Source organism: Chelativorans sp. Marseille-P2723 (assembly GCF_902809845.1).
Taxonomy (GTDB): Bacteria; Pseudomonadota; Alphaproteobacteria; order Rhizobiales; family Rhizobiaceae; genus Chelativorans.
Genome location: NZ_CADDWI010000013.1, coordinates 922,747 through 1,038,089 on the forward strand (window position 1 = coordinate 922,747; position 115,343 = coordinate 1,038,089).

At 59.9% G+C, this 115,343-nt stretch carries 95 protein-coding genes, 1 tRNA gene and 2 pseudogenes (2 of these 98 only partly in view); 58 read left to right on the top strand and 40 right to left on the bottom strand.

The features are described from left to right. The 4 genes from polA to mutS form a co-directional block, all read right to left on the bottom strand. Positions 1-616: the 5' end (the start) of a DNA polymerase I gene (polA, locus tag HUS57_RS15725; protein ID WP_173934830.1), read on the bottom strand. Its footprint begins 2,321 nt before the window's first position; the window shows 616 of its 2,937 coding nt (coding positions 1-616); the start codon lies at positions 614-616; the stop codon falls past the left edge of the window. Between the two features lie 305 nt (positions 617-921). Further along, entirely contained in the window at positions 922-2,520 is a 1,599-nt protein-coding gene (murJ, locus tag HUS57_RS15730; protein WP_173934831.1) for a murein biosynthesis integral membrane protein MurJ, read from the bottom strand. Positions 2,521-2,581: 61 nt separating this feature from the next. Beyond that, positions 2,582-5,374: a [protein-PII] uridylyltransferase gene (locus HUS57_RS15735; RefSeq protein WP_173934832.1), complete on the bottom strand. Its 2,793-nt coding sequence runs from the start codon at positions 5,372-5,374 to the stop codon at positions 2,582-2,584. A 139-nt stretch (positions 5,375-5,513) separates the two neighbouring features. Further along, the gene (gene mutS, locus HUS57_RS15740; RefSeq protein WP_173935226.1) at positions 5,514-8,165 is read right to left on the bottom strand and encodes a DNA mismatch repair protein MutS; all 2,652 of its coding nucleotides are present in this window, start codon (positions 8,163-8,165) and stop codon (positions 5,514-5,516) included. A gap of 207 nt (positions 8,166-8,372) precedes the next feature. Between mutS and HUS57_RS15745 the strand changes: the two genes are divergently transcribed. Then, positions 8,373-10,658 carry an NADP-dependent malic enzyme gene (locus tag HUS57_RS15745; RefSeq protein ID WP_173934833.1) on the top strand — a complete coding sequence of 762 codons (2,286 nt, stop codon included), beginning with the start codon at positions 8,373-8,375 and terminating at the stop codon, positions 10,656-10,658. 118 nt (positions 10,659-10,776) lie between these two features. On the opposite strand, the gene HUS57_RS15750 is transcribed toward HUS57_RS15745, so the two are convergent. Beyond that, a complete protein-coding gene (locus HUS57_RS15750) occupies positions 10,777-11,586 on the bottom strand; it encodes a GNAT family N-acetyltransferase (RefSeq protein ID WP_246727942.1) in 810 nt (269 codons plus the stop codon). 352 nt (positions 11,587-11,938) lie between these two features. Here HUS57_RS15750 and HUS57_RS15755 point away from each other — a divergent pair, with 352 nt between their 5' ends. The 3 genes from HUS57_RS15755 (at position 11,939) to HUS57_RS15765 (ending at position 17,239) form a co-directional block, all read left to right on the top strand. Next, entirely contained in the window at positions 11,939-13,732 is a 1,794-nt protein-coding gene (locus HUS57_RS15755) for an acyl-CoA dehydrogenase C-terminal domain-containing protein (protein WP_173934834.1), read from the top strand. Between the two features lie 64 nt (positions 13,733-13,796). Then, positions 13,797-15,005 (top strand): acetyl-CoA C-acetyltransferase, encoded by a 1,209-nt coding sequence (locus tag HUS57_RS15760; RefSeq protein WP_173934835.1) that lies wholly within the window; start codon positions 13,797-13,799, stop codon positions 15,003-15,005. A 17-nt stretch (positions 15,006-15,022) separates the two neighbouring features. After that, positions 15,023-17,239 carry a 3-hydroxyacyl-CoA dehydrogenase NAD-binding domain-containing protein gene (locus HUS57_RS15765; RefSeq protein ID WP_173934836.1) on the top strand — a complete coding sequence of 739 codons (2,217 nt, stop codon included), beginning with the start codon at positions 15,023-15,025 and terminating at the stop codon, positions 17,237-17,239. A gap of 609 nt (positions 17,240-17,848) precedes the next feature. Here HUS57_RS15765 and HUS57_RS15770 read toward each other — a convergent pair. Further along, positions 17,849-19,162 (bottom strand): hypothetical protein, encoded by a 1,314-nt coding sequence (locus HUS57_RS15770; protein WP_173934837.1) that lies wholly within the window; start codon positions 19,160-19,162, stop codon positions 17,849-17,851. A gap of 186 nt (positions 19,163-19,348) precedes the next feature. Here HUS57_RS15770 and HUS57_RS15775 point away from each other — a divergent pair, with 186 nt between their 5' ends. Further along, the gene (locus tag HUS57_RS15775) at positions 19,349-19,993 is read left to right on the top strand and encodes a helix-turn-helix transcriptional regulator (RefSeq protein WP_173934838.1); all 645 of its coding nucleotides are present in this window, start codon (positions 19,349-19,351) and stop codon (positions 19,991-19,993) included. Positions 19,994-20,021: 28 nt separating this feature from the next. Here the strand turns inward: HUS57_RS15775 and HUS57_RS15780 are convergent, their stop codons facing one another. After that, positions 20,022-21,680: a lysine--tRNA ligase gene (locus HUS57_RS15780; RefSeq protein WP_173934839.1), complete on the bottom strand. Its 1,659-nt coding sequence runs from the start codon at positions 21,678-21,680 to the stop codon at positions 20,022-20,024. A gap of 175 nt (positions 21,681-21,855) precedes the next feature. Here HUS57_RS15780 and HUS57_RS15785 point away from each other — a divergent pair, with 175 nt between their 5' ends. Both HUS57_RS15785 and HUS57_RS15790 read left to right on the top strand, forming a co-directional pair. Then, positions 21,856-22,272 (top strand): tellurite resistance TerB family protein, encoded by a 417-nt coding sequence (locus tag HUS57_RS15785; RefSeq protein ID WP_173934840.1) that lies wholly within the window; start codon positions 21,856-21,858, stop codon positions 22,270-22,272. A gap of 56 nt (positions 22,273-22,328) precedes the next feature. Continuing rightward, entirely contained in the window at positions 22,329-23,150 is an 822-nt protein-coding gene (locus tag HUS57_RS15790) for a sterol desaturase family protein (protein WP_173934841.1), read from the top strand. Here HUS57_RS15790 and HUS57_RS15795 read toward each other — a convergent pair. Then, the gene (locus tag HUS57_RS15795; protein WP_246727898.1) at positions 23,144-24,067 is read right to left on the bottom strand and encodes a transporter substrate-binding domain-containing protein; all 924 of its coding nucleotides are present in this window, start codon (positions 24,065-24,067) and stop codon (positions 23,144-23,146) included. The two genes, HUS57_RS15790 and HUS57_RS15795, sit on opposite strands and share 7 nt — an antisense overlap. A 303-nt stretch (positions 24,068-24,370) precedes the next feature. Between HUS57_RS15795 and HUS57_RS15800 the strand changes: the two genes are divergently transcribed. From HUS57_RS15800 to phoU, 3 genes are all read left to right on the top strand, one after another. Next, a complete protein-coding gene (locus tag HUS57_RS15800; RefSeq protein ID WP_173934843.1) occupies positions 24,371-26,377 on the top strand; it encodes a glycosyltransferase in 2,007 nt (668 codons plus the stop codon). 353 nt (positions 26,378-26,730) lie between these two features. Continuing rightward, positions 26,731-27,990, top strand: a complete 1,260-nt coding sequence (locus HUS57_RS15805) for an ATP-binding protein (RefSeq protein WP_173934844.1) — start codon at positions 26,731-26,733, stop codon at positions 27,988-27,990. A gap of 98 nt (positions 27,991-28,088) precedes the next feature. After that, positions 28,089-28,814 (top strand): phosphate signaling complex protein PhoU, encoded by a 726-nt coding sequence (gene phoU / locus HUS57_RS15810; RefSeq protein ID WP_173934845.1) that lies wholly within the window; start codon positions 28,089-28,091, stop codon positions 28,812-28,814. Positions 28,815-29,007: 193 nt separating this feature from the next. Here the strand turns inward: phoU and HUS57_RS15815 are convergent, their stop codons facing one another. Next, positions 29,008-29,517, bottom strand: coding sequence for a GcrA family cell cycle regulator (locus tag HUS57_RS15815; RefSeq protein WP_173934846.1), 510 nt, complete (start codon positions 29,515-29,517; stop codon positions 29,008-29,010). A gap of 376 nt (positions 29,518-29,893) precedes the next feature. On the opposite strand from HUS57_RS15815, the gene HUS57_RS15820 reads away from it, so the two are divergent. The 3 genes from HUS57_RS15820 to HUS57_RS15830 are packed head-to-tail and all read left to right on the top strand — an operon-like array spanning position 29,894 to position 33,002. Then, complete coding sequence (locus tag HUS57_RS15820) at positions 29,894-31,099, top strand: aspartate aminotransferase family protein (protein ID WP_173934847.1); 1,206 nt, start codon at positions 29,894-29,896, stop codon at positions 31,097-31,099. Beyond that, on the top strand, positions 31,096-32,010 hold the full coding sequence (gene argF / locus HUS57_RS15825) for an ornithine carbamoyltransferase (protein WP_173934848.1): 915 nt from the start codon (positions 31,096-31,098) through the stop codon (positions 32,008-32,010). Before HUS57_RS15820 ends, argF begins: the two co-directional genes overlap by 4 nt. Beyond that, positions 32,007-33,002, top strand: coding sequence for an Hsp33 family molecular chaperone (locus HUS57_RS15830; protein ID WP_246727899.1), 996 nt, complete (start codon positions 32,007-32,009; stop codon positions 33,000-33,002). Before argF ends, HUS57_RS15830 begins: the two co-directional genes overlap by 4 nt. Positions 33,003-33,020: 18 nt before the next feature. Here the strand turns inward: HUS57_RS15830 and HUS57_RS15835 are convergent. Then, a pseudogene (locus HUS57_RS15835) lies at positions 33,021-33,619 on the bottom strand (IS5/IS1182 family transposase). A 146-nt stretch (positions 33,620-33,765) separates the two neighbouring features. Continuing rightward, the gene (gene apaG / locus HUS57_RS15840) at positions 33,766-34,158 is read right to left on the bottom strand and encodes a Co2+/Mg2+ efflux protein ApaG (RefSeq protein ID WP_173934849.1); all 393 of its coding nucleotides are present in this window, start codon (positions 34,156-34,158) and stop codon (positions 33,766-33,768) included. 102 nt (positions 34,159-34,260) lie between these two features. Between apaG and HUS57_RS15845 the strand changes: the two genes are divergently transcribed. Then, positions 34,261-34,866 carry a CDP-alcohol phosphatidyltransferase family protein gene (locus HUS57_RS15845; protein WP_173934850.1) on the top strand — a complete coding sequence of 202 codons (606 nt, stop codon included), beginning with the start codon at positions 34,261-34,263 and terminating at the stop codon, positions 34,864-34,866. Between the two features lies 1 nt (position 34,867). Here the strand turns inward: HUS57_RS15845 and nagA are convergent, their stop codons facing one another. Together nagA and HUS57_RS15855 are read right to left on the bottom strand one after the other, a co-directional pair. Beyond that, positions 34,868-36,043: an N-acetylglucosamine-6-phosphate deacetylase gene (gene nagA / locus HUS57_RS15850; protein WP_173934851.1), complete on the bottom strand. Its 1,176-nt coding sequence runs from the start codon at positions 36,041-36,043 to the stop codon at positions 34,868-34,870. Beyond that, positions 36,044-37,081 carry an SIS domain-containing protein gene (locus HUS57_RS15855; RefSeq protein WP_173934852.1) on the bottom strand — a complete coding sequence of 346 codons (1,038 nt, stop codon included), beginning with the start codon at positions 37,079-37,081 and terminating at the stop codon, positions 36,044-36,046. A gap of 204 nt (positions 37,082-37,285) precedes the next feature. Between HUS57_RS15855 and HUS57_RS15860 the strand changes: the two genes are divergently transcribed. The 5 genes from HUS57_RS15860 (at position 37,286) to HUS57_RS15880 (ending at position 42,260) form a co-directional block, all read left to right on the top strand. Next, positions 37,286-38,425 (top strand): anhydro-N-acetylmuramic acid kinase, encoded by a 1,140-nt coding sequence (locus tag HUS57_RS15860; protein WP_173934853.1) that lies wholly within the window; start codon positions 37,286-37,288, stop codon positions 38,423-38,425. A gap of 139 nt (positions 38,426-38,564) precedes the next feature. Next, positions 38,565-39,518, top strand: a complete 954-nt coding sequence (locus HUS57_RS15865; protein ID WP_173934854.1) for an ABC transporter substrate-binding protein — start codon at positions 38,565-38,567, stop codon at positions 39,516-39,518. A 133-nt stretch (positions 39,519-39,651) separates the two neighbouring features. Further along, positions 39,652-40,536 carry an ABC transporter permease gene (locus HUS57_RS15870; RefSeq protein WP_173934855.1) on the top strand — a complete coding sequence of 295 codons (885 nt, stop codon included), beginning with the start codon at positions 39,652-39,654 and terminating at the stop codon, positions 40,534-40,536. Further along, entirely contained in the window at positions 40,533-41,330 is a 798-nt protein-coding gene (locus HUS57_RS15875; protein WP_173934856.1) for an ABC transporter ATP-binding protein, read from the top strand. Before HUS57_RS15870 ends, HUS57_RS15875 begins: the two co-directional genes overlap by 4 nt. A gap of 90 nt (positions 41,331-41,420) precedes the next feature. After that, on the top strand, positions 41,421-42,260 hold the full coding sequence (locus HUS57_RS15880; protein ID WP_173934857.1) for a universal stress protein: 840 nt from the start codon (positions 41,421-41,423) through the stop codon (positions 42,258-42,260). A gap of 122 nt (positions 42,261-42,382) precedes the next feature. Here HUS57_RS15880 and HUS57_RS15885 read toward each other — a convergent pair whose 3' ends face one another. From HUS57_RS15885 to HUS57_RS15895, 3 genes are read right to left on the bottom strand one after another with little or no spacing between them, the layout of a single operon-like run. After that, positions 42,383-43,699 carry an HlyC/CorC family transporter gene (locus tag HUS57_RS15885; protein WP_173934858.1) on the bottom strand — a complete coding sequence of 439 codons (1,317 nt, stop codon included), beginning with the start codon at positions 43,697-43,699 and terminating at the stop codon, positions 42,383-42,385. Next, the gene (gene aroB, locus HUS57_RS15890; protein ID WP_173934859.1) at positions 43,696-44,826 is read right to left on the bottom strand and encodes a 3-dehydroquinate synthase; all 1,131 of its coding nucleotides are present in this window, start codon (positions 44,824-44,826) and stop codon (positions 43,696-43,698) included. Before aroB ends, HUS57_RS15885 begins: the two co-directional genes overlap by 4 nt. Then, positions 44,823-45,431, bottom strand: coding sequence for a shikimate kinase (locus HUS57_RS15895; RefSeq protein WP_173935229.1), 609 nt, complete (start codon positions 45,429-45,431; stop codon positions 44,823-44,825). The genes aroB and HUS57_RS15895 overlap by 4 nt, the downstream gene beginning before the upstream one ends. Positions 45,432-45,561: 130 nt before the next feature. On the opposite strand from HUS57_RS15895, the gene HUS57_RS15900 reads away from it, so the two are divergent. The 5 genes from HUS57_RS15900 to HUS57_RS15920 all read left to right on the top strand — a co-directional run bounded on the left by HUS57_RS15900 (position 45,562) and on the right by HUS57_RS15920 (position 49,526). After that, positions 45,562-45,705, top strand: a complete 144-nt coding sequence (locus HUS57_RS15900) for a histidine kinase (RefSeq protein ID WP_173934860.1) — start codon at positions 45,562-45,564, stop codon at positions 45,703-45,705. Between the two features lie 181 nt (positions 45,706-45,886). Continuing rightward, a complete protein-coding gene (locus HUS57_RS15905) occupies positions 45,887-46,813 on the top strand; it encodes a site-specific tyrosine recombinase XerD (protein WP_173934861.1) in 927 nt (308 codons plus the stop codon). Between the two features lie 107 nt (positions 46,814-46,920). After that, the gene (locus HUS57_RS15910) at positions 46,921-47,871 is read left to right on the top strand and encodes an acetyl-CoA carboxylase carboxyltransferase subunit alpha (protein WP_173934862.1); all 951 of its coding nucleotides are present in this window, start codon (positions 46,921-46,923) and stop codon (positions 47,869-47,871) included. Positions 47,872-48,115: 244 nt separating this feature from the next. Beyond that, positions 48,116-49,288, top strand: coding sequence for a murein L,D-transpeptidase family protein (locus HUS57_RS15915; RefSeq protein WP_173934863.1), 1,173 nt, complete (start codon positions 48,116-48,118; stop codon positions 49,286-49,288). Between the two features lies 1 nt (position 49,289). Continuing rightward, on the top strand, positions 49,290-49,526 hold the full coding sequence (locus HUS57_RS15920; RefSeq protein WP_173935230.1) for a sulfurtransferase TusA family protein: 237 nt from the start codon (positions 49,290-49,292) through the stop codon (positions 49,524-49,526). Between the two features lie 139 nt (positions 49,527-49,665). Here the strand turns inward: HUS57_RS15920 and HUS57_RS15925 are convergent, their stop codons facing one another. Both HUS57_RS15925 and HUS57_RS15930 read right to left on the bottom strand, forming a co-directional pair. Further along, on the bottom strand, positions 49,666-50,703 hold the full coding sequence (locus HUS57_RS15925) for a GTP-binding protein (RefSeq protein WP_173934864.1): 1,038 nt from the start codon (positions 50,701-50,703) through the stop codon (positions 49,666-49,668). Further along, positions 50,704-51,804, bottom strand: coding sequence for a D-alanyl-D-alanine carboxypeptidase family protein (locus tag HUS57_RS15930; RefSeq protein WP_173934865.1), 1,101 nt, complete (start codon positions 51,802-51,804; stop codon positions 50,704-50,706). Between the two features lie 184 nt (positions 51,805-51,988). On the opposite strand from HUS57_RS15930, the gene HUS57_RS15935 reads away from it, so the two are divergent. Together HUS57_RS15935 and HUS57_RS15940 are read left to right on the top strand one after the other, a co-directional pair. After that, positions 51,989-53,152 (top strand): M20 aminoacylase family protein, encoded by a 1,164-nt coding sequence (locus tag HUS57_RS15935; protein WP_173934866.1) that lies wholly within the window; start codon positions 51,989-51,991, stop codon positions 53,150-53,152. Between the two features lie 98 nt (positions 53,153-53,250). Then, a tRNA-Arg gene (locus tag HUS57_RS15940) sits at positions 53,251-53,327 on the top strand. A 173-nt stretch (positions 53,328-53,500) separates the two neighbouring features. Here HUS57_RS15940 and HUS57_RS15945 read toward each other — a convergent pair. The 5 genes from HUS57_RS15945 to HUS57_RS15965 form a co-directional block, all read right to left on the bottom strand. Further along, positions 53,501-54,319, bottom strand: coding sequence for an ABC transporter permease subunit (locus HUS57_RS15945; protein WP_173934867.1), 819 nt, complete (start codon positions 54,317-54,319; stop codon positions 53,501-53,503). Between the two features lie 2 nt (positions 54,320-54,321). After that, on the bottom strand, positions 54,322-55,233 hold the full coding sequence (locus HUS57_RS15950) for an ABC transporter permease subunit (protein WP_173934868.1): 912 nt from the start codon (positions 55,231-55,233) through the stop codon (positions 54,322-54,324). Positions 55,234-55,344: 111 nt separating this feature from the next. After that, a complete protein-coding gene (locus tag HUS57_RS15955; RefSeq protein ID WP_173934869.1) occupies positions 55,345-56,484 on the bottom strand; it encodes an ABC transporter ATP-binding protein in 1,140 nt (379 codons plus the stop codon). Between the two features lie 27 nt (positions 56,485-56,511). Continuing rightward, a complete protein-coding gene (locus HUS57_RS15960; RefSeq protein ID WP_173934870.1) occupies positions 56,512-57,606 on the bottom strand; it encodes a polyamine ABC transporter substrate-binding protein in 1,095 nt (364 codons plus the stop codon). Positions 57,607-57,800: 194 nt separating this feature from the next. Next, positions 57,801-59,225: an XRE family transcriptional regulator gene (locus HUS57_RS15965; RefSeq protein WP_173934871.1), complete on the bottom strand. Its 1,425-nt coding sequence runs from the start codon at positions 59,223-59,225 to the stop codon at positions 57,801-57,803. A gap of 298 nt (positions 59,226-59,523) precedes the next feature. Here HUS57_RS15965 and aceA point away from each other — a divergent pair, with 298 nt between their 5' ends. From aceA to HUS57_RS15990, 5 genes are all read left to right on the top strand, one after another. Then, complete coding sequence (gene aceA / locus HUS57_RS15970) at positions 59,524-60,813, top strand: isocitrate lyase (protein ID WP_173934872.1); 1,290 nt, start codon at positions 59,524-59,526, stop codon at positions 60,811-60,813. Positions 60,814-60,904: 91 nt separating this feature from the next. Continuing rightward, a complete protein-coding gene (locus tag HUS57_RS15975) occupies positions 60,905-61,150 on the top strand; it encodes a hypothetical protein (RefSeq protein ID WP_173934873.1) in 246 nt (81 codons plus the stop codon). 249 nt (positions 61,151-61,399) lie between these two features. Beyond that, a complete protein-coding gene (locus tag HUS57_RS15980) occupies positions 61,400-61,765 on the top strand; it encodes a response regulator (RefSeq protein ID WP_173934874.1) in 366 nt (121 codons plus the stop codon). A 125-nt stretch (positions 61,766-61,890) separates the two neighbouring features. Further along, positions 61,891-63,324: a glutamine synthetase family protein gene (locus HUS57_RS15985; protein ID WP_173934875.1), complete on the top strand. Its 1,434-nt coding sequence runs from the start codon at positions 61,891-61,893 to the stop codon at positions 63,322-63,324. A gap of 137 nt (positions 63,325-63,461) precedes the next feature. Further along, entirely contained in the window at positions 63,462-64,748 is a 1,287-nt protein-coding gene (locus HUS57_RS15990; RefSeq protein WP_173934876.1) for an FAD-binding oxidoreductase, read from the top strand. Between the two features lie 49 nt (positions 64,749-64,797). Here the strand turns inward: HUS57_RS15990 and proC are convergent, their stop codons facing one another. From proC to HUS57_RS16005, 3 genes are read right to left on the bottom strand one after another with little or no spacing between them, the layout of a single operon-like run. Then, the gene (gene proC / locus HUS57_RS15995; RefSeq protein ID WP_173934877.1) at positions 64,798-65,601 is read right to left on the bottom strand and encodes a pyrroline-5-carboxylate reductase; all 804 of its coding nucleotides are present in this window, start codon (positions 65,599-65,601) and stop codon (positions 64,798-64,800) included. 54 nt (positions 65,602-65,655) lie between these two features. After that, positions 65,656-66,912, bottom strand: a complete 1,257-nt coding sequence (locus HUS57_RS16000; RefSeq protein WP_348640575.1) for an O-antigen ligase — start codon at positions 66,910-66,912, stop codon at positions 65,656-65,658. A gap of 37 nt (positions 66,913-66,949) precedes the next feature. Next, positions 66,950-67,948 (bottom strand): glycosyltransferase, encoded by a 999-nt coding sequence (locus tag HUS57_RS16005; protein ID WP_246727900.1) that lies wholly within the window; start codon positions 67,946-67,948, stop codon positions 66,950-66,952. 172 nt (positions 67,949-68,120) lie between these two features. Between HUS57_RS16005 and HUS57_RS16010 the strand changes: the two genes are divergently transcribed. Genes HUS57_RS16010 through HUS57_RS16020 form a run of 3 tightly spaced genes read left to right on the top strand, consistent with a single transcriptional unit; the run spans position 68,121 to position 70,980 of the window. Beyond that, complete coding sequence (locus HUS57_RS16010) at positions 68,121-69,293, top strand: glycosyltransferase family 4 protein (RefSeq protein ID WP_173934879.1); 1,173 nt, start codon at positions 68,121-68,123, stop codon at positions 69,291-69,293. Further along, positions 69,290-70,072, top strand: coding sequence for a WecB/TagA/CpsF family glycosyltransferase (locus HUS57_RS16015; protein WP_173934880.1), 783 nt, complete (start codon positions 69,290-69,292; stop codon positions 70,070-70,072). Before HUS57_RS16010 ends, HUS57_RS16015 begins: the two co-directional genes overlap by 4 nt. 8 nt (positions 70,073-70,080) lie before the next feature. After that, entirely contained in the window at positions 70,081-70,980 is a 900-nt protein-coding gene (locus HUS57_RS16020) for a DUF6492 family protein (protein ID WP_173935232.1), read from the top strand. Here the strand turns inward: HUS57_RS16020 and HUS57_RS16025 are convergent. Then, complete coding sequence (locus HUS57_RS16025) at positions 70,977-72,059, bottom strand: lipopolysaccharide biosynthesis protein (RefSeq protein WP_246727901.1); 1,083 nt, start codon at positions 72,057-72,059, stop codon at positions 70,977-70,979. The genes HUS57_RS16020 and HUS57_RS16025 overlap by 4 nt on opposite strands. A 766-nt stretch (positions 72,060-72,825) precedes the next feature. On the opposite strand from HUS57_RS16025, the gene HUS57_RS16030 reads away from it, so the two are divergent. Together HUS57_RS16030 and folD are read left to right on the top strand one after the other, a co-directional pair. Further along, positions 72,826-74,559 carry a GumC family protein gene (locus HUS57_RS16030; RefSeq protein ID WP_246727902.1) on the top strand — a complete coding sequence of 578 codons (1,734 nt, stop codon included), beginning with the start codon at positions 72,826-72,828 and terminating at the stop codon, positions 74,557-74,559. 90 nt (positions 74,560-74,649) lie between these two features. Then, entirely contained in the window at positions 74,650-75,546 is an 897-nt protein-coding gene (gene folD / locus HUS57_RS16035; protein ID WP_173934882.1) for a bifunctional methylenetetrahydrofolate dehydrogenase/methenyltetrahydrofolate cyclohydrolase FolD, read from the top strand. A 21-nt stretch (positions 75,547-75,567) separates the two neighbouring features. Here folD and HUS57_RS16040 read toward each other — a convergent pair whose 3' ends face one another. Beyond that, entirely contained in the window at positions 75,568-77,247 is a 1,680-nt protein-coding gene (locus HUS57_RS16040) for a sulfatase-like hydrolase/transferase (RefSeq protein ID WP_173934883.1), read from the bottom strand. Between the two features lie 178 nt (positions 77,248-77,425). Between HUS57_RS16040 and HUS57_RS16045 the strand changes: the two genes are divergently transcribed. Both HUS57_RS16045 and HUS57_RS16050 read left to right on the top strand, forming a co-directional pair. Continuing rightward, positions 77,426-77,683 carry a hypothetical protein gene (locus HUS57_RS16045; RefSeq protein ID WP_173933807.1) on the top strand — a complete coding sequence of 86 codons (258 nt, stop codon included), beginning with the start codon at positions 77,426-77,428 and terminating at the stop codon, positions 77,681-77,683. Beyond that, positions 77,680-79,149: a class I SAM-dependent methyltransferase gene (locus tag HUS57_RS16050; RefSeq protein WP_173934884.1), complete on the top strand. Its 1,470-nt coding sequence runs from the start codon at positions 77,680-77,682 to the stop codon at positions 79,147-79,149. Before HUS57_RS16045 ends, HUS57_RS16050 begins: the two co-directional genes overlap by 4 nt. Before the next feature lie 25 nt (positions 79,150-79,174). On the opposite strand, the gene edd is transcribed toward HUS57_RS16050, so the two are convergent. From edd to zwf, 3 genes are read right to left on the bottom strand one after another with little or no spacing between them, the layout of a single operon-like run. After that, positions 79,175-80,989 carry a phosphogluconate dehydratase gene (edd, locus tag HUS57_RS16055; RefSeq protein WP_173935234.1) on the bottom strand — a complete coding sequence of 605 codons (1,815 nt, stop codon included), beginning with the start codon at positions 80,987-80,989 and terminating at the stop codon, positions 79,175-79,177. A gap of 2 nt (positions 80,990-80,991) precedes the next feature. Next, entirely contained in the window at positions 80,992-81,780 is a 789-nt protein-coding gene (pgl, locus tag HUS57_RS16060) for a 6-phosphogluconolactonase (RefSeq protein WP_173934885.1), read from the bottom strand. After that, positions 81,780-83,252 (bottom strand): glucose-6-phosphate dehydrogenase, encoded by a 1,473-nt coding sequence (zwf, locus tag HUS57_RS16065; protein ID WP_173934886.1) that lies wholly within the window; start codon positions 83,250-83,252, stop codon positions 81,780-81,782. Before zwf ends, pgl begins: the two co-directional genes overlap by 1 nt. Before the next feature lie 207 nt (positions 83,253-83,459). On the opposite strand from zwf, the gene HUS57_RS16070 reads away from it, so the two are divergent. The 6 genes from HUS57_RS16070 to HUS57_RS16095 all read left to right on the top strand — a co-directional run bounded on the left by HUS57_RS16070 (position 83,460) and on the right by HUS57_RS16095 (position 88,208). After that, positions 83,460-84,938 carry an aldehyde dehydrogenase family protein gene (locus tag HUS57_RS16070; protein WP_173934887.1) on the top strand — a complete coding sequence of 493 codons (1,479 nt, stop codon included), beginning with the start codon at positions 83,460-83,462 and terminating at the stop codon, positions 84,936-84,938. Between the two features lie 60 nt (positions 84,939-84,998). Next, entirely contained in the window at positions 84,999-85,745 is a 747-nt protein-coding gene (locus HUS57_RS16075) for an SDR family oxidoreductase (RefSeq protein ID WP_173934888.1), read from the top strand. Between the two features lie 362 nt (positions 85,746-86,107). Next, complete coding sequence (gene minC / locus HUS57_RS16080; RefSeq protein ID WP_173934889.1) at positions 86,108-86,848, top strand: septum site-determining protein MinC; 741 nt, start codon at positions 86,108-86,110, stop codon at positions 86,846-86,848. Between the two features lie 29 nt (positions 86,849-86,877). After that, the gene (minD, locus tag HUS57_RS16085) at positions 86,878-87,693 is read left to right on the top strand and encodes a septum site-determining protein MinD (RefSeq protein ID WP_173934890.1); all 816 of its coding nucleotides are present in this window, start codon (positions 86,878-86,880) and stop codon (positions 87,691-87,693) included. After that, entirely contained in the window at positions 87,690-87,953 is a 264-nt protein-coding gene (gene minE / locus HUS57_RS16090; RefSeq protein WP_173934891.1) for a cell division topological specificity factor MinE, read from the top strand. The genes minD and minE overlap by 4 nt, the downstream gene beginning before the upstream one ends. A gap of 45 nt (positions 87,954-87,998) precedes the next feature. Continuing rightward, complete coding sequence (locus HUS57_RS16095) at positions 87,999-88,208, top strand: hypothetical protein (protein WP_173934892.1); 210 nt, start codon at positions 87,999-88,001, stop codon at positions 88,206-88,208. Between the two features lie 162 nt (positions 88,209-88,370). Here the strand turns inward: HUS57_RS16095 and HUS57_RS16100 are convergent, their stop codons facing one another. Beyond that, a complete protein-coding gene (locus HUS57_RS16100; RefSeq protein ID WP_173934893.1) occupies positions 88,371-89,288 on the bottom strand; it encodes a dihydrodipicolinate synthase family protein in 918 nt (305 codons plus the stop codon). 235 nt (positions 89,289-89,523) lie between these two features. Here HUS57_RS16100 and panB point away from each other — a divergent pair, with 235 nt between their 5' ends. The 4 genes from panB (at position 89,524) to HUS57_RS16120 (ending at position 92,946) form a co-directional block, all read left to right on the top strand. After that, positions 89,524-90,336 carry a 3-methyl-2-oxobutanoate hydroxymethyltransferase gene (gene panB / locus HUS57_RS16105; protein ID WP_173934894.1) on the top strand — a complete coding sequence of 271 codons (813 nt, stop codon included), beginning with the start codon at positions 89,524-89,526 and terminating at the stop codon, positions 90,334-90,336. Positions 90,337-90,364: 28 nt separating this feature from the next. Further along, positions 90,365-91,276 carry a pantoate--beta-alanine ligase gene (panC, locus tag HUS57_RS16110; RefSeq protein ID WP_173934895.1) on the top strand — a complete coding sequence of 304 codons (912 nt, stop codon included), beginning with the start codon at positions 90,365-90,367 and terminating at the stop codon, positions 91,274-91,276. Between the two features lie 157 nt (positions 91,277-91,433). After that, on the top strand, positions 91,434-92,153 hold the full coding sequence (locus tag HUS57_RS16115) for a SapC family protein (RefSeq protein ID WP_173934896.1): 720 nt from the start codon (positions 91,434-91,436) through the stop codon (positions 92,151-92,153). Positions 92,154-92,304: 151 nt separating this feature from the next. Further along, complete coding sequence (locus HUS57_RS16120; RefSeq protein ID WP_173934897.1) at positions 92,305-92,946, top strand: LysE family translocator; 642 nt, start codon at positions 92,305-92,307, stop codon at positions 92,944-92,946. A gap of 74 nt (positions 92,947-93,020) precedes the next feature. Here HUS57_RS16120 and rlmN read toward each other — a convergent pair whose 3' ends face one another. The 5 genes from rlmN to HUS57_RS16145 form a co-directional block, all read right to left on the bottom strand. Continuing rightward, positions 93,021-94,247, bottom strand: a complete 1,227-nt coding sequence (gene rlmN / locus HUS57_RS16125) for a 23S rRNA (adenine(2503)-C(2))-methyltransferase RlmN (RefSeq protein WP_173935235.1) — start codon at positions 94,245-94,247, stop codon at positions 93,021-93,023. 128 nt (positions 94,248-94,375) lie between these two features. Then, positions 94,376-95,464, bottom strand: a complete 1,089-nt coding sequence (ugpC, locus tag HUS57_RS16130; protein ID WP_173934898.1) for a sn-glycerol-3-phosphate ABC transporter ATP-binding protein UgpC — start codon at positions 95,462-95,464, stop codon at positions 94,376-94,378. A gap of 97 nt (positions 95,465-95,561) precedes the next feature. After that, a complete protein-coding gene (locus HUS57_RS16135; RefSeq protein ID WP_173934899.1) occupies positions 95,562-96,698 on the bottom strand; it encodes a carbohydrate ABC transporter permease in 1,137 nt (378 codons plus the stop codon). Then, positions 96,695-97,681 carry a sugar ABC transporter permease gene (locus tag HUS57_RS16140; protein WP_210256108.1) on the bottom strand — a complete coding sequence of 329 codons (987 nt, stop codon included), beginning with the start codon at positions 97,679-97,681 and terminating at the stop codon, positions 96,695-96,697. The genes HUS57_RS16135 and HUS57_RS16140 overlap by 4 nt, the downstream gene beginning before the upstream one ends. Positions 97,682-97,974: 293 nt before the next feature. Beyond that, on the bottom strand, positions 97,975-99,339 hold the full coding sequence (locus HUS57_RS16145) for an ABC transporter substrate-binding protein (protein ID WP_173934900.1): 1,365 nt from the start codon (positions 99,337-99,339) through the stop codon (positions 97,975-97,977). Positions 99,340-102,360: 3,021 nt separating this feature from the next. On the opposite strand from HUS57_RS16145, the gene HUS57_RS16150 reads away from it, so the two are divergent. The 5 genes from HUS57_RS16150 to HUS57_RS16170 all read left to right on the top strand — a co-directional run bounded on the left by HUS57_RS16150 (position 102,361) and on the right by HUS57_RS16170 (position 107,716). Continuing rightward, a complete protein-coding gene (locus tag HUS57_RS16150; RefSeq protein WP_246727903.1) occupies positions 102,361-103,275 on the top strand; it encodes a zinc ABC transporter substrate-binding protein in 915 nt (304 codons plus the stop codon). A gap of 14 nt (positions 103,276-103,289) precedes the next feature. Further along, positions 103,290-104,099 (top strand): metal ABC transporter ATP-binding protein, encoded by an 810-nt coding sequence (locus HUS57_RS16155; RefSeq protein WP_173934902.1) that lies wholly within the window; start codon positions 103,290-103,292, stop codon positions 104,097-104,099. 5 nt (positions 104,100-104,104) lie between these two features. After that, positions 104,105-105,316 (top strand): metal ABC transporter permease, encoded by a 1,212-nt coding sequence (locus HUS57_RS16160; RefSeq protein ID WP_173934903.1) that lies wholly within the window; start codon positions 104,105-104,107, stop codon positions 105,314-105,316. A 7-nt stretch (positions 105,317-105,323) separates the two neighbouring features. After that, positions 105,324-106,250: a metal ABC transporter permease gene (locus HUS57_RS16165; protein WP_173934904.1), complete on the top strand. Its 927-nt coding sequence runs from the start codon at positions 105,324-105,326 to the stop codon at positions 106,248-106,250. Between the two features lie 611 nt (positions 106,251-106,861). After that, positions 106,862-107,716 carry a LysR family transcriptional regulator gene (locus HUS57_RS16170; RefSeq protein WP_246727904.1) on the top strand — a complete coding sequence of 285 codons (855 nt, stop codon included), beginning with the start codon at positions 106,862-106,864 and terminating at the stop codon, positions 107,714-107,716. Between the two features lie 244 nt (positions 107,717-107,960). Here the strand turns inward: HUS57_RS16170 and HUS57_RS16175 are convergent, their stop codons facing one another. Both HUS57_RS16175 and HUS57_RS16180 read right to left on the bottom strand, forming a co-directional pair. Continuing rightward, complete coding sequence (locus HUS57_RS16175) at positions 107,961-108,983, bottom strand: LacI family DNA-binding transcriptional regulator (protein WP_173935237.1); 1,023 nt, start codon at positions 108,981-108,983, stop codon at positions 107,961-107,963. A 129-nt stretch (positions 108,984-109,112) separates the two neighbouring features. Further along, positions 109,113-109,586: a MarR family transcriptional regulator gene (locus HUS57_RS16180; RefSeq protein WP_173934905.1), complete on the bottom strand. Its 474-nt coding sequence runs from the start codon at positions 109,584-109,586 to the stop codon at positions 109,113-109,115. A 199-nt stretch (positions 109,587-109,785) separates the two neighbouring features. Between HUS57_RS16180 and HUS57_RS16185 the strand changes: the two genes are divergently transcribed. From HUS57_RS16185 to HUS57_RS16200, 5 genes and pseudogenes are all read left to right on the top strand, one after another. Next, on the top strand, positions 109,786-110,580 hold the full coding sequence (locus HUS57_RS16185; protein ID WP_173935238.1) for a creatininase family protein: 795 nt from the start codon (positions 109,786-109,788) through the stop codon (positions 110,578-110,580). A gap of 67 nt (positions 110,581-110,647) precedes the next feature. Beyond that, positions 110,648-111,709: a GTP-binding protein gene (locus HUS57_RS16190; RefSeq protein ID WP_173934906.1), complete on the top strand. Its 1,062-nt coding sequence runs from the start codon at positions 110,648-110,650 to the stop codon at positions 111,707-111,709. 145 nt (positions 111,710-111,854) lie between these two features. After that, entirely contained in the window at positions 111,855-112,829 is a 975-nt protein-coding gene (locus HUS57_RS16195; RefSeq protein ID WP_173934907.1) for a WD40 repeat domain-containing protein, read from the top strand. Between the two features lie 102 nt (positions 112,830-112,931). Further along, positions 112,932-113,050 (top strand): annotated as a pseudogene (locus HUS57_RS18035) (IS5/IS1182 family transposase); the annotation flags it as partial. 455 nt (positions 113,051-113,505) lie between these two features. After that, the gene (locus HUS57_RS16200) at positions 113,506-114,123 is read left to right on the top strand and encodes a UdgX family uracil-DNA binding protein (protein WP_246727905.1); all 618 of its coding nucleotides are present in this window, start codon (positions 113,506-113,508) and stop codon (positions 114,121-114,123) included. 4 nt (positions 114,124-114,127) lie between these two features. Here the strand turns inward: HUS57_RS16200 and HUS57_RS16205 are convergent, their stop codons facing one another. Continuing rightward, a protein-coding gene (locus HUS57_RS16205; RefSeq protein ID WP_173934909.1) for a glycerate kinase crosses the window boundary here: on the bottom strand, positions 114,128-115,343 show its 3' portion. 53 nt of this gene lie beyond the right edge of the window; 1,216 of the gene's 1,269 nt are visible here — the last part of the coding sequence; the start codon falls outside the window, past its right edge; the stop codon is at positions 114,128-114,130.

A 115,343-nucleotide genomic window follows, 5' to 3' on the forward strand; every position in this document is an offset into this window, starting at 1 on the left:
TTTTTGGGCCAATGCCGGGTACCCCTGGCACATTGTCGATCGTATCGCCGGTGAGTGCCTGAAGGTCGATCATCTTCTCAGGAGGAACGCCCCACCTCTCGATCACTTCGGGGACATTGATCTTTCTGTCCTTCATCGGGTCGTATAGCGAGACGGTTGGGCCAACGATCTGCATCAAATCCTTGTCGGAAGACACTATGGTGGTGTCGCCGCCTGCCTCGCTGGCCATCCTCGCATAGGTGGCGATCAGATCATCCGCCTCATATCCTTCCATCTCGATGCAGGGCAGGTCAAAGGCCCGGGTCGCCTGCCGGATCAGCCCGAATTGTGGAATCAGGTCTTCCGGCGGTTCCGTCCGGTTCGCCTTGTATTCCGGATACAGGTCGTTCCGGAAAGTCTTGGCGGAATAATCGAAGATGACTGCGAAATGCGTGGGCGCGACGCCCAACGCCGTTTCGCGCGCGTCGCGAAGCAGCTTCCAGACCATATTGCAGAAGCCAAGCACCGCGCTTACCGGCAAGCCATCAGACTTGCGGTTGAGGGGAGGAAGAGCGTGATAGGCGCGGAAAATATAGCCCGAGCCGTCAACGAGGAAGAGATGGTCGCCTTTTTTCATGGCTGAACGGGTAGCGCGGCAGGGACCGCCTGTCCATCCCGCATCAACCCAACGCTGCCATGAGGAGCCAACCACCGTTTGGTAACAAAAATATTACGAACGTATAATCTTGAGGGCCTTGAATAGCCATTTTAGCGACCAACATAACGAGCATCGGCAATATTTTCGCCGAGTCCGGAAAGGCTCGTCCCCCGCCTGAACCGGACAAAACAGCGGCAGCCTTACCCCCCTCTCCGGGCTGCCGCACTTTCATGCAAAGCCGCCGTGGCTCCCCTCCGCCACGGCGGCATTTTTTTGCTCCTGGTTCACGCGCTGCGGTCGTCAGCGACAGGCCCCGCCGCGCGCCAGCGGCGCCGGGACCAGGCGGAGGCGAGTTCCCGCCTGTCCAAAGCGCCGGTGATGAGGGCGAGCACGAAATATGTAAGTGCGGCGGCGGCAATGATGAAGCCAGTGCTGGCAGCACGCTCCAAAGACCCACCATTCGTCAAGATTTTGGCAAAGAAGCCGTTGAGGAGATATACAACGAGCCCCATCACGACGCTGGAAAGCACAATCATCGCCACGCGGCGGATGGCAAGGATCGTAGGGCGGAAATCGTTGCGCCTCCACAAGGTGATTGCGAGCAGCAATACATTGACCCAGGAGGAGGCAGATGTCGAAAGCGCGATCGCTAAGTGCCCGTAAAGCGGAAACAGCGCCAGGCTCATCCCAATATTGACTATGACGGAGACGAGGGAGAACCACATCGGCGTTCTCATATCTTCCCGTGCGAAGAAACCCGGCTGGAATACCTTCGCGAGAACATAGGCCGGCAGGCCTGATGCGAATGCTGCGAGCGCGGTGGCCGTCATTTGCGTATCGAGCGGGCTGAACTCTCCGCGCTCATAAAGAACTGCAACGATTGGCCCCGGCATGACCATGAGGCCGACTGCAGCCGGCATGGTCAGTCCGAGCGCAAATTCGAGTGATCGATTCTGCAGGTGCTGGGCGTCCCGGTCATCGCCGGCCTTCAAGGCACGTGACAGCTCCGGCAAAAGCACCACCCCCACCGCCACACCGATGATGCCTAGCGGGAGCTGGTTTATCCGGTCGGCGAAATTCAATAGCGAAATAGCCTTTTCTTGTGCCGAGGCGATGACCTGTCCGACCAGAAGGTTGATCTGCATGATGCCGCCCGTCAGAAGAGCCGGGGCCATTAGCACCAGCACGCGGCGGACGGCGGGCGTGAGGTGCGGCAAGCGCAGGCGCATTGTAAAGCCAGCGCGGCGGACGGCTCTGGCTAAAATGAGAAGTTGCGCGATGCCCGAAGCGAGCACTCCCCAGGCAAGCCACAGACCGGTTGTGCGAGCCTGAAGGTCCAGCGCAAGCGCAGCAGCCAGAACCGCAACGAGAATGACGTTAAGCAGGACCGGCACCAGGGCCGGGAGGAAAAATCTGCGCATTGAGTTCATGACGCCGGAAAGCATCGCCACCAGCGACATGCAAAGAAGGTAGGGAAACATGATGCGCGTTAAAGTAACGGTGAGGTCGAATTTTTCCGGCGAGGCCAGGAAGCCGGGCGCTACCACACTCGCCGCGAGCACGGGCATGAAGATCATCGCCAGGGCTGAAAGCGCCAACAACGCTGTAAGCAAGACAGCAAGTACGTCTTCACCAAAGCGGCGTGCGGCCTCAATGCCGCCGCCCTCCATCTCCTTGGCGAAAAGCGGAATGAAGGCCGTGTTGAAGGCGCCTTCGGCGAACAATCGGCGGAAGAGGTTCGGAAATCGGAAGGCCGCGTAGAAGGCGTCGGTTACAGGCCCGGCGCCGAGCGCCGCCGCAAGCAGCGCCTCGCGAATGAAACCGAACAGCCGGCTGGCCATTGTTGCGCTGCCGACACTGGCGAATTTCGAAACAAGGCTCATCTGCGGAAGGCTCCGGCAGGATTGAGAATAGCTTGCGCCGCCACGTGCGAACCGTTTCCCGTCACGCCAGTGCCTCGTTCGCCTGGGCGCGGCTGCCACGACGGGACGCTCCCTTGTCCAATACGTCCAGAAGCGCCTGGCGGATTGTCTCCAGCCTGTCCGGGTTCTCAATCTTTGCGCCTGTCAAGTCGCTCACGTAGAAGGTGTCGATCACCTTCTCGCCAAAGGTGGTAATGTGCGCAGAGGCAATATCGAGGGAGAGGTCCGAAATTACGCCGGTCACCTCAAATAGAAGCCCGGGCCGGTCGAGACATTCCAGTTCTATGACGGAAAAGCGGTTGGACAACGTGTTTCGCACCTCCGCTCGCGGCTCGATGCGGAACGCCTTCGCACCGCGTCTCGGTCGGGCGCGTTGTTCGACCATGCCGGGCAGATAGGACTTGCCTGAAAGCACGTCTTCAATGAGGCGGCCTATGCGCTCGGCCCGACGCCTTTCATCGGCGTCGAAATCGAACTCGCGGCTGACGAGGATGGTGTCGAACGCGCGCCCGTCCGCGGTGGTGAAAATCTGCGCATCGACGATATTGGCGCCTGCTGCCGCGCAAGCCCCGGCAATGACGGTTAAGAGGCGCGGATGGTCGGGTGCCAACACGGTGATCTCCGTCACTGCCTCGAAAGCGTGTATCTCCACCATGGTCGCGAGCGCCTTTCCGCTTCTGTCGGCGGCCCGGATGAAGCCGGCATGGCGCAACTGGTCTTCTGCCCCCGTAGCAAGCAGATAGTTCTCGTAGTGCAAGCCGCTATAGCGATGCGCGTCTTCTTTGTTCCATCCGGCTTCCTGAAGCGCCTGCACAAGCTGAGCGCGTGCTTCAGCCGCGCGCGTGGCGCGGGAAGCTTCCGAAAAGCCGCCGGTCAGGAGTAGCTCGGTTTCATAATAGAGGGTTCGAAGGAGCTGGCCCTTCCACCCGTTCCACACGCCCGGCCCAACGCCGCGTATGTCGCAGACAGTGATGATGAGAAGCAGCTTCAGCCGCTCCACCGATTGCACGATATCGGCGAAATCCTGGATCGTCTTGCGGTCGTTCAGGTCGCGCATCTGTGCAATGTGCGACATGAGCAGGTGGTGCTCAACAAGCCATGCAACCATCTCGGTTTCGGCCGCTTCAAACCCCATATGCGGGCAAAGCCGCCGCGCGATACGCGCCCCGGCAATGGAATGGTCCTCCGGGCGGCCCTTGGCGATGTCGTGGAAGAGGAGCGCGGTGTAAAGCACCGCCCTCCACGTTTTCACGCCGGGCAGAAGGGAATGGGTGAGGGGATGGAATCTTTCTCCGTCCCCGCGTTCGATCTCGGCCAGAACGCCTATGCAGCGGATCAGGTGCTCGTCCACTGTGTAATGGTGATACATGGAGAATTGCATCATCGCCACGATCTTGTTGAAATCGGGGATGAGCCTGCCAAGAACGCCCGCTTCGTTCATGCGGCGCATGTTGAGCTCGGGATCGCGGTCGGAGGTCAGCAAATCCATGAAGAGGCGGTTTGCCTCCTCGTCGCGCCGCAATTTCCGGTCAATCAGCTTCAGGGAGCGTGTTACCAGCTTTAGCGCATCGGGATGATATTCAAATCCGTGCCTGTCTGCGAGCCAGAAGAGCCGCAGGATGTTGACCGGATCGCGCTCGAACACCTTCTCATCGGCAATGTTGATGCGATGGTTGTCAACAAGAAAGTCGCTCGTGCCGGCCAGCTTCCGCCTTCGAGGGGAGAAGGTGAGGGAAAGATTGTTGAAGCCTGGCACATGCTTTGCCTGCTCTTCCTCAAGCGCGGCGCAGAAAATGCGCGTCAGATCACCCACGGTCTTGGCGTTCAGGTAATAGTGCTTCATGAAGCGCTCGACCGATGAAAGTCCAGGATGGCTCGTATAGCCAAGGCGCTCGGCAATGTCGCGCTGGATGTCGAAATGCAGCCGCTCCTCCGCCTTGCCAGTCAGGAAATGCATGTGGCAGCGGACAGCCCACAGAAAGTCCTCCGCCTTGGCGAAGTGCCGATACTCGCGCCTGGTGAAGACGCCTTTCTCCACCAGTTCCTCGGCCTCGCGCACGCGATAATGATATTTGCCGATCCAGAACAGCGTATGAAGGTCGCGCAAGCCGCCCTTGCCATCCTTGACGTTAGGCTCCACGACATAGCGGCTCTCCCCGTTCTTGGCGTGGCGCGCATCGCGTTCGGCAAGTTTGGCCTGGACGTATTCGGCACCCGTATCCTTGGCGACCTCTTCATCGAAACGCTCGATAAGTTCATCGTAGAGCGCTTTATCGCCACAGATGTAGCGCGCTTCCAGAACTGCCGTGCGGATGGTCATGTCGGTTAGGGAGTGGCGGATGCACTCATCTACATTGCGCGTGGCGTGGCCGACCTTCAGTCCCATGTCCCAGAACATGTAGAGCATGTATTCGGCCACCTGCTCACCCCATGGGGTTTGCTTGTAGGGCAGCAGGAAAAGAAGGTCGATGTCGGACCCAGGTGCAAGCGTACCGCGCCCGTAGCCGCCGACGGCGATGACCGCCATGCGGTCGGCCGAGACGTTATAGAGCTGCGCGGCGAAATTGAACAATGCACGGATGAGCCTGTCCATCAGTTGGGAAAGCCGTCCGGCGCAAGCCGTCCCGCTGCCGTCTTCGGTAAGCAAGTGCTCAGCCTTCTGCCGTCCTTCGCCCAGCCGAGCCTTCAGAAGTTTCAGGACCTTCGCGCGGGCGCTGGCGGAACCGGCGTCTTCCGATGCGGCAATAGCCTCCAAATCTGCGCGCAGCAGGTCCGTGTCGATGATCCAGTCCAGCTTCAGGGGAATCTTGGCCAATTCAATATTCCGCGTTCGCGGCCGCTGTATAGCCTGTTTCCGTGGCGCAAGGAACAATCTGCTGCGGGCAGGGTGTCCCATGGCCGCAAGGTTGGAGGCGGCTTGGCAGATGCGGTTCGACATGAAGAGGCTTGCGTATCTATTCCTCCAGCGCCTGTGATTTCAGGCTGTAAAGTGCTTCCAGCGCCTCCCGCGGCGTCATCTCGTCCGGATTGAGCGCTGCCAGCGCAGCGGCAAGCCGGTCTGTGCCGGAGGACTTCGGCCTTGGCTCTTCCTGCTGCGCGGCGGCGGAAAAGAGCGGCAGGTCATCTACAAGGCGCGCGGTTTTCGACCCCGTTTCGCCTTCTTCCAGAAGATGCAGCACTTCCCGTGCGCGCTCGACCACGGCGGTCGGAAGGCCGGCCAGCCGCGCCACCTGGATACCGTAAGAGCGGTCTGCGGCTCCGCGCGCGACCTCGTGTAGAAAGATCACCTCGCCTTCGAACTCCTTTACCCGCATCGTGACGTTCACCAGGCGGGAAAGCTTCCCGCTGAGAGCCGTCATCTCATGGAAATGAGTGGCGAAGAGGGCGCGGCAGCGGTTCGTTTCATGCAGGTGTTCCACAGCCGCCCAGGCTATGGAAAGCCCGTCGAATGTCGCCGTCCCACGGCCGATCTCATCGAGGATGACAAGCGAGCGCTCGCCCGCCTGATTGAGGATTGCCGCCGTCTCGACCATTTCTACCATGAAGGTCGAGCGGCCGCGCGCCAGATCGTCGGAGGCGCCGACGCGGGAGAACAGCCGGTCGACCACGCCGATATGCGCGGCTCTGGCGGGCACGAAGGAGCCCATCTGTGCCAATACGGCAATCAGCGCATTCTGCCGCAGGAAGGTGGATTTGCCGCCCATATTCGGGCCGGTGAGGAGCCAGATGGCCCCTGCCTTTTCGCCGTTTGCCGGGGACAGGTCGCAATCGTTGGCCACGAATGGATCGCCAAGCTGGCGGCGCAGCGCCTGCTCCACCACGGGATGGCGCCCGCCTTCGATCTGAAAATCGAGACTGTCGTCGACGACCGGTCGGCAATAATCCTCACTCTCGGCAAGGCAAGCAAGGGCGGCCGAAACGTCCAGGACAGCAAGCCCGAAGGCCAGTGAACGCAGTGCCTCGGAGGCGGCGACCACCTCCTTCACCAGTTGATCATAAACGGAGAGCTCGATTGCCAAGGCCTGGTCCGCCGCATTGGCGATCCTGGTTTCCAGATCGGCCAGTTCAGTGGTTGTGAAGCGCATGGCATTTGCCATTGTCTGCCGGTGGATGAAGCGGGATTTGGCAGCTTCGCTTCCCGTCATCACCTGACTGTTGTTGGCCGTAACCTCGATATAATAGCCGAGAATGTTGTTGTGCCTGATCTTGAGCGAGCGGATGCCCGTCTCCTCGATCAGCTCGCGTTCCATCGCCGCAATCACCTTGCGTGACTGGTCGCGCAGTGCCCGGACCTCATCCAGCTCCGGGCGGTAACCTTCCCTCACGAAGCCGCCATCTCGCTTCAGGAGCGGCAACTCTTCTGCAAGCGCGTTCTGAAGATGGTCGGCAAGTGCTGCCGGAACAGCACCAAGAAGTGCGGCAACGTGCAAAATTTCCTGTGGCAGTTGCTGGTCTTCCAGAAGTCGGCTGACGATCCTCCCTACCTGAATGCCCTTGAACAGCGCGCCAAGATCGCGTGGGCCGCCCCGATTAAGCGCCAGTCGGGACAGCGCCCGGGCGATGTCGGGAACGCCTTTTAGAAGCTCGCGCAGCTTTTCGCGCAGCGTTGGTTCGGCCAGGAAGAAGGAGACGGAATCTAGGCGCTCTGCAATGGCCTTCGGATCAGTCAGCGGCGACATCAGGCGCTCGGCCAGAAGCCTCCCGCCCGCGCCGGTAAGAGTACGGTCGATGGTTTTGAGCAGGCTGCCTTCGCGGCCGCCTGACAATGTGCGCGTTAATTCCAGACTGACACGAGTGGCCGGGTCGATGAAAAGGCTGGCGCTGTCCTCGTCGCGCTCGGGCCGGCCAAGCGGCGGGCGTTCAGAGACTTGTGTCTTCTCGACATAAGTGACCGCACCCGCAATGGCGGAAAGCTCCGCGCGCGAGAAACGCCCAAAGCCGTCGAGCGTGGCCACTTCGTAGAAGCGGGCGAGGCGCATCTCCGCGCTCGCCGAATCAAAGAATGACGGCGGTTGCGGGCTGGCTATCCGTCCCATCGTGTCAAGAACAGGACGGAGAGCGGGGTCGTGATAGACAGGCTCGGCCAGGATGAGCTCGCGCGGGTCGATGCGCAGAATGTCCGCGAGCAGACGGTCAGGCGCGGTGGCGGCGACGCGGAACACGCCTGTGGAAATGTCGATCCAGGCGAGCGCCATCTCCCCTCCGCCCTTCGCTCGACCGAGCGCCATCAGGTAATTGGCTTCGGAAGGATCTAGAAGCTTCTCCTCAGTAATGGTTCCAGGTGTGACGAGGCGCACCACGTCGCGCCGCACCACGGCCTTGTAGCCCCGTTTCTTCGCCTCTGCAGGGTCCTCCATTTGCTCGCAGACGGCCACGCGGTGGCCAAGCGCAATGAGCTTTTGCAGGTAATCGTCAGCCGCGTGCACCGGCACGCCGCACATGGGGATGTCCTTGTCCTGATATTTACCGCGGCGGGTGAGCGTGATGCCGAGCGCGCGGCTCGCCACCTCCGCATCCTCGAAGAACAGCTCGTAGAAATCTCCCATGCGATAGAACAGCAGGCAATCGTTGTTGGCCGCCTTGATTTCGAGATATTGCCGCATCATCGGCGTCGCGCCGGTGGTGGGCAGCGAGGCACCTGCGCCACGGCGTTTACGGATTGGCGTCTGTTCGTTCAAGAATCGCGCCCCTCGTAAAAATTGTTGTTGGTCCTGACTGGCCCATTTACCTGAGCGAAGTGTAGCCTTATGCACCTGAGAACGGCAAAACTCCACAGAAGTCCATCATTGCCGGTAAGGGGAGGTGCAAGAGGAATGGCAGACGCGGATAAGCTTGAACAGGATAGCCCTTCGGTGAGTTCACAGGAAGCATTGGACTTCCACTCCAGCGGGCGCCCGGGCAAGCTTGAGATCAGTCCAACCAAGCCCATGGCAACGCAACGCGACCTGTCGCTGGCTTATTCGCCAGGCGTTGCGGTACCGGTGGAAGCCATCGCCAAGGACCCAAGCCGCGCTTTCGATTACACGACTCGCGGCAACCTCGTTGCCGTCATCTCCAATGGCACAGCGATTCTCGGGCTTGGCAATCTGGGCGCTCTTGCCTCGAAGCCGGTGATGGAAGGAAAGGCAGTCCTGTTCAAGCGCTTTGCCGATGTCGACTCCATCGATCTGGAGGTCGACACGGAGGATGTTGAGGAGTTCATCAACTCCGTGCGTTTTCTTGGCCCCTCCTTCGGTGGCATCAACCTTGAAGATATCAGGGCCCCTGACTGCTTCGTCATCGAGCAGCGCCTGCGCGAACTGATGGACATCCCGGTCTTCCACGACGATCAGCACGGAACCGCAATCATTGCCGCGGCTGGCCTCATCAATGCGTTGGAACTGACCGGCCGCGACATCAAGACTGCAAAGCTTGTCTGCAACGGAGCAGGCTCGGCCGGCATCGCCTGCATCGAACTGGTAAAGTCGATGGGTTTTGCTCCCGAGAACGTAATTCTCTGCGATACAAAAGGCGTGGTCTACAAGGGCCGCACCGAAGGCATGAACCAGTGGAAATCGGCGCACGCTGTGGAGACGGACAAGCGTACCCTGGCCGAGGCGCTGGACGGAGCCGACATCTTCTTCGGGCTTTCGGCAAAGGGCGCGCTGACCGCCGACATGGTACGATCCATGGCCAAGAACCCGATCATCTTCGCCATGGCCAATCCGGACCCTGAAATCACGCCGGAGGAGGTGGCGGAAATCCGCACTGACGCCATCATGGCGACTGGGCGCTCGGATTATCCGAACCAGGTCAACAACGTTTTGGGATTCCCTTACATCTTCCGTGGCGCGTTAGACGTGCGAGCCACCACGATCAACGATGAGATGAAGGTGGCGGCAGCCGAGGCACTGGCTGCGCTGGCCCGTCAGGACGTGCCGGATGACGTGGCTGCTGCCTACCAGGGCAATCGGCCAAAATATGGGCCCAATTACATCATTCCAGTGCCGTTTGATCCGCGCCTGATCACGTCCGTGCCGCCCGCTGTCGCAAAAGCAGCGATCGAAACAGGCGTTGCCCGGCGGCCGATCCTCGACATGGAACAGTATGTCAACGAGCTGTCGGCGCGCCGAGATCCCATTGCCTCGACATTGCAGCGAATTCACGACCGCGTGCGACGCCGGCCCAAGCGCATCGTCTTCACCGAGGGCGAGGAAGAGCAGATGATGCGGGCCGCTGTTTCCTATGTGAACCAGAGGCTCGGGACAGCCATTCTCCTTGGCCGCGACGATGTCATCCGCAACAATGCCGCCAATGCAGGCGTCGATCTTTCCCGGCCCGGCATCGAGATCATCAATGCTCGCCTGTCCCGGCGCAATGCAATTTACACTGACTACCTCTACGAGCGCTTGCAGCGTAAGGGTTATCTCTTCCGCGACTGCCAGCGCCTCATCAACAACGATCGCAACCACTTCGCGGCCTGTATGGTGGCGCTGGGCGATGCGGATGGCATGGTGACGGGTGTCACCCGGAACTATTCGACCGCGCTCGATGACGTGCGCCGCGTGATCGATGCGCGGCCCGGACACCGCGTTATCGGCGTGTCCATCGTGCTTGCGCGCGGGCGTACCGTCCTCGTGGCCGATACTGCAGTGCACGACATGCCCGATGCCGAGCAGATAGCCGATATCGCAGAGGAGGCCGCCAATTTCGCCCGCCGGATGGGATACGAGCCGCGAGTGGCGATGCTCGCCTATTCCACCTTCGGGCATCCTCCCGGCGAGCGGTCGGAAAAGGTGCAGGAGGCCGTGCAGATCCTCAACAAGAGGCGCGTCGATTTCGAGTATGACGGCGAAATGGCTGCCGACGTAGCGCTCAATCCGCGCATCATGAAGCAGTATCCCTTCTGCCGCCTGTCCGGGCCTGCAAACGTACTGGTGATGCCGGCTTTTCACTCGGCTTCCATCTCCACCAAGATGCTGCAGGAGCTTGGCGGCTCGACGGTCATCGGACCGCTGCTCGTAGGGCTCAACAAACCCGTGCAGATCGTATCGCTCAACGCCAAGGATTCCGATATCGTCAATATGGCGGCAATCGCGGCCTATAGTGCCGCGACCTGATCAGGGCAAGTATGCCCAACTGGCATGGTGCCGTGTACGATCACGGAACCACCTTACGTTGTGTCTGACTTTCGCAGGGCGGCGGCCGTCCAACGGCTTTATTTATCGCCCCGCAACCTCACGTGCCGAAGCGCTCAGCCTGCGAGCCGTAATACGCGATGTACCGCTCCGAAATGGCTTCCACCGGCAGAATGACGAGCACGTCCGTTGTGAAGAATTCATGGTCGATGACGCAACCGTCCGCAAATTTGGCGCCTAGCCGCAAATAACCTTTGATGAGCGGCGGCATGGCCGCCAGCGCGGCTCTGGCATTCACCGCCTCTTTTGGCATCATGTCCATTGAAACGTATTTGCTGTGCCTGGCGCGCGCATACCACTCACCATCGACCCGGCAGAAATGATGAAGGAAGGACAGCGCCTGTGCATGGGCCGCCGCTATCGTGCCGGGGAAGGAGGCACAGCCTGTCATCACATCGATGTTCGCAAGCTGACAATAGGCCCAGATACCCTGCCATAGAAGCTCGATGGTGCGTTTTGAGCGATAGGGAGGCAGGACGCAGGAACGGCCGAGCTCCAGAAAGCGCCGCGTCCGATGACGCTCAATCAGGGGGCCAAGCTCGAACTCGTCCTCGGAGTAGAACCCTCCTGAGGCAAGGGCTCTCTCCTGCGGCAGCAGCCTGTATGTGCCGACGACCCTTTCGGTAACGGGTTCCGGAAGCGACGTGTCGACCACCAGCAAGTGGTCACAGTGCGGGTCGAAGCGATCGGCATCACGCTCATCCGAAACCTGATTGCCCGGAAGGCGGGCGCCAAGCTCCTGATGGAAGACCTTGAAGCGCAATGCCTGTGCCGCTGCGATCTCTTCAGGGTCAACCGCCAAGCGTACCTCCAAAGTGCCGAGGCGGCCAAGCAGATTGCTCTCGGACATGGTTGCGGTAGCGTTCTCAACGAGCGCCAGCCTGTCCGCTCCATCACGATAGGTAGTCCGTTCCAGCATCAACCCCTGCACGGCTGATTCTCCCCTTATGGTGTTGCAATGGGGAGTTATGATTTCGCTGCAACAGCAGGATGACAGGAATTGCCGTTGCTTACAATTGCCCTGGTCCGCCGAAGCTGGCATTCCCCACAAAGGCATTGACGTTTACGCAAAGGTAAAAGTTTGCTATGGAAATCCTGGACTGCAGGTGGGACTCTCCTCGTGCTTGGCCATAAAGCAGAAAGGCTGATCCACCTGGACGCTACAGCGCCTGCTTCTGGCGCATCTGCTGTAGGAGGAAGACGTGCCGATCTACCGGGCCCCTTTGCACGATACCAGCTTCATCATTCGCGACGTCCTAGATTATCAGCGCTTCGATAATCTGCGCGGCTTCAGCGAAGTGTCGCCGGATCTGGTGGAAGCTATTCTGGAAGAAGGTGCAAAGCTGGCGGAGAACGTCCTGCAGCCGCTCAACCAGGTTGGCGATGCTGAAGGGTGCGTTCGACACGAGGATGGCACTGTTTCTACCCCCGAAGGGTTTTCTGAGGCGTACCGGCAATATTGCGAAGGCGGCTGGATGGGCCTGTCGGCGCCATCCGAATATGGTGGCCAGGACCTGCCCTATCTGGTGCAATCGGCGGTCGGCGAATATTTCTCCTCTGCCAATATGGCGCTGATGATGTATCCAGGCCTCACGCAAGGCGCGGTGGCGGCCATACTTGCTCATGGAAACGAGGAACAGAAGCGGCTTTTCGTTCCAAAAATGGTCGAGGGAAGATGGTCGGGGACCATGAACCTGACCGAACCGCATTGCGGTACGGATCTAGGGCTGCTGCGCACCAAGGCAGTGCCGGCGGGCGACGGCACCTACAGAATCTTTGGCCAGAAGATCTTTATATCCGCCGGCGAACACGATCTGACCGAGAATATCATCCATCTGGTGCTTGCGCGCATAGAGGGCGCGCCCCAGGGCAGCCGGGGCATATCCCTCTTCATCGTGCCGAAACGGAAGCTCGATGCAAATGGCAATCCGGCAGGGGCTAATGGCGTCTCCTGTGGCTCAATCGAAGAGAAGATGGGCATCCATGGCAACGCCACCTGCGTCATGAATTACGACGATGCGGAAGGCTTTCTGCTGGGTGAGGAGCATGGCGGGCTGAGGGCAATGTTCACGATGATGAACGAGGCGCGCCTGGGCGTCGGCCTTCAAGGCCTCGCGGTTTCCGAAACGGCTTATCAGAACGCGGCCGCCTATGCGCGCGCGAGGTTGCAGGGCCGATCGCTCTCGGGGGCAAAGACACCGGAGAAGATAGCTGATCCGATCATCGTTCATCCGGATATCCGCCGGATGCTCATGACCATGCGCGCCTTCAATGAGGCAGGCCGGGCGCTGCTGCTGTGGACAGCGCTCCAGTCAGACATCGCACATCGCAGCAGTGATGAACAAATGCGCGAGGCGGCGGAAGATCACCTGGCCTTGATGACGCCAGTAATCAAGGGTGTGCTCACAGACAAGGGATTCGAGAATGCCGTAATGGCCCAGCAGGTGTTTGGCGGGCACGGTTACATAGAAGAGCAAGGCATGAGCCAGTTCGTACGCGATGCGCGCATCGCAATGATCTACGAGGGTGCGAACGGCATTCAGGCGCTGGATCTCGTGGGCCGTAAACTGGCGCTGAACGGCGGCCGGGCCGTGGCGACGTTCTTTGCCACTGTCGGCGGGTTCTGCGAGACGCAGCGCCAGGACGAGGAGATGGCACCCTACACCAAGGCCCTGAAAAAGGGGTTGAACGACCTTCAGGCCGCCACGCAATGGCTCATGCAGAATGGAGCGGAGAAGCCGGACAATGCAGGCGCGGCTGCGTATGACTACATGCATCTCATCGGTCTGGTGGCGCTTGGCTACATGTGGGGCAGGATGGTGAAGTCTGCGCAGGAAAAGCTTGTATCGGCCGCCGAGGATGCAGATTTCCTTAGGGCAAAGCTCGTCCTCGGGCGCTTCTTCATGGAGCGGATCATGCCGGAAACCAGTGCCTATCTTGCGCGGATTTCATCCGGTGCCGATACCATCATGGAGCTTCCTGACGAGGCGTTCTAATCTTTATTCTGATCTTTTATGTCATCGGGGCGGATTTGCCGCGCTGAAACGAGAGGAGACTGGAATGGCTGACGCCTATGTCTATGACGCTGTGCGAAGCCCCCGCGGGCGCGGCAAGAAGGACGGCTCGCTGCATGAGGTACCGGCTGTGCGGCTTGCAGCGAAGATGCTTGAGGCGGTGCGTAACCGCAACGGGCTCGACACAAAGCTCGTAGACGACATTATCTTTGGCTGCGTCGATCCTGTAGGCGAGGCGGGGTCGGTCATCCCTCGTGCGGCCGCATTTGAAGCTGGGTACGACAACCGCGCTCCAGGCATGCAGATTTCGCGTTTTTGCGCCTCCGGTCTCGACGCCATCAATCTGGGTGCTGCCAAGATCGCCGGCGGGTCCGATGAGATCGTGATCGCTGGCGGCGTGGAGTCCATGTCGCGCGTGGGTATGGGAGCATCGGGCGGCGCATGGTTCATGGACCCATCTGTCGGTTTGCCGGCCTATTTCGTGCCGCAGGGAGTTTCGGCAGATCTGATCGCAACCAAATACGGCTTCTCGCGTGACGATGTGGACGCCTATGCCGTGGAGAGCCAGAGGCGGGCGAAGCAGGCATGGGAGGAAGGCTGGTTCAAGGACTCAGTGGTGCCAATCAAGGACCAGAACGGCCTTACCATCCTCGATCATGACGAGCATATGCGCCCCGACACGGATATGCAGGCGCTCGCCGCTCTCAATCCGTCCTTTACGGCGATGGGCGAGATGGGGGGCTTCGATGCCGTCGCCGTGCAGCGCTATCCGGAACTTGAAAGCATCGATCATGTCCACCACGCGGGAAACTCGTCCGGCATTGTGGATGGAGCTGCCGCCGTGCTCCTCGGTTCGAAGAAGGCAGGCAAGGCGATGGGTCTGAAGCCGCGCGCCAGGATTCGCGCCTTCACCAATATCGGCTCGGAGCCCGCAATTATGCTGACAGGGCCGGTGGACGTGACGGAGAAGCTGTTGAAGAAGGCGCGAATGACGCTCTCCGACATCGACCTGTTTGAACTGAACGAAGCTTTTGCCTCTGTGGTGCTGCGCTACATTCAGGCTTTCGACATTGATCGGGAGAAGATCAATGTGAATGGCGGCGCCATTGCAATGGGCCATCCGCTGGGCGCAACCGGTGCAATGATCTTCGGGACGGTGCTTGATGAATTGGAGCGTCGGGATCTGAATACTGCGCTGGTCACGCTGTGCATTGGCGCCGGGATGGGCACGGCCACCATCATCGAGCGGGTCTAGGCGGAGAGGGAAACGCTATGGCGGATTACGAGAACTTCATTTTCAAGATCGACACTGACGGCATTGCGCTGGTCACCTGGGACATGCCGGACCGCTCCATGAACGTCTTCACCGAAGCGGTAATGGAGGAGATCGAGGCTCTCGTTGACCGGGTCGCGGGCGATGATGAAATCAAGGGTGTTGTCTTCACCTCGGGCAAGGACAGTTTCTCCGGCGGCGCGGATCTGGCGATGCTGCAGAAGATCATGAGCCAGTTCCACGCGACGAAGGCCAAAGATGCGGACAAGGCGGCCCGGGAGCTGTTCGGGAATGCCGGGCGGATGAGCTGGCTCTGGCGCAAGGTGGAAACGTGCGGCAAGCCGTGGGTCAGTGCCATCAACGGCACGTGTATGGGCGGTGCATTCGAGTTGTCGCTGGCCTGCCATGGTCGTGTAGCAGTGAATGACGATTCAATCAGGCTTGCGCTGCCGGAGGTGAAGGTTGGCATCTTTCCCGGCGCGGGCGGCACACAGCGCGTGCCGAGGCTGGCGAACACGCAGGAAGCCCTGCAGATGCTTACCTCAGGGCAGAATCTATCGCCCAAGAAGGCGAAGGCGATGGGCCTCGTCCATGAGATCGTGCCGAAAAAGAAGCTCATAGAGGCGGCGAAAAAGCTGATCCGTGACGGGCTGGAGCCTGTCCAACCCTGGGACGAAAAAGGCTTTAAGCTGCCAGGCGGACCAGTCTACTCCCCCGCGGGCGCAAATCTGTGGCCTGCTGCCATCGCTATCCTGCGCCGGGAGACCTACGGCAACTATCCTGCGGCCGCCGCGATCCTGAAATGCGTTTATGAGGGGCTTCTGGTGCCTTTCGACACGGCCCTCACGATAGAGCAGCGCTATTTCACGCAGATTCTGCAGACGCGCGAGGCGGAGGTGATGGTCCGCTCACTTTTCATCTCGCTCCAAGATCTGAACAAGGGCGCCCGCCGTCCGCAGGATGTGCCGGCGAGCAAGCTTCGCAAGGTTGGTGTGCTCGGCGCGGGCTTTATGGGCGCAGGCATCGCCTTTGTGACCGCGAAAGCGGGTATTCCTGTCGTGCTGATCGACCGCGACCAGGAAGCGGCCGACAAGGGCAAGGCTCATTCCGCAAAACTGATGGACGGGCTGATCAAGAAGGGCAGGGCCACCGAGGCGGAAAAGGAAAAGCTCCTTTCGCTCATCACCGCCACACCGGATTATGCCGCGCTTGAAGGGGCGGACCTCGTCATAGAGGCGGTCTTCGAGGATTCGGCAGTCAAAAGGGAGGTGATGGAACGGGCCGAGGCGGTGCTGAGGTCCTCCGCTGTCTTTGCCTCCAACACTTCAACGATCCCGATCACCGATCTCGCCAGGAATTCCCAACGCCCGAAGAACTTCATCGGCATCCACTTCTTCTCGCCGGTGGACAGGATGATGCTGGTTGAGGTTATTCTCGGCAAGAAGACGGGAGATAAGGCCCTTGCCGTTGCGCTGGACTATGTCCGGGCCATCCGGAAGACGCCCATCGTCGTCAACGATACGCGCGGCTTTTACGTCAATCGCTGCGTGTTGCGCTACATGGACGAAGCTTACTCCATGCTGATCGAGGGTGTACCGGCGCCCATGATCGAGAATGCCGCGCGCATGGCGGGCATGCCTGTGGGCCCGTTGGCGCTGAGCGACGAAATCGCAGTCGACCTCGTTCAGAAAATCATGAAGCAGACAATCCGCGACCTCGGCGAGAAGGCGGTGGACCCGCGCCGTATGGGACTGATCGACACGCTGGTGGACAAGCATGGGCGCTTTGGCCGGAAGAATGGCAAGGGCTTCTACGAGTATCCCGCCAAGCCGGCGAAGAAGCATCTTTGGCCCAATCTCAAGACGCTCTATCCGCAGCAGGATCCGGAAAAGATCGATATCGAGGAGTTGAAGTCGCGCTTCCTCTACGTCATCGCGCTGGAAGCGGCACGGGTGATGGAGGAAGGCATCGTGATCGATCCGCGGGAGGGGGATCTTGGCGCCATTCTGGGCTTCGGATTTGCGCCCTATACGGGTGGCCCGCTTTCCTTCATCGATGGGATCGGTGCTGCAACCTTTATCGAGCGCGCAGGGCAGTTAAAGAAAAAATACGGCAACCAGTTCAAACCGCCGAAGCTGCTCGCCGAGATGGCCCAGAAGGGCGAGCGCTTCTACGGACGCTTTGCGCCGGCAGGCGAGATACAGAAGGCCGCCTGATAGTATGCATTTTGGGCTCGCCTCTTGAGGATCGCCGCGACACAGGCGTCGCGGCGAGTTCCTGCCTCAGAGCGAAATCCGGCAGACCTTCCGTTGCCTGTCGAGAGACATGACTGGAACCTGCATCTCACTAGCGACTGCAATATGATGCTGCCGGTTCTTGGGCGTCCCGCCGCTGGAATCCTTTGCTTGGTGTAGAGGCAGCTTTTGAGGAAACCGGCTGTGGGAGTGGTTCTATATCCTTTCAGCTTAAGGACATGGAAAGGCGCCCAGGTGGTCGGCTGCCATCGTTTCCAGCGCCAAAATGGGCATGCCGCAGCAGTCATTCTAGTCTAATGTCCAGAAGGATCTATGACCGCAGCGGCCGCTCTTGCGTGGGCGCGCGGGCGATGATGGAGACAACCTGTAGACCACGCACCGCAGCGAGCGCCAGGAGCAAGCCTTCATGGCTCGCACCAGGCGCTGCGGGCTACTGCAAGAAACGGCCCTAAAAGCAGTTCGACCAGAATGCAGATTGCTCCTGGGATAAATTGCTCCCGCCGTGAGGAGGGTGCTCAGCGGAGGTGAACGCGATGGCTTGTAAGCCACCGCATTTCTCTGCCGGGCGGGTTATGCCCTCTCTTCAAATGGCCCCGGAAAGAGCCGTTCAAGTTCATTCCATGAGTTTATTCTGGCCGAGAAGGCGCCATTGGCGATGTTCCTCTGGTTTTCCTCGATCAGCGATTGCAGATTGCGTTGTCCGACAGATTTCAGCTCTTCTCGAATGAAGACCTGCGTTTCCCTGCCAAACTCCGAGCTCGTTTCTTCAAGATCCAGAAGGGCCAATGCCGGGAGCAGCGAGGTCTCCAAATAGTTGGGAGCCGAATAATCCTCGATGTGGCGTTGCTCGCCAGGTGTGAGCTCTGCCTTCTCCTGAAGATAATGGTGCAGCTTGTCTGCCAGTGAGATCACCCTCAGGAGTGCGATCTTGTCCAGGATAGAAGCGGCGAACTCCTGTAGCGTGGCAGGTTTATCTAGGGATTTCGTTTGAAGAGACGGGTCCTTTTCATAAGCCAAGGAGGAGTCCTTCGCACCCTTGGCCGTATGGGCAAGTGTTAAGGTGGTGCCGGTATGATGGCTAAGGTCGCTCACGCTGTGCGGCCACTCAATCGGGAAGTGACGGATATCTCCCTTCTTGAAAAGGGTTTGACGCGACACCTGCATGCCTACCTCGAATGGCTCCTGCCTTGTGAATTGTCGTTCAGTCCCATCCGCGCTCGGCTTCAGGCTGTACTTGTAGTACTTCTCCTCAGCGCTTGCCTGGTCGGCGGGGATCTCCGTATAATTTTTGTTGTTGTAGCCGCCGGAAAGTATTTTCGAGGCCAGAGTCCATCTGTGGTAATGGGGCAGTTCCTCGTCCCCTTGGGATTTTCCGCCCGGCGCGAATTTGTGCAGACGCAAAGCCCATCCCTGCTCCTTGTTTTGCATGAGGTAAAGTTTGTCAAAGAGCGGGGAAATTGCAGACTTCTTGGCTGCGAACTCGGCCTTGTCAGGATTGCGAGCGATGTGGCGTAGCACGGCGCATATCTCGTCCAGGGAGATGTCCTCGATATCTGCCGTTATGCCTGGCTTCTCCCCGTAGCCGATCTCCTTTTCCTGGTTGAACGACTTATAGCGCTCGGTGATTGCCGAATATATCCGCTCGTATGTCTTCTGGTCTTCGGCCGCCAGCCGCCTGTCCCCAAGGGAGCTTGAAAGCTTGCTGCCTTCAGCAAATGCATCGTTGAAAACTTTATTGCCTAAAGGCAGCGGTTTAACATCTTTGGATAACGATGAAGAAGATTGGGAGTGCTGCTGCAGATGAGCAGTTGATGAAGAGAATGATCGCGTTGGCTGAACACTAGGTTTCGTGGCGGACTGGATTAGCGGGGAGTCAAACCTCATGATGCATTCCTAAAAAAACTAAAATCGTTTGAAGTAATAATTGTATCTTGCAGACAGGCCCTATAACGAAATTGGTTTATCGAATGGCGCACCAGCCGAAGTGAAGTCGGGCAGGTGGACAACTGCCAAGGGAAGGATTAATAACTTCATTCGCAATTTTTTCGGGACTTGGCAGAGGAGAGGCACGTGCTTTCGCACGAGAGGGTCTGGGCTGCCATCGACGCACTTGCCGAGCGCCATGCCTTGTCTGCATCGGGCCTTGCCCGTAAGGCAGGGCTGGATTCAACTGCCTTCAACCCTTCGAAACGCTATTCCGGTGACGGTCGACCGCGCTGGCCGTCCACGGAATCCATTGCCAAGATTATTGATGCCACCGGTGTCTCATTATCGGAATTTCTCACGCTTTTGGACGGAGAAGCTCCGCTCCTGAGGCGGCAGAGCGGCCGTGACAGCGTGCCATTGATCGGATTCGCTCAGGCCGGTGCCGGCGGCTATTTTACCGATGGTGGCTTCCCGGCAGGCATGGGCTGGGAACAGGTCGATCTGCCCGGCAAGGTGGGTGAAGGAGCCTATGCCCTTCAGGTGCAGGGTGATTCCATGCTGCCGCTATATCGCGACGGCGACATCCTGGTCGTCGAGCCTACCGCCTCCATCCGCAGGGGCGACCGGGTCGTCGTCAAGACCGCTGAAGGCGAGGTGATGGCCAAGGTCCTGCTACGCCAGTCCTCGCGGCAGATCGAGCTTTCTTCCCTCAATCCCGATCACCCCAACCGCCTTTTTGCGCAGGATGAGTTGGAGTGGATGGCCCGCATCATCTGGGCAAGCCAGTAGGTCTTTTGATCCCGCCGATGAAGGCTTGTCAGAGCTCCAATTTGCCTGCCAGCGCCTTATCAATCAGAGCGCAAGTCTCCGCAATCCCGTAGAGGGCGGCGAAGGAGCCGAAACGCGGCCCTCGCTCTTGCCCGAGCAATATCTGATAGAGCATCTGGAAAAAGGCGACGGATACGCCCGGACCGCCCGTAGGGCTCTTGCGCTTGTGGTCCTGGTAACGCTCGATGCCGCGAGCCACATCCAGCGCGGCGTTCTGAATGGTTTCGCCGTCCGACCCTCCGGGAAGGCTGGCGAGCTTGTCACGCAACTCCTGAAGCGCCTGCCGCTCGATCTCATCCGGCGCACGGAATTTCTTCGCCGGCTTCACGAAGTCATCGAAGTAGCGCAGGGCATAGTCCGTCAGCCGGTCGAGCTCGGGATGAGTCTCGGCCGTCACGCCTGGCGCATAGCGCGAGATGAAGCCCCACAGGACGCCCTTCTCATGCGCGTTCGAGGCACTCACAAGATTGAGCAGCAGGGCAAAGGGCACCGGCAACTCGATCTGCGGAGGCGCTCCTTCATGGATATGCCAGGAGGGATTGTTCAGCCTGCTTGACCAGTCCTGCTGCGGATAAGCGGAAAGGAAGGCGTAATAATCGTCCACCGCTTTCGGGATCACGTCGAAATAAAGCCGCTTCGCCGTCCTTGGCTTCTGAAACATGTAGAGCGAGAGGCTTTCTGTCGGCGCATAGGTGAGCCACTCGTCTATGGTGAGACCGTTGCCCCGGGATTTCGAGATTTTCTGGCCCTCCTCGTCGAGGAAGAGCTCGTAGGTGAATCCCTCGGGCGGGCGCCCGTCGAGCGCGATACAAATCTGTCCGGCAAGCTTGACGCTGTCGATCAGATCCTTGCCTGCCATCTCGTAGTCGACGCCAAGCGCCGTCCACCGCATCGCCCAGTCCGGCTTCCACTGCAACTTGGCGTGGCCGCCAGTCACCGGTGTCTCGTACCGTTCACCGCTTTCCGGGTCGCGCCAGACGATGGTTCCAGCATCGAGATTGCGTTGCTCGATCGGTACCTGCATCACCACGCCGGTGACCGGATGGATGGGCAGGAAGGGGGAATAGGTCTGCGCACGCTCTTCACGAAGCGATGGCAGCATGATCGCCATCACAGCGTCGAAGCGCTCTAATATCTTCAGAAGCGTAGCATCGAAACGCCCGGACGAGTAATATTCGCTCGAAGAGGCAAATTCATATTCAAAGCCAAACTGGTCGAGAAATGCCCGCAGGCGCGCATTGTTCGCCGCGCCAAAGGAGGGATATTCGTTCGAGAAGGGGTCGGGAACGCTTGTAAGGGGCTTGCCGAGATGGGCCCGCAGCATCTCCTGGTTTGGCACATTGTCCGGCACCTTGCGAAGCCCGTCCATATCGTCCGAGAAGCAGAGGAGCTTCGTCTTTACCTTATCCTCGGTAAGAACGCGGAAAGCATGGCGAACCATGGAAGTGCGAGCCACCTCGCCAAAGGTGCCGATATGCGGCAACCCGGAAGGCCCGTAACCCGTCTCGAACAGAACGGTTTCGGGAAAAGGCCCTCCCTCGTAGCGTTTGATGATCTTGCGCGCCTCTTCGAACGGCCAGGCCTTGGCCACGGCCGCCGCTTCCAGAATCTCGGGCTTGAGTTCGAGCGCGTCTTGGAACGTCGTCATGTCGCTTTCCGCAGGTAAATCGTTTGAGCAGGCCAAAATACCTTCTTCAGAAGGCGGCCGCGCGCGAGACACGCTGTAGGACGCGTGATGCCATGCGTCAATCGCGAGGGGGCTTTTTCGTTGCGACCGCTGCCGGTGCTGTCTAATTTGGCCATAGGAATGGAAAGGATGCCTTATGAGTGGACAACCCTCGATACAGGAAGCGCTGATCTATCTGATGGTGGTCATTTCCGCCGTGGATCGCGACATGACCGATTCCGAACTCGCGCGTATTGGCGATATCATCCGCACGCTTCCCGTATTTCGCAGCTTCGATGAAAGCCATGTCGTCGACGTGGCACGCCAATGCCAACAGATGCTGCAACAGGAGAACGGACCGGAGCGTGTTCTGGACCTGGTGCGTGACACCGTGCCTGTGGGGATGCACGATACCGCCTATGCGCTTGCCGTTGAGGTGGCTGCGGCCGATCTTCACGTCGAGCCGGAGGAAGAGCGCATGTTGCAGATCCTTCGCAGCAGGCTTCAGATTGAACCGCTGGTTGCGGCTGCCATCGGGCGAGCCGCTCGTGCGCGCCACCGGCACTTTTCCTGAGCGCCTCAAGCACTTTTGACTGGAGGCAGACGCGGCTGCGGCATTAGATTGGTGCGATGGGTGAACTGGTTCTATCTGAGGCAGGTATTCGCCTCATCGCCTTTACGTCGATCTTTACGGCAATGGCGGCTTACGAGCTTTGCTCGCCTCGGTTAGAGCGAGCGGAAATGACCGGCGCGCTGCGCACGCGGCGCTGGTTCACAAACATTTCGCTGCTCCTCATCTCCTCCGCGCTCTTGCGCGTGATTTTTCCAGCAGCGGCGGTAGGCGCTGCGTTCTGGGCGGAAGCTCGTGGGTGGGGGCTCTTCCATCAGCTTGACGTGAATCCTTTTCTGGCGGGCGTGCTGTCGTTTGTGGTGCTCGATTTCGCCGTGTGGCTGGAGCATGTCGCAAGCCATAAGATTCCGCTGCTCTGGCGCATCCACAGGGTGCATCATGCGGATACAGGCTTCGACGTTACCACGGGGCTGCGGTTCCACCCGCTTGAAATACTCGTGTCGATGCTGTGGAAGGTCGCTGTGGTGATGAGCTTGGGCGCACCTATCATTTCAGTGCTGGTTTTCGAAATCGTGCTCAATGGCACGTCCATGTTCAACCACGCGAATATTGACATCCCTCGGCCGGTGGATCGGTTGCTGCGCCTGTTCCTCGTTACGCCAGACATGCACCGTGTGCACCATTCCAGCATCCGGCGCGAGACCGATTCCAATTATGGCTTCAACTTTCCCTTCTGGGACCGGCTCTTTCGCACTTATGTGGCCGAGCCAAGTCAGGGCCACGAGAAGATGCAGATCGGCCTCAGCCAGTTCCGCGGAACGCATGTGGCGCGTATTCTGTGGGTGCTCGCCCTCCCGTTCCGCGCAGGGCGCGGTCAGTAGAAGCCGACGGGGAAATAGCGCAGATAAAGCTCGTCAAAACCACCGCTGGTCTCGATCGACCAAAGGGCATAGTCGATGGCGGCAGCCAGAACGGGAGTGTCGCGCCGTACGGCGATTGCGAGCCCCTGCCCGAGATATTCGGGAGCCAGATAGGGGCCACCGGCAAAGGCGCAACATGCATGTCCCTCCCCATCCGCCAGGTGGAAGCCGAGGCGCATTCCGTCCGCGAACACGGCGTCGAGCTTGCTGCCGGCCAAACTTCTTATCAGTTCAGCCTCGTTCGTAAGGAGGACTGGCTCGACGCCGGGAAAGAAGTCGCGCAACATTTCTTCATGGGCAGTGGCTTCGACAACGCCCACGCGCTTTCCTGCAAGCCATTCGGTTAGGGGCTCCCTCACGTCAGCATCCTTTCGTGTGACGAAACGCGCGGGAAACTGGAGATAGGAACGTGAAAACAGGAAGTTTTCGCGGTTTTGCCTCGTTACCGCGAGCCCCGCAACGATCGCCTCGCCCTCTCCTTTCTCAAGTGCCGAGGCAAGCTCATCGAAAGGAACAGCCTGGATCTGGCACCGGTCGAGAATATCGAGGGCGGTGCATATGGCGCGTGAAAGATCGACATGGAAACCGGCCAAGTGTCCGCCCTCGTCGATGAAGTTGAACGGAAAGAAATCCGTCGTCGTGAGAAAACGCAACCGCGTGAGGGCTGACAGGTCCGGCTTTGCAATGCGCTCCCTTGCATCCCATTGATACGGGATCGCCTGCTGAGCGGCCGTCTGGCCAGTGCAGGAAAGTACGGCAAAAAGAAGGATGATTGGCAAAAGGCGCAATGTCGTGATCCCGTACTCCGAGCCCGATCTTATAGTGGGCCGGACGGATAGTAGGCCGAGCGGAGCGATGAAATGGTGCAACTTCTGCAAATCTCTTCCTTTATACCGGCTCGCCGTTTGATTGTATCTCGGCATTGACGGGCTCGATTTTTTTCCACAATATAATTCCATCCGGTGGGGGAAAGGGCCTGGATGAGAAAAGGGGGGATATTGATGCGAATTGTACCCGTGGGGGAGCGGCGACAATACTTTGAGATTGTTGGCGGATGCTACAGGCTTTGCGCATGGCGCGGTTTGTCTCCGTCCCTATTCTTCCAAGACTGAACCCAAGGCAATTTAATCTCCTGATAATGGCTGAGTGGCGCTTCCTGCCGCCACCGTGGGGCTTTCCATATGAAGAGAAACTGGCATGCGGGTGCTTGCGCACCGGCAGCGCAGAATGATGTTCCGTTTTGTCCTTCCTACAAGGAGGTGCAAAGGATCACTCCTTCAAGTTCTGCCGAATGGCGTCCAATCCTCGATGCCCTTGGTGTCTCCGATCGCACGATAGAGGCGATAGAAGCTCGAGCAAAGGTTGCGGGCGTCCCGTTCCAGGTGGAACTACTGGCCTCGGGGGCCGTAGGCGAGGGGGTTTTCTATCGCGCTCTGGCTAATCATCTCAGGCTCGGGTTTCGCGCGGAAATACCGCCGGAAAGTCTCCTTATGCGTGAGGAGCAGTGTCGCCAGGCGCTCCGCCGGCCCGGCGGCATCCGTCTCGTTCCTGCCGCAGAAGGTCCCCTGACCGTTCTGCTGATCGCCCCAGACCGGCTCGACATCAACGCCTTGCGGCGCTTCATGCGGCGCTACCCCGACATTGCCGAGCAGATACGCATCGTTCCACCGCTCGCGTTGCGAAGGGCGGTGCAGCTTCGAGCGAGGGAAAGCCTGTTGCGCCTCGCAGTCAGCCATCTTTTTGACACGGCGCCACACCTTTCCGCGCGGTTTGTGCTGAACTCGTGGCAGGGTATCGCGCTCGGGGCTTTGCTCGTGACGTTCCTCGCAGGCCTTCTTCTGGCTTCAGGCGTAACCCTGCTCATTCTGCATTTGCTACTTTCGATCCTTTTCTTCGGCTGCGTCGTATTGCGGTTCATGGTCAGCCAGGAGGTCCGCAGCGCGCCCGAGCCCGTCTCTTTAAAGGCCACCAGGACGGAAGAAATGCCCGTCTATACCGTTCTCGTTGCGCTATACCAGGAGGCGGAAATCGTTCCGGATCTGTTGATGGCGCTGAGCCGGATCGTCTGGCCGCGCAGCAAGCTGGAGATCAAGCTTGTCTGCGAGGAAGACGATCACGAGACGCTGGAGGCAATACGGGCGCAGGAGCTGCGTTCCTATATCGAGGTCATCGAGGTCCCGCGGGGCGGGCCTAGAACCAAGCCGAAGGCGCTCTCCTATGCGTTACCAATGACTACCGGCGAGTTGGTTGTCTTGTACGACGCGGAGGATCGACCGCATCCCTTTCAGCTTGTGGAAGCATGGCAACGCTTCTGCGAATGCGGTGATAATCTGGCCTGCGTGCAAGCCCCTCTTGTCATCACGAATGGCAGGCAAAGCTGGCTTTCAACCATGTTTGCGTTTGAATATTCGGCACTGTTCCAGGGTATCCTGCCGTGGCTTGCGCGCCGGAACCTGGTATTGCCGCTAGGGGGCACCTCGAACCATTTTCGTCGAAGTGTTCTGGAAGGCATCGGGGGATGGGACCCGTGCAATGTCACTGAGGATGCCGATCTTGGCTTGCGTCTTAGCCGCCACGGTTACAACGTGCAAACGATCACCTACCCCACCTATGAAGATGCACCAACGAAGTTTCGTGTCTGGTTGCCGCAACGTACGCGCTGGTTCAAGGGATGGGCGCAGACCTGGCTCGTCCACATGCGCGATGTGGGCGAGCTCTTCCGCGATCTAGGACCAGGCTCCTTTGTAATAACGCAGGTTCTCACTGCCGGTATGCTCGTTTCCGCACTTGCCTATTCTGTCTTCGCAGTTACGGCGCTGGCGCTTGCTGCCCATCTTCTGGCCGGCGGTGTCCTGCAGGAAACGCGTGCCATGCTCCTCCTGCTGGATACGGTCAACATTATATTGGGCCACGCAGCATTTCTGGCGGTCGGCTGGCAATCCCTGCCGCGGACGGAGCGTCGCGGCCTTTGGAAGCTTGTGCTGCTTACCCCCATTTACTGGCTGCTCTTGTCCGCGGCTGCCTGGCGGGCGCTATGGATGCTTTACCGAAAGCCGCACCATTGGGAGAAGACGCCACATAGCCCGAGCCGGCCCGTGAGCCCTCAAGTCCGGCAGAGAAAGAAGGAGCTGCGGCGATCGCCTTTCATTCTTCCACGGGTCTCCGTTTCGAGAGAGGGGGCCGGATAGGCGGGTTAGCGGATGCGGTAGATTGCCCCTGTCCGGCAACACCGCGTACATGCGCCGTGACTTTTCTGGTGATAATCAGACGCATATGGGCGTCGCACATCCCGTAGGGCGAATTGCCAACCAGGATCCGCTGCCTCGAAAAATGCATTATATGTAGCTTTACGCCGTTCGGAATTCCGTCATGAACCTGTTTCATCGGGAGGGTACATGGTACTCGTCCACCGCAATGAATCCACTGGAGGAATTCCAGGAAAGGTGGATACGGATCTCCGTCCGGTACAGAAAGAACTTAAATCATTCCTGCGTTTCCAGACGATGCTGAAATGATCCCTGAGCGCAGAGGAAAGTAGCGAATGGAAGAAGGGGGAAAAACAGCCACATTATGGCTTAGGGCGCTGCGCGCGCGGCTGCTAAGGTATCGTGTTCCTCTCCTCGCGGCTGCGATAGCCTTGTTCGGGCTGGACCTTTCTCTTGGCGGAAATGGCCTCGGCGCCGTTATCGCTCTTGCCTGCACGGCGCTTGTCACCATCGTTTTGGCGGAGGACGGCCAGGCATTGTCGCCCGCACAGCCGTCTGCAAAGGGGGCGGCAAGCATCGACAGCATGTCGGCGCTGGACCTGGCCAAGGCTGTGCAGGACCCACTTTATATCTTCGACTCTAGCGGAACAGTCATCTATGCCAACGAAGCTGCGATTGGGGCTTTCGGCCCAATAGCGCCGGGCGTATCGCTACAGCTCAAGTTTCGGGCGCCGGAAATGCATGATTTCATCGGCCGGGTGCTTAAGGAAGAGACGCATCAAAGCACCGATTATGCCGAGCGCGTGCCCTTCGAGCGCGCCTTCCGCGTATCTGCGGTGCCCATGGGCAAGAATAGCGGGCTTTTCGTTCTACTCTTCAAGGACCAGAGCGAGGCGCGGCGCATAGACCGGATGCGAGCGGACTTCATTGCTAACGCCAGCCACGAATTACGTACCCCGCTTGCTTCCATCGCAGGCTTCATCGAGACCCTGCGCGGCCCGGCACGCAACGATGCAAAGGCGCGCGAGAACTTCCTTCAGATCATGCAGAGCCAGACGTCCCGCATGGCGCGTCTCATCGACGATCTGCTGTCGCTTTCACGGCTGGAGGCAAAGCCCTATTTCAAGCCGAGCGAGCGTGTGGATCTTCGCTCTCTCCTGCAGGGAACCACAGATTCCTTATCCCATGTCGCCGCGGAAGCAGGCGTGAAGATTGATCTCGACTTGCCAAATGGATCTCTGGAGGTCGCCGGAAACCGCGACGAACTCATGCAGGTTTTCGAGAACCTGCTAGAAAATGCCTGTAAATACGGCAGTTCCGGCGGCCGCGTGGTCGTCTCGGCCTCAACAGTCGATCCATCTTCCGGAAAGACGATCACTGTCACCGATTTCGGGCCCGGCATCGCCGAGGAGCATATTCCCCGCGTGACGGAGCGGTTCTACCGAGTAGAGGTTGAACCCAACAACGTTCAGAAAGGCACCGGCCTTGGCCTTGCCATTGTCAAGCATATCCTGACGCGCCATGGTGCCCATCTGTCGATCCGCTCCAAACTGGGGGAGGGGTCGTCATTCACCGTTCATTTTCCACCAGGCTGAATGGCCTGCGATGCGCATCGCGTTTCTTTTTCCGGACATCTAGTTCGCCTACATTGAGCCTCCGGGCATTTTTCTTGTGAGGAAGGACAGCAAGTTTCATGGAGGGCCAGCACACGATCCACTCCTTCGACGAGGAACTGCGGAACCTGACCAACCACATCGGTGGCATGGGAGGATATGCCGAGCGCATGGTGGAGCAGGCCGTATCCGCTCTGGTGAGCGCCGATACAGAATTGGCAAAGAAGGTGATCGAGGACGACGCGCTTCTTGACCAAAAGGAGCGGGAGATCGGCGAGGATGCGGTCTTCATTATCGCTAAGCGCCAGCCGATGGCGAGCGATCTGCGTGAGATCCTCGGGGCGATACGCATTTCGGGTGATCTGGAGCGCGTGGGGGATCTGGGAAAGAATATCGCAAAGCGCGTAACGGCGATCAGCGAGGCGCGTCAGCCGGTGCGCCTCTTCCGTGGCATTACAGCCTTGTCGGATCTAGCGCTAGCCCAGCTTAAGGAAGTGCTTGACGCTTATGCCTCTCGCTCGGCTGAAAAGCTTGGATTCGTCCGTGATCGCGACGAGGAGATCGACGCCATGTACACGTCGCTCTTCCGCGAGCTTCTCACTTATATGATGGAAGACCCCCGCAATATCACCGCTTGCACTCATCTGATCTTCTGCGCAAAGAACATCGAGCGCATCGGCGATCACGCCACCAATATCGCAGAAACCGTTTATCACATCATTACTGGAAACACGATGCCGCCCGAGCGTCCCAAGGAGGACAAGAGCCACCGGATCGTCGCGCCGGTGCCGGGTGCGGGCGGATAATCAGGCGCCTGGACAGCTACCTCCCGTTGAGTGGATGGAAGTGCTTCGCGTATAGTAGCTTTGTCGATCGTGTTTGCCGGCGTCCGAAGCCTGTTTCTGGAAAAACACGATGAGTAGATGGCTTCGTTAAGGCAAAAAAAGTGGGCGGCTTTCGCCGCCCTAGATAATCGGTCCGCTTGTCGTTGCCCCGTCCCTAGCGGTTGCGCCGGCGCTCAGACGCCGGCTGATAAGCGAGCCGCGAGTGATATGCGCAGTAAGGGCCGTTCTCCCCTACATTGTTTCCGCAAAAACTGAAATCCTCGGCAAGAGGGTCCCCGTTCGGCCACTTGCAGGTCCGTTCGGTAAGCTGCACCAGCTTGAGATCGCGCGAGATCGGAACAACGACGTTCTCAACTGGCCGGATATGCTGGAAGGGAACCGCTTCTTCCTCTACCTGCACTTTCAGCGCCGTGGCGCCAACCGACGTTGCAAGCGGCCGTACGGTCCGTTGCTTACGCGTAACGGTATTGCTTGTGCTCGGAGCCTTCGTTTGCCGCGGCGTATTCGGAGACGCACGGCCCCGGCTCGATAACTTCATCCTGTGTACCTTGCCGATGACGGCATTGCGGCTTACGCCACCTAATTGAGCTGCGATCTGGCTCGCGCTCAAGCCCTCCGCCCAAAGCTTTTTTAACAGCTCGACGCGTTCGTCTGTCCAAGTCATTCGGAGCACGCTCCTGTGTGCAGGCGCGCGGAATCCCAATTGCCCACTGCCGGAAGATCCGGCAGGGCACCACATCTACTCGGGTAAATTGGTCCGCCGCACGAAATCTAGTTGTTACACTAACCAAACTACCTTATTGGCTGACTCGGTGACAAGAGTCCGGCCCCTCTGACGAATCGCTTTTCGCCGTTTTCCCCAACTTGGGGCATCCACTGCTGATTTTGGGGTTGCGCGACGGGCAGAAACGCTTTCTCTGCGTTGACTTCGAGAAGGAAAAACCTGATAAAAGCCAAACGCCGCCCTTGGGGCGGCTTTTTAGTTTCAATAGGCTTGCGGCGACGCTGAAATGCGGCCGGCCAATCCGGAGAATGCGTGCATGGGCGGTTCGGCGCTTTACCAGACCTTTGCCAGGCTACCCGTTTCATTCGAAAGAGGTGAGGGATCCTGGCTGATCACTGCCGATGGTACCCGATATCTCGATTTTGCTGCGGGTATCGCTGTGAACTCGCTTGGTCACGGCCATCCGCATCTGGTGGCGGCGCTTGTCGGTCAGGCCGGCCGGTTGTGGCACGTCTCCAATCTTTACGACATACCGGGCCAGCAGCGCCTCGGCGAACGTCTGGCAGAGGGGAGTTTTGCCGACAGGGTGTTCTTCACCAATTCGGGCGCCGAAGCGCTCGAATGCGCCATCAAGACCGCGCGGCGTTATCATTATGTGAAAGGGCAGGAGAACCGCTTCCGCATCATCACGTTTGAAGGAGCCTTTCACGGGCGCACGCTGGCGACCATCGCAGCCGGCGGCCAAAAGAAATATCTAGAAGGTTTTGGCCCTGCAGTGGAAGGGTTCGACCAGGTTCCCTTTGGCGACCTTGCGGCGACCGAGAAGGCGATTACGCCTGACACTGCAGCCATTTTGATTGAGCCGATCCAGGGTGAGGCAGGCATCAGGGTCGTCTCAAGCGAATTTCTGCGCAAGCTGCGCGAGCTTTGCGACAGGCACGGCCTGCTTCTCATCTTTGACGAGGTGCAAAGCGGTATCGGTCGTACAGGCAAGTTCTTCGCCCATGAATGGGCAGGAGCATCACCGGATATTGCGACGATTGCAAAGGGTATCGGCGGGGGCTTTCCTGTGGGCGCGTGCCTTGCCACCGAGGAAGCGGCCAAGGCCATGACGCCCGGCGTGCACGGCACGACCTTCGGCGGCAATCCGCTGGCAATGGCCGTCGGGAACGCGGTTCTGGACATTGTTCTTGAGGACGGCTTCCTGGAAGATGTCGCCCGCAAGGGGCTTTTGCTCAAGCAAGGGCTTGCGGGGATCGCCGACGATTTTCCGGACCTGGTGGAGGAAATCCGCGGCAGCGGCCTGATGCTTGGCATCCGTTGCAAGGCGCCCAATTCCGCGGTGATGGCTGCCATGCGAGAGGAAAAGCTCCTGGCGGTCCCGGCGGGTGATAATGTCGTGCGGCTGCTGCCGCCGCTTACCGTTTCGGATGAGGAAATCAAAGACGCGCTTGAGCGTATGCGCAGAGCGATGGAGGCACTGGCGCCTTCCACGGAAGCGGCCGCTGGCGGAGAAGGATGAGCATGCCGCGTCATTTTCTTGATCTTTCAGGCGTCCCCCCAACGGAACTGCGCGCAATCCTGCAGGATGCAAGGTTGCGTAAGGAGCGCCTCAAGGCCGGCAACAGGGAGAAGCCTTTCGAAGGCAAGGTGCTGGCGATGATCTTTGACAAGCCGTCGACCCGCACGCGCGTTTCCTTCGACGTGGCGATGCGCCAGCTTGGCGGAGAGGCCATCATGCTGACGGGCGCGGAAATGCAGCTCGGCCGCAGCGAAACCATCGCGGACACGGCCAAGGTGCTGTCTCGCTATGTCGATATCATCATGATCCGCACGACCAGCCATGACCGTCTGCTTGAAATGGCGGAGAATGCGACAGTGCCCGTCATCAACGGCCTTACGGACGATACGCATCCATGCCAGATAATGGCCGATGTGATGACCTATGAAGAGCATCGTGGAAGCGTGAGGGACCGCCTCTTTGCCTGGTCTGGCGACGGCAACAATGTGTTGCACTCACTGCTGGAGGCATCTGCCTGCTTCGGCTTCCGTCTGAATGTGGCGACGCCGGTTGGCAGCGAGCCTCAGGCTCACTATGTAAACTGGGCACAGGCCAATGGCGGCCGCGTTGCCCTGATGTCCGACCCTACGGAAGCAGTGCGTGATGCCGATTGCGTCATCACTGACACGTGGGTCTCCATGGGGCAGGAGCATCGCGCCCGCGGCCATAATGTCTTCCAACCCTATCAGGTGAATGAGAGGCTAATGAGCTTCGCAAAGAAGGATGCCCTTTTCATGCACTGCCTGCCCGCTCATCGCGGCGAGGAAGTGACGGATGCCGTGATCGACGGGCCGCACTCGGTGGTGTTTGACGAGGCCGAAAACAGGCTCCACGCGCAGAAGGCCGTACTGGCCTGGTGTCTCGCATCGTGAATGACCAAGCATTGAAACTCGGCGACTTTGGGTTTGCCGGCGACGACCATGTCGTTCCTTTCGACGTGGATGCGCTGGACGTACGCGGCCGTGCGGTGCAGGTCGGGGCGATGCTCGACCAAATCCTCGGCCGCCACAACTATCCAGAGCCAGTGGCGCGGCTGCTGGCCGAGATGATCGTTCTTACCGTACTACTCGGCAGCTCACTGAAGTTTGATGGCAAGTTCATCCTCCAGACCCGCTCCGATGGACCGGTTGACATGCTCGTGGCAGATTTCACGACGCCCGGATCGGTACGCGCCTATGCCCGCTTTGACGAGGCGCGCCTTGTAGAAGCGGTGGAGAAAGGCGAAGATTCCCCCGAGGCTCTGCTGGGCAAAGGTGTCCTGGCGCTCACCATCGATCAGGGCGCCTACATGCAGCGCTATCAAGGCATCGTACAGCTCGATGGCTCGACACTTGAGGAGGTCGCGCGGACCTATTTCCGCCAGTCGGAGCAGATCCCGACCGAGGTAAAGCTCGGCGTCGCCCGCATCGTCTTGCCTGGAAAGGGGGAGCGGGCCGAAAGCTGGCGCGCGGGCGGCTTGCTTCTGCAGTTCCTACCGGCGTCTCCGGCGCGTGCCCGTATGGCAGATCTTCCGGGCGGTGATGGCGATGAGGAGGACACCAACGGCGGCCATCCCACGGATAACGCCTGGCAGGAGGCGCTGGCGCTGCTTGCCACGGTGGAAACGGACGAGCTTCTGGATCCTTCCGTGGGGGCGGAGCGTCTGCTTTACAGGCTCTTCCACGAGCAGGGTGTACGCGTTTACGACGGAACCGACGTGGTTGACCAATGCTCCTGCTCTCGGGAGAAGGTCAGGAACATTCTGGGCAGTTTTACGGCGGAGGAGATCAAGGAAAGCACCGAGGATGGTGTTATCCGCGTCAATTGCGAGTTCTGCTCGACAGAGTATTTTTTCGATCCCGCCGATTTCAAAGGCGGGCACTAGGCTATGGTGACGATTTAATCATTTGAGCCAAAGCATGATGCTGGCGAGTTTGTCGAAGCCGGGAAGTTGGCGGCGAGCTTGTCGTAGCGTGTGGGGCGATGCGCCGCCACTGCCTGCGTCTGACGAAGAAACCCTCGATATCGATCGTTGCCGGCAGGCAAGCTTATCCAAGCGGTCTGGTATTTGCGCCAGGCAGGCTCGCCGCCTTCCTCCAGGATCGCATCAAGGAGGCTGTCCAAGTCATAGGGGCGGTTGGCGATGACCTTGCCGCAGGCAAGCCCGGCGATGGGGCGGCAAGCAGGCGTCTTTTGCGCTGCGCGCCGGGGCTTGCGCTACGTTCGGATGACGGTCGCGTGAACCCATTCCAGGCTGTGTGGTCGCACACCGCCTCGAACAGGCGGTCGAACACACCATCTCCATCCACCGGTAGTAGCGTCGCTTGGGCCGTCTGATAGGCACGAACCTTCTGGTAGATCGCGTCAGCACGGCCCGAACGTCCGATCCACAACAGCGCGTTGAAAAAGCGCCGTCCATAACCGCGCCTCGCTTGCCCTTCCCGCGCGGAGCGAGCAGCTTGACCTTTTCCACTGATCGTCGCGAAGAGTTTTGTCTTCCAAAGCTAAACCTTCAAAACTCAGCTTTGAATCTGATTTGCTCCCAGAGAGGAATCCCCAAACCTTAAATCGTCACTACAGCCGAGCGCAGTTTCAGGAAGAGCGGCTACCGGTTTTCCCGTCCTGAACTGCGAAACGATGATCAAGGCTCAGTTGAGCGCGACGCGTTCTCCAGGCAGGTCGAGCGAGAAGGCCGGAATGTCCACTTCGAACAAATCACCTTGCTCGGTGCGCATCGTGTAACGCCCGACCATAATCCCGGAGGATGTCGACAGCGAGCAGCCAGAGGTGTACTGGAAGCTGTCGCCGGGTTCGAGTTCCGGCTGCTCGCCGACAACTCCTTCGCCCTCGACCTCCTGAACGCGTCCGAGCGCGTCCGTTATATGCCAATAGCGGAACATGAGCTTGACGGTCTGCACCGAATGGTTGGCGATTGTCACCCGATAAGCCCAGACATAGTGGCTCTCTGCCGGATCTGAATGTTCGGGCAGGAAGAAGGGCTCAACGCAAACTTCTATGTCCTGGGTTATCGCTCGGTACATAATTATTCCATTGGAGCGGTGTCGCTAAGGCTGACAACAATGTGAACGTCATATGTGGCCTGCAAGGCTATAGATCAATGACGTAACTTCAGGAGTGGCCGTGTGATCGACGGTTGGGCGCACAAGAAGATGGAGCCACTTTTATCGGCGCTCGCGCGCCCACTTTCGGCCGCGGGCGTGTCGGCCAATGCGATAACGGCTGCCAGCCTGGCTACGGGTCTGGCGGCGGGCCTGGCCATCGCACTCGGACGTTTCTGGCTGGCCCTGCTGCTCATACTTCTCAGCCGTCTTGGTGACGGGCTCGATGGCGCGGTGGCGCGCATCCGTGGCGGCACGGATCTTGGCGGCTACATGGATATTGTTTTCGATTTCGTCTATTACGGCGCTATCCCGTTGGGGTTCATCTTCTATGATCCTGCCACCAACGGCATTGCGGGTGCGGTCCTGCTCTTCTCCTTCTATGTAAACGGCGCAAGCTTTCTCGCCTATGCGGTGATCGCAGAAAAACGCGGCATGAGCACGAATGCGCGCGGCAGAAAATCCTTCTTCTTCACGACCGGGCTTGCCGAGGCCGGCGAGACGCTGGTCGTGTTCGCGCTTGCCTGCCTCTGGCCGCAATGGTTCCCGCTGGCAGCCTATGTTTTTGCTGTCGTTACGCTTTACACGACCGGCTCGCGCGTGGTGTTGGCCTCGCGGGTCTTCCGTTAGTTTAGACCGCTGGTCTCGGTGTGAGCGGGCGACCGGCAACGAACACTTCCTGCACCGAAAGATCGTCGCCCAGATGAACGAAATCGGCGCACAGGCCGGGTTTCAGGAAACCGCGCTCCCCAGCGATCCCGAGATAGAGGGCCGGATAGGCGCTCGCCATCTTCAGCGATTCCTCCACCGGAAGGTCTAGCGCCTCGACCCCAAAGCGTATCGCGGTGGCCATGTCTAGATCTGATCCTGCAAGCGTGCCGTCCTCCAGGACAAGCCGTGAGCATACCATTCCGGTTTCGCGCTGCACTGTGCGCTCGTTGAGCGTGAAACTGTCCGCCTCGCTACCTACCAGCGCCATGGCGTCGGTGACGTAGAACATCCGGCCAGGCCCCCGCTTTGCTCGCAGAGCAACGCGAAGCGCTACCGGATCGGCATGATGTCCGTCGGCAATGATGCCGCACCAGACATCCCCGTTTTCGAGCGCCGCTCCAACCAGCCCGGGAGCACGGTGGGAGAGGCCGCTCATTGCATTGAAGAGATGCGTGACACCTCGCGCCCCGGCGGCAAACAGTGCCTGTGCCGCCTCGCAGGTAGCGTTGGTGTGCCCCAGGCTTACGATGATGCCCGCCTTTGCCAGGCGCTCAACCTGATCGGCTGTCACCTGCTCGGCGGCAACGGTGACATGCAGTACCGGAACAGATTGGGCTGCCCGACAGAGCGCGTCCACATCGCTGTCTTCCATAGGCCGCATAAGTTCGGCCAGATGCGCGCCGCGCTTTGCCGGAGCAAGATGCGGCCCCTCCAGATGCAGCCCCAAAATGCCGTCAAGAGTCCGGCACGCCCTTGCGGCTTCTGCAAGCGCAGCATGCGTAACCTCGCGCGAAGCCGTGATTAGCGTAGGCATAAGCGCAGTAGTGCCGTACTGGCGGTGTGCCTCTGCGATCGTTGCGAAGGTCCCGATGGATGGATCGTTGTTCAGCAAGCGACCGCCCCCGCCGTTGACCTGAACATCGATGAATCCGGGAGCAAGAATGCCACCCTCCAGCCACCTCACGTCGGAACGGACAGCAATTTCCGCTTCCGGCACCAGCGCTTCGACTTTCCCTTCCGCGATCACCAGCGCCTTTCCATCCTGAAAGCGCTCGCCATCGAACAGGCGTGCTCCAGCGATGAGCGTCTTTCCCATTCAGACGGTCTCCGTCACTTTCTTCAGCTTGTCCGGCCGATCGGGATCAAGCCCGCCTTCACGCGCCAGCCGCTCGATCATCCGATAATAGGCGGCGAGTGCGGGCAGCGGGTCCAGTTTGCCATAGCCAGTGGAAGGAACCATCACCGTTGCTTTTCGTTCGGCTGGGCCTGTGGAGGAGAAAATGGCAAGCTGTGCGCCCGTCTTTTCGAGAAGGTCGAGTGCAGCGCGGTTGGATGAAAGCGCCTCATCGTCTGGCAGGAAGGCGAGAACGGAAAAACCCTCGCTTACGAGCTGCATTGGGCCATGCATCAGTTCGGCAAGTGAAAATGCTTCCGCATGCAGCCTGGCGGTCTCTTTTGCCTTGAGCGCGGCTTCGGCTGCAATGGCAAAACCAGGTCCGCGTCCAGCCATGTAGAGCGAGCCGCTTTTCCTTAATGTTGGCAAAACCGCTTCAAAATCGGCTTTGCAGGCTTCCTGGAGCACCTCCGGCAGACATTTGAGCCCCTTGGCCAAGGAGGTGCTGCCCGTCGCCGCCTGGGCGAAAGCGGCCAGGGCTGCGGCAGAGGCGATGAAGCTCTTGGTTGCTGCCACACTCCTTTCTTCGCCGGCATGGATGGGAAGAACGATATCGGCTCCTCGCGCAACGGGACTGTCGGTAACATTTACCACCGCGACCGTGACGGCTCCGCCGCGTTTTGCAGCCTCCTGCATGGCGACGATGTCAGGGCTTGCGCCGGATTGTGAAATGGTGATGTGCAACGCGCCGGGAAGGTTGATGCGGGCGCGGTAGACGGAGGCCACCGAGGGGCCGATGGCGGCAACCGGAATGCCAGCCTCGATCTCCAGCAGATACTTGAAATAGCTTGCGGCGTGGCCTGAGGAGCCGCGTGCCGAAACGGTGACAAAAGGCGGCCGCCCTTTGGCGATCAAGCGCCCGACTTCCTCCAAGGTTTGCTTCTCGCGGGAAAACAGACGTGCCACCGCGGCGGCTGCTTCGCCGGTCTCGCTGAACATCAGGGAAGGATGGTTGCTCATCTGCATGCTTCTGTTAAGTCTGCGGCGGGCGAAGACCTGCGCAAATCAATGCCATGATCGCTGTATCAGGCCGGAACGCCGTTGCAAGACCAACCGGCCGATATGCAAACATTGTCAGCTTCGCAACGTCAACCACATTGGCGCTTGCCCCAGGTCTTGATAAAGGCTTCGATAAAGACGCATGCGGAAATGGGAGGTTGGCAAATGGAACCCGTCTGGGCGATCGGGCTGATGACCGGAACTGTGCTCGACGGGATGGTCGATATCGCGATGCTGCGCACCGACGGGGAGCAGATCGCGGAATTCGGCCCTTGGAGTCTGGCACCTTATCCGGACGAAGTTCGTGATCTTCTTTCGCGCACTGTGGAGGAGGCAGTACGGTGGGATTTCAACGGTGCCGAACCAGCGATATTCGCTGAAGCCGAACGGGCATTGACCCAGGCACAAGCCATGGCTGTCGATGGTTTCCTGAAGGAGCATGGTCTGAATGCTGCGGAGATCGCAGCCATCGGCTTCCACGGCCAAACCGTCCTGCACCGGCCGCCAGCAGCGGGGATGCAAGGCCAGACCCGTCAGCTCGGTGACGGAGAGCGTATGGCCCGGATAATCGGCACCAAGGTCATTTATGACTTTCGCAGCGCCGACGTGGAGGCCGGAGGCCAGGGTGCGCCGCTCGCCCCGATCTATCACTGCGCGCTGCTGGATAAGATCGGCGCCGGACCGGAAACGGCAATCCTCAATCTCGGCGGCGTCGCCAACATCACCTGGCGGGACGGCGACCGGATCGCGGCCTTTGACACAGGGCCTGCCAATGCCCCGATCAACGACTGGATCAGCCGCCACGGGGCAGGCAACATGGACATCGATGGCGGGCTTGCCCGTTCTGGCAGGGTCGATGAGGAAAGGCTGGCCCTGCTTCTGGAACATCCCTATTTGAGAGCACCCTTCCCCAAATCGCTCGACCGGCATTCCTTTGCCGCCGTTATGGCGGAAGGTCTCGATCTGGCAGACGGTGCAGCGCTGCTAACTGCTTTTACGGCCGGTGCTGTGGGCAAGGCGCTTGATCTTCTGCCCCAGCGCCCCTCGCGGCTGGTCGTCTGCGGAGGCGGGCGGAAGAACCCGGCGATGATGGACGAAATTCGCCGCCGCGCGCGCGTTGAGCCTGTTCCCGCGGACCGACTCGGGCTTCGCGGCGACGCCATAGAGGCGGAGTGTTTCGCTTTCCTCGCGATGCGTTCAATGCGCGGCCTGCCGATCAGCTTTCCCGAAACGACGGGCGTGCCTTACCCCATGGCCGGGGGACGGCAGGCACTTGCCGGCCATGTGGAGGCGGCAAGCGCCTGAATGAATCCGTCTGGAGAAAGCTTGCTGTTTCCCTTAAGGACATGTCATTGCGGTGGAATCCGGCAAACCGGATCACAGCGACGCCGAAGTGGGGCGGCGTGGCGAAATCCCCAAGGGCAACATTATCAGGGAGTAGATTATGCGTAAAATTCTTCTGATGGCCGCTGCAAGCCTTGCGCTGGCGACAGCCGCCTCGGCCGAGACGGTCAAAGTGGCGGTCACGGCGATTGTCGAGCACCCGGCACTCGACGCTGTCAGGGATGGCGTGCGCGACGGCCTTAAAGAGGCGGGGTACAGTGCGGGAGAGAACCTTGAGTTTACCTACGAGTCCGCGCAGGGCAATCCTGCCACCGCAGCGCAAATCGCGCGCGACTTCGTGGGCAGTTCGCCCGACGTGATCGTGCCGATCTCCACACCGTCCGCTCAGGCCGTGGCCGCCGCCACGCGCAGCATCCCGATTGTGTTCACTGCTGTGACGGACCCCATTGCGGCCGGGCTTGCTGCGTCCGTCGAGGAGCCAGGCGGCAATGTCACCGGGGTTTCCGATCTTTCGCCCATCGCTGAGCATATCGCGCTCGTGAAAGAAATCCTACCCGAAGCAGAAACCATCGCATTCATCTACAATCCCGGTGAAGCCAACTCGGTGGCCTTGCTCAACCTGTTCCGCGAGACCGCCGAGGAGCAGGGTCTTTCTGTAGTGGAGGCGCCGGCCAACAGATCAGCCGATGTGCAGGCCGCCGCTCGCAGTGCAGTTGGCAAAGCCGATGCCATCTATGTCCCGACGGACAACACCATCGTCTCCGCGCTGGAATCGCTCGTTGCGGTATGCGAGGAGAACGATCTTCCCTTGATTTCGGCTGACACTGACTCCGTGGAGCGTGGCGCGCTCGCCTCAGTCGGCTTCAACTATTATGAGGTTGGCAGGCAGACTGCGGAGGTGGTCATTCGTGTGCTCAATGGCGAGGATCCCGGTATGATTCCGGTCACCTTCGCTACCGGCACGGATCTTGTCGTCAATCCCAAGGCTGCCGAAGCTATGGGGGTGAGCCTTCCGCAGGACATTCTCGACCGCGCTACCAAGGTGGTTGAATAGCCAAGACGGCCCCGCACCCCTGGTGTGGGGCTTTTTACTCGGAAATTTTCCAGATAGTCCATTTTCCGCTTGCACCGGCGCCGGCTTCACGCCACCGGGGTTTATAAAAAACGCTACGTTGCGGGGTTGATCTTTGTCTGCGATCGCATTCTGGGGCGCTGTCGAACTGGGCCTGCTTTACGGTTTCGTGGCAGTGGGGGTGTTTCTTGCCTTCCGTGTCCTCGATTTCCCGGATCTGACAGTTGACGGCTCTTTTCCGCTGGGAGCTGCGGTCGCCGCCGTTGCGATCACCAGCGGATGGGACCCGTGGCTTGCTTGCCTGCTTGCGGCAATGGGCGGCGCCATTTGCGGGCTCGTCACCGCCTTTCTTAATGTGCGCTTCGGCATTCTGAACCTTCTCGCCTCGATCCTGACCATGATAGCGCTTTTCTCCATCAATCTGCGCATTATGGGCCGGCCCAACATGGCGGTGCTCAACCGGGAGACCGTGGTCACTCCCTTCTACGATCTGGGTCTGCCCGATCATATCGTGCGGCCGCTGGTTCTTGCTGTGCTTGTCCTTGTCGCGGTTCTTTTGCTTGCGCGCTTTCTTGCCAGCGATTTTGGGCTTGCCATGCGTGCAGCTGGGGCGAACGCCCGCATGGCACGCGCGAACGGCGTCGATGTGGGCCGTCAGATCTATGTCGGAATGGCTCTCTCGAACGCACTGACAGGCATTGGCGGCGCCCTTTTTGCTCAGATCGCCGGATTTGCCGACGTCACTTCGGGCGTTGGCACCATCGTCGTGGGCCTTGCGGCGGTCATAGTCGGCGAAACGCTGTTCCGCAGTCGCATGCTTCTGGTGGCCTTGCTTGCCTGCGTCATAGGCTCGGTCATTTATCGCGTCGCCGTGCAGCTTGCACTTTCGGCCGATCTTCTCTTCCTGCGGGCATCGGATCTGAATTTGGTCACCGCCGTGCTTGTGGCACTGGCGCTCATCCTTCCGAAGCTGCGCTCGCGCGGGGAGGTTGCACGATGATTGTCGTCCAAAATCTGCGGGTCACCTTCAATCCTGGAACCCCGCTGGAACGGCGGGCGATCATTGGCATTGATCTTACCTTGAAAGAGGGTGAGTTCGTGACGGTGATCGGCTCCAACGGTGCCGGAAAATCGACGCTGCTTGCATCAATCGCGGGCGATGTGGTTCCCCAAGACGGAAGTATAAGGATTGGCGGCCGCGACGTCACGCGCGAGCAGCCCGCCAAACGTGCGGCGGGGGTGGCACGTGTCTTTCAGGATCCGCTTGCAGGCTCCTGCGCCAATCTGTCGATCGAGGAAAACCTTGCCCTGGCCGCTATGCGAGGCCAGAGGCGCGGATTGAGGACCGCTCTTCGGCCAGATCGCAGGGCTGTGCTGCGCCAGAGGGTGGCGGAACTCGGCCTAAATTTGGAAAACCGGATGGGCGACCGCATGGGGCTCCTATCCGGCGGGCAGCGCCAGGCGCTCGCCCTTGTCATGGCCACGCTTGCCAAAGCGCAGGTTTTGTTGCTTGACGAGCACACGGCGGCGCTCGACCCCGGCATGGCGGAGTTCGTGGCAGAGCTGACACAGAAGCTGGTCATGTCCCACCAGCTCACCACGCTGATGGTTACCCATTCTATGCGGCAGGCGCTTGATCTGGGGACGCGCACTATCATGTTGCATGAGGGCCGCATCGTGCTCGATATCGCCGGCGACAAGCGCAAGGACATGAAAGTGGACGATCTGGTGGAGATGTTCCGCCGAGTGCGAGGCGGCGCCGAACTGGATGACGATGAGCTTCGCATCGGCTGATTGAGCTTCGCCAGAGCAGCGCAAAGGGATGGCGATCTGCAATGAAACGACCTAGGATCGAAATCCATTTCTCCTTGCTGGTGGAGGCAGATGAAAGCGATTCTCGTTCCCGTTGAACTGCACCAACTCATCGAGTCCACCCTTGAAACGGCGGTGCTCGTGGCGCGCAAATTCTCCAGCTATGTGGAGGGCTTTGCTTCAAGTCCGGACCTAAGCCCGTTTCTTGCCGCAGATGCTATGGGCGCGACGGTTATCTACGACGTGGATATCGAGCAGGATCGGCAAATTGTGCAGGAGGCTCGGCAGCAGTTCCGGCGCTCCATGCTTGCCCACGGTCTGAATGCAGGCCCGCTCATCGACGGCGGGCCAAGCTTCGGATGGCGCGAAGAAAAAACGCGCGGCGAGCTGTTCACCGGCAGCTACGCGCGTATATTCGACCTCACGGTTGTGGGTCGTCCGGGGGCCAGGGCCGGCCAACCGCGCATGGGTACGCTGGAAGCAGCGCTGTTCGAAAGCGGCAGGCCCATCCTCATCGCACCGCCGGAAGCCCCGAAGCATATCGGCAGGGATATTCTGATCGCCTGGAACGGCAGCACGGAAACAGCCCGGACGATCGGTCTGGCCTTGCCGTTTCTGAAGAGTGCGAAACGCACGGTCGTACTCTCCGTGGAGGGAAGCAGCGTCCCGGGCCCATCGTTGGACCAGGTGGTTGGCTATCTGGAATTGCACGGCATCGATTGCGAGGCGCGTTCCGTGGCCCGGGGTACGGCATCGGCCGGTGCTAACATCCTGTTTGAGGCGGAAGCGCTTGGCTGCGACATGGTGATCAAGGGCGCGTTCACCCAAAGCCGGCTGCGGCAGATGATCTTTGGCGGCGCCACGCGGCACATCATCGCCGAGACGAGATTGCCGGTCTTCATGGCTCATTAAAACAGCTTCAGGAATGCGGGCGCCATAAGACGTCTGGATCGTCTACGCGGTTAGATCGTTTCCGCTTTTCATGGTATTTCTTCTAACCGCGGCGCACACATTGCCAAAGCGAAACGTCGTTTTCAGCCATCCTTTCGCGGTCCTTCACCGCGCTTGCCGCCAGCCGGCGATTCCTCGACCGCGGGTTTGATGCGCAACCGGGTGATCCGGTTCTTCTCCCGCCTCATAACGATGAAGCGTTTTCCAAAGAAGGTAAACGCCTGCTTCTCCTCGGGGATCATCTGCGACTCATGGATGACAAGGCCGGCAATCGTCGTCACGTTCTCGTCGGGCAGGTTCCAGTCTAGCGCCCGGTTGAGATCGCGGATAGGGACGGAACCATCCACCACGACGGAGCCGTCCGCCTCCTGCTTGACGCCCTGCATCTCTACGTCGTGCTCGTCGGAAATGTCGCCCACGATCTCCTCTATGATGTCCTCCAGGGTGACCAGCCCCTCCACCTCGCCATACTCGTCGACGACGATGGCGAAATGAGCCTTGCGCCGCAGAAAGGCATTGAGTTGATCCTGGAGGCTGGTGGTGTCCGGCACGAACCATGGGCGTGATGCGATCTTCATGATGTCAATGCGGTTCGCTTCGTTGTCCGCTTCATAAAGCGCGCGCAACAGGTCGCGTACGTGCACAACTCCTACAATGTTCTCTATCGTGCCGCGCCAGAGCGGGATACGCGTGTAGGGACTTTTCAGGATCTCCCGAACGACCGTCTCCGGTGGGTCGTCTGCATTGATGGAGCGCATATTGGTGCGGTGGATCATCACGTCCGACACCTCCAGTTCGTGAAGATCCAGCACCCCTCCAACACGGTCGCGGTCCTGCTTCACCACCGCGCCTTCTCGATGCAGCACCTCGACCGTGCCGCGTAATTCCTCGTGGGCGGAAAGCAGTGGCGCATTGCCGGAAAGACTTACGCCAAAACAGGCAAGCAGAAGACGCACAATGCCATTTGCGCCTGATGACAGCCACCCGAACACAAACACCGCGACCCGCGCAAATGGGGCAACGAAGAGCGCGAACTGTTCAGGCCGCGCAAGGGCCCAGGATTTAGGCAGAATCTCTGAGAAGATGACCAGCAATGCCGTCATGACGATCGTTGCGTAGATGACGCCGGCTTCCCCGAAAAGTGTAAGGAAAAGGCTGGTCGCGATTGCGGAGGCAAGGATGTTGACCAGATTGTTGCCGATGAGCAGCGTCCCCACCAGCCGGTCGCGCCGCTTGATGAGTTGAGAGACCATCGCCGCGCGTGCATCTCCGTTGCGTTCGAGTGTGTGCAGCCTTGCGCGCGACACCGCGGTCATGCTGGTCTCGGTGCCCGAAAAGAGGAAGGACAGCACGATCAGGCATAGAATGACCCCCGCCGTGACCAGAATTCCCGCCGTCATTGTGCCAGGCACTCCTTAAGGAATGCTAGCACCTGTGAGGCGGGTACATCCTTCGCAACGAACGCCTGCCCGATGCCGCGGGTCAGGATGAAGGTGAGCGCCCCGCGCAAAACCTTCTTGTCCTGGGCAATAAAGGAAAGGAGCGCTTCCGCTCCGGGAAGCTCACCCGGAATTTGCGCTATGCGAACAGGCAGGCCAATCTCGGTCAGGTGCGCTTCCACCCGCGCGGCATCATCGACGCTTGCAAGATTGAGCCGTGCTGAAAAACGATGGGCAAGGGCCATTCCGATAGCGACTCCTTCGCCATGGACGAGGCGCGCGCTGTCATAGCCGGTGGCCGCCTCAAGGGCATGGCCGAATGTGTGGCCGAGATTGAGCAGGGCGCGTTCGCCCGTCTCCCGCTCGTCGCGCTCAACAATAGCCGCCTTCGCACGGCACGACCGCGCAATAGCTTCGGCACGGGCTGGTCCGCCAGAAAAAACCTCGCCCCAGTTCTTCTCCAGCCAGTGGAAAAACCCTGCATCGTTGATGAGCCCGTATTTGGCCACCTCTGCATATCCGGCGCGGAACTCGCGCTCCGGCAGCGTGTCGAGCACGCCGGTATCTGCCAGCACCAGTTTTGGCTGGTTGAAAATGCCGGCAAGGTTCTTGCCGTGCGCCGTATTGATGCCCGTCTTCCCGCCAACGGAAGAATCGACCTGGGCAAGCAGGGATGTGGGAATCTGCACGAAGTTCATCCCGCGCCGTACGATGCCCGCTGCGAAACCCGCTAGGTCTCCCACCACGCCCCCTCCAAGCGCGACGATAGTGTCGCGCCGCTCCAGCCGCGCGCCCAGGACAGCGTCGACCGTCTCCTGCAGGGCCTCAAAACTCTTGCTGCGCTCGCCTGGTGCAAGTCGGACCGCAACACTATCGATGCCGGCCTCACGCAAGGACGTTTCCAAGACCGGCAGGTGAGCGGCGGCAACATTCGTATCGGTAATGACCGCCACGCGCGTGCCTGGCAGGCGTCTGGCGATCTCCGCGCCTGCGCTGGCTAAGACACCCTCGCCGATCAGGATGTCGTAGGAGCGCTCTCCCAGGCCCACCTGCACGGTCACAGGCACCCGTGAAAGAGGTTCGGTCATATGGACTTCCTCCTTCCCTCTTCCTTCCTGAGGAATTTTTCCAGGCTTTCGAGCACTGCCCCGGCGATCACTTCCTTCGACTCGTCCCAGGTGCGAACCTCGATGTCGGCCTGCATGTATATGGGATAGCGGGTGTCCATGAGCTGTTGCATTACCGCACGTGGGTTGTCCGTGTTGAGAAGCGGCCTGTCCTGACGCTTGGCGACACGCGCCATCAGCGTGTCTAGGTCCGCGCTGAGCCATACCGAAATGCCGTGGCGCGCCACTGCGCGGCGCGTTGCCTCGTTCATGAATGCGCCGCCGCCCGTCGAAAGCACCTGTGGACCGGCCCTTAGAAGGCGGGCGATAACGCGGCGCTCTAGAGCCCGAAACTCCTCTTCGCCGTAGGTCGCGAACAGTTCCGGTATCGTCATGCGCGAGACGCGTTCGATTTCGTGATCGCTATCAATGAAAGGAAGATCGAGGGCAGCGGCCACCCTGCGCCCAATAACCGTCTTGCCTGCCCCCATCAGGCCAACAAAGACGATGGAGCGCCGGCGGAGCTCTCGTACGATGGCTGACGCCTCGACTGGTGCGCCTATCTTGTCCGGTTTCTCGGCTGTCATCATTTGCGAGGTTTCGACACGAAAAAGACGCCACGTCAAGCGCATCGGACGATCTGCCATGCTTGCCTTGCGTGGCCTCGTCCTCCATAAGTGCGCGGGGGTGCTCTTGTGCAGGGATCGTTCATAAAATATGCCGACACTTTTCCGGCTTTTGATGGCGGTCGCCCTTCTGGCGGTACTGGTCTGGAGCGTCATGTTTGCGCTCGCCACTTTGGTCGAGCCGAACAGGGTGGAGATGACAGTCGAAATTCCTGCTGAACGGCTGGCGCGTTAAGGCGCCTTTAAGGATGCGGGTAGCGGTTCCGCCCGCAATCGCAAAAAACAAGAGGTTGGATCATTCTGCGTTTTCCTGAAATGCCGAGATGTTCCGGGAATTTTCCAATCTCCTTCACCTCGGGTTAGGCATTGCCCTCTACGATCGCCCGGGGGCAGAGAAGCAAAACCGGTGCAGTGCCATGGCAAGCGGTATCAGAATCGAAGCCTTTCTGGAAATGATGGCTGCGGAACGAGGCGCCAGCGATAACACGCTGGCCTCCTACAGACTCGACCTTGAGGATGCCGCCGCCTTCCTGGCTTCCAGGGGCCTCAGCCTCCATGCAGCCGACACTGCGTCCATCCGCCTCTATCTCGAAGATTTGGCGAAACGCTGCTTCGCGCCGAGCACGCAGGCCCGGCGGCTCTCGTCGCTACGCCAGTTCTTCAAGTTTCTCTATGCGGAAGGACTGCGCCAGGATGATCCTACCGGCATTCTCGACAGTCCAAAGAAGGGGCGTACGCTGCCGAAAGTGCTGAGCGAGACTGAGATGGAACTGCTTCTGGAGCGTGCCGCCGAGGAAGCGGCGGAAGCTCCGCAGGGAACGCCTGAACGCCTTGCCGCACAGCGTCTTTCGACGCTGCTTGAAATGCTCTATGCCTCGGGAATGCGGGTCTCCGAGCTTGTGAGCCTGCCTGTCACCGTTGCGCTGCGCGACGAAGCATTTTTCACGGTGCGCGGAAAGGGCGCGAAGGAGCGCATCGTTCCTCTATCGGCGAAGGCCCGCGAGGCACTTGCGCTGTGGCTTGCCGAGCTGGCGCGCCATGCTGAGCTTTCCGAAAGTCCATGGCTTTTTCCTGCCGCTTCAAGGAGCGGTCATCTGTCGCGCCAGGTTTTCGCACGCGATCTGAAGGGGCTGGCCGCCCGGGCCGGCATCGCTGCGGCTAAGGTCTCGCCCCATGTGCTCCGCCACGCCTTCGCCAGCCATCTTCTTGAGAACGGTGCAGATCTGCGGGCGGTTCAGCAGCTTCTCGGCCATTCCGATATCTCTACCACGCAGATCTACACCCATGTCATGGAGAAACGGCTGCGGGACCTCGTGCACAATCACCACCCGCTTGCCGACTAGGCATATCATCGTTATGTGAGGCAACCCGTCCACGGCAGCGATACACCGCACAGCAGGCCCCTCTGTGCTGAACCTGCAAGAGTCATGTGTTCCGATTTGGCGAGTTGATGTACAACTATCTCGATTTTGAAAAGCCGGTTGCCGACCTTGAAGGCCAGATTCTCGAACTGAAGAAGCTGTCGGAAAGCGGCGAAGCCGTGGATGTCGCCGAGGAGATCGCCCGCCTGGAGAAACGCTCCAGGGATGCACTGCGCGAACTCTATAAGGCTCTAACGCCGTGGCAGAAGGCGCAGGTTGCCCGTCATCCCGACCGTCCCCATTGCCTGGACTATGTACGGGCGCTCTTCACCGACTTCGCGCCGCTGGCCGGCGACCGTTCCTTTGGCGAGGATGAAGCGGTCGTCGCCGGTTTCGGCCGCTTCAAGGGCGAGCCGATAGCAATCATCGGGCAGGAAAAGGGGAACGATACCCAGTCTCGCCTTAAGCATAATTTCGGGATGGCTCGGCCGGAGGGCTACCGTAAGGCCGTTCGCGTGATGGACCTGGCGGACCGCTTCAACATTCCCGTCGTGAGCCTCATCGACACGGCCGGTGCTTACCCTGGCATCGGAGCGGAGGAGCGGGGTCAGGCCGAGGCAATTGCTCGGTCCACCTCGAAATGTCTCAGCCTCAAAGTGCCTAACATCGCAGTCGTCATAGGCGAAGGCGGTTCCGGAGGGGCGATTGCCATCGCCACGGCGAATCTCGTCTATATGCTCGAACATGCAATATACTCCGTGATCTCTCCAGAAGGGGCGGCCTCCATCCTGTGGCGCGATGCAACGCGCGCAAAGGATGCTGCTACCAACATGAAGATCACCGCGCAGGACCTGCTCCTATTGAAAATCATTGACGGCATCATTGCTGAGCCGATCGGCGGCGCTCACCGTGCCCCGGAAGCGGTGATCCGCGCAGCGGGGGAAACCATCGAGAAAGGCTTTGCCGACCTTGCTGCTAACGTGTCGGATTATCGCACGCACAGAAGGGAGAAATTTCTCGCCATCGGCCGCAATCTGTGATGTTTCGCTGCTGCCTCGTCGTGAAAGATCAAGGTGGACAAGCGATGCGCAGGTCTACGGCAAATTCGTCCGTGTGTGTGGATGATGCTGCCCATCCTTGCGTTTCTGCGTTGTTCGATGATAGTCCTTGCGAATTGGGTGGTTGTCGGTAACTCTTTCTAAAGCCTGTGGGGGTTTATCTGCCCGGACGTTTGTCCGCTTCCATGACGGAGGAGGGGCATGTGAACCGAGTAGAGACGATCGCATGAAACGCCGTCTTGCATATGCCTCCGTGCTTTCCATATCCCTCGTTCTGGCGGGGTGCAATGGATCCCTTGAGGACATCGCGCCGAAGGCGGAGCGTCCGCTACCGGAAAGGGTCGTCCGGGTGATGGCGGCCAAGAATATGAAGAAGGATGCGCCGATCATGATGCGCATCTTCAAGGAAGAGGGCGAACTGGAGGTATGGAAGCAGACCCGCACCGGGCGCTATGAACTCGTAACCGGTTATGAGATCTGCAAGTGGTCGGGTAAGCTTGGACCCAAGTTCGTGGAAGGAGACCGCCAGGCTCCTGAGGGTTTCTACACGGTAAGACCGGAACAGATGAACCCTTGGTCCAGCTATCACCTGGCGTTCAATATCGGCTTCCCCAATAGCTATGACCGTGCCAATGGCCGCACCGGCCAGCATCTCATGGTGCATGGTGCCTGCTCATCTGCAGGGTGCTATTCGATGACCGACGAGCAGGTGGAAGAGATTTATGCCTTCGCCCGCGACGCGTTTAGAGGCGGTCAGAAATCCTTCCAGATCCAGGCCTTCCCTTTCCGGATGACGCCGGAGAACATGGCGCGCTATCGTAACGACCCGAACTATCCTTTCTGGGCGATGCTGAAGGAAGGTTACGATCATTTCGAGGTCACGCGAACGCCGCCCAAGGTGGATGTTTGCGAAAGACGGTATGTTTTCAACCGCATAGCCGATGAAGGCTACAGCTTTGAGCCTACGAAGGCGTGCCCTCCTTCCACGCAGCCTGCATCCATCGCAATGGCTTACCAAGCTTACAAGAAGAGGCAGGACCTCGCCTTTGCCAGGGCGGCCGAAACGAAGCGGAACAAGGTGACGAAGGCATCCATTCAAAGCATTGATGAGGCGCTGCTGGTGGCGGATTGGAGCCGCCGCCGCGCCCGGGGAGAAGAGGTGGGCACACAGCCTCCTTCGTTGACAGCGGCCGCGGCTGTGCAACCTGAAGCCGTGCTGATGTCGACGCCCGTTTCGGCATTTGCCGCCGACAGCCCTGCTCCCTCACCAATCGTGACCGGAACGGTCACCGAATCGCAGACCGAAGTTGGTGCGCCGCCGGTCGAGGAAGCGTCCAGCACCGCTGGCAGGGCACCTGGTCCCATGGGCCGCCTCCGCTCGCTTCTGGGCGGTAGCTGAGATCTCCGCGTTGAGCGAAATCTATGATCTGAAGGGGCTCAAATGCCCTTTGCCGGTCTTGAAGGCGCGCAAGCGGTTGCAGGGTATGGCGCCCGGGGGGCGCCTGTGGCTGGAGACGACGGATCCGCTGGCCACAATCGACATCCCAGCCTTCTGCAATGAGGACGGGCACCGCCTGATAGAAACGCAAACCGTTCCCGGCGGGCACCGCTTCCTCATCGAGCGCGGCGCAAGCTAGATGCCGAAAGCTGCCCTTCCGATCCCAATAAAGGACGTCCCGTTTTAAAGGCGCCAAAGAGGTAAAGAGGTTAAGGTACTCTGCTTGCCGGGAACGAAGACTGGATTCGGATATAACGCGAATGAGCTTCGCGTGGCGGTCAGAAACGGAAGCCGCCAATAGCCAGCGGATTATTCTCCAGCGCAGTGCGATCCGGCGTGTCTACGGCCGGTCGGCTCGTAAAGGCTGCAAAGATCTGGTGAATGTAATCCGTATCGAGGCCATGCCCGATGACGACCAGCCGCGTTTGCCGCGCCGCACCCTCCGGCCAGTGCGCAAGCCGTTCGGGCGCATGCAATAGCCTTTGCGCCCCATGCACGATGAGCGGCTGGTCCGGTTGTTCGGCAGTCGCCACAATGCCTTTGATGCGCAGGATTTCCTCACCCTGCTGGGTGGCAAGAAGATCGAGGAAACCCTCGATGGCCTCCTGCGGAATTGCCTGGTCGTGTGTCAGTGAGACGCTGCTGAATTCGGTGTGATGATGCGTACTGTGGTTGTGATTGTCATCATGGGCGCAGCCCATCGCCAAAGTACCGCGAAAGGCGGTAAGGCCATCGTCCAAAAGCGTTGCGGCGGCGGCCTCCCGACCATCGAGAAGCTCAGCGCGCGGATTAAGGGTGCGAAGGCGCGCCGGCAGATCGCCGCTTCCGGCTGCCATCTCCATCTTGGTGCAAATGATGCGATCAGCCACAGCCACCTGGCTGCGCGCAACTTCGAAGGCGTCGAGGCTGGCTGCGCCGTTCACCATGTCCACTACCGTGATGATCCCTGCAAGCCTGCAGGAGCTGGCGAGAATTGGATGACCCGCAAGCATTTGCAGGATCGGCACGGGATCGGCCAGGCCGCTCGTCTCGACAATTGCGCGCCGTGGCGGCCGTCCACGCTGGAGAAGCATGGTCAGCGTGTCGGCCAGTTCTCCGCGTACGGCGCAGCAGAGGCAGCCGCCGCCAAGTTCGACGACGCCATCATCCGCCTTTTCCACCAGAAGGTGGTCTATGGCGACATCGCCGAACTCGTTGACGATCACGGCCGTATCGGAAAGTGCCGGGTTCCTGAGGATACGGTTGATCAGCGTCGTCTTGCCCGCACCGAGGAAGCCCGTGAGCAGGGTGACTGCGATGGGTTGCTCTATCTGCATCTATCTGCCCGGTTGAGCGGCAGTGCCGCGATATTCAGGCCGCGGGGTAGGGATCGGCACCCTTGCCGCGCCGCTTGCCCGCGCCGCAACCGGCGCGGTCGTGACGAGGCCTACCGCTGCCAGCCTTGGCTCACGCGTCATTTCACGCACATGGGGCGAGTTGAGGATGAAGCGGCCATCATTGTCCCGCAACTTCGCCCGTGCGGCCACCGCCTCTGCTGAGCAGATTTCCGAGCGCATGTCGATCGCGGCCTGCGTTGCGGAAGGGCTGGGCCTTAGGCTCGCAAGTCGTGGGGTGGAAAAGCCAGATGATTTGAACCCTTGCGCGAGAAGTTCAGCGGCAAGCTCCGTACGCTCTACTTGGGATCGGGCGCCGAGCACGATCGCAGCCAGGGTGCGCCGCCCCCGCGTTGCGGTTGCGACAAGGTTGAAACCTGAAGCGCAGATATAGCCGGTTTTCATGCCATCGGCTCCATCGAAGCGGCCAACCAGGTGGTTCGTGTTTCTGAGGACGGACTTTCCGTGTCTCAGCCCTTCGATGGAAAAATAACCGGCATATTGAGGAAACTCCGCCCGGATCGCGCGAACCAGAAGCGCAAGGTCGCGAGCGGTGGTGTACTGGCTAGGACTGTGCAGGCCATGCGCGTTAACAAAATGGCTTCCGCTCATGCCCAGGCGGCGGGCTTCGGCATTCATGAGCGCTGCAAAAGCATCTTCCGAACCGCCAATGCTCTCCGCAATTGCGGTGGCCACGTCGTTCGCCGACCTGACCAGGATGATCTTGAGCGCATCATCGAGGGCCAATACGGAGCCCGCCGGATAGCCCATCTTGCTTGGGGGCTCCCTTGCCGCCTTTTGCGAGATGACCACCGGTGAATTGAGCTGGAATGTACCGGTGTCCACCGCCCGGAAAGCCACATAGGCGGTCATCAACTTGGTCAGAGAGGCCGGATACCAGCGCTGATGGACATCTTTGCCGGCAAGAACGCGCCCGTTGCTTACATCGAGAAGAACATATGGTCCGGCCTGCGCCGGAATCACTGCAAACAGCGCAAGCAGCGCTGTCAGCAGGATGGTGGGTCTGTTTCGCCAAGGCCGCATGGAATTTTCCACTTCCGAGTTGCTTGCCCCCTGCCGCGTTCCGTAAGATGACCGCGGGAGTCTCAACGAAAGAGTTACACATCACCGAATTTCCCTCCTTTAACCTATGACCCGCTTATGGCAAAGCCCCGCTGATAGGATGCTCGGGTTTGTCCCGCCTGTTGCAATTCGCAAGGAAACAAAAATGCCGATCATCAACCGTGCAGCCGAGCTTCATATCGAGATAACCGGCTGGAGGCGGGAACTGCACCGCAGGCCTGAAATTCTGTTTGCCGTGCACGAAACCGCCGCCTTCGTGGAGACGAGGCTCAGGGAATTTGGCTGCGACGAGGTTCACACCGGCATCGGCCAGACGGGAGTTGTCGGCATCATACGCGGCAGCCGGGGCGCGGGTCCCTGTATTGGGCTGCGCGCCGACATGGATGCGCTGCCGCTGACGGAGGAGACCGGCAAAACATACGCATCCGTCATTCCCGGCCGGATGCATGCATGCGGCCATGACGGCCACACGGCGATGCTTCTGGGAGCTGCCAAATATCTTGCCGAGACGCGCAACTTCGCAGGCACGGTGGCCGTGATCTTTCAGCCGGCAGAGGAGGGCGGAGGCGGCGGCAGGGAGATGCTGAAAGACGGCCTGATGGAACGCTTCCGGATCGAGCAGATCTTCGGCATGCACAACCTGCCGGGCCTCCCAATTGGGCATTTCGCTATCCGCCCGGGCCCGATCATGGCCGCGACAGCCGAATTCAACATCACCGTCCAAGGCAGGGGAGGACATGCGGCCATGCCTCACCGGACGGTGGATCCCGTGGTTATCGCCAGCCAGATCGTGATCGGGCTGCAGACGATCGCAGCCCGATCAGCCGATCCACTGGAATCGGTTGTTGTTTCAGTCACGAGGATTCACGGCGGCTACGCCCACAACATCATTCCAGATAAGGTTGAACTGTCCGGCACTGTGCGCACCTTGAAAAAGGAGATGGCCAGGCTGGTCGAGAAAAGGCTGAGCGCCATTGCGGAAGGGATTGCCGCAGCGCACGGGGCAAGAGCAGTCGTCAGCCACGTTTCCAACTATCCCGTCACGGTCAATCATGCAGCTCAGACCGAATTTGCGGCAAATGTGGCACGGGAGGTTGCCGGCGACGCCAATGTTGACACTGCTGCCCCGGCCATGATGGGGGGCGAAGATTTCTCCTACATGCTAGAGACGCGGCCCGGGGCCTTCATCTTCCTGGGCAATGGCGACAGCGCCGGCCTGCACAGCCCGGCCTACGACTTCAACGACGAAGCCATACCTTATGGCGTCAGCTACTGGGCGCGCTTGGCAGAAACCGCGCTTGCGGGATGATGACGGTAACAGCGTGGCTTGCAAATCTTAATGCAAGGCGGTCCGGTTTCGGCTTGGCGGAGCCGACGTTCCGCGCTAAAACCGCACCGCATACCCTAGGTCCCGTAGCTCAGCAGGATAGAGCATCAGATTCCTAATCTGAGGGTCGCAGGTTCGAATCCTGCCGGGATCACCACTAAGCTATTGATATTTTTAAACGTCTGTCAGTGCGTCACTTGCCTGATTGCGCCAATCAGACTGTTGTATGTACTAAAGTGTACCCGATGGGAGATGTTGCAGACACCCGATCTAAGCTCGCAGGCTCGAACCCAGCAGGGAAAGGGGTCATCCATTTTGGTTTCCGTCGGCCTATATCTGCGCGGCAGTCTGTTCGTCACGCCATTGCCGTACGCGGCGCCGCTTGTTTACGAGCGAGGCCACAATGACGCCGATCGTCACGATGCCGACCAGTATGGTGCTGATGGCGTTGATCTCCGGGGTAACGCCGAGACGTACCTGGCTATAGATCCGCATGGGCAGGGTCGTCGCGCCAGGGCCGGAGGTAAAGCTTGCGATCACCAGGTCGTCGAGCGACAAGGTAAAGGCGAGCATCCAGCCGGAGATGACAGCCGGGAAGATGACGGGCAGCGTGACCTGGAAAAAGGCTTTCACGGGGGTTGCGCCGAGATCCATCGCCGCCTCCTCCAGCGAGCGGTCGAAGGACAGAAGCCGCGACTGAACCACCACGGCAACGAAGCACATGGAAAAGGTGATATGTGCGAGGGTAACTGTCATGAAGCCGCGCTCAAAGCCAATCGCCACGAACAGTAGCAGAAGCGAAAGCCCGGTGATCACCTCCGGCATGACGAGAGGCGCAAACACCATGCCTGAAAAGAGCAGCCTCCCGCGGAACCGCGTATAGCGCGTGAGCGCAACGGCGGCCATGGTGCCAAGGACCGTCGCGACCGTGGCCGAGATGAAGGCGACCCGCGCCGTCACCCAGGCCGCGTCCATCAGCCCGCGATTGCTGAAAAGCGAGACATACCATCGTGTGGAGAACCCCGCCCACACGGTAACCAGCCGAGATTCGTTGAAGGAGTAGATAACGAGCAGGATGATGGGCAGATACAGGAAAGCGAAGCCCAGAATGAGGGCAACAATGTTGAATCGTCCCCATGTACCCGCCATCGTCAGTTCTCCTCTTCTCTGGCGCGGGCTTGCGCTCGCTGGAAATAGGCAATCGGCACAACGAGGATCAGCAGAAGAATGATGGCGACCGCCGAGGAAACCGGCCAGTCGCGATTGGCGAAAAACTCGTCCCAAAGGGTCTTGCCGATCATGAGCGTGCGCGAGCCGCCCAGAAGATCGGGGATGACGAACTCGCCCACGGCCGGGATGAAGACCAGCATGCAGCCGGCGACAATACCTGGAAGAGAAAGCGGCACCGTGATCTTCCAGAAGGCGCTGATCGGCGTGCAGCCAAGGTCCTCCGCCGCCTCCACCAGCGAATAGTCCATCTTTTCAAGCGTGGCATAGAGCGGCAGCACCATGAAGGGCAGGTATGAATAGACAATGCCGATATAGACAGCGGCCGTGGTGCCGTGGATGATCAAGGGCTGGTCGATCAGCCCGAGGAAGAACAGGAACTGGTTGAGCAGCCCTTCCGGTTTCAGGATGCCGATCCAGGCATAGACGCGGATCAGGAAGCTGGTCCAGAAGGGCAGGATCACCATCATCAGGAGCACTGGCCGGAGCGAGTGTGGAGCACGCGCCATGCCGTAGGCCATCGGGTAGCCCACCAGAAGCGTAAGCAGGGTGGAAACCGCCGCTATCTTGAGACTGGACAGATAAGCGTTCACATAGAGCGGATCGTCCAACAGCCAGCCATAATTCTCGAAAGAAAGTTCGCGCAAGCCCCTGAGGAGGCCCTCGATGCCTTCATTGAAGCGGAAGACTGGCAGGTAAGGGGGAATGGCTATCGCCGATTGCGAAAGTGAAATCTTGAAAACAATGAAGAAGGGGACGAGGAAAAAGACCAGCAGCCAAAGATAGGGCACCGCGATGACGAGCCGGCTGGCGATGAATGCGAGAAACCGGCTCATGCTGCTGCGGAACAGACGGAATGCTTCTGCCTGAAGGCGAAGCCTGTGACCAGAGTAGGCGGTAGGGGACGCTGCTTCTCCATCTTGGCCTTTCTCGTCCCGGAGGTCTGGTCAGCGGATAAGAACAATGCCCGCGTCGGGCGCGAAGGAAATCCAGGCGCGGTCATGCCAGGTCAACGCATCCTCGATCCTGCGCAAGCTGTTAAGGACGCTGGCTTTAACAAGACGCCCATCGTTCAGTCGGATGTTGTAGACCGTCATATCGCCAAGATAGGCGATATCCCAGACCTCACCTTCCATCGCATTGACAGCGCCGTCCGGGCGCTCCCGAGTCACCTGAACCTTTTCCGGCCGGACCGCCAGCCAGGCGGTCGTCCCGGCTGACGCATCGCCGCCATTGTCAAGGCTGAATTCCACGCCGCTGCGATCGCGGATCCGCGCCCTTCCTGCCGCCGCTTCCAGCACCTCTCCTTCGAACATGTTGATGGCGCCAACAAAGTCGGCGACGAAGCGGGAGGCCGGCGCTTCGTAGATCTGCGCGGGAGTGGCAACCTGCATGACCTTCCCGCGATCCATGATAGCGATGCGATCGGCCATGGTCATCGCCTCTTCCTGATCGTGGGTCACCACAACGAAGGTGAGGCCAAGCTCCTGCTGCAGGTCCATCAGCTCGAACTGAGTGGCTTCCCTCAGCTTCTTGTCCAGCGCACCGAGCGGCTCGTCGAGCAGCAGAACCTTCGGACGTTTGGCAAGCGAACGCGCCAGCGCAACCCGTTGCCGCTGCCCGCCCGAAAGCTGATGCGGCTTGCGTTTTGCAAACTGCTCAAGCCTTACCAGTTTCAGCATCTGCGCGACTCGATCGGCGATCTCGGCCTTTGGCATGCGGTCCTGCTTCAGGCCGAAGGCGATATTCGCCTCCACAGTCATGTGGGGGAAGAGGGCATAGGATTGGAACATCATGTTCACTGGGCGTCGATAGGCGGGCACGCCTAAAAGATCCTGCCCATCAAGAAGGATGCGTCCGCTGGTGGGCTTCTCGAAGCCCGCCAGCATGCGCAAGAGCGTGGTCTTCCCGCAGCCCGAAGCACCGAGCAGAGCAAAAAACTCACGCTCATAGATCGTCAGCGACAGATCGTCGACGGCTGCGAAATCGCCAAAGCTCTTCGTGACGTTCTCGAAACGGATATAGGGCTCCGCGTTCGGATCAAGCCAGGGCGCAAAGCTCCGCCGCGTGCTGCCCAGCGATTCCATTTCACATGTCCCACTGGCGCAAGGCTGCTATTGACCCGTCACAACTCTCGTCCACAGGCGCGTGACGAGGCGTTGGGTGCGCGCGTCGTAAGGCAGTGGCGTATAGAGTTTTTCCATGGTTTCGGCGTCCGGGTAAACTGCTGGATCGTCCAGCACCTCTGCATCGAGAAACTCCTGCGCAGCCTTGCTGCCATTCGCATAGAAGACGTAGTTCGATGCTTTCGCGATCACCTCGGGGCGCAGGATGTAGTTTATGAATTCGTGGGCCTCTTCCACATGGGGTGCATCGGCAGGGATCGCCATCTGGTCAAACCACATCTGCGCGCCTTCCTTCGGGATTACATAGGCTATCTCGACGCCCTGGCCCGCCTCGGCGGCACGGTCCCGCGCCTGGAAGACGTCGCCCGAATAGCCGACGGCCACGCAGATGTCGCCATTGGCAAGCGCGTTGATATATTCGGACGAATGGAACTTCCGGACATGGGGGCGGATTGACGAAAGAAGCTCCTCCGCCTTTTCAAGATCGGCCGGCTCGGTGCTGTTTGGATCGATGCCCAAATAGTCGAGCGCGGCGCGAACGATGTCAGAGGAGGCGTTGAGCATGTGGACACCGCAACCTGCTACTTTCGCGATCGTCTCCGGGTCGAAGACGAGGCTCCATGAATCGATCTCGTCCGTTCCCAATGCTTCCCGGACCTTGTCCACATTGTAGCCGATCCCGACAGTGCCCCACATATAGTTGACGGAATATTCGTTGCCCGGGTCATAGACCGCAGTCTGGCGTTCGATCACGTCCCACATGGTGTCGAGATTGGGCAGCTTCGTCTTGTCCAGCTTCTGGAAGACGCCGGCTTCTATTTGCCTTCCCATGAACTCGCCAGAGGGCACCACGACGTCATATCCCGTTCCGCCGGCCAGCAGCTTGGTCTCAAGGATTTCGTTCGAATCGTAGACGTCGTACACCACCTCTATGCCGGTCTCGGCGGTGAACTCCTCAAGAATTTCCTCGTCGATGTAGTCCGACCAGTTGTAAACATGGACTACACGCTGTTGGGCCGCGGCAGCGGAGGCAAGGATCGCTGCCGTTGATACGACGCATACAAGGGCGGCTTTTCTCTTCATCGACAGACTCCTGATCATGACCTTGCCCGATCTGCTTCCCGCGGGGCGACCGGCGTTGCGGCAAACCTATTGTCGTTTTAACAAGCCGACAAGCATGAATGCATGATTTTCAGCGCTACAGGAGGGCGGCATCGGCGACAGCCGGGGCGAGGGGTACTTGGGCGAAGCAGGCGGGGTGCTGTGCGGCCGTTCCGCTACTGAAAATCGAAGGCGCTGAGCCCGGTCACCATTTCATCAAGACCCAGCGGCCGCGTGAGCGGCGGCTCGGCGCGGGAAATGCAGCCCTGCCGCTCGCACAACCGGCAAGACGGGCCGATCTCCACCGGCTCCCTCATGAGGGCTTCGGACAAAGCCGCCCCATAAACGAGCTGTTCCCTATAGTCGAGGTCGCATCCTAAAAGCAGTGCAGTGCGACGTGGCCTTTCGCTGAAACCCGGCTGCGGTCCTTCAAGCGTGCGCGCGAGCGTCAGGAAAGCTTGCCCGTCCGGCATGACCACCGGCTCAACGAGAATTTGTCCAGGCTGAGCGAAGGCGGCGTGATGGGCAAGTTTCGGACACGCGCCGCCGAAACGGCTTGCAGGAAAACCATAGGTCCCGCCGCGCCTTAAGCGATTGCCCGCGCTGTCCACCTCGATGAGGAAGAACGGGACGCCTGCTTCTTTCTCCCGCGCCAAGGTGATCAGCCGGCTTGCCGCCTGTTCAAAGGAGACGTCGAAACGTGAGCGCAGAACATCGATGTCATAGCGTGCTCGTTCGGCGGCCTTCAGGAATGGCTGATAGGGCATCATCAAGGCGTGGGCGGCATAGCGAGCAAGTTCGAACCGCGCAAGCCGGCGCGCTTCGTCCGAACCCAGCTTCAGCGCCGCCACCTCCGCTGCAATTGCGACCTGCATGCGCATGAGGCACGCCTCGACGGCAATCTCCCGCAACCTGTCCGGCGGCGAGAGACGCTCCGAAACGAAAAGCCGGTGGGAGTGCCGATCGTAACGGCGGCGCCAATTCGGCATTACGGCTGCCGGCAACACCCGGACAGCGATGCCATGCTCGCGCTTCAGCCATGCCTTCAGCGCCCCTGCCAGATCGCCCCCAGAATCCAGAATGTTGCGGAAAGCTTCTGCCTCTTCCTCCAGCGTTGGAAAATAGGGCGTACGCTGCTCGAACGTCTCCCGAACCTCGTCCAGGGGAAGGCGTGTGGCGGAAATTGCCGTGGCTCGTCCTTCTCGCGCCAGCATCTGCGAGAGATCGGAAAGCCTTTCCGCCTGCTCCCGATAGGCCCGATATAGCTTCGCCAATGCGGCTGCCGCATTGGGCGTGGCCTCAACCACTTCCATCAGTTCATGCGGGCCGGGTAGTTCGGCTGACAGGAGCGGATCAGAGAAGACCTCCCGTAGGGCGGCAACCGACGCGCTGCTTTCGCCCTGCAACTCGCCCGGGTCCACCTTGTAGACCTGGGCCAGCTTCAGGATGAGCTGCACGGTCAGCGGACGCTGGTTGCGCTCGATCAGGTTCAGATAGGAAGGCGAGATGCCGAGCCCCTCCGCCATGGCAGCTTGCGTCAGCCCTTTGGCCTTACGGATGCGCCTGATGCGGGGTCCGGCAAAGATCTTCTGTGCAGTCATGGTCGCTGCCTTTTCATCTAACCAGCGCTGCGGCTTCAAGCTATGCATGTGCAAAGGGACAAGAGGAAACGGCCGCACGTCGTTGAGGCTTTACAGTAATTTACAAGTTGCTCGCTTGTCATGCGCATTGACTAACTTTTACAAACTGACAAGGCAAGTTGTGAACGACGAGACAGCCTAACGCTATTCTTCATCAAAAACGCAAGCAGAATCTTGCCAGGCGAGCGGCAGTAGTAAAGTTTGTCATGCGAGCCCGGCGTTCTCGCCGCTTGAAATCTGATTAACGAAGGAGCGGGAAGTGACAGATTTTTACAAGCTTGTTCCCTCAGCACCTGAGGGGCGCTTCGACGGCATTGAGCGGTGCTATACAGCTGAGGATGTGCTGCGCCTGCGGGGCTCCCTTTCCATACGCTATACCCTCGCGGAGGAAGGCGCGAGCCGGTTGTGGAAGCTTCTTCACACCGAAGATTTCGTCAACGCACTTGGCGCCATGACCGGCAACCAGGCCATGCAGATGGTCCGTGCAGGGTTGAAGGCCATTTATCTTTCCGGCTGGCAGGTGGCGGCGGACGCTAATACTGCATCCGCCATGTATCCGGACCAGTCGCTCTATCCTGCCAATGCAGGGCCGGAGCTTGCCCGGCGCATCAACCGCACGCTTCAGCGCGCGGACCAGATCGAAGTGTCGGAGGGTAAGGGGCTATCCGTCGATACATGGTTCGCGCCGATAGTGGCCGACGCAGAGGCCGGCTTTGGCGGGCCGCTCAACGCGTTCGAGATCATGAAGGCCTATATTGAGGCCGGCGCGGCGGGTGTTCACTTCGAGGACCAGCTTGCTTCCGAAAAGAAGTGCGGTCATCTGGGCGGCAAGGTCCTTATCCCCACGGGCGCGCATATCCGCAATCTGACGGCCGCGCGGCTTGCCGCCGACATCATGGGTGTCCCGAGCCTGGTGATCTGCCGCACCGATGCGGAAGCGGCAAAGCTTCTGACCTCCGACGTCGACGAACGGGACCGCCCCTTCGTCGACTATGATGCCGGACGCACGGTGGAAGGCTTCTACCGCGTCCGCAACGGGTTGGAGCCATGCATCGCCCGCGCGGTTGCCTATGCTCCCTATAGCGATCTGATCTGGTGCGAGACGTCAACGCCCGATCTCCATCAGGCAAGGCGTTTTGCCGAGGGGGTGCACCGGCATTTCCCTGGCAAGATGCTCGCTTATAACTGTTCCCCTTCCTTCAATTGGAAGAAGAACCTAGACGATGGGACGATCGCGCGCTTCCAGCGCGAGCTTGGGGCGATGGGCTACAAGTTCCAGTTCATCACACTGGCGGGCTTCCATCAGCTCAACCATGGCATGTTCGAACTCGCGCGCGGCTACCGCGAGCGGCAGATGGCGGCCTATTCGGAACTTCAGGAGGCCGAATTCGCTGCCGAAGCCCATGGCTACACGGCTACCAAGCACCAGCGGGAAGTTGGCACCGGCTATTTCGACGCGGTCGCGACTGCAATCAGCGGCGGCCAGTCCTCCACAACGGCCATGGAGGGCTCCACCGAGCACGACCAGTTCCGGCCGGCCGCAGAGTAAGGCGCAGGCGTGTCGGGCGAAACGGCCCGACCCCTTCGGGGCGCTTGCGCAACGTGAACAAGTCCGAGCATCCTGAACATGGAGCAGTGAAATGGCAGCGATTACCCACGTCAAGGAAAGGGCAGCCGAACAGGCAAGCTCTATGAGCGCCGACCAGCAGGCATTGGTGCGGGTGCTCGCGAACGACCTGCACCGCCTCAACCAGTCGATCATGCAGGCGGTGGAGGCCGGCATCTCCGTCGAGCTTATCCGCTCCGCGCGCCATCATGGCGGCGGCGGAAACTGGGGCGACCTCCTCGTTCCCGTGATCGTGACCAACGGCGCGGGCACGCCGTAGGCAAGCGCGACCTTCCGTGCATTTCAAAGCCCGCGCCCGAAGTAGCGCGGGCTTTTTCGTCGAGTGACGCGCACGGATATGCAGGTTGCAAAGCGTGCTCAAAGGGGAGTATGCTCGTTCTACGGCAACTCTGCATAGAAAACAAAAAGCGCGGATCAAAAGGTCCGGCACTGCAAGAAGAACGGTCGGAAGATGGGAGGAAACTATCTAACCACCAGGGCGAGAGCTCGGGTTATGGCGCGCGCGGAAATGAACTGCGTCCTTGTCGTCGCTCCCTCGCCCATCGACCGTATCGTCATTTCACGGATGACCGAGCGCATTTATCTGAAGCCGATTGCGGTCGGTCCAGAGGAAGCCCTGGACACTTTTTCTGCTCACCAGCCGGCTCTTGTGATCATCGACAAGTCGGTTCGGGACGATTTGCTTGAACCGCTCTTGAGCCAGATTGCGGAACGGCGGCTCGGTTCCGCAGGACGCCTGCCGCGCACTCTAATGATCGGGAAGACCCGCATGCAGGATGAGCTTTCATCCTTTGCCAATGCAGTCGACATGGCGATTGCCAAGCCGATCACGCCGGAAATTCTCCAGCCAGCGATCGAACGCCTGATGGCATAAGGCATCCACGCGCGGACCACGCTAGTAGCGGAGCCGGCAACGGAATGACTTGTCCGCATTGCCCCTTCCATTCGCAAGCGGGCAAAGCTTATATTCAAGGTATCCGACAGCAATCCTGGTGATTGATGCTAGACAAGAAAAAGGAAGCCCGAAACGCCCGAAAGGGTGGGCACAACCGCATACCCGCATTCCTTAAGAATCTGCGTGGAGTAAAGAACTGGAAGGAAGCAGCAACCTGGCTGGAATGGCGAGGCATCGAGGATATTGAATGCATCACGCCCGACCAGGCGGGCGTGGCACGGGGCAAGATGATGCCTTCGAAGAAGTTTACCTCGAACACATCGCTCGCCCTCCCTTCCGCCGTGTTCATGGCTTCCATCTCAGGCGAGTATCCGGAGACGGGCAACGGTTTCACTTACCCGGAGGATGACGGGGACCTGAAGCTCGTGCCCGACCTTGGCACGCTTTGCGTGGTTCCATGGGAGAGCGATCCCACCGCACAGGTGATCTGCGATCTCGTCCATCAGGACGGGCGCGATGTGGAGTTCAGCCCCCGCAACGTGCTGAAGCGGGTGGTAGAGCAATATGCCGAGTATGGGCTAAGGCCCATCGTCGCGCCGGAGATCGAGTTCTATCTGGTGCACAAGAATCCCGACCCTGATTATCCGCTTACCCCGCCCGTTGGTCGTTCGGGCCGGCCCATTGGTGGCGGACAGGGATATTCGATCGCTGGCATCAACGAATTCGACGAATTGATCGACGACATTTACCACTTCTCCGAAAGTCAGGGTCTGGAGATCGACACCCTCATTCACGAAGAGGGCGCGGGGCAGTTGGAGATCAATCTTCGCCATGGCGATCCGGTGGAACTGGCGGACCAGGTGTTTCTTTTCAAGCGCACCATCCGTGAGGCGGCCCTGAAGCACGACACCTATGCCACTTTCATGGCCAAGCCCATCCAGGAGCAGCCCGGCTCGGCGATGCACATCCACCAGTCCATCGTCTCGCTGGAGGACGGAAGGAACGTGTTTTCCGACGAGAATGGCGAAGAAACAGAGATCTTCCACCATTTCATCGGCGGGCTGCAGCGCCATATCCCCAATGCGCTGATCATGCTCGCGCCCTATGTGAACTCCTATAGAAGGCTGACACAGGGCGAGGCCGCCCCGGTCAATACACGCTGGGGCTATGATAACCGGACCACCGCTTTCCGTGTGCCGAGCTCCGATCCTTCGGCAAGGCGGGTGGAGAATCGCATTCCCTCCTCGGACGCAAACCCGTATCTGGCGCTCGCTGCTTCGCTCGCTTGCGGACTTGTGGGAATAATCGAGAAGACCAAGCCCGATACCCCGGCCGAGACAGCCGTCAATAAGGATCTCATTGAACTGCCGCGCGGCCTTCTGGAAGCGCTTGCTCTGTTCGAGACAGATACTGCTCTGCAGGATCTCCTCGGCAGGCGTTTCGCGAGCACCTATGCAGCGGTAAAACGGGTGGAGTTCGAGACCTTCATGCGTGTGATCAGCCCGTGGGAGAGGGAATATCTGCTGCTGAATGTCTGAAGCGGGAAAAGGAGCTGCGCTTTTCACCGATTCTCTGACTTGAAGCAGCGAGCTGCGTGATCATAAGACCGTGCCTCTCCTGAGGAGGCTTGGTCCACCCAAGCTTTTTCATTACTCATTTATTATTCGTTCTGCCCATGCCGCATCGACCGCTCATTTCTCCCGGCAGATCCTGGTACGAGACCACAGCCGGCGCGCGGCCGGAATACCCGCAGCTCTCCGGTGACACGCGGGTGGACGTGGCGATCGTGGGGGGAGGATTTACCGGCCTTTCGGCTGCCGCGCATCTTGCACAGACGGGCGCAAGCGTGGCCCTGGTGGACGCGAACCGTTTCGGCGAGGGGGCGTCGGGCCGGAATGGCGGTCAACTCGGCACCGGTCAGCGCGCCTGGCCGGAGGAGCTGGAAGCGGAACTTGGATTCAGCCGCGCAAAGGCGCTGTTCGATCTTGGCGAGGAAGCCAAGCAACACCTGCTCGATTTCGCTGTTACGCATGGAATCGACATCGACTACATGCCGGGTCAGCTTTCGGTTGCCCACAAGGAGCGTTTGGTTAGCCATTACCGCGCTCATGCTGATATCATGCGGCACCGGTTTGACTATCCGCACATCACGTTCATGGATAGGGAAGAGACGGCGGAGCGGTTGGGGTCCGCTCGCTATTTCGGCGGCACGCGCGATACGGGCACCGGTCACATCCACCCGCTCAAGCTCGTTCTGGGCACGGCGCGGGTCGCCGCAGAGGCCGGCGCAAGGCTTCACGAACGTACAAAGGCAATACTGATCGAGGCGGATGGCGGCAAAGTGCGGGTGACGACCGGCCGGGGCACGATTTCAGCTGACAAATGCCTCATCGCCACCAACGCGTATGGCGGGCGGCTGGAGCCCACCATGGCATCTCATCTTATGCCCATCGGTTCTTTCATCGGCGCGACAGTGCCTCTACCGGCTGAAAGTCCGGTATTACCCGGCGGCGAGAGCGTAGACGATTCGCGTTTCGTGGTGCGCTATTTTCGCAAGACTATGGATGGGAGGCTTCTTTTCGGCGGGCGGGAAGTCTATTCCAGAGCCGATCCAAAGGATATCAAGGCGCAGATCCGGCGACAGATCGTGGAAGTCTATCCTTTCCTGAGCGAGGTGGAGATCACCCACGCCTGGGGCGGATATGTTGCGATCACTTTCCCCCGCCGGCCCTTCGTGCGCGAGGTGATGCCCAATGTGATCGCCGCGGGCGGCTATTCAGGCCATGGTGTCATGCTCGCCAATTTCATGGGGAAGCTCTATGCGGAAACAGTTTCTGGCAACCGCGAGCGGCTGAAGCTTTTCGAGGACTTGAAGATACCAGTATTTCCAGGCGGGCAGCTATTCCGTCACGCGCTCACCTTCCTTGCGCTCAACTGGTTTGCGCTCCGGGACCGGTTTTAATGGAAGGGCAGCCCCCGTCCCGATTCCGGACACACCGCCACACCGCCTATCAGCCGAGTTCGATCGACCGCTTCCGGGCCGCTTCGACCGCCTCTTCCATGAGCTTCATAAGCCGCGACTCGCCCATCAGAACGGATAAAGCGGCCGCCGTTGTCCCGTTGGGGCTCGTCACTTGCTCTCGCAGCGCGCCAGGTTCCTCGCCGCTTTTCTGCGCAAGAGCGGCTGCGCCATAGACTGTCTGCACCGCAAGGAGGCGGGCGATCTTTGATGGCAGGCCGGCCTTTTCCGCGGCAGCGGTGAGGCATTCGATGAAGTGGAAGACATATGCCGGGCCGGAGCCCGATACTGCCGTTACCGCATCCATCAGCGCCTCGTCTTCGATGGTCGCCACCGCGCCTGTCGCGCTGCAGAGTCCCTCTATGAATACCTTCATTTCGGGCGCTACATGAGCGTTGGCATAGATCACCATCATGCCCTTGCCTATGGAGGCGGGAGTGTTGGGCATGCAGCGAATGATGGCGGTTCTCGAACCGAGAATTTCCTCGAAGGTGGACACACCTGTCCCAGCAGCCACGCTCAGGAATGAGGCGGCAGGCGCGAATTTCCTGTAGGCAGGCACGACGTCGCGGATTATCTGCGGCTTGACAGCAAAGACGACCAGATCGGGGCGCAGTACAAGCTCCTTTACCTGGCTGAGCGCCGTCACGCCGAGTGCAGCCGCACGCGTGCGAAGGGCCTCGTCCGGCTCTATCACCGCCATGTCTGCCGCTGAGAGCCTGCCGGCCTTGATCCAGCCCTTCAGCATGGCGTAACCCATATTGCCGCAGCCGACGAGTACGACTTTCTTGCTCATGAGTGACTCCTTTTACGCAGGAATGGCGCTTTTACGGGCTTCTTGCAATCGCCTTCAGAACACGCGCCTGGTCAGAACGGGAAAGCGCGCTGCCAGTCTCAGCCCGAGGAGGGAGAACACCAGGAGAAGCCAAACAGGGTCCGCCCGGCGGAAAAAGAAGCTTTCAAGGAAAGCGTTGAGCAGCGTGAAGGCGGCGATCATAAGGAAGAATTCGGCCAGAAAGACATTCTCCTTCAAGAGCGGCACTCGCAGGAAGTCTCGCACGGGCGCCACGATGAAGGCGAAGATGGCAACCGCCAGCGCAGGGAGGCCCATGGCAATGGCAAGGTCCATATAGCTGTTGTGGCCGTGTACGATGCCGCGAATGTCCCAGTCGCGGTCGAAAGGCTGCTCGGTCTGCGTCACGACCTCCGTGCCCCAGAAGCTGGAAAAGCCATAGCCGGTCCAGGGTCTTTCCGCCAGCATCTCGCCCATGAACTTCCAAAGCGCCGTGCGTCCGGTGTAGGTCAGATGCGGGGCAACCTCGCCGCGAAGCGCGGAAAGCGGCTCGATGAACACGATGCCGAGGGTGGCTAGTGCTGCGCCGGCAAGTGCAGCAAGCAGAAGCATCGGGGCAAGGAAGCGAAGGCCGCACAGTCCAGGCAACGCTACCAGGAGGACGGCTAGGGGAACCGTCCCGAGCGTCGTCTTGGAGCCAGTGTTCGACATGAACACCATGGCGAGAATGAAGATCAGCGCGCCGCAGATGCGCCACCCCCGCCGCCAGAGATAAATGCCGGCGAACGAAAGGCAGGCCATCACGGGCGCGGCAATGTTCTTGTGCGAGAAGCTGCCCCGCCACAGGCCGGCATGCTGCGGCTCGAGTCCATCGGAGCCATGGATTGCAACATGCGGCATTGCCAGGATGCCATAATAGCTGAAGGCCAGGATGACCAATGCAGCGGCCGCCAGCATGGCCGAGAAGCGCTCCGCATCCGCTGGAAGAGCCAGCACCGCCGCCATGATCAGGATGCCGATGAGGGTGAAGGCCGCTCCGCGCATGGAATCGCCCGGAAAGGGGGCCGTCAGGACGGAAAGAGCGAGGAAAGTCAAAAGGAGCAGCCACGCCGGACTCAACATGGCAGCGACCACACGTCGGTCTGCCAATGTGAAGAGCCCGAAAAGTGACAGCGCGCCCAGCGTTCCAAAGCCAAGCTGGTTGAGAATGTCGCCCCCTTCTTCCAACGCGCCGCCGGTCGGCTGGAACGGGCGGAAAGAAATGATGGCGCCAATGAATAATATTGCGGCAAGCGCCGTCGCGAATCGTGCCATGGTTTCCTGAAGGGCCCGCCCCGCAGCAGGTCTGCGATCAGTTCTTGTCAGGTTCGCGATATTGCTCATTGGCATAGCCCAGTTCCGCCAGCACTCTGCCAAGCCCCACATACACCGGATAGGCAGCGACGGAGAAGGAGCCCGTTGCGGCGAGCCGGTATGCCCCTCGAAGTGGGGATAGGGCAAGCAGCGCCAGGCTTTTGGCGAACACGCGAATCCTTCCCAGCCGGTCTCCTGCTCGCTTCTTCTTCTCAACCAGCGTGGAGATCACCCCGTTGCGCAGGCTGCGCTTGCGGATCCAGTCTGCTTTTACGCGGCGCGCAGGCACCGTCTCGTGAACCGGCGCTTCGGCGCACCAGGCGAGGCGGAAGCCCTTTCCTGCCGCGCGGCTGAGGAAATCAGAGTCCCCGCCACCCATGAAGTTGAATGCGAGGTCCAGGAACGGTCGGTCCATCCTTTCGAGGACCTGCCGCCCGATGAGCAGATTGCCGGAGGAGTAAAGCGCGCTCACACGCCCCGTTTCCTCGTATGGAGGGCTGAATACGGGGTGGCTGCGGAAACGTTCATGCGAGGGATGGGCGAACACCGGGATCTGGGGACCGCCTACAATGTCGGCGCGAAAAGACTCCGCGGCCTTGCACATTGTCTCCAGCCAGATCGGCGAGGCGATCTCATCGTCATCCATGACGAGCAGGTACTTGAAATCCGGAAACACCTCCAGTGCCGTCTGCCAGCCCGCATTGTACGCAGCGCAATTTCCCCTTTCATGAGCCACGATGACAAGGCCGGCGAGCTCACCGCGCTCGAACAAGGGCAAAGCCGCCGCCGCGCCCTCGCGTTTGACCGCTTCGTTCTCGACCACGATGATTGCGTAGGAGCGATCCGTTTCCTGCGCAGCGAGCGATTCGAGCGTTTCCACAAGGTGACGGGGCCGCTTGAATGTGGGCACAGTCACCACACACTCCACCACGTCCGCCGCAACTTCCGGCGCGCTCGTGAGAATGGAAACCGATCCGGATTCAAGTCGTGTCGTCAAGGGTGCCCCGCCGTCTGCCTCTGCGCAGAGGACTAGACCCCGCGCAGATTAAACCTGCGTTAATCACCTTGCGCATCGATCGAATCCGTGACCGGGACGGCAGGAAATCAGAAACGGTTTTAATCAACGCTTCACGACCGTGAAGCTATAGCCCATCCGTCAGGTGGGCAGAATGCATCTTGTTTTCGCAACATCCATCCTACCCGGCGGGCGGATGGATACGGGCTATGAAATTGCCAACGCGGCAGTGCTTGGCGCATTGAAGCGCGCTGGCGCGCGCGTCACGGTAATGGGCTTCGCGGGGCCCGGGGAGGAGCCGCCAGATCCGAAGAATACCGTCGTGCTCGGCCATGTCGAGGTGACGACAGATGGTGCACCTGCAGCGCGAAAGTTGCGCTGGCTTGCTGATGCGCTACGCTTTGGTCTCACCTTTTCCTCCGCGAAGCTGCGCATCATCACGCCGGAAGAAGTGCGCAAGGCTTTTCTAGCGATCGGGCCGGTGGATGGCGTCATCCTCAACTCCATACAGTTTGCAGGCGCGTTCGGGCAGGTCTTTGCCGGGTGTCCGATAGCTTATGTCGCACATAATGTGGAATATCGCTCTGCGGAGGAGAGCGCCGTTGCATCGCCCGATATGGTGAGCCGATTGCTCTACCGCCGGGAGGCGCGCCTGTTGAAGAAGCTTGAGGAGAAGCTTTGCGCCGAAGCGTGCTTTATCTTCACCCTTGCCAACGAGGACCGGGGTCTGCTCGGCCTTACCGATGACAGCCGCGCCGCCGCCCTTCCGCTTGTAACGCGGGAATGGCCACCCGCCCCGACCGCGCGTAAGCCGGAGTTTGACGCCGTTCTCATCGGCACCTGGACGTGGATGCCGAACCGAATCGGTCTTGAATGGTTTCTAGCCGAGGTCGTGCCGCTCCTTCCGCCTTCGTTCACCGTCGCAATTGCCGGCCGCGTGAGCGAAAGCGTGGCACGCGCACATCCGCGGGTGCGCTTTTTGGGCCGTGTTGAAAGCGCGGCCGATTTCATGCGGAGAGGACGTGTAACTTCCCTTATAAGTCAAGCAGGCACCGGCGTTCAGCTCAAGACGATCGAGACCTTCGAGTTGGGACTGCCCGCGGTGGCGACCAGCCATTCGTTGCGTGGCATCACCCATTTGCCAGAAAATTGCATCGTGGCCGATACGCCGCGCGCCTTTGCCAACGCCCTGCAACGATTAGCGTCAGAGTGGTGGGACGTGAACGGCGCAGCATTCCATAGCAGACAACTTGCTGCTCTGGACCGGCAGATCGCCCGGGGGCTTGCCGCCCTTGGCCATAAGGCGGCGGCGGAGGGCGTCGCATGAACATGGATATAGCGCCAGACACGCTGCCAACCTTGCCAAGGAGGGAAATTCTCGGCTCTTGCGTCATTGCTCTTGAATGGGACGAGGGATTGCGCCTCCTGCAACGGCACATCGCGGAGAAGCGCTTTACGAGAGTTACCTTCCTCAACGCCAACAATGCCAACATCGCTGCGCGCGAGCCAGAATTTGCGCGTGCGCTGGAAGATTTTCTCGTCTTGCCAGACGGCATCGGTGTGGATATTGCCGCACGGATCCTCTACGGGTCGCCATTCCCAGCCAATCTGAACGGCACGGACTTCATTCCCGCTCTGCTTGCTGAGGAAAAGCGGCCGCTCAAGGTGGCGCTCGTCGGTACTCGGCGCGCAAACGCAGAGGCGGCGGCCTTGCGATTGTCAGAGATAGCGCCACATCACAGTTTCGTCTTCATCAATGACGGCTTCTTTACGCCAGAGGAAGAGCCGGCCATTCTGAGCGAGCTTGAAAGGCTACATCCTGACATTCTTCTGGTTGCCATGGGCGTTCCACGGCAAGAGCTGTGGATTGCACGCTCGATCACCGAGAAGCATTGTACCATGCCCATAGCCGTGGGTGCTTTGCTCGATTTTCTGAGCGGTGCGGTTCCACGCGCGCCACGCTGGATGAGGCGGATGCGCATCGAATGGGTCTTCCGCCTCGCGCTGGAGCCCAAGCGCCTCTGGCGCCGCTACGTGCTTGGGAACCCGATTTTTCTTGCCCGCGTCCTGATTCAGAAATTGCAGCACCGGTGGAAGCAGCCGTGAGCGGTGCCCTGTCTATCAAGACACAGGTGAGGGATTCAACTTTCTCCGGTAGTGGAGAGAACGCCGCCATTGTCACTCCCAGCTATGCGGAAGATTTCGAGCGTTGCGAGCTTCTATGCGAGACGGTGGACCGCTACGTCACCGGCGCGAGCAAGCACTATATTCTCGTCGCAGGCAACGATGTCAGGCGTTTCCGCGCCCTCGAAGGTACGCGCCGCGTCGTGGTCGACGAGCGCGATCTTCTGCCTTCCTTCCTCCACAGCCTGCCGGACCCTTTGAGCCTGTTTCGCCGCCGTATCTGGATGAGCACGCGGACCGCGCCTTTGCGCGGCTGGCATGTACAGCAGCTCCGCCGCATTGCGGTCGCGGAAAAAGTGCCGGAAGCGGCACTGGTATATTGCGATTCAGATGTAGCCTTCCTCAAGCCTTTCGACCTTTCCGCATTTTGGCGGGACGGCGCGCTGCGGCTTTACCGGCGCGATGGATTGCCGGCCGGTGACGATCATGCCGAGTGGGTGGCAAATGCCGGTCGTGCGCTGGGCCTGCCCACCTCGCCGACCATGCCAAGGGACTACGTCTCCACCGTCATTGCCTGGCGGCGCGAGACGGTCGTTTCGATGATCCGCCACATCGAATCTTGCCATGACCGCCACTGGGTGGAAACCGTCGCCGCGCGGCGGCGATTCTCCGAATGCATGCTTTATGGCCGCTATGTGGACGAGGTGCTGGCCGGATACGGTCATTTCCACGATGCGTCCCAATTCTGCCGCATCTACTGGTCCGGCCCTGGCCTGGATGAGCGGGGATTGCGTGACCTTATCGCCTCGATGCAGCCGGAACAGGTTGCCATCGGTGTCCAATCATTCACCGGCACGGACCTTGAGCCACTGCGCCGCCTGCTGGGCTAGACCCTCCTGGCAGGCATGCCGAGGGCGCTGTAGGTCAGCATCAGCGAAATCAGGTAAAGGCCCGCAAACACTCCATTGAGCCGCAAAACGATGTCCTCCGCTGCGCCATACGCTTGCAGAACGTGGGAAAGCAGCACAGCCTTGGCGCCAGCCAATAGCAGCAGGTTGACGGCACGGATGAAGGTTTGACCGCGCGCGAACAGAAGTTCGGCATGATACTCAACGATATTGCGCAGGCCCGGCACAAAAAGCGCAAGAAGAACGAGCGGCGCCGCCTCGGCAACATTGGTTCCCAGCAGCGTGGGGAAGAAGCGCAGGAGAATCGCCAGGGCCAGAATCGCCAGCGTTGACACCGCAAAAATCCCTACCTCGACGCCAAGCCGCCGCATGAGCCGGGCAAGCAGGTCGGGGCTGCGCATCATCTTTTGCACAAGGAGCATGGAGAAGGTTCGGACGGGGATGGCCGTCAGGTCCACGAGGCGCATGATGATGGCGTAGATACCTGCCAGTTTGGCCCCGCCGAGTGCCAGTACCAAAAGCTTGTCGAGCTCCATCTGGAGATAGAAGAGCACTTCGGCGCTGGCAACATAGACTGCGTCGGCCAAGCGTCTCACGTAGAGCTTTGGCTTTAACCGCAGCCGCGAGCGGGGGTAGAAGAAAATGACCGCGATGCCGAGCGACAGCGCATTGGCCGCCAGGTAAAACAAGGTCCAGGTCAAGAGGTCGCGCACAGCCAGCGAAGCGAAAAGCGCTGCTGCAAGGGCACGGATGGCAGTGCCGAGGATGACGAGGAAAGCGCCATGACCAAAGCGGTTAAGGCCGTTGTTGACGATAATGACGGCCTCTGCTGGCCGCCACAACAGCGCCTCTGCCGCGACCACAAGAGCGAAAGCGCCCCATGCCATCTCGGCCTTGAAGAAGAGGTGATAGACGGCAAAGCTTGCGAGCGCCAGGATGGGCAGGGAAATGACCGCCGCCAGCAGGGACCCAGCCGTATAGGTGCCGATGAGAAGCGGTTTCACCGTTGCGACGCGATAAAGCGGCGCTATGAAACCGAAGGCCAGGATCCGTGACAGCATCACGCCGGCAGCCGAGGCTGTTGCGAACAGGCCGAAATCGGCTATCGGCAGAGCATTGGCCAGAACCACGAAATAAAGAAGGGAAAAGACGAGCCTGCCCGCCGAACCGCTGACGGCCGCCAGGTAGTCGCGCAGAATTTCCTGCTTCTCGCCGATGAGTGCCGTTAGTGAGATTGCCCTTTTCCCCTCAGCCTACGGTCCTGCCGCCTAACACGATCGGTTGCCTTGCCCCGATACCCCAGATTTCATCCGCCTCAGTTCGTCCCGATGAACGCGCAGCGTGGTGATGCTTTCTGGCAGGGAAAGCTTAACCTGCGGTTCTTCGCGCAGTATTTGCTCGCCTTAACCCTTTGTTACCCTTATTTTCTTTAGTCTAGGACAATAATGGTGCGCGGCTTCCCGCGGGCCGGTGCAGCGGTTGCAAGCGATGTTCGAACCTCCTTCGAAGGATTGGAAAAACCGGTCCCTTTTGTCTTTAGTGGATAGTAAAGGTGATGCTGACCGCGAGACCTCTCTTTTGAAAAAGCGGCCGGAACACAATCCCCCAGCGCAGCTTGCTGTAACAAGCGAAGCATCGAATCCTTCAGATACTCGCTCATCCTCAGCCCCGATTCCGCTATTCTCGCGGCTCAAACGGCGCCTATCCTCTCATCGGGAGGATGCCCGCGGGGATGCAACGGCGGGCGAAAGGGCGATCGCCGACCAAACAAGTGCAACTCCAAACGGCAAGCCGCTACGGCGCCACAAGGAGGAGTTTCGGCAACCATTGCCCTCCGAACCTGCGCGGATTGATGCAAACCCCTATTGGCAGCCTCTTATCAATCCGGTGCGGGTCATCAACGGCATATTGGCGGCGCGGCGGCTCATCGCCGCCACCACCGTGCTTGGAGCTTTGGCGGGCGTTCTGGTTGCTCTGGCCACACCGAAGCATTATTATGCGGCAACGGACATCCTCTTCGACCCTCGCAGCCTGCAGCTTTCCGACCGAGACCTGACCAGCGGCAACCTGCCTTCGGACGCCACTCTTGCGTTGATTGAAAACCAGGTGAGCATCATCACCTCGGGGCCGGTGCTCAACCGCGTCGTGCAGAAACTCAATCTCGCACAAAACCCGGAATTTAACGGACAGGGCGGCAGTATTCTTGGAATGCTTCTTAGTCCGCGGGCGCTTTTCTCCTTAGGGGGCGGTTCCGCCAGCGAGGAGACACGCCACGCATTGGCCGTCCAGAATCTGGCCAAGAAGCTGAATGTGTCGCGCAACGAGCGGACCTTCATCATTCACCTCGGCGCCAGCACAGAGGACGCCGAGAGGTCGGCGCTGATCGCCAACACAACGGCCGAAGTCTACCTTGCGCAGGCGGGCACCATTCTGCAGCGCACCGCGAACCAAGCCGCCACGGAACTAACCCAGCGCCTGGACGAATTGCGGGCGGAGGTCGAAGCGGCAGAGCGGGCAGTGGCTGACTTCAAGGCGGAGCACGGAATTGTCGATGCTCAGGGGCGCCTAATTACCGATGATGAGATGGTCAGGCTGAACGATCAGCTTGCTACTGCCCGAGCGCGCACCGCAGAGCTGAACGCCCGCGCCGCCTCGGCGCGGCAAATCAACGTGGACGACATTCTGGGCGGCACGCTACCGGAGCAGGTATCCTCGCCCGTAATGACGGAGCTTCTGGCCCAGTATGCCGGCCTGAGGCGAGAGGCGGATCGTGGCGCCACCCGTCTTGGCCCCCGCCATCCCGACTATCAGGCGGCACAGGCAGAGCTTTCCGGGGTACGCCAGGCCATGGCGGACGAACTCCGGCGCGTTTCCGCATCCATACAGGTTGAACTGCAGCGCGCGGTCCAGCTTGAACAGGAACTGGCCTCCCGCCTGGCCCGCCTCAAGCTGGAGAAGGGGGAGCTTGAGAGCCAGCAGGTCACGCTGCGCGAACTGGAGCGCGAGGCTGCGGCACGCAGGGCGGTCTACGAAGCTTTCCTGGTGCGCGCCCGCGACACTGGAGAGCAGCAGACCATGAACACGGCCAACGCAACGGTAATTTCCGAGGCTTATCCGCCGCTCCTGCCTTCCGGGCCAAGCCGCGCCTCCATTGCGATAGCGGGCGCTATCTTGGGCCTGCTATCCGGGATCTCCATCGGCGCTGCTCGTGGCGCCTGGGCAAGCCTGCGTGAGAACACGCGCAAGTCTCCGCCCGCGCCAAAGCCGCCTTCACCCGGAACGCGCCGGCAAGATTTGATCGCCATGAACAGGCGCAAGGAACGGCACGGACAGCCCCATGGCGAGGTTCATTCCCTGCCGGCCGCAGGCAGCAGCAGCCGCTTGAATCGCAACTCTTCAACCCGCACGGATAGAGGGCAGCAGCTCAATCGGTCTCAGACGGAGATGGGTGTGCTTTCTTCCTCTCTGGAGATGATACGCAAGGATCTTCGCTCCGTTCGACAGGAGATTGATGCGCTTGCGAAAGACCGGTCCCGCCGCCGCTGGGCCTCATTTGACTGAATATGGCGGAAGAAGACGCAACGGCGGCATTGCGCTGGCGCCTGTTGCCGCATATGGCGAGGGTACTTGATTCAACAGGCGAGGTTTGCCATGGCGGAGATCATCGACGGCCGAAAGATCGCAGAGCAGATCGTCGCGGGAGTCACCCGCCTGGCCGGTGAACTCGCCGCCGATGGCATCGTGCCGGGGCTTGCGGTGGTCATTGTCGGGGAAGATCCGGCAAGCCAGGTCTATGTCGCCTCCAAGTCGCGGAAGGCTAAGGAGTGCGGGTTCCATTCGGTGCAGCACTCGCTGCCGGCGAACACGAAGCAGGAAGAGCTGGTCGCATTGGTCGAAGGGCTCAACCGCGATCCGTCAATCCATGGTATTCTTGTCCAGCTTCCGCTGCCGGATCACATCGACGCCGACAGCGTCGTCCAGTCCATCGCGCCAGAAAAGGATGTTGACGGATTCCACTATCTCAATGTCGGCCGGCTCGTCACCGGGGCGACCGGCTCGGCGTTCGTTCCCTGCACCCCCGCCGGGGCCATGCTGCTGATCGAGCGCATACACGGGAAGGATCTCTCCGGCCTTTCCGCAGTCGTTATCGGGCGTTCCAACATCGTGGGCAAGCCGATGGCCAATCTTCTGCTTGCCGCCAATGCCACCGTCACCATCGCCCATAGCCGCACGGCTGACCTGGCTGCAGTCGTGCGGCAGGCGGACATACTCGTTGCCGCAGTGGGACGGGCAGAGATGGTTAAGGGAAGCTGGCTTAAGCCGGGAGCAACCGTTATCGACGTCGGCATCAACCGCATTCCAGCGCCGGAAAAGGGCGAAGGAAAGACGCGGCTGGCAGGCGACGTCGCTTTTGCCGAAGCCGAAGCGGTCGCTGGCGCGATCACGCCCGTGCCCGGCGGGGTTGGTCCGATGACCATCGCCATGCTGATGTCGAACACGCTGGCAGCGGCTTACAGGGCAGCAGGACGCGAGCCGCCCGCCGTGTGATGCGTGCTTCTGACTAGGATTTCAAGGAGCTGATTCCATCATCTGCGAACCCCTTTCGGGCATGCGGCGGGCGACAGCCGGGCCGCGGACCTTCTCTGTCATGTCGTGAAATTCGTACAGGTTGGAATCGAATGGGAAGAAGAAGATGCGGTTCGGCAATATCGGAAAGCTGGTTCCCAGATAGGTATTGAACAGCACCCGATAGCTATTTACCGGCGTGATGTCCGGGGTGAGGGCGGCATAATCCTTCCCGGGGAAGTAATAGGCATTGATGATGCCCGTCTTGATGCGCAGCTCTTCGCCGGGCGCCTCGTTCCAGGGAACACTGCCGTCCCTCTCTGGAAACGGACCTTCATCCGCCTGGATGATGATGATCGGAGGCGGCCCCTTCCTTTCCTGAAGCGTTGTGACGAGTTCTTCGATAATTCGGTTGGCGTAGGCAATCTGGTCAATATAGCCTTTTTCTGAGCCGCGTTCTGCCGATTGCTTCTGTGTCAGGCAGCCGCCGTCGGGCGTAAAGGGATAAGGTCCGTGCGGCACCAGAAAATGAGCGAAGACATAGGCAGGCTTGTCGCGCTGGCCAATGGCCTTGATCTTATCTACCTGAGCGCCCACACGTTGGCATTGCGCGTTGTCCCAGTTAAGCCGCATGGTGAAGGCCGTGTCGGGCAGTGCATGAAAAAGCGGGCGCAGGATCGTGCGGCGCAGATAGATCATCTCGAACTCGTTGAAGCCGTGAGGATGGTTCTCGTCGGCGATTGAATTGTCATAGGTGCCGACCCACCAGGAGCCGAACTGGATGAAGTCGTAGCCTCGTGACTTCATCACGCGTGCGGCGCGATGGTCGTCCAGCATCTTGTAGATGGGGTGCCAGTTTCCGTTCTTTGCACGCGGGTCGTCGCCAAGGATGTCCAGATAATCCATGTAGAAGGTCGAGGCCAGGGAATGGCCGGTCTTTTGGTAATTGGAGTGGCTGTTCCGGGCGACGTAAAATCCTCGTTCATCGAGAAAACGCCCGATGGCGCTGTTGTCGAGCCCGTAGTAATCTTCAAGTACTTCTTCGGAGGCATAACGGTCGAAGATGAAATGATAGACGTCTGGAGGTCGCGAGGTATCGGACGAGGACCCTGCTGAACCCAGATAGGGCTCTATCTCCGCCATTGCTCGGCCAGGATCATAGATGGCCCGCGCCGCGCCATGCTCCCATTCATAGGAAATGACCTGCCAGAGCGGGTTGATCAGCAGTACGGCGGCAATGACGTTGAGCACTGTGTGAATCGGCCCCGCAGCCCGTCGCAGGACTATAGCAAGAACGGTGAGCGCAGCGAGGATTGCCAGCGCGAAAGGGAGCGACGGTACCATCGCATAGCCGCCATCCACCCAACCGTTCAGCCATCCAAAGAGACCGGCAAAGAAAAGGCATCCTATGATCCAGATGCTGGCGATTATGGCCGTCAGCGCGTCGAAACGGCGCCGCAGCGCCGCCACCGCAAGATAGGCTGCCAGCGCAAAGATCAGGACGCCCGCGAGCGAGGGGGCGATGTCGGCGAAGCTGGTATGATTCAGGTTCCTCGCCATCATGATCATCACCGAGGCGATGGCGAAGAGAAAAGGGTGAAACGGCCAGAAACGATCGGAGCTTTTCCGGGTTTGCCCGTCCGGCAATTCCACACCCGCTTTTCCCCTTGATCCGTCAGTCACGGTGCACCCTCCAACGCTCCAATTTTGTGAAGACGGGAACGAGCCGCAGGGCAAGAAGTTCAACCTCGGCAGTTGAGCTTTGTGACGTTTTTTTAAAGGAACAAGGAACGTCTGGCACACGGGTACGTTGAAGTTGCCGCGGGAATGCTCCCGTTAACCAGCAGGAAAGGCGGTTCTGATGCTTCCGAGACTCGTAGCCGGCGTTTTTCCACTAATGATGTCTCTGTTGTTCGTAGGGATTTCGACAACCGGCGCCCATGCCTATCTCGATGCGGGTACTGGCAGCATGATTTTGCAAGTACTGCTGGGCGGGCTGGCTGGCCTTGCGATTGCAGGCAAGCTTTACTGGCACAAATTCCTAACAGCGATAGGCGTACGTCGCGCGGTCGCGCAAAGCGAAGAGGCGGAGGACGCGTCAGCGCGGGCTGACAGGTGAACGAGCTCCGGGCGCTGGAAGTGGAGTCGGCAGCAGTTCCGGGCAGCACTGCCGGTCTGCCAAGCGCTGATTGGCTGGAACGGGAGCCCGCTTCCTACCGCGACCGGAACGGCACTGTCTTCTATCGCGACGGGCGTGTTTTCCGCTTCCTGAGTCGCCGGGCGCTTGCGAACTGGCAGCGCCTTGAAGCCGCCCCCTTTTTCAGAAGCCTTTGCGAAGCCGGGAAGGTTATCGAAACGCGGCTCGCCGACCCGCAGAACGAAGGCATTACGCTAGGGACGTGGGCGGGAGTGCTGGAGCATGCCCGCCTTCCCTTTGTCTCGTATCCCTATGAGTGGTCCTTTAGCATGCTGAAGGACGCAGCGCTGCTGCATCTGGAGCTGATGAGGGGAGCGCTTGCCGCAGACATGATCCTGAAGGATTCCTCTGCATACAACATCCAGTGGAACGGGGTATCGCCAACCTTCATAGACTTGCCCTCCTTCGAGCCGCTTGGCAGGGGGGACCCCTGGGTCGGCTACCGGCAGTTCTGCGAGATGTTCCTCTATCCGCTTATGTTGCGGGCATATAAGGGGGCGGATTACCGGCCGTGGCTGCGCGGGCGGCTCGACGGCATTCCGGCCGAGGAGATGCGGGCGCTGATGTCGGCACATGACCTTCTTCGACCGGGCGTGCTGTTGCATGTCGCCGCACAAGCGGCGTTGCAGAAACGTTATTCGCGGGGAAAGCAGGATGTGCGCGGGGCTCTTGCCCAGGCAGGTTTCGACAAAAAGCTCATCGAGCGCAATGTCGACAAACTCACGCGTCTCGTAGCCAAGCTGGACCCCGCCAAGACAAAAACGGTTTGGGCCGACTACGACCGCACTCATTCCTATGACGAAGCGGAGCTTGCTGCCAAGGCAGACTTTGTTCGTGAAGCGGCTTCAACGCGGCGCTGGCGGCTTGCCTGGGATCTCGGGTGTAACACCGGCACGTTCTCTCGCATCGTGGCGGAGCAGGCGGATTATGTCGTGGCTATGGATGGGGACTGGATGGCCATCGAACGCCTCTACCGGCGCGAAAGGGATCAAGAGGGTGCGCGCAACAACATCCTTCCGCTTGTCGTCAATCTCGCGGACGCCTCGCCGAACCAAGGCTGGGGCGGCTCGGAGCGCAAAGGGCTTGCGGAACGCGGGAAGCCCGATCTTACCCTCTGCTTGGCGCTCATCCACCATATGGTCATCAGCGCGAACATCCCGCTTGCCGAGTTCATCGGCTGGTTGGCCAAACTCGGAACATCCGTTGTGATCGAGTTTGTGGGGCGGGAGGACGAGATGGTTCAGACGCTGCTGGCAAATCGCGAGGACCAGTATTGGGACTACACTCCCGAAACCTTCCGCCTTCTGATGGATCTGCATTTCGAGATCAGGGCGGACCGGCCACTGAAGGGCGGCAAGAGGCATATCTATTTCGCTGTGCCGAGATAGGCAGGGTAGGTGCGCGCCGGGCAGGTCAGAACACTGCCGCCCCCTGGTCTGCGCGCGAGACGAGCTGGCGGAAGCCTGCAAAAAGTTCGCGCCCCACGCCGAAATGCTCGCTTGAAAGATTTCCTGCCGCCGGCTGCCGTCGAGCAAGCTCGTCCGCCGCAACCAATATTTCCAGCGTGCCGGCTTCGGCGTCCAGCCTGAGCCTGTCCCCATTCTCAATCCGGGCGATGTTTCCACCATCGGCTGCCTCGGGGGTGACGTGGATCGCGGCGGGCACCTTGCCGGAGGCACCGGACATCCGCCCGTCGGTTACGAGCGCCACGCGATGGCCCCTGTCCTGTAGCACGCCGAGCACCGGGGTGAGCTTGTGCAGTTCCGGCATGCCATTGGCCTTCGGGCCCTGGAAGCGCAGAACGGCAATGAAGTCGCGGTCGAGCTCGCCTGCCTGGAATGCCGCTTGCAGTTCGTCCTGCGCGTGGAAGACAATCGCCGGCGCCTCCACCACCCGATGCTGCGGCCTGACGGCCGAGACCTTGATGATCGCCTGGCCGAGATTGCCCTTGAGCAGACGGATGCCGCCGGCGGGCTGGAAAGCCTTTGCAACCGGCACCAGCACTTTCTCGTCACCGCTTGCAGGGGGCGCGTCTTCCCGCGTTACGGAGCCGTCGGCTGCAAGCTTCGCCTCCACCGCATAGCGCCGCAAGCCTTGCCCCCAGATTGTTTGCACGTCCTCATGCAAAAGGCCGGCATCCAGCAGCTCGCGGACAAGGAACCCGATCCCGCCAGCCGCATGGAAATGGTTCACATCGGCAAGCCCGTTAGGGTAGACCCGCGCGATCAGCGGCACATGTTCGGAAATTTCCGCGATGTCGGCCCATGTCAGCTTGATGCCTGCCGCCGCTGCCATGGCTACCAGATGCATGGTGTGGTTGGTGGAGCCGCCGGTTGCATTCAGCCCCACCACGCCATTGACGATGGATCGTTCGTCGATCATGCGACCTACCGGCGTATATTCGTTACCGAGCGCGGTAATGGCGAGCGCGCGTTGCGCCGCTTCCCTCGTGAGCGCGTCACGCAGCGGCGTGTTCGGATTGACAAAGGACGAGCCGGGCGTGTGCAGCCCCATGATCTCCATCAGCATCTGATTGGAATTGGCCGTACCGTAGAAGGTGCAGGTGCCGGGGCCGTGGTAGGATTTCGACTCCGCGTCGAGCAACGCGTCCCGGCCTACCTTACCCTCTGCATATAGCTGGCGCACCCGCGCTTTCTCGTCATTGGGCAGACCGCTTGTCATCGGTCCGGCAGGAATAAAGACCGCCGGCAGATGGCCAAAGGTAAGGGCCGCGATGGCAAGACCAGGTACGATCTTGTCACAAATGCCGAGATAGACGGCGGCATCGAACATGTTGTGCGAAAGACCCACGGCAGTGGCCAGAGCAATCACGTCGCGCGAGAAAAGCGATAGCTGCATGCCCGCCTGTCCCTGCGTTACGCCGTCGCACATGGCGGGAACCCCGCCGGCGACCTGCGCCACGCCGCCAGCTTCCTCCGCCGCCTCCTTGATCAGCCGCGGAAAGGTCTCGTATGGCTGATGCGCCGAGAGCATATCGTTATAGGCGGTGATGATGCCCAGATTCGGTATGGTGTCTCCGGAGAGCGCGGCCTTGTCGCGCGGGCTGCAAGCGGCAAAGCCATGGGCGAGGTTGCCGCAGGAAAGGGTGCTGCGATAAACCCCCTTGGCCGCCGCATCTTCCACTCGGGCCAGATATGCCTCTCGCGTCGCCAGCGAACGTTCGCGGATACGGTTCGTGACAGATTCTATCTCTCTTCTTGCAGTCATCATCAAAAGCCTTCCTCGTCGCCGCTATCGGAATCATTAGGCGGCTCCGGTCGAATTTGACTTGGCGGTGTCCTGCTCCCTTGCTTACGGGGGGGAGCCCAGTAGATGCGCAGGGGCCCAAGCGCCTCATCTGCAACGTGGCGAATGGGCAAGCGGGCAGTGCCTTCTTCCTCCAGCGCGCTCCTGAGGACCTCCAGTTTCTCCGTGCCCTCGATATGCAGCGCAAGAAAGCGCGCCTGCCGCAGGACCGCCAGGGAGAGTGTCAGGCGTGGCTCCTGCGCACTCACCGCATGAACCGGCAGCACGTGCCGTACTCCTTCTGGATCCAGCAGAGCTGAAAACCCATCAGCATCCGGAAAGAAGGACGCCGTATGCCCGTCCGTTCCCATCCCCAGAATTACCACATCCAGCGGCAAGGGCAGCGTCGCATAAGCCTGATCGGCCTCCTCGGCTGCCTCCTCGACGCTTTGGAACTCATGATAAAGTCCAACGAACCTGGCTTGCGCCGCCTTGTCCTTCAGCAGATGGGTGTATACCAGGCGGGCGTTTGAGCGTTCCGAGGATGCTGGTACGAAACGCTCGTCCACGAGCGTGATGATCACGCGCCGCCAGTCGATTTGCTTATGCGAAAGCGCGCGGAAGAAGGGGGGAGGCGTACTGCCGCCGGAAACCGCCAGAACCGCGGTTCCGCGCTCCGCGATCGACGAAGCCAGCCGCTCGGCAACGTCCGATGCAAGGGTTTCCGCAAGCTCCTGTGCGGATTCAAACTTATGCCAAACTGTCTTTCCCATCACACGCTCTCATGCCATGTGCGCCCGTCGCGCTCGATCAACGCAATCGACGCCGAAGGACCCCAGGTTCCGGCTGTGTAGCCTTGTGGAGCCAGGCCCCTTTCTTCCCAGGCCGCAAGAATCGGGTCGATCCAACGCCAGGCGGCCTCTACCTCGTCACGGCGCATGAACAGCGTCTGGTTGCCGCGGATAACATCCATGATCAGCCGCTCATAGGCATCGGGATTGCGCACGTTGAAGGACTCGGCAAAGCTCATATCCAGCGGAACGTGCCTTAACCGCATGCCTCCGGGGCCGGGGTCCTTTATCATGAGCCACTGCTTCACCCCCTCGTCGGGCTGAAGACGGATCACAAGCTGGTTGGCATAGACATGCCCCGCCTGCTCCCCGAATATCGAATGCGGGATCGGCTTGAATTCGATGACGATTTCCGAAACGCGGCTTGCAAGGCGCTTGCCGGTCCGAAGATAGAAGGGCACGCCCGCCCATCGCCAGTTGGCAATCTCCGCCTTGATCGCGACGAATGTCTCGGTGTTGCTCACACCGCTGGGAAGCTCGTCCAGATACCCCTTCACCGCACCCCCATTTGACGCGCCGGCGCGGTACTGGCCGCGCACGGTCATACGGTCGGCGTTGCTGGAGTCGATGGGCTTCAATGCGCGAAGCACTTTCAGCTTCTCGTCACGCACGGTATCCGCATCCAACGAAGAGGGAGCCTCCATCGCCACCAGGCAGAGAAGCTGCAACATATGATTCTGTACCATGTCCCGCAGCGCGCCTGCCTTGTCGTAGTAGTCGGCACGGCCTTCGACACCCATCGATTCGGCCACGGTGATCTGCACATGGTCCACATGCGCCGAGTTCCACAACGGCTCATACAGTGCGTTAGCAAAACGCAGTGCCATCAGGTTCTGCACCGTCTCCTTGCCGAGATAATGATCAATGCGGAATATGCGTGCTTCGTCGAAGACCCGGCCAATGACCGCGTTCACTTCATGCGCTGTTTCCAAGCTGCGGCCGATGGGCTTTTCTACGATGACGCGCGATGTCGGCGCCGCTAGGCCGTGGTTGTCTATCCTGTTGACGATCTCGCCAAAAAGGGAAGGCGCCACCGCAAGGTAGAAGGCCCGCACGTTTGGGCTGTCGCCGATGACCGCCTTGAGGTCTTCGAAACCGCGGCCTGACGTAGCGTCGGCGGAAACGTAGAAAAGGCGCTGCAGGAAGCGCTTGAGCTCGCCTGCATCGATCTCGCTGGCTGCGACATGCGTTTCGATCGCCTCGTTGACGAATGCGCGGTACTGCTCGTCGCTCAACTCGGAGCGGGAGGAACCGATGATCCTCGTTGATTCACTGAACTGCCCGGCGCGCTGGCGCTGATAAAGGGCCGGCAGAAGCTTGCGCTCGGCGAGGTCGCCGGTTGCTCCGAAGACCACAAGGTCGAAAGGCTCGACAGGAATCGTCTGGCTCGTCATTTTGACTCAGTTCCGGATTATACGATATGGCCGCTGCGTTTACTCTAATCGATTTAATAAAGCCAGTAGCCGAATAAGTGGCAAACATACATGAGACAGATTGAACGGCTTTTCCTGGCCTTCAACGCAGGATAGGGTTGTCGCTCTACATTACAAGCGGCGGAGGCGAGGTACCGCAGGGAAAGGATGCGCAAAAAGGTGGAACGCATGGGTAGCAGCCATCTCTCCAGTTCAGTTGCTGAAGGCCGCGCATTCATGCAGGTGATCGACGGCAAGAGCCTCGATTCACTTTCGGGTAACCGGGTGGAGGTGGTTTGCCCGTCGGATGGGCGCGTCTTTGCTTCCTTTCCCGCTTCTGGCGAGGCCGACGTAGACAGCGCCGTTCAAGCCGCTCGCCGCGCCTTCAATGATGGGCCATGGAGCCGCATGCCGGCGGTGGAGCGCGGGCGTCTGATTACACGCCTGGGCCAGCTTGTGGCGGAGAATGCCGAGGAACTGGCGGCACTAGAATCGCGCGATACTGGCAAGCCTGTCCGACAGGGCAAGGCAGATGTTGCAGCGACCATGCGCTATTTCGAGTTCTATGGTGGTGCGGCCGACAAAGTGCATGGCGACACGATCCCCTTCCTTGAAGGCTACACAGCACTCACTCTGCGCGAGCCGCATGGCGTCGTGGGGAGCATCATTCCATGGAACTACCCGTTGCAGATCCTGGCCCGCGTTGCGGGGGCGGCCCTTGCCATGGGGAACACGCTGGTTGCAAAGCCCGCTGAGGATGCCTCACTGACGGCCATCCGCATGGCAGAACTTGCCCTAGAGGCCGGCTTTCCCCCTGGCACTTTCAATGTGGTTACGGGCTACGGGAGCGAGGCAGGGGCAGCGCTCGCGGCGCACCCGATGGTCGATTACATCACCTTTACCGGCTCGCCGGCTACTGGCACGGCCATCCAGCAGGCTGCTGCCCTCAACAATCGCGGCGTAACTATGGAGCTTGGCGGCAAATCGCCACAGATCGTTTTTGCCGATGCCGATATCGACGCGGCGCTTCCTGTGCTCGTCAGCGCCATAATCCAGAACGGCGGGCAGACCTGCTCGGCAGGTAGCCGCGTTCTCATCCAAAGGCCGGTCTATGACAGGGTGGCGGCTGCGCTAGCGAAGCGCTTCTCCGAGATCAGTGCCGGCCCGCACTATGCGGATCTTGATCTGGGTGCCCTCATCAATCCCCGGCAAAGATCGCGGGTTGAGGGCTTCGTCCACGACGCGGAAGAGAAGGGAACGCCAGTGCTTGCGCGCGGGCGTGTCGATGCCGATGCGCCAGCGGCGGGATTCTACCATGCGCCCGTGCTTTTCGGCCCTGTCGACGCAGCATCGATGCTGGCGCAGGAGGAGGTATTCGGTCCGGTGCTTTGCCTATTTCCATTCGAGGACGAGGCGGAAGCCATCAGCCTTGCCAATGGAACGGAGTACGGGCTTGTTGCGGGTATATGGACGCGTGACGGGGCACGCCAGCACCGCCTCGCCAAACGTGTTCGCGCAGGCCAGGTCTTCGTGAACGGCTATGGCGCCGGGGGCGGGATCGAGTTGCCCTTTGGCGGCTTTCGGAAATCCGGGCACGGCCGGGAGAAGGGATTTGAGGCACTTTTGGGAATGTCGACCACCAAGACCGTTGTATTCAATCACGGCTAGGCTGCCGCAGAGAAAAGCCTTGCCTTCCATTTTCACCAACTTTCAGAAGGAAATCCGTAATTGCGGCTCAAGGACAAGGTAGCAATCATTACGGGGGCGGCCTCCGGCTTCGGGCGCGGCATGGCCAAGCGTTTTGCCGAAGAAGGAGCGAAGGTGGTCGTCGCCGATCTCAACCGCAAGGGCGCGGAAAACCTTGCTCGGGAAATCGGCTCGGCAGCGACGCCGGTTCCCGCCGACGTTTCCCGGAAGGATGACGTCGAGGACATGATAGCCACGGCAATGAATGCATTTGGCCGCATCGACATCATGGTCAACAATGCCGGTTTCACCCACAGAAACGCCGACATGCTCAAGGTTGATGAGGAAACCTTCGATTTAATCGCCGCCGTGAACATGAAGGCGATCTATTATGCCGCTCTGGGCGTGGTGCCCATCATGGAAGAACAGGGCGGAGGCTCGATCCTGACAACCGCCTCCACGGCAGGGCTGCGGCCGCGCCCTGGGCTCACCTGGTACAATGCCTCCAAGGGTTGGGCGATCACGGCCACCAAATCGATGGCCGTGGAACTCGCTCCGAAGAAAATTCGTGTCAACTGCCTCTGCCCCGTCGCCGGAGAAACTGGAATGCTCGCCCAGTTCATGGGCGAAGACACGCCTGAGAGGCGCGCCCAGTTCCGCGCGTCCATTCCGCTTGGGCGCCTTTCCACGCCGGAGGATATTGCCAATGCGGCGCTATGGCTCGTCTCCGACGAGGCAGAATTCGTCACGGGCATCGCTCTGGAAGTGGATGGCGGCCGCAGCATCTGATGAGCCGGCCATAAGCTTTGACGAAGCGCGATCTCGCTTTCCTCTGGCTTGATGCAAGCATTCAAGAAGTTAGCCAAAGCAGTAAAATATTGGCGGATGCAATCGGTCGCCGCGTTCTCCGGATTGCAGGAAAGCACCAAAATCAGGCCCGGTCCTGCACGCTCCACAAAGCTGTTCCTCTATTCTGAAGGCGCTCCTTGCGCCCGTCGATGGTCCTTGAGGGGTTTGATTGGCCCGCCTGGCCCTCATGCCGCATCAAACGGTGGATTTAATATTCTGTCATTTCCTCGCTTCTATCCCGGAGATTAACCATGCATTAACCATGGTTCGCATAACCCTTGAGCAACCAAAAATTAACGAAGATGACCAAAGTGCTAACCACCAGCCGTCCAATCCGTCTCAAAGGCCGTTCCTTTCTTGCGCTCGTGCTGACACCGGAGCTTCCTTTGGGTGACTGGCTGATGCGGCTCGACGATCTGGCAAATCGCTCGGCCGGCTTCTTCCTGCGCCGGCCCATCGTCCTCGATGTCGAAGGCTTGGAAGTCAGCAGGCACGAGCTGAAGGCGTTCATCGACGAGCTAGCCCTTCGGAACGTGCGCGTCATCGGCATTGAAGGAGCAAGGGCCTCTTTGCTTGGACCGGATATGCCGCCCGCTATGTCCGGCGGCCAGCCCGCTCCAGATTTCGAAGCACCCGTCCCGGAACCGGCGATTGAGAAGCCGGAAGCGGAACCTGTGCCTGCCGTCCAGGCGGAGCCGCAGCCCATCAGGCCGGTGCCCTCACTGATCATCGATCAGCCGGTGCGCTCTGGCCAGTCGATAATCTTCCCGGAGGGAGACATCACCATTGTCGCCTCTGTTGCATCCGGTGCGGAGATCATCGCCGGAGGCTCCATTCATGTTTACGGCGCGCTCCGCGGAAGGGCGATGGCTGGCTCTATGGGCAATGCCGAAGCGCGCATTTTCTGCAGCAAGCTGGAAGCGGAGCTCCTCGCGATCGACGGTCTTTACAAGACCGCCGAAGACATTGAGCCACAGCTTCGCGGGCGCGCGGTTCATCTTTGGCTTGAAGGTGACACGATCAAGACAAGTACACTCAATTAACGCGGCGGGCAGGCAGACAGGAGATGCGGATGGGAAAGGTAGTTGTTGTAACATCGGGTAAGGGGGGCGTCGGAAAGACAACTTCGGCTGCCGCTCTAGGGGCTGCCCTGGCGCAGCGGAATGAGAAGACGGTTGTCGTCGATTTCGACGTCGGCCTGCGGAACCTTGATCTTGTCATGGGTGCTGAAAGGCGCGTCGTCTATGACCTCGTCAATGTCATCCGCGGCGAGGCAAAGCTGCCACAAGCGCTCATCCGTGACAAGCGGCTGGAGACGCTTTACCTGCTCCCGGCCTCGCAAACGCGGGACAAGGACAATCTTACGGCGCAAGGCGTAGAGCGGGTAATTGCCGCCCTGCGGAAGAACTTCGATTGGATTATTTGTGATAGTCCCGCGGGGATTGAACGCGGCGCGACGCTGGCGATGCGCTATGCCGATGTTGCCGTGGTCGTTACCAATCCGGAAGTGTCCTCCGTACGCGACTCCGACCGCATCATCGGGCTCATCGACGCGAAAACGCTCAAGGCCGAGCGCGGCGAGACCATGGACAAGCACCTGCTTCTTACCCGCTATGAGCCCAACAGGGCCGAACGGGGAGACATGCTGAGCGTAGAAGACGTCCTGGAAATCCTGTCTATCCCCTTGCTTGGCATCGTGCCTGAAAGCATGGATGTGCTGCGCGCTTCCAACCTGGGTACGCCGGTCACGCTTGCCGATGCCCAAAGCGCGCCGGCACAGGCTTATTTCCAGGCTGCGCGCCGGCTGGCCGGCGAGGACGTGCCCATCACCATTCCGGGCGAAAAGCGCGGCTTGCTCGGCAAGCTTTTCGGATGGAGGGCTGCATGAAGATCTTCAGCCTGTTCGCAAAGAAAGCTTCGGCTCCCACCGCTCGGGAGAGACTACAGGTCCTGCTGGCACATGAACGCTCATCGGTCGGTGAATCAGACCTCGTAGCGCGTCTGCGAGAGGAGATTCTGGCTGTGATCGCCAAGCACGTGAAGGTCGATGGCGAAAAGGTCAAGATAAAGATGGACCGCGGAGACCAGGTCTCCACCCTGGAAATCGATGTCGAGATTCCACTGAAAGAAAAGGTTGGAGCAACCTGACTGTTTACCACGAGCATTCCGCCGAGCACAAAAGGAGGAAACCGCATGACCCGTGTTGAACTTCTGGATCGGCTTCGGGAACTCCAGAGCATGGACGAGTTCAAGGGACGCGATATCACAACCATCAGCGCGTTGCTTTCCAACAAGGCGCTCGCCGATCACATCAAGGTTTGTGAGAACGCCGTCAGCAGTTCAGCCCGCTCTTCGCCACGGGGCGAGGATGCAAAGGCCAGCGGTCACGCAGCGGCCAACTGATCCGTTGCATTGATCTTCGACCGGCAGTGACATTGTCCAGCCGCGCTTACAGCCAGGACGTTGGCGAAAGGCGCCAGCCAATGTTTGCAGAAAGCACGGAGCGCGTGCAATCGCTGACAACAACGTGCTTGCGGACCCGCAGGCGGTCGGTGGCGACTTGTCTCAAGCGGCTGCCTGCAGGCCGTCCATGGTGAAGCCCATGTCCATGATCTGCTTGACGAGGCTGGCGCGCTGGACTTCGTCCAATCCTACAAGTGGAGGCAGCACGCGGTGCCAGTTCGCATCTTCGCGGAAATGCGCGACAACCGTTTTCAGCGCCTGAATCATGGGATAGCTCTGGATCACCCCGCGTAGCGCGCTCGCTTGCTCCTGCCATTCCCCCGCATCCGCGCTTTGCCATTCGCGGCAGAGCGTTGCGAGCGTGCCGGGATTGATGTTGCAGGTGGCGGAAATCACGCCTGCGCCTCCCAGCTCCAGTGCTTCCTTCAACCGCGATTCGTTGCCGCAGAAGATGCCCCAACCGGGAAAGCGATCGAGTATGGCGCGCGTGTGCTCCCAGTTGCCCGATGAGTCCTTAATGCCAGCGATGGTGCCCGGATACGCCGTGATCAGCCGCTCGATTAGGTTCTCGGAAAAGCCCACCTGCGCAACCGGCGGAATGTGGTACAGGTAGATGCGCAGGCGCTCATCCCCCACGCCATCGATCACCGCGCTAACATAGGAAAAAAGCCCTTCGTCGCTCACATCCTTGTAGTAGAAGGGCGGCAGCATGAGCACGCCGCCACAGCCAAGCTTCGCGGCGTGGCGGCTAAGCTTCACCGTGTCGGCTAACGCGCAGGTCCCCGTTCCAGGCATCATGCGGGCAGGTGGCAGCCCTTCACTGACCAGATGATCGAGCAGGGTAACTTTGTCATCGACGCCAAGAGAATTACCCTCGCTGTTCGTCCCGAATACTGCCAGCCCGCAATCTTGGCTGATGAGCCAGCGGCAATGCTCCGTAAGCCTTCGCGCGTCAGGGCGATTATCCTTTGTGATCGGAGTAAGGACGGGCGCCAACGCGCCCTTCAAGGTGTGTGGCATGACAGCTACTCGTACGTGCGTTTAGTCTCAAATCCTATTATTGCGCAGGTCGGGAGGGGGGAGAACCGGAATTGGCTCGGGAAGCTGAATTAAGGCGGCCTTTCCCGCGCCAAGGGCGACAACGACGGAGCGAGAGCTCGCGACGTGATGTTTCTGCTGCATTGCAAATTTATCTTCGCACATGCACAAATTTATGGCAGACCCTGATGAAAGGTTGAGTTGTGGAGGAAGTGCCATGAGCGTAGCAAGACGAACGGGAGCGATCACACCGCGTGATATTTCGGCTGCCAAGGGCAGCACGCCGCTTGTATGCCTGACAGCCTACACGACTCCAGTCGCCAGACTCGTCGATCCCGATTGCGACGTCGTGTTGGTAGGTGACAGCGTTGGAATGGTGCTGCATGGCCTCTCCTCCACGCTGGGCGTAACGCTGGAAATGATGATCATGCACGGAAAGGCTGTCCGCCGCGGCCTTGAGCGCGCTCTGATGGTGGTCGATATGCCGTTCGGCTCCTATGAGGAGGGGCCGGAGCAGGCAATGCGCAACGCCGCCCGGCTGATGGCGGAAACGGAATGTGCCGCGGTCAAGATCGAAGGCGGCGAGACCATGGCCGAGACCATCCGCTTCCTCAGCGAGCGAGGGGTGCCAGTCATGGCGCATGTGGGCCTCACACCGCAAGCTGTGAACGCGCTAGGAGGTTACCGGGTGCAGGGCAAGGGCCTTGAAGCTGAGCGCATCCGGCGGGACGCGTTAGCGGTAGCCGAGGCGGGCGCTTTTTCCGTTGTACTCGAAAAGGTGCCCGAGACGCTTGCCCGACGCATCACCGAAGACGTTGCGATCCCGACCATAGGCATCGGCGCTTCACCGGCTTGTGACGGACAGATCCTGGTGGTGGACGACATGCTCGGTATGTTTACCGATTTCCGCCCTAAATTCGTCAAGCGCTATGCGGAACTGGCCAAGCAGGCGGAAACAGCGGTCAAGTCCTATGCGCAGGAGGTGCGGGAGCGCCGGTTTCCCGCGCCTGAGCATGTTTTCGGCGAATAGCCAGAAATCCTGAACGGAGGAAAGCGGCATGAAGATTCCGGTCATCCGCACGGTAAAAGAACTGAGGGCAACCACGGCGGAATGGAGAAAAGACGGCCTCAGCGTGGCCGTGGTTCCGACGATGGGTGCGCTTCATGAAGGCCATCTGAGCCTCGTCCGAGCGGCGCGCGAACGGGCGGACCGGGTAATCGTCACACTGTTCATCAACCCAAAACAGTTCAACAGCACGGACGATCTGGCGGCCTACCCCCGCAAGGAAGAGGAAGATGCGGCGAAGCTCGCTCCGCTCGGCGCACATATCCTTTTTGCACCAAATGCGGATGAGATGTACCCGGAGGGCTTTGCAACCACTGTTTCGGTGGGCGGTGTCAGTGAGGGGCTTTGCGGCGCCTTTCGTCCCGGCCATTTCGATGGCGTGGCGACCGTGGTGACCAAGCTCTTTCTGCAGACCGGGGCGGATCTTGCCTTCTTCGGCGAAAAGGATTTCCAGCAGCTTCATGTGGTCCGCAGGCTCGCGCGTGACCTCGATATTCCGGTGGAGATCGTAGCCTGCCCGACGATACGGGAGGAGGACGGTTTGGCAATGTCCTCGCGCAACGGGCGGCTTTCCGCTGCGGAGCGGAAGGCGGCTCCGCGGATAGCGCAGATCCTCTTCGAGACGGCCGCGCAGATTACCGCAGGTTCATCCGTTGAAAAGGCGCTTGCAGACGCCAACAATGCTCTGTTGGCTGCGGGTTGCCAGCAGGTGGAATATCTGGAATTGCGGGCGGATGACGATCTTGCACCGCTTGCCGAAGCGACACGCCCGGCAAGGCTGCTCGTTGCCGCCTGGCTTGGCGGAACACGCCTCATCGACAATGTGGAAGTGGCTCCCGTGCAAGATGCCGCCGGTGCATTGGGCGAAAAAGAAAGATCGGGAACATTGCGGGCCGTCGCCTGAAGCCAGACGCAAACCGGCCGGATAACAGCCTGCTTAGGAGGAAATCCCCGGAACCGTTGATCCACAAGGCTCCGTTGGGGAACCGCTGTGCTGAAGATTGACGTTCGATGCATCTGATACAATCATGCATCAGAAACGAAGGGCACAGGGGAATTTGATGAAGAACCCGCTTTTTTATAGCAAGGTTATCCCGCTCAATAGCGAAGCGCATCGCAATCTGAGGATCGACCTTAGCGCGAAACGGTTCGGCTTTGCTGGCCAAGCCCACCTGATTCCTGCTGTAGTCGATGAGTTCGGTGCTGCCATGCCGCATCTGCCCATCGCCTTTCTCCCGGGAAGCAAGCAGCCGGCGGCCGTGTTCGTCGCGGGCATGCAGCCAGGCGTCAATTTCTTCCTTGCGACGGACGGAAGCTGGAGTGGCGGTTATGTGCCTGCCTATCTGCGACGGTATCCCTTCATCGTGGGCGACGTGCCGAATGGGGAATCCGTTCTGTGCATCGATGAAAGCCAGCGCGAGCCTAGGGAGGGAGGCCAGCGCCTCTTCTCGGATGCAGGGGAGCCCGAGCAGGCCCTGCTGCAGGCGCGCGACCTTGCTACCTACTACAAGCACTCGGCCGACCGCACGGATGAATTCTGCGCCACTCTCGACCGGCTCAACCTTCTGACCAGCGTCACGCTTAAAGCGCGGACGCAAGGCGACGGCAACAGCGTCGTTCATGGACTCATGATCGTTAATGAAGAAGCTTTCGACAATCTAAGCGCGGACGACGTGAAGGACCTTCACCAGAAAGGCTTCCTCAAGCCGATCATGCAGCATCTCGCTAGCCTGGCGGCTATCACCAAGCTGGGCGAGCGGAGCATGGCCGAGGCTGCGTAAGTGCGGACGTCCAGGAATTCCCACAATGACTGAACGATTTACAGCACGGATGCCCTGAAGCCATTCGGCCACGATGCCGCATAGCCTGAAAGCGGTTGGCTGCAATATAGATTGCCGTGTTGTAGCCGCCACTTGTCAAAGAGCTTCTTTCATGGATTTTGTCCCCGCCCTTCCGGTCATCGTGCAATTCGCGATAGCAACCTTTGTCATCGCCATTACACCGGGGCCGGACATGACGCTCTTCGTCGGCCGTGCGCTCTCACAGGGAAAGAAAGCAGGCTTTGCCTGCATGTCCGGGGCCATGACGGGCATACTTATTCACACCATTCTGGTGTCTCTCGGTCTTTCCGCCCTTCTCGTGGCCTCGCCCTCCGCTTTTCTCATCCTGAAGATCTGCGGTGCGGCCTATCTCGTCTGGCTGGCATGGCAAGCGCTCCGGCACGGTTCGGCTTTCGATCCCGATGTGAAGGCGACGCGGAAAAGCTCCTTCGCAAGAAACTGGGCTATCGGGCTTGGCATCAACCTGCTCAATCCGAAGATCATCCTGTTCTTCATGACCTTCCTGCCGCAATTCGTCTCGGCAAACGATCCGCACGCTCCCGCAAAGCTCTTTTTTCTTGGCTTTCTTTTCATCCCTTTGTGCCTGCCGGTCATCATACCCATGGTGCTGGCCGCGGACAGGTTTGCAAGCTTCCTGCGAAAGAGTCCTCGAGTTATGCGTATGGTCGACTACCTCTTCGCTGGCGTTTTCTCAGCCTTTGCGCTGAAGATCCTCACAACGCAGGCGCGGTAGGAACGACGCCAAACCGCCTCATGGGCCGAGCAGTTAAGGATGAAAAAGCCGTTCTAGGACGCACGAATGCTGCCCTACTCCCCATGGCCTGCAATCATCATGGCTTCCAGCTTCAGCCTGTCTGCCTTTTTCAGCCGCTCGGAAGCCGATTTTAGCTGACCGCAGGCAGCGAGGATGTCGCGGCCGCGCGGCGTGCGGATCGGCGAAGCATATCCGGCTCGGTTGACGAATTCGGCGAAACGTTCGATCTGCTCCCAGTCGGAGCATTCATAAGCGCTGCCCGGCCAAGGATTGAAGGGGATGAGGTTGATCTTGGCCGGTATGCCTTTCAGCAGCCGCACCAGTTCCCGCGCATCGTCGAGAGAGTCGTTGACGCCCTTTAGCATCACATATTCGAAGGTGATGCGCCGGGCGTTGGAGAGGCCCGGATAGGCGCGGCAAGCATCCAGAAGTTCCTTGATCGGGTACTTCCTGTTGATCGGCACCAGCTCATTACGTAACTCGTCCCTGACGGCGTGCAGCGAGATGGCGAGCATGACGCCGATTTCCTCACCGGTGCGGTAGATTTCCGGCACGACGCCCGACGTGGACAGGGTGATGCGGCGCTTCGACAAGGAGAGGCCCTCACCATCGGAAGCGATGAGCAATGCCTGCTTGACGTTTTCGAAGTTGTAGAGCGGCTCTCCCATGCCCATCATGACGATATTCGTCACCTTACGGCCTTCCGCCGGCACGATGGCGCCGTCCGGCGTTTCGGCGTCCGGAAAGTCTCCGAGCCGGTCGCGAGCAAGCAGAAGCTGATCGAGAATTTCACCTGCAGTGAGATTGCGCACCATGCGCTGGGTGCCGGTGTGGCAGAAGGAGCAGGTAAGGGTGCAGCCCACCTGGGAGGAGATGCACAGCGTCCCGCGCCCTTCCTCGGGGATATAGACCGTCTCCACCTCGACGGGGCGGCCGGCGCCGCGCGGGGGAAAGCGCAGAAGCCACTTGCGCGTGCCATCCTCGGAAATCTGCTCTTCAACGATCTCTGGACGGGCTATTGTGAATTGATCGTCGAGGCTCTTACGCAAATCCTTGGAGATGTTGAACATCTGCGAGAAGTCGGAGACCCCTCGCACATAGAGCCAATGCCATAGCTGGCGCACGCGCATTCTCACCTGTCGCTCCGGCACGCCAAGCGTCGCAAGAGCGTCCGCGAGTTCCTCGCGTGACAGGCCAATAAGCAATCTCTTTTCCGCTTCCGCAGCGGGCCGCAGGTGTGCGCGGTTTTCAACTGTGCTTGTATCGAACGTCAGGGTCATGATGCTGATGCATATAGGCAGCGTCCAAGCTGCTCCCAATTTTCGGTAGCCCATATCACAGGAAGAACGCGCGGTCACGCAGCTCTTCCGGCCAGGCAAGCATCTATCGGAGCGGATGACTGGTTACCTTACAGGTAAAGCAGCGAACGGCCCTCACTGTTGAACAGATGCATCTTGCCTGGATCGGCGCTGAGCGAGACGACCTCACCGCGGCTTAAGCGCTGGACGCCGGGCAGCTTCACAATGATAGGTTCCGATGCATTTTCCACGTCGAGATAAAGATTCGTCACCTCGCCGAGGCATTCCACCAGGTTCACGCGTCCGTCGATCAGGCCGCTTCCGGCGGATGCAACGGTCAGATCCTCCGGCCGGACGCCGAAGTGCACCTGCGCGCCGGACATATCAGCCGGGGAGGGTATGGGTATCGCGGCCTTGTGCTCGCCCAGCCTGATGGTGGTCGTCTCGCCCGTGCCGTCAATCACCGCTCGCTGCACATTCATTGCTGGTGAGCCGATGAACTGCGCGACGAAAAGATTGGCGGGCCTTTCGTAAAGCTCGATCGGCGCGCCGACCTGTTCGATGTTGCCCGCAGATAGAACCACGATGCGGTCGGCGAGCGTCATCGCCTCCACCTGATCGTGGGTGACGTAGATCATTGTGGAGTCGGGCATGGATTCCTTGAGCTTGGCGATCTCGATGCGGGTGGCCACGCGAAGTGCGGCGTCAAGATTTGAAAGCGGCTCGTCGAAGAGGAAGACCTTCGGATCGCGGACGATGGCTCGGCCTATGGCAACGCGCTGGCGCTGGCCGCCCGATAACGCTTTGGGGAGGCGGTTGAGATAAGGCGACAGGTGCAGGATCTCCGCTGCTTCGCGCACTTTCCGATCAATCTCCTCCTTGGGCCGCCTTGCGATGCGCATGCCGAAGGCCATGTTGTCGTATACCGTCATATGCGGGTAAAGAGCGTAGGACTGGAACACCATAGCGATGCCGCGCCGCGAGGGCGGAATGTCATTCACCCGTTCCTCTCCGATATACATGTCGCCGCCGGTGATCGTCTCCAGCCCGGCGATCATGCGAAGAAGCGTTGACTTCCCGCATCCTGAAGGGCCAACGAAGACGACGAACGCACCGGATTCAATCTCAAGATCGACACCGTGGATGACCTCCGTCGTTCCGTAGCTCTTCCTGATATTCTTCATTAGAACGCCGGCCATCTCACTTCTCTCTGATCCCTGGTGCCCGCATACATCCGCGCCTTTCCGAATGCCGTCCATCCTTTAAGTGTCGCGCCGGTTGCCTCGCCATCAAAGCTCAACCTCCCTTGACGGAGCCCGTCAGCAGCCCGCGGACCAGATAACGTTGCAGGGCGAAGAAGACGATGATCGGTACGACGATCGCGACGAAGGCAGAAGCCGTCAGAATTTCCCAGTCGCCCCCGCGCGAGCCCAAAAGTTCGCGCAGCCGTCCTGTCATGACAAGCTGCTCTTCATTGTTGCCAAGGAAGACCATCGCGACGAGAAGATCGTTCCACACCCACAGGAACTGGAAGATGGCGAAGGAGGCGAGCGCCGGAAACGACAGGGGAAGGATGATCTTGCCGAAAATCTCGAAATCTGTCGCTCCGTCCACGCGCGCGCTCTCGATAATCTCGCGCGGCAGGCCGGCGATGTAGTTACGAAGGAGATAGATGGCCAGTGGCAGACCGAAGCCGGTATGTGCCAGCCAGATGCCGATATAGGATTTCCCCACGCCGATATTGTTATAGAGCTGAAGGAGCGGAATAAGCGCCATCTGCAGGGGCACCACCAGAAGGCCGACAATTGTGGCTAGCAGAAGTGCGCGGCCAGGAAACTGCATCCAGGCCAGCGCATAGGCGGCATATGCGGCAATCAAAATCGGAATGACCGTGGCCGGTATGGTGACGGTGAGCGTGTTGATGAAGCTCCGGCCAAGCCCTTCTGAAAACAGCACGGTGCGGTAGTTCTCGGTCGTGAACTTCGGCGCTTCAAGCGAGGTGACGAACAGGCGTTGGCCGCGACTGCCCTCCGGGCGTTGCGGATAGGAGATGACGTAGTCTCCGTTTTCTTGCACCGTTATGATTTCGCCGCCGCGCGTTTCCGCCGCGTCGCCGGGCGCGAATTCCGTGGGGCGCTGAATGGAGACGCCGAAGGCGCTCACACTGCCGGCGCCGTCTTCGAAAATGTTCCCCCTCAGCACCCAACGCCCGTTCTCCTCGGTCGCCTCGTCCGGAGGGGCAGCTCGGGCAACGATATTTCGCTCGGAAGGCAGGAAGGCCGTCCACCAGCCGCTGACAACGATCTGCTCCTTGTCGCGGAAGGATGAAACAAGGATGCCGAGGGTGGGAATGGTCCAGGCGGTGACCAGCAATAACACTGCAATGTGGACAGCCCAGGTCAGCAACGGGCGTGAACCGACAGCGCCGTTCATTGCCTCTCCTTCCGCGCTTCGCGGATATTCCAGATCATGATTGGCACGACCATGATCATGATGACGAGCGCAATGGTGGACGCGCGTCCGAAATCGAGGCCGCGGAACATCCAGTCGAACATGTAATTGGCGAGCACTTGCGTGCCCCATTGGCCGTTGGTCATGGCCAGCACGATATCGAACACCTTCAGCACCAGGATGGTGATGGTGGTCCAGACCACGGCAATCGTGCCCCATATCTGAGGCACCTTGATCTTGTAGAATATCTGGAAGGGCGAGGCGCCGTCGATCACCGCCGCTTCGATGGTCTCTTCCGGTATCCCGCGAAGGGCAGCGGACAGGATGACCATGGCAAAGCCCGTCTGTATCCAGGTCAGGACCGCCATCAGAAAAAAATTGTTCCAGAAAGGAATGGTGATCCAGGCTTGGGGGGCGCCGCCGAAAGCAGTTACTATGGCGTTCAGCAGCCCGATCTGCTCGGTGCCTTCCGGGCGGTAATCATAGATAAATTTCCAGATGACGCTGGCGCCGACGAAGGAGATTGCCATGGGCATGAAGATCAAACTCTTGGCGATGTTGCCCCAGGAGATCCGGTCCGTAAGAGCGGCGGCTATGAGGCCGAAGAAGGTGGACGCTGCAGGCACGACAATGAGCCAGAGGATGTTGTTGCGCATGCTTTCGCGGAAGGATGCATCGCGCGCCAGCCACTCATAATTGTAGGTCCCCACCCAGTTCTGGCTATTGGGGCCGTAGAAGCTGATTATCGCCGAGTTGATGACGGGGTAGACGAGATAGACGCCGAGGACGATGAGTGAGGGTCCGAGGAAAAGCCACGGTCTGATGGCATTGGCCTTGTTCAGGTTGGCGGAAATGTTTTCGCCCGAGGCAGGATAGATGGTGTCGAGAAGCTTGTTGGAACTCCAGAAATAACCGACGCATGCCGTCACCCCGAGCACCATCACCAACACTGCCCTCAGCAGCATGGATTGGGGAAGAATGAACGAAAGCACTGCATAGGCCGCCACGGCAAGCACGATGCTGGCGGCGAGCCCGGCAGCCATGACAAACAGGCTCGCGACGGCAAGAACGAGGTTCGAAACCGCCCCCGCTCCGGTTACAGCATGCGTTACCGGTGCACGGGAAACTGCCACTTTCATTTCTCCTTCGGGCCGTCTTCAGCAGCCGCCGCGCAATGCTTCCAGCTATACCGCCAGTTGCATGCCAGCACAGGCGTCCGCAATACGGCCTCTTTCCGTTCTGCAAGCCTCGCCTTGCATCACTTTATCGCCTCCCACTCCCTCTGGATCCCATCGGCGATCTCCTGCGCGGGTCTGCCGCCTACATAGTCGATCATTCCGCTCCAGAAGACGCCGGCTCCGATGCGCCCGGGCATCAGATCGGAAGCGTCGAAGCGGAAGGTCGTGGCTTCTGCAAGAATCTCACCCTGCTTCCTTAGCGCATCGGTTGCATATGCCTCCTCGTTCACTCCCTCATGGGGTGTGAGGAAACCCCCCTGGGCCATCCAGATCTCATGGGCGATGGGAGTTTTCAGGAACTCGATGAAGGCGCGGGCTGCATCGGAGTCGGAGGTGATAGCCACTACGTTGCCGGAGCCGAGGACGGGCGTACCAAGATCCTTTTCCGCGTAGGCCGGCATGTAGAAGAAGTCCACGTCGACTCCCACTTCGGTGCCCTCCGGGAAAAAACTCGGGATGAAGGAGGCCTGATGGTGCAGGTAACACCGAGGCGGGGAGGAGAAGAGCCCTGCAGGACTGTCGCGAAAGTCGGTGGAGGTTACCCCCTCCGTTCCTCCGGCCACAAAACCCTCGCCGCGGGCAAACCAGCCGAACTCTTCTATCGCGGCAACCACGCGCTCGTCGTTGAAGGGGATTTCGTTGGTGACCCACTGGTCATAGACTTCCGGCGGCTGGGTCCGCAGCATCATGTCCTCCACCCAGTCGGTCGCCGGCCAGCCTGTGGCTGCGCCTGCGCCGAGGCCGATGCACCACGGGGTCCCTCCGTCCTCGACGATCTGCTCCGTCAGGGCCTTCAGGTCTTCCAGCGTCTCGGGAACTTCATAGCCTGCATCCTCGAAGTTTTCCGGCACATACCAGACAAGCGACTTAACATCCGCCTTGTAGGGAAAGGCATAAAAGGCTTCCGTACCGTCCTCCCCTTCATAGGTGCCAAGTTCAACCCATGATTCGCCGGCCGCATAGTTTTCCGCAACCCAAGCGGCAGCCTCCTCGCCAAGCGGGCTTAGATGCCCCTGAGAGGCAAGATTCGCGGCAATCCCGGGCTGCGGGAAAATGGTGATGTTCGGCGGACTGCCAGCCTGAATGTCGATGATGATCTGCTGTTCGAAAGAGTCGGAGCCGGAATAGGCAACGTCCGCCCCGGTTGCTTCCTCGAAATAAGCGGCCACAGATTCGAAAATTTCCCTTTCAGGGCTCAGCCAGTCACCGAAAATAGTGAGACGCTGGCCGGTCAAATCGTGACTCGCCGCAAAATCCTCGTAGCTCTGCCAACTGAAGCGGCTATCCTCCCCCGGGGCGAATGTCAGGCTGCCACCATCCTGCGCCAGTGACGTGCTGCAAAGGAGCAACATTGCTGAGGTGCCGGCAATCGCACGAATCTTCATCGTTTCCTCCACATAGCCCTCCGACGAGAGCCTATTTACCTGCTTTTAGAACAGTATGCGAACCGATGGGCCCAAGACGTAGGGCAAGACAGGATCAAACGCGGAATGAGCCGAGTCAAGCCACTCAATTTTCAGGTAAACGAATGGAGCCGCGCTCATCCGGCGCCCCTGGCATGTCTAGGAACGAAGGCCCTGGCATCATTTCCGGCGAGCTCGGGGTACCTGGCGCAGAACCTTGGGAGTACCAAGGAGATGCATACAATCGAAGAATAGCCAGACAAGCGGGTTATGACTCATAATTCTGATCGAAAACTGTAATTTAATATTGCTTTAAAATGCTATTACGTGCATAAAGAGGGGGTTACGGCCCCGTTGCGCTTGTGACCGTAACCCCCGACTGGGATAATATATAAGCATTTGGTTCTAAAAATTTCTTCCCAGAGTTGAAATTTCATGGCCTCGAAGGAGCCGCCTGTTGAGGCGGTTTCGGCCTTTCTAGTATTTGTTCCAGTCGACTCTGCGGCTGTCCTAGCCGGAGGAAAAAACTCCTGGCAGGCGGCCTCCTCGACCGGTGCTGCAAAATGTATACGTTATAACAAACTCATATACTCTAGCATATGTTGGCTCTGTAAACATAGCGCCATCTTCCCCTAAAGGAATTTTTCTTGCTTGTCGACCCGATGTAGGTGTCAAGCTGGTGATCGTGTGAATTGAGTTGTGGGCGTTGCGAAAATGCATCTCTGGGTGGTTGAGGCCAGCTGCTGCCCGAAATTGCCCCTGTCGGCCAGAAGCCCCTCTGGATAGCGGCGCCTATGGCACCTGCTCGGCTCGCCCGGGGGAAAGCCTCTCCTCCTATTGCTACGGTTTGTTCTCGATGGTGCAGCGTTCATTGGCAGGAAATAAGGCGCGCGCCATTGGGACGCATTGAGGCCGGAAAAGCGGGCGCCCCCCCCATGATCCTTACACTTTGAAAGCATCGGTGTACCGTGAGCAGTGCCTTCGAGATGGGTGCGACCCGCCTCGGAATAGGAGCCTATGGGTGTATGATCCGGAAGCATGCTTCTCCGTGTTCATTGCTGGAAGTATGGTGTTGGGGCGGCTCCTGTTTTTAATGACCCGGCGCGAGGGTAGATCATCGGCTTGAAAATCCTGAATCAAGGGGTCACTTTGGGTCTGGTTTGGGTTCACCTGATTGAAGGTGGATCATGGGCAAGAGCTGTTCGCGGATCGTCCCGATCAGGTTGTTGCGCTTGCCCAAGCGGGGGCATTCCGGGGCGTGGCAGCGGCGCGCTGCTTTGGCGTCAGCGCCGGCTCCGCGATCAAGCTGATGCAGCGTGTGAGGCAGCACGGAACGGCAGTGCCGCCGCGTCATGGCCCGCCATCGGGCTTCCGGCTCTCGCTTTCGAAGCATTCGCGGTCGGAAGCCAGACCGGATGCCGAGCGGACTGGCAGGCAGCGAAGCATGATGCGGGCCGATCCGGCCGGGTTGCCCCGGTCCCGCTGCTGCCGCGGCTACACCCATAAAAGAGCGCTGATGGCGCCGGAACACGCGTGCGCGGCGGTGCGCACTGTGGCGCCTGTGGATCACGCTGCGCCAGCCGAGGATGCGGGTCGAACCACCCCATCGCCTGATCTTTGTGGACGAGACATCGGTCAACGCGAGCGGGGCATGCAAGGCTCCTGGCCAGCGCCCCTTCGCTCATTGGAAAACGCAGACCTTCCCTGTTCCTGCCGCCCCTAAACCCCCGACCTCAACCCCATCGGAACAGCCTTGCCAAGCTCAAGGCACACCCGCGCCGCTGCAGCCAGAACTTTCAATGGCCTCTGAAGAGCCACCGGAAACATCTGCACCCTCTTCAAGAAAGCCGGCTACGCGTCCCGTTAAATGGGCGTTGCTTTAACCAACCTCGGTGCGCCCCTGCCGCGCAAGCATCCTTGTGGCCGTCACCTAATTGGGGAAAAAGGGAATGCATTTCGTTGTGCCGCCTATCGCGTCCCGGAAGGTAGTGCGGAGCAGATGATGCACANCATTGGAAAACGCAGACCTTCCCTGTTCCTGCCGCCCCTAAACCCCCGACCTCAACCCCATCGGAACAGCCTTGCCAAGCTCAAGGCACACCCGCGCCGCTGCAGCCAGAACTTTCAATGGCCTCTGAAGAGCCACCGGAAACATCTGCACCCTCTTCAAGAAAGCCGGCTACGCGTCCCGTTAAATGGGCGTTGCTTTAACCAACCTCGGTGCGCCCCTGCCGCGCAAGCATCCTTGTGGCCGTCACCTAATTGGGGAAAAAGGGAATGCATTTCGTTGTGCCGCCTATCGCGTCCCGGAAGGTAGTGCGGAGCAGATGATGCACAGGGACCGCGAATGAGCATCCACAAGAATGCTGATTTCACACCTTTTATGGAGAAAAATGGCGGTGGTTGAAGGCTTTTCTTCCGAGCTCAGCCGTCTACAGTGTGCCAGCGACTGTGGCGTTGATGGCGACCTGGATGGAGCCACGAGCCCTCGCCGCCAACTCGGGTAGCGCGGGCCATCATACCTGGTCCACTGAGAGCATTGCTGCCTGCGCTCTTTGCGTGAGGGTCAAGCATATTGGTCAGGAAGTCGGCTCCTTGCCAACCATCGTCAGCCCATGTTCAATGGGCCGGCTGTCGAGACCGAAGGCCATTGAAACTGCTCAGCCGGTGGTGCGCTGAAACAGGCAGGCCCTGAGAATAGTGAGCCACATCGACATCAAGCAAGCGTACTAGTCTCCGCCGAACAACGATACGCCTCCTGCATTCACCAGGGGCGTGTATCCGGCAGACCCAATGCGGGCAATGAGACTTCGCAGGCGTTTTCCTCTTGCAAATCGTTTGCAATTGCATAAGATTTTTTGCGACGGGAACGCGGAGAAGGGTGAGGCGTTCCTGCAAACGGTTTGTAACTGCATCATTGCGGGCAAAATGGATGCCATGATCACACGAAAACCGTATCGAAGGCTTTTGGCGGCGGGGCTTGCGGCGCTGTTGGTGGCAATCATGGCACCTCTCTCACCAGCGCAGGCGCAGGAAAGGCTCAATATCGTCGCCACTACGGGAATGATCGCGGATGCGGCGCATCAGGTGGGTGGCGAACGGGTGGAGGTGCGCGGCCTGATGGGACCCGGGGTCGATCCGCACGCTTATCGGCAGACGCGCACTGATATTCTGGCAATGATGAGGGCGGATCTGGTCCTTTGGCACGGCCTCTATCTTGAGGCGCAGATGGAGTCCTTCCTGCGTGGGCTTGAAGCGCGCCGCCGGGTTGTCGCGCTGGCAGAGTTCATCCCGCCCGAGCTGCTGATTGCCCACGACACCTATAAGGATCATTACGATCCCCATATCTGGATGGATCCCGAGCTGTGGCAGAAGGTGGTTGGTGCCGTGCGCGATGTGCTAATCGAGGAGTGGCCCGAGCACGAAGCGGAGTTCCGGGCCAATGCGGAAAAGCATCTCGCGCAAATCGCTGAAATGTCCGCTTATGCCAAGCAGGTCCTTGCCACTGTGCCCGAGGGTGGGCGTGCCCTCGTCACGGCGCACGACGCGTTCAACTATTTTGCTCGCGCCTACGATTTCGAGGTGCTCGGCGTGCAGGGTATTTCTACCGAGAGCGAAGCAGGCCTGAACCGCATCTCGGAACTCGTTGACGTACTGGTGCAGCGTGAAATCAGTGCTGTTTTCGTGGAGTCTTCGGTCTCCGACCGTAACATTCGCGCGCTTGTCGAAGGGGCGGCGGCGCGCGGCCATAAAGTGGAGGTGGGCGGACAGCTCTTCTCCGACGCCATGGGGCGCGGAGGCACCTATGAAGGAACATATATCGGCATGATTGACCACAATGTCACAACCATCGCCCGCGCGCTGGGTGGCGAGGCGCCGGAGCGTGGCATGCATGGCCGGCTTGCCGCGGGAAGTTGAGAAGGCCGGAGCCGATGAACGCCGTGCTTGAACTTGCCAGCAGGAAGGAGTGGGCGGCGGGCTCTGACGCGCTCGACGAAAGCCCGCTTGTCGTTGCGGGATTGACTGTTTCCTATGGTGAAAAGCCCGCGATCTTCTCCATCGATGCGGCCGTGGCTGCCGGGTCCATGACCGCGATCGTGGGGCCGAACGGTGCAGGCAAGTCGACCCTCATCAAGGCCGTGCTGGGCATCGTGCCGCGCCTGTCTGGTCAGGTTTTCGCCTATGGACGGCCGCTCAGGCAGAACATGCACCGAATCGCCTATGTGCCCCAGCGTGCCTCAGTGGATTGGGACTTTCCCACGAGGGTCATCGATGTCGTGCTGATGGGGCTCTATCGCGAACTGGGGCTTCTGGGCCGCGTGCGGCAGCATCACCGGGAGCGGGCTCTCTCCTGCCTTGACCGCGTCGGGATGGCGGAATTCGCGCATCGGCAGATCGGCCAGCTTTCCGGCGGACAGCAGCAGCGGGTGTTTCTCGCCCGCGCACTGGCGCAAAACGCCGGACTCTACCTGCTCGATGAACCCTTCGCAGGCGTCGACGCCGCAACGGAGCGTGCCATCATAGACGTACTGAGAGCGCTGAAGGAGGAAGGACGAACCGCCGTCTGCGTGCATCATGACCTGGCCACGGTGGCTGATTATTTCGACAATGTCCTGCTCATCAATGTGCGTAAGATTGCTGAAGGTCCGGTCGAGACGACGTTCACGGCAGAGAACCTGCAGAAGACGTATGGCGGCCGGCTTGCCACAGCGCATATCGACCAGCTTAAGCTTCCGGCGTGACAGCGATGTTCCGCGCCTTTCTCGATGCGTTCCTTTTCCAGGCTGGCTATAACGCGGCGCTGGTCGCAGCCGGCGCCGCGCTTCTCGGCGTTGCGGCAGGAAGCGGCGGCTCCTTCCTGTTCCTGCGCAAGCGCGCCTTGGTGAGCGATGCGGTGGCACATGCTACGCTTCCAGGCGTTGGCGCTGCGTTTATCGTCATGGTTGCGCTAGGCGGCGACGGGCGCAACCTTTTGGGGCTGCTGCTTGGCTCCGCCATTTCTGCAAGCATCGGCCTGCTGGCGGTTGAATGGATCGTCAGCCGGACGCGGCTTGCAGAGGATGCGGCCATTGGCGCTGTGCTGTCGGTCTTCTTCGGCTTTGGCATCGTTCTTCTGACGGTGATCCAAACCCTTTCACGGGGGTATCAGGCGGGGCTGGAAAGCTTCCTGCTGGGTTCCACGGCCGGCATGCTGTTTGCGGATGCCATCGTGATCGCCACTGGCGGCGCTGCCACACTGGCTCTGATACTGATCATGTGCCGACCGATGACAATTGTTGCGTTCGATCCGGAGTTCGCGGCAGCCTCCGGCATCAACGTCCGGCGCATAGATCTTGCCATGATGGGGCTCGTCATGGCCGTCACAGTGATTGGTCTCAAAGTGGTCGGGCTGATCCTGATTGTTGCCATGCTCATCATCCCCCCCGTGACTGCTCGGTTGTGGACAGAGCGTGCCGAACATGTGTTGCTCTTCGGCGGCCTCTTCGGCGGCTTTTCCGGATATGTTGGCGCGGCAATCTCCGCCTCCGCGCCCAATTTGCCGACCGGGCCAATCGTCGTGCTCGTTGCGTTCAGCCTTTTCGCCGGCTCACTTCTCTTCGCGCCCGGCCGCGGTGTGATTGCCGCCTTTCTCAGGCATCGCCGGTTCCAGCTTGCAGTTCATCGCAGGCAGGGTCTGCTTGCGCTTGCCCGTGGCGAGGCGATCTTCGATCCACTCACCCTTACCGTCCTGAGGCGTGAAGGGCTCATCCGGCAGGACGGGGTGGCGACGCAGAAGGGCAGGGCCCATGCGGCGAAGGCTCTCCGTGACGAGAAGCGCTGGGCTCTCGCCCGCCAGCTTTACGAGGACGAAGCGGTTGGCGGCGGTTACGATGGGCTGACGCCGATCGAAACTGTGCTGACCCGCGACGAACTAGCGGATATCGACCACAGGCTTGGCCCGCCTGCTCCTGTTTCGTGAGGTTTCGATGGGTTCGGAGTTCGTACAGCTCAGCTTGACGCCGCTGCTCATCGGCATCCTTTCTGCCATCGCCTGTGCATTGCCCGGCAATTTTCTAATCCTGAGGCGGCAGGCGCTGATTGGCGATGCCATCAGTCATGTCGTGTTGCCGGGTATCGTCGTTGCCTTCCTCTTGACGGGAAAAGTTTCCACGTGGCCGATGCTTTTTGGGGCAGGGGGCGCTGCTATCGTTGCTGTCGTCATGATCGAACTCATCAAACGGGTAGGGCGCATTGAGCCAGGCGCTGCAATGGGCGTCACTTTCACCGCGCTTTTCGCGGCAGGCGTGCTTCTACTGGAGCAAAGTGACACGAGCGGTGTGCATCTTGATGTCGAGCATGCGCTCTACGGCAATCTGGAAAGCCTTATCTGGTTCGCCGCGGATGATTGGAGCTCGCTCTTCGATCCTGTAGCGCTTGCCGCTCTCCCGCCCGAGCTTTTCCGCATCGCTGTGGTGGCGCTATTGATCAGCATCCTGACCATCGTCTTCTGGCGTCCGCTCAAGCTCTCCACCTTCGACGAAGCATTCGCCGGGGCTGTCGGGATCAGGACTGGCGTGCTCGGCCTTGGCCTTGTCATCACGGCGGCGGTGGCCGCGGTTGCGGCGTTCGATGCCGTGGGCTCTATCATAGTCATTGCCATGTTTATCTGTCCGCCCGCCGCGGCGCGATTGATGACCAACCGGCTGGAAGTTCAGATTTTGTGGAGCGTCTTCTTTGCCGTCATTTCGGCAGTCGCCGGTTATGTGCTGGCGGGATACGGGCCTCTATGGATAGGCGGCCAACATGCCGTCAGCGCCGCTGGGATGATTGCCACTGTCTCCGGCGTCATCCTTGCCCTTGCATGCCTCTTCGGCCCGCAACGCATGCGGATGGGAGCGCCGGCGGGGAGCTAAGACGCAGTCTTGTTCCGCTGGCGGAGGAAAGAGCGCGCGTGCAGTCAGGTTATGTAAACAAACATTCAACGTGTACGCCGGGTACATCGAATCGTCTGCCGTAAACGAGGCTTGCGCGGGATGCTGCAAGCGTTAAAGTTGTACCGTTTATGGCTAGTGCAACTAAATTTCCACAGGAAATTTATACTGTAAAACGAATAGGTTAAGGAAAAATGAAATATTTCCGTAGTTGCCCTTCGGGCTGTTTACGCGTTTAGGTTGTAATGCCACAACTCTTGCGTTAACTATCTCGGCGTGGCGATCGGGTTGGAGAAGGGGCACTCAAAAAAGAGACGATCCAGAGTTCAGTGCGCCCATGAGTCGAGTCGCGTTTCAACCATAGTCAGGAACCCGTCGGTAGCCGCCGCAAGACGGTCACCCCGATTGGATGCCGAACCGTGCGGAGCAGGATAGCTCCTCGCGATGAGGTGGTTCGCCAGAGTGCAAATGGCGCTTTCCGCAGATGCGAGCGTCGATTTCAGCAGAAGGGAGAGGATAAGCGTGGAAGATAAGGTCAAGAGGTCGGGCGAAACGAAAGTTTCCTTCAACTGCAACGGGAAAGGGTGCGAAAGATGACTATTCAGAAGCAGGAAGGGCTGTCTTTTGCCACGCTCCGGGCCGCAGAGGCAGTTATTGAAACCAAAAGCCTGACAGGAGCCGCTTTGAAGTTGGGAATCAGCCAGCCGGCCATCAGCATGCATCTGGGCCGCCTGGAAAGGGCCATCGGTACATCGCTGATCAAGAAGGTTGGCAACAAGATCATCGTGAAGGAGGAAATATCACGCCTGATCCGCCAGATGCTCGACCTGGAAAGGCGCCTTAAATCCGTCGGCTACGAGCGCAACATTTCCAAGCTTAAGGTTGGTGTGTGCACTTATTGCGCGCCGCTTTTGGTGGAGCGCACGGGTAAGCTTGGAAAGATGAAGGATATGCTGACCTGGCGTATCGCGGATTCGCGCCGGCTGGAAGAGATGTATGAACAGGGCGAACTGGACGCGGTTTTTCGTGCCCTTTACCCGTCGGAAATCGCGCCGGATCTTACAACCGAGTTCACCTTGCGTTGGATGGGCGAGAAGCACCTGCTCGCTTTTATGAAGCAGGAAAGCCATGGATTGCCGGTGGTGCTCGCCTCACCGCTTTCGCCGTTGGGCGCCGTCTCGCGCGATTGGCTGCGGCGCCACGAGGTAGTCTACGATGTTGTGGGCGAGGTCGACGACATCATGACGGCGATCCGCCTCGTATCCAGCGGATTGGCCATCTCCCCGCTGCCGGTCTATCTCCAGCAGAACCTCCTTGAGGGAATTACAGCGGCTGCACGCAGATCCTGCCAGGACAGGCGAGCGCCCGCTACGGCATGTTCTTCGACGAGCGGCGTTTCAACCTGCGCACCGCTATGGATATTTTTGAGCTCTTACGGGACGACCTGACGCGCGTTCCTCCAGCGCTCGAAATGTCGCATGCGAGCCTGGCCCACCAATAGGCGCATTCGCATAAGCCCGGGCTCGCTCCTCCTGGGAGCGGCTGGGTCGTTGGAACCCGCTTGGTACAACACCGAGCGGGTTTTCCGGCATACAAAGAAGGGTGCAAACCCTGCTCTCACCTTTCTGAGGCTTCTGTCCATCGCGCTTTTCCCAGAATCTCTTCCGGTTTGGCGCATCTCCGTCAATACCGTTACGAATTCTCTGGCGGGCGCGTTGTAGACTGGCGAACGTGCAGTTCCGGCTTAATGAGCTCCTGAACCGGGTTCACAGCGGCCCCGTTGAGGCGGTCGAGCAGGACCCGCGCAGCGCGACGTCCGACCTCTCGCTGGCCGTTCCAGACGGTGGTTAGGGCCGGAGTGGCAATGGATGCTTCCTCCAGATCATCATAGCCGGTGACGGAAATATCTTCCCCAGGCGTCAGTCCGGCGCGGGCGATACCGTTCATGAGGCCGATTGCTATGAGATCGTTCCAGCAGACGGCCGCCGTGAACTTTGCTTCATGGGCGAGAAAGGCACCTGTTATCTCGAAGCCCGCCTGTTTTGTACGCGGGCCGGGGAAACGCCATTCCGGCCGCACTTCGAGCCCTGCCTTGCGCATGGCCGCGACATAGCCCTGGTAGCGGTCCCGACCTGTCGAAGTCTGGTCCGTACCCCCGATCATCGCTATGCGCGTGTGACCAAGTGAGATGAGATGGTTGGTGGCAAGCCCGATGCCATAGGCGTCGTCCCCGCGGAAGACGGGGACACACGCACCTTCCACGGTTCGGGCGACAAGGACGGTCGGCAAACCGTTTTTCTCACCCATCAGGATATCCTCCGGCGGCGTCCCGATTGCCGGCGACATGATGACGCCGTCCGCGCCGAGCTGGAGAAGCGTGTCGATGAAGGTGCGCTGCTTCTCGACCTGGTCATAGTGGTTTGACAGCAGAAAAGTCTGGCGGGAGCGGTCAAGCTCGCCTTCGATCGAGCGCAGGATCTCCGCATAGAAGGGGTTCATGATGTCGTGAACGACAACCCCGATGATACCTGAGCGGGATGTGCGCAGGCTCGCTGCCCTTCGGTTGTAGATGTATCCGATAGCCCGCGCGTGCTCCTTGATGCGCTGTCTTGTAGCATCGGCTACCAACGGACTATCGCGTAACGCGAGCGAAACGGTCGCTGTTGATACGCCAAGGGCATCTGCAATCGTCGATAGCTTGATCTTCTGTGCCAGCGCGCGCTCCCCTAATCCAGCAGAACCCTCTTCATGGGCATTTGGCTTTAAACTGTTTAAAGGGCTTATGACACTGCTGTGGCAGAGGTCAACGACATTTGTGCCAGTAAAGATGTCTGCGATGGCCGGCTATGTACGTTCCTCAACCTGACGGGAGCCTGGCATGAGGGGCTTTCGGTTTGACAGGTTGGTTTGTATGCGCTCCAGCAATTGTGAAAGCGTCTTTTGGTCGTCTTTATCGAAGCTCTTCAGTGCCTGTTTCTCAGTCTTGCGCAAAGATTTCTCAATTGCCCTGATAGCATCCGTGCCGTTTTCGGTCAGATAGACATGCGCGCGCCGGGCGTCCGTCTCAGAAGCCTTTTTCTCAAGGAAGCCTTGTGCAGCAAGCCGATTGATGGTCTTGGTAATCGTTGGAGGGCGCACGCCGAGGCGTCCGGCAAGTTCTGTGGGAGTGAGTCCATTCTCCCGATGGAGCGCCAGCATGATCTTGTCCTGGCCCGCATATAAGCCATGAGCAAGCAATTCCTCGGCGAGAGCGGTGCGGGACAGCCGTGCAGCGGACTGGAGCTGGCCGATGATCGAACCTTTTGATGTCGTTGCCATGCTGTTGTTCCTTTGCCGCGCCGGCTGCAGGAATTCTAACATCCAGCGCTTCCAGCCTAAAAAAGATAGTCCGGCTTAGCTTCTTGACAACAACCAGAGCTAGTAATTCGATAGGAAGGAGCGGCCTTTTCGGATGCAGGCGATGAAAGCCGCGCCGGCTATCCTTTACAGGCCCGCATCAAAGCGGCATATCGTTCACATGTCCGAGAAAGAACGGGAAGCCCCGACTGGAACGACGATTGCTGTCCTGCCTCTTGGCGCCACCGAGCAGCATGGCCCTCACCTTCCGCCCGAGACTGACTGGATGATCGCTGAGGCAGTCGCTTCGCGCGCTATGGCGTGTCTGCGCGCGGGAACGACGTGCGCTGGAACGACGGCTGGAATGACGGTTGAGTTTCTACCGGTGGAAAAACTGGGTTACTCCATCGAGCATTCACACGATCCAACCACACACTCGCTCGGCTTCGACGAGGCCGTGCGACGCTGGATTGGCATTGGGGAGGCCTGCGCCGACAGGGGAATCGGCAAGTTCGTTCTGCTCAATGCCCATGGCGGCAACGCCCCGCTGATGACCATTGTCGCCACCGAGCTGCGGGTCCGCCGCAACATGCTTGCCGTCGCGACAAGCTGGACGCGCTTTGGCACACCCCACGGGCTCGTCACGGAGGAGGAGCGGGCGCTGGGCATCCATGGCGGATATGTGGAGACCTCAGTCATGCTCGCGCTTCGGCCGGATCTGGTGCAGATGGACAAGGCCAAGCAGTTTCCTTCCGCTCAGGCAGACTTCCAGCGCGACTTCCGGCACCTGCGCGCCTACGGACCGCACGCCTTCGGCTGGATGATGAAGGATCTTTCGCCCGAAGGAGCCGCGGGCGATGCCGCCTCTGCCAGCGCAGAAGCCGGCGAACGTATTCTGGACCACGCCTGCAACGGTTTCCTGGAACTTCTTGATGATGTCGCGCGGTTCGACCTCGGCCATTTTGGAGTGCGATAGGGTGGTGCATCGGCATTGCAGAGCCCCTATATGGGACTGACGCAACAACCTCCTGAAGATGAGCCCAATGTCCGAACAGATCTCGCAAATTCCGGTCACCGTGCTTACCGGTTATCTTGGCTCGGGAAAGACCACGCTCCTTAACCGCATTCTCACGGAAGACCACGGCAAACGTTATGCCGTCATCGTGAACGAGTTCGGCGAGATCGGCATCGACAACGACCTGATCGTCGAATCCGACGAGGAAATCTACGAAATGAACAATGGTTGCGTGTGCTGCACCGTGCGCGGCGACCTGGTGCGTGTGGTGGAGGGGCTCACCCGCAGGCCCGGACGCTTCGACGCAATCATCGTGGAGACGACCGGGCTTGCCGATCCTGCACCCGTCGCCCAGACATTCTTCATGGATGACGACGTGCGCGCAAAGACGAAGCTGGATGCGGTGGTGGCGCTGGTCGATGCCAAACACCTGCCGCTGCGCCTTGAGGACTCCCGGGAAGCAGCCGACCAGATCGCCTTCGCTGATATCGTGATTCTGAACAAGTGCGATCTTGTGAGCGAGGAGGAGCTGGCACAGGTGGAGGCGGCAGTGCGCTCCATCAATCCTTATGCGCGCATTCACAAGACCACGCGCGCCGGGGTGGCGCTTGCTGACGTTCTTGACCGCGGCGCGTTCGACCTTAAGCGCGCGCTCGACAATGATCCGCATTTTCTGGACCATGACGATCCCGACCATGTATGTGGCCCGGACTGCGACCATGACCACCATCATCACCATGGGCATGGGCACGATCATCACCACCATGATCATGGCAAGCTTTCCGGCATCCATGACACAGGCGTGATCTCCGTCTCGTTGCGCGCCGGAGAGATGGACCCGAAGAAGTTCTTCCCGTGGATCAACAAGACTGCCCAGATGGATGGACCAAACATCCTGCGACTCAAAGGCATCATCGCCTTTGCCGGCGATTCCGATCGCTACGTAGTGCAGGGCGTGCACATGATTGTGGAGGGCGATCATCAGAGGCCATGGAAGGAAGGCGAGAGGCGCGAGAGCCGTCTCGTTTTCATCGGGCGCGAGCTCGATGCGGAGCGGCTGAAGCGAACGTTCGAGGCGTGCCAAGCCTAGATCATTTCAGGATATCATGGAAAGGCTGGAATGATTTAAGTTCTTGTTTTGGCAATTCCGGACGGAAAACCGGTATCCATTCTTCCTGGAATTGCTTTAGAACCTCCGCCAGCCGATGTTCCGCTCCTCAATACAGGCCTGAAACATGCCCACCATCGCGCCGCTCAATCTCGATGGCCACTGCATCGCCGTTGCGTGGCTCAATGAAATTCCCCATTTCGCTCTGGCCGACGGGGTCGTCCACTGGCTCGGCAACGGCCACAAATGGGCGGAATTGCATGACGGACTGTTGACGGCGCGGCCGATGCCAGACAGTGCTCGGCTGCTGACGGGCGGCGAGGACGGTAGGGTATTTGCTCTTTCCACCGATGGCAGGGCAGAGCCTGTCGCGGAACTTGGCCGCAAGTGGATCACCAGCGTTGCAGCCGGTCCGCAGGGGGCGGTAGCCTATGCCAGCGGCAGGGTCGCCTATGTCCGGTTTGCGGACGGCAGGATCCGCGAACTGCAGCACCCGCGCACCGTGGAAGGACTTGCCTTCGCGCCAAAGGGCATGAGGCTCGGCGTTGCCCGCTATAATGGCGCGACGCTGCATTTCCCCGGCACAGAGGGCACGCCTACGGAACTGGAATGGGCAGGCGCCCACACCGGCATCACCTTCTCGCCCGACGGCAATTTCCTCGTCACCACAATGCACGAGAACGCGCTGCATGGCTGGAAGCTGACCGATGGAAAGCATATGAGAATGGCCGGATACCCCGGGAAGGTGAAGAGCTTTTCCTGGAGCGCCAGGGGGCGGTGGCTTGCCACCTCCGGTGCTCCAGCGGCCATTGTGTGGCCGTTCCAGAGCAAGGATGGTCCCATGGGCAAGGCGCCCCTGGAACTGGGCACGCGCGGCGATACCATGGTGACTCTGGTTGCTTGCCATCCCACGGAGGACATGGTGGCGATCGGCTACAGCGATGGCATGATCCTTGCCGCACGTATTGCCGACTCAAAGGAGGCGCTTCTGCGCCGGGCGGGGAGCGGGGCCGTGACGGCGATGGCTTGGGACAGCAAAGGACGCCGGCTTGCCTTTGGCAGCGAAGCAGGTGAATGCGGCATCGTCGACATTTCCGCCTGAACGCTTCTTTTCTTTAAGATTGTAGGCTGTGGTGACAGTATAAGGCTTGAGATTCCTCTTTGGGAGCAAATCAGATTCAACGTCGGCTTTTGGAGGCTGGCGATGGATGGCGAAGCTCTTCGTGACGATCAGCAGGTCCCAACGGGACGGAAGGGCAAGCTTGGCCTGCGCAGCAATGTCGCCGCTTCTTCAAAGCGCTGTTGTGGATAGGACGTTCGGGCCATGCTGGTGCGATCTACCGGTAGAGAGGTTCAGCCTATCAGACGGTGAAGCGTGGCTATTATCGCTGGATCGAGGCGGCGTCTTTGATCGCTTGTTCAAAGCCCTTGCCGGTGATCCCGACCCTGGAATGGCTGATGATCGATGCCACCCTTGTCTGTGCTCAAGCCGCCGGTGCGGGGGTGTGGCGCAACAGGTGATGGTCGACCGTCCTACGATGCGGCTGCCTCTACGACGTTATCCTCGATCAGTGCGGCGAGCACGTCATCCCGCCGCTCCGTCATCGCAACTATCAGCACGACCAAGAAAGGATCGCCTGCAAGAACCGCTGGGGCATCGGCTTCGTCAAACTCGCAAGCATCATGCTGTGGCTCAAATGATTAAGTTGTCACCCACAACCTGGAGTTCGGAACCTTTCCGGCCTGTACCGCTTGAGCGCGGAAGCCGGAGGTTCGTCATGGTAGCCGATACGCCGGAAGCAAGGCTTGGCACACTCCAGCAGGTGCGCGAGGACGCGCGGGTGTGCACGCGCTGTGACCTCTACCGCAACGCTACCCAGACGGTGTTCGGGGAGGGAGAAAGCGGAGCACGGGCGCTTTTCGTGGGCGAGCAGCCGGGTGACCAGGAGGACGTGGCCGGGCGCCCCTTTGTCGGCCCTGCCGGCCGGCTCTTCGACAAGATTCTCGAAGAAGTCGGGATCGACCGTACGAAGACCTATGTCACCAATGCGGTGAAACACTTCAAGTTCGAGCCGCGCGGCAAGCGCCGCATCCACTCCAAGCCGAACGCCGGTGAGATCCGCGCCTGCCGCTGGTGGCTCGACCGGGAATTGGCCTTGATTCGGCCCAATATTGCCGTGGCGCTTGGGGCCACTGCCGTCCGGGCGCTGGTGGGCAAGTCCATGGCGATTACCAAGGTCCGCGGCAGCATCATGGAGAGCATCGAGGGCGTCCCGGTGCTCATCACCGTTCATCCTTCCTTCCTGCTGCGCATTCCCGATGAGGCGGACAGGCGCCGCGAACGAGAGCGCTTTGCCGCGGACATGCACAAGGTCAAGACCCTGATGAAAGAGTAGGGCCTTACCTCACCAGTACTCCCCGGAAGTCGTTAACATTCGTCCCGGTTGGTCCTGGCGCGAAAAGATCATCCAGCGCATCGAATGCAGCCCAGGCGTCATGCGCGGCGAGCAGAGCCTTGGGGTCATGGCCGCACTTGCGCAGGCGTGTTGCAGTCAGATGGTCGGCAAAGGCCCCGGCATTACTCTCGGAGCCGTCGATACCATCCGTGTCGGCGGCGAAGGCGGTAATGCCTTCCACACCCTCGATGGCAACAGCCAGCGAGAGCAGGAACTCGGTGTTGCGGCCGCCACGGCCGCCCTTTCTGCGAAGGGTGACGCTGGTTTCCCCTCCCGAGAGCATCAGAACCGGCTTGCGGAAGGGGCGGTCGCACAATGCTACCTCGCGGGCAAGTGCGGCATGCATCAGGCCAATATCGCGCGCTTCTCCCTCGATCGCGTCGGACAGGATGACAGCATCCACACCTTGCCTTCCCGCCTCGGCGGCAGCCGCCTCAAGCGAGCGGGCGGCGGAGGCGACGATATGCACCTCATTGCCCCGGAAGCGCGGATCACCGGGCAAGGGAGCATCGGCTGCCGGCGAATACAGGTGCCGTACCGCAGCTTCGGGCAGCTTCAGCCCATATGTCTCGACAATCGCGAGTGCGTCACTGCGGGTAGAGGCGTCGGGGATTGTCAGTCCGGAGGAGACAAGGGCAGGGTTGTCACCCGGAATGTCGGAAACAATGAGCGAGACCACCCGCGCAGGATGAGCAGCGGCTGCAAGCCGCCCGCCCTTGATGGCCGATAGGTGCTTGCGCACTGTGTTCATGGCCGCAATGGGCGCGCCAGAGGCAAGCAGTGCCTCGTTGGTTGCAATCTCGTCGGCAAGGGTCATTCCGTTGGGCGGGCAGGGGAGAAGCGCAGAGCCCCCGCCGCAGACAAGGGCGATGACGAGATCGTCTTCCGTCAACCCTTGCACGAGTTGCAGGAGCCGCCGCGCACCTTCAAGCCCCGCGGCATCGGGTACAGGGTGCGCCGCCTCAATTACCTCGATCCGCTGCGTTGACGCACCGTAGCCGTACCGGGTGACAACGGCTCCTTCCACGGGACCGCTATCCCATGCTTCTTCAAAGGCTGCTGCCATCTGCGCTGCACCCTTGCCAGCGCCGATGACGATGGTCCGCCCCTTTGGTCGGGCAGGAAGAAATGGGGGGAGAACCTTGCGCGGATCGGCGGCT

Coding starts and splice junctions, on each gene's coding strand:
- HUS57_RS15910 (WP_173934862.1), top strand. CDS start 46,921: ATGTACAACTATCTCGATTTTGAAAAGCCGGTTGCCGACCTTGAAGGC.
- HUS57_RS15780 (WP_173934839.1), bottom strand. CDS start 21,680: ATGACGACGTTCCAAGACGCGCTCGAACTCAAGCCCGAGATTCTGGAA.
- HUS57_RS16190 (WP_173934906.1), top strand. CDS start 110,648: ATGTCCGAACAGATCTCGCAAATTCCGGTCACCGTGCTTACCGGTTAT.
- HUS57_RS16135 (WP_173934899.1), bottom strand. CDS start 96,698: ATGAACGGCGCTGTCGGTTCACGCCCGTTGCTGACCTGGGCTGTCCAC.
- HUS57_RS16155 (WP_173934902.1), top strand. CDS start 103,290: ATGAACGCCGTGCTTGAACTTGCCAGCAGGAAGGAGTGGGCGGCGGGC.
- HUS57_RS16195 (WP_173934907.1), top strand. CDS start 111,855: ATGCCCACCATCGCGCCGCTCAATCTCGATGGCCACTGCATCGCCGTT.
- HUS57_RS15805 (WP_173934844.1), top strand. CDS start 26,731: ATGGAAGAAGGGGGAAAAACAGCCACATTATGGCTTAGGGCGCTGCGC.
- HUS57_RS16180 (WP_173934905.1), bottom strand. CDS start 109,586: ATGGCAACGACATCAAAAGGTTCGATCATCGGCCAGCTCCAGTCCGCT.
- HUS57_RS15905 (WP_173934861.1), top strand. CDS start 45,887: ATGGCAAGCGGTATCAGAATCGAAGCCTTTCTGGAAATGATGGCTGCG.
- HUS57_RS16070 (WP_173934887.1), top strand. CDS start 83,460: ATGGGTAGCAGCCATCTCTCCAGTTCAGTTGCTGAAGGCCGCGCATTC.
- HUS57_RS15880 (WP_173934857.1), top strand. CDS start 41,421: ATGAAAGCGATTCTCGTTCCCGTTGAACTGCACCAACTCATCGAGTCC.
- HUS57_RS16160 (WP_173934903.1), top strand. CDS start 104,105: ATGTTCCGCGCCTTTCTCGATGCGTTCCTTTTCCAGGCTGGCTATAAC.
- HUS57_RS15815 (WP_173934846.1), bottom strand. CDS start 29,517: ATGACTTGGACAGACGAACGCGTCGAGCTGTTAAAAAAGCTTTGGGCG.
- HUS57_RS15955 (WP_173934869.1), bottom strand. CDS start 56,484: ATGGAATCGCTGGGCAGCACGCGGCGGAGCTTTGCGCCCTGGCTTGAT.
- apaG (WP_173934849.1), bottom strand. CDS start 34,158: ATGTACCGAGCGATAACCCAGGACATAGAAGTTTGCGTTGAGCCCTTC.
- HUS57_RS15945 (WP_173934867.1), bottom strand. CDS start 54,319: ATGGCGGGTACATGGGGACGATTCAACATTGTTGCCCTCATTCTGGGC.
- HUS57_RS16165 (WP_173934904.1), top strand. CDS start 105,324: ATGGGTTCGGAGTTCGTACAGCTCAGCTTGACGCCGCTGCTCATCGGC.
- HUS57_RS15765 (WP_173934836.1), top strand. CDS start 15,023: ATGGCGGATTACGAGAACTTCATTTTCAAGATCGACACTGACGGCATT.
- HUS57_RS16185 (WP_173935238.1), top strand. CDS start 109,786: ATGTCCGAGAAAGAACGGGAAGCCCCGACTGGAACGACGATTGCTGTC.
- HUS57_RS15895 (WP_173935229.1), bottom strand. CDS start 45,431: ATGACAGCCGAGAAACCGGACAAGATAGGCGCACCAGTCGAGGCGTCA.
- ugpC (WP_173934898.1), bottom strand. CDS start 95,464: ATGGCCGGCGTTCTAATGAAGAATATCAGGAAGAGCTACGGAACGACG.
- HUS57_RS15975 (WP_173934873.1), top strand. CDS start 60,905: ATGGCAGCGATTACCCACGTCAAGGAAAGGGCAGCCGAACAGGCAAGC.
- HUS57_RS15770 (WP_173934837.1), bottom strand. CDS start 19,162: ATGAGGTTTGACTCCCCGCTAATCCAGTCCGCCACGAAACCTAGTGTT.
- HUS57_RS15800 (WP_173934843.1), top strand. CDS start 24,371: ATGAAGAGAAACTGGCATGCGGGTGCTTGCGCACCGGCAGCGCAGAAT.
- HUS57_RS16095 (WP_173934892.1), top strand. CDS start 87,999: ATGACCCGTGTTGAACTTCTGGATCGGCTTCGGGAACTCCAGAGCATG.
- HUS57_RS15865 (WP_173934854.1), top strand. CDS start 38,565: ATGCGTAAAATTCTTCTGATGGCCGCTGCAAGCCTTGCGCTGGCGACA.
- HUS57_RS15760 (WP_173934835.1), top strand. CDS start 13,797: ATGGCTGACGCCTATGTCTATGACGCTGTGCGAAGCCCCCGCGGGCGC.
- zwf (WP_173934886.1), bottom strand. CDS start 83,252: ATGACGAGCCAGACGATTCCTGTCGAGCCTTTCGACCTTGTGGTCTTC.
- panC (WP_173934895.1), top strand. CDS start 90,365: ATGAAGATTCCGGTCATCCGCACGGTAAAAGAACTGAGGGCAACCACG.
- HUS57_RS16115 (WP_173934896.1), top strand. CDS start 91,434: ATGAAGAACCCGCTTTTTTATAGCAAGGTTATCCCGCTCAATAGCGAA.
- minC (WP_173934889.1), top strand. CDS start 86,108: ATGACCAAAGTGCTAACCACCAGCCGTCCAATCCGTCTCAAAGGCCGT.
- murJ (WP_173934831.1), bottom strand. CDS start 2,520: ATGAGCCTTGTTTCGAAATTCGCCAGTGTCGGCAGCGCAACAATGGCC.
- HUS57_RS15900 (WP_173934860.1), top strand. CDS start 45,562: ATGCCGACACTTTTCCGGCTTTTGATGGCGGTCGCCCTTCTGGCGGTA.
- HUS57_RS15985 (WP_173934875.1), top strand. CDS start 61,891: ATGCTAGACAAGAAAAAGGAAGCCCGAAACGCCCGAAAGGGTGGGCAC.
- HUS57_RS15750 (WP_246727942.1), bottom strand. CDS start 11,586: ATGTCCGAGAGCAATCTGCTTGGCCGCCTCGGCACTTTGGAGGTACGC.
- edd (WP_173935234.1), bottom strand. CDS start 80,989: ATGACTGCAAGAAGAGAGATAGAATCTGTCACGAACCGTATCCGCGAA.
- HUS57_RS15790 (WP_173934841.1), top strand. CDS start 22,329: ATGGGTGAACTGGTTCTATCTGAGGCAGGTATTCGCCTCATCGCCTTT.
- HUS57_RS15990 (WP_173934876.1), top strand. CDS start 63,462: ATGCCGCATCGACCGCTCATTTCTCCCGGCAGATCCTGGTACGAGACC.
- HUS57_RS16010 (WP_173934879.1), top strand. CDS start 68,121: ATGCATCTTGTTTTCGCAACATCCATCCTACCCGGCGGGCGGATGGAT.
- HUS57_RS15930 (WP_173934865.1), bottom strand. CDS start 51,804: ATGCGGCCTTGGCGAAACAGACCCACCATCCTGCTGACAGCGCTGCTT.
- HUS57_RS15820 (WP_173934847.1), top strand. CDS start 29,894: ATGGGCGGTTCGGCGCTTTACCAGACCTTTGCCAGGCTACCCGTTTCA.
- HUS57_RS16120 (WP_173934897.1), top strand. CDS start 92,305: ATGGATTTTGTCCCCGCCCTTCCGGTCATCGTGCAATTCGCGATAGCA.
- mutS (WP_173935226.1), bottom strand. CDS start 8,165: ATGATGCGGCAATATCTCGAAATCAAGGCGGCCAACAACGATTGCCTG.
- HUS57_RS16140 (WP_210256108.1), bottom strand. CDS start 97,681: ATGCTGCTGAGGGCAGTGTTGGTGATGGTGCTCGGGGTGACGGCATGC.
- minD (WP_173934890.1), top strand. CDS start 86,878: ATGGGAAAGGTAGTTGTTGTAACATCGGGTAAGGGGGGCGTCGGAAAG.
- HUS57_RS16100 (WP_173934893.1), bottom strand. CDS start 89,288: ATGCCACACACCTTGAAGGGCGCGTTGGCGCCCGTCCTTACTCCGATC.
- HUS57_RS15925 (WP_173934864.1), bottom strand. CDS start 50,703: ATGCAGATAGAGCAACCCATCGCAGTCACCCTGCTCACGGGCTTCCTC.
- HUS57_RS15935 (WP_173934866.1), top strand. CDS start 51,989: ATGCCGATCATCAACCGTGCAGCCGAGCTTCATATCGAGATAACCGGC.
- HUS57_RS15965 (WP_173934871.1), bottom strand. CDS start 59,225: ATGACTGCACAGAAGATCTTTGCCGGACCCCGCATCAGGCGCATCCGT.
- HUS57_RS16000 (WP_348640575.1), bottom strand. CDS start 66,912: ATGGCACGATTCGCGACGGCGCTTGCCGCAATATTATTCATTGGCGCC.
- HUS57_RS15860 (WP_173934853.1), top strand. CDS start 37,286: ATGGAACCCGTCTGGGCGATCGGGCTGATGACCGGAACTGTGCTCGAC.
- phoU (WP_173934845.1), top strand. CDS start 28,089: ATGGAGGGCCAGCACACGATCCACTCCTTCGACGAGGAACTGCGGAAC.
- HUS57_RS15855 (WP_173934852.1), bottom strand. CDS start 37,081: ATGAGCAACCATCCTTCCCTGATGTTCAGCGAGACCGGCGAAGCAGCC.
- HUS57_RS16045 (WP_173933807.1), top strand. CDS start 77,426: ATGCTTCCGAGACTCGTAGCCGGCGTTTTTCCACTAATGATGTCTCTG.
- HUS57_RS15915 (WP_173934863.1), top strand. CDS start 48,116: ATGAAACGCCGTCTTGCATATGCCTCCGTGCTTTCCATATCCCTCGTT.
- minE (WP_173934891.1), top strand. CDS start 87,690: ATGAAGATCTTCAGCCTGTTCGCAAAGAAAGCTTCGGCTCCCACCGCT.
- proC (WP_173934877.1), bottom strand. CDS start 65,601: ATGAGCAAGAAAGTCGTACTCGTCGGCTGCGGCAATATGGGTTACGCC.
- HUS57_RS16145 (WP_173934900.1), bottom strand. CDS start 99,339: ATGAAGATTCGTGCGATTGCCGGCACCTCAGCAATGTTGCTCCTTTGC.
- HUS57_RS15950 (WP_173934868.1), bottom strand. CDS start 55,233: ATGAGCCGGTTTCTCGCATTCATCGCCAGCCGGCTCGTCATCGCGGTG.
- HUS57_RS16170 (WP_246727904.1), top strand. CDS start 106,862: ATGACTATTCAGAAGCAGGAAGGGCTGTCTTTTGCCACGCTCCGGGCC.
- aroB (WP_173934859.1), bottom strand. CDS start 44,826: ATGACCGAACCTCTTTCACGGGTGCCTGTGACCGTGCAGGTGGGCCTG.
- HUS57_RS15960 (WP_173934870.1), bottom strand. CDS start 57,606: ATGAAGAGAAAAGCCGCCCTTGTATGCGTCGTATCAACGGCAGCGATC.
- HUS57_RS15885 (WP_173934858.1), bottom strand. CDS start 43,699: ATGACGGCGGGAATTCTGGTCACGGCGGGGGTCATTCTATGCCTGATC.
- rlmN (WP_173935235.1), bottom strand. CDS start 94,247: ATGACCCTGACGTTCGATACAAGCACAGTTGAAAACCGCGCACACCTG.
- HUS57_RS15875 (WP_173934856.1), top strand. CDS start 40,533: ATGATTGTCGTCCAAAATCTGCGGGTCACCTTCAATCCTGGAACCCCG.
- nagA (WP_173934851.1), bottom strand. CDS start 36,043: ATGGGAAAGACGCTCATCGCTGGAGCACGCCTGTTCGATGGCGAGCGC.
- panB (WP_173934894.1), top strand. CDS start 89,524: ATGAGCGTAGCAAGACGAACGGGAGCGATCACACCGCGTGATATTTCG.
- HUS57_RS16150 (WP_246727903.1), top strand. CDS start 102,361: ATGGCACCTCTCTCACCAGCGCAGGCGCAGGAAAGGCTCAATATCGTC.
- HUS57_RS16025 (WP_246727901.1), bottom strand. CDS start 72,059: ATGCTGTCACGGATCCTGGCCTTCGGTTTCATAGCGCCGCTTTATCGC.
- HUS57_RS15785 (WP_173934840.1), top strand. CDS start 21,856: ATGAGTGGACAACCCTCGATACAGGAAGCGCTGATCTATCTGATGGTG.
- HUS57_RS15745 (WP_173934833.1), top strand. CDS start 8,373: ATGGCAGACGCGGATAAGCTTGAACAGGATAGCCCTTCGGTGAGTTCA.
- HUS57_RS16015 (WP_173934880.1), top strand. CDS start 69,290: ATGAACATGGATATAGCGCCAGACACGCTGCCAACCTTGCCAAGGAGG.
- HUS57_RS16200 (WP_246727905.1), top strand. CDS start 113,506: ATGGTAGCCGATACGCCGGAAGCAAGGCTTGGCACACTCCAGCAGGTG.
- HUS57_RS15980 (WP_173934874.1), top strand. CDS start 61,400: ATGAACTGCGTCCTTGTCGTCGCTCCCTCGCCCATCGACCGTATCGTC.
- folD (WP_173934882.1), top strand. CDS start 74,650: ATGGCGGAGATCATCGACGGCCGAAAGATCGCAGAGCAGATCGTCGCG.
- pgl (WP_173934885.1), bottom strand. CDS start 81,780: ATGGGAAAGACAGTTTGGCATAAGTTTGAATCCGCACAGGAGCTTGCG.
- argF (WP_173934848.1), top strand. CDS start 31,096: ATGAGCATGCCGCGTCATTTTCTTGATCTTTCAGGCGTCCCCCCAACG.